At 72.2% G+C, this 111,896-nt stretch carries 108 protein-coding genes, 2 pseudogenes and 2 riboswitches (1 of these 112 only partly in view); of the genes and pseudogenes, 74 read left to right on the forward strand and 36 right to left on the reverse strand.

The window, feature by feature from the left end:
* Nucleotides 1–124: 124 nt before the first annotated feature.
* From ACIA8R_RS15910 to ACIA8R_RS15925, 4 genes are all read left to right on the forward strand, one after another.
* Nucleotides 125–607, forward strand: coding sequence for a C40 family peptidase (locus tag ACIA8R_RS15910; protein ID WP_364091353.1), 483 nt, complete (start codon nt 125–127; stop codon nt 605–607).
* Nucleotides 608–760: 153 nt separating this feature from the next.
* Nucleotides 761–1,591, forward strand: coding sequence for a hypothetical protein (locus ACIA8R_RS15915; protein WP_364091351.1), 831 nt, complete (start codon nt 761–763; stop codon nt 1,589–1,591).
* A gap of 11 nt (nt 1,592–1,602) precedes the next feature.
* Complete coding sequence (locus tag ACIA8R_RS15920; protein WP_397038918.1) at nt 1,603–3,453, forward strand: M48 family metalloprotease; 1,851 nt, start codon at nt 1,603–1,605, stop codon at nt 3,451–3,453.
* Entirely contained in the window at nt 3,450–4,535 is a 1,086-nt protein-coding gene (locus ACIA8R_RS15925) for a glycosyltransferase family 4 protein (protein WP_364091347.1), read from the forward strand. Before ACIA8R_RS15920 ends, ACIA8R_RS15925 begins: the two co-directional genes overlap by 4 nt.
* A 20-nt stretch (nt 4,536–4,555) precedes the next feature.
* On the opposite strand, the gene ACIA8R_RS15930 is transcribed toward ACIA8R_RS15925, so the two are convergent.
* Genes ACIA8R_RS15930 through ACIA8R_RS15940 form a run of 3 tightly spaced genes read right to left on the reverse strand, consistent with a single transcriptional unit; the run spans nt 4,556 to nt 7,628 of the window.
* The gene (locus tag ACIA8R_RS15930; RefSeq protein WP_364091345.1) at nt 4,556–5,473 is read right to left on the reverse strand and encodes a carbohydrate ABC transporter permease; all 918 of its coding nucleotides are present in this window, start codon (nt 5,471–5,473) and stop codon (nt 4,556–4,558) included.
* Entirely contained in the window at nt 5,470–6,342 is an 873-nt protein-coding gene (locus ACIA8R_RS15935; RefSeq protein ID WP_364091343.1) for a sugar ABC transporter permease, read from the reverse strand. Before ACIA8R_RS15935 ends, ACIA8R_RS15930 begins: the two co-directional genes overlap by 4 nt.
* Nucleotides 6,342–7,628, reverse strand: a complete 1,287-nt coding sequence (locus ACIA8R_RS15940; RefSeq protein ID WP_364091341.1) for an ABC transporter substrate-binding protein — start codon at nt 7,626–7,628, stop codon at nt 6,342–6,344. Before ACIA8R_RS15940 ends, ACIA8R_RS15935 begins: the two co-directional genes overlap by 1 nt.
* A gap of 183 nt (nt 7,629–7,811) precedes the next feature.
* Here ACIA8R_RS15940 and ACIA8R_RS15945 point away from each other — a divergent pair, with 183 nt between their 5' ends.
* Complete coding sequence (locus ACIA8R_RS15945) at nt 7,812–8,594, forward strand: DeoR/GlpR family DNA-binding transcription regulator (protein WP_397038921.1); 783 nt, start codon at nt 7,812–7,814, stop codon at nt 8,592–8,594.
* Between the two features lie 43 nt (nt 8,595–8,637).
* Here ACIA8R_RS15945 and ACIA8R_RS15950 read toward each other — a convergent pair whose 3' ends face one another.
* The gene (locus ACIA8R_RS15950) at nt 8,638–9,531 is read right to left on the reverse strand and encodes an aldo/keto reductase (protein ID WP_397038923.1); all 894 of its coding nucleotides are present in this window, start codon (nt 9,529–9,531) and stop codon (nt 8,638–8,640) included.
* A 59-nt stretch (nt 9,532–9,590) separates the two neighbouring features.
* Here ACIA8R_RS15950 and ACIA8R_RS15955 point away from each other — a divergent pair, with 59 nt between their 5' ends.
* Complete coding sequence (locus tag ACIA8R_RS15955) at nt 9,591–9,959, forward strand: MerR family transcriptional regulator (protein WP_364091335.1); 369 nt, start codon at nt 9,591–9,593, stop codon at nt 9,957–9,959.
* Between the two features lie 4 nt (nt 9,960–9,963).
* Here ACIA8R_RS15955 and ACIA8R_RS15960 read toward each other — a convergent pair whose 3' ends face one another.
* A complete protein-coding gene (locus ACIA8R_RS15960; RefSeq protein ID WP_397038925.1) occupies nt 9,964–11,709 on the reverse strand; it encodes an AMP-dependent synthetase/ligase in 1,746 nt (581 codons plus the stop codon).
* A gap of 128 nt (nt 11,710–11,837) precedes the next feature.
* Here ACIA8R_RS15960 and ACIA8R_RS15965 point away from each other — a divergent pair, with 128 nt between their 5' ends.
* The 7 genes from ACIA8R_RS15965 to ACIA8R_RS15995 all read left to right on the forward strand — a co-directional run bounded on the left by ACIA8R_RS15965 (nt 11,838) and on the right by ACIA8R_RS15995 (nt 17,494).
* The gene (locus tag ACIA8R_RS15965) at nt 11,838–12,605 is read left to right on the forward strand and encodes a metallophosphoesterase (RefSeq protein WP_357700594.1); all 768 of its coding nucleotides are present in this window, start codon (nt 11,838–11,840) and stop codon (nt 12,603–12,605) included.
* Between the two features lie 61 nt (nt 12,606–12,666).
* A complete protein-coding gene (locus tag ACIA8R_RS15970; RefSeq protein WP_357700592.1) occupies nt 12,667–13,110 on the forward strand; it encodes an SRPBCC family protein in 444 nt (147 codons plus the stop codon).
* Nucleotides 13,107–14,270, forward strand: coding sequence for an ArsA family ATPase (locus tag ACIA8R_RS15975; RefSeq protein WP_357700590.1), 1,164 nt, complete (start codon nt 13,107–13,109; stop codon nt 14,268–14,270). Before ACIA8R_RS15970 ends, ACIA8R_RS15975 begins: the two co-directional genes overlap by 4 nt.
* Nucleotides 14,271–14,309: 39 nt before the next feature.
* Nucleotides 14,310–14,705: a DUF5304 family protein gene (locus ACIA8R_RS15980; RefSeq protein WP_364091330.1), complete on the forward strand. Its 396-nt coding sequence runs from the start codon at nt 14,310–14,312 to the stop codon at nt 14,703–14,705.
* 13 nt (nt 14,706–14,718) lie between these two features.
* Nucleotides 14,719–15,651, forward strand: coding sequence for an ROK family glucokinase (locus ACIA8R_RS15985; protein ID WP_357700588.1), 933 nt, complete (start codon nt 14,719–14,721; stop codon nt 15,649–15,651).
* A 39-nt stretch (nt 15,652–15,690) separates the two neighbouring features.
* On the forward strand, nt 15,691–16,350 hold the full coding sequence (locus tag ACIA8R_RS15990) for an endonuclease/exonuclease/phosphatase family protein (RefSeq protein ID WP_364091328.1): 660 nt from the start codon (nt 15,691–15,693) through the stop codon (nt 16,348–16,350).
* 37 nt (nt 16,351–16,387) lie between these two features.
* The gene (locus ACIA8R_RS15995; protein WP_364091326.1) at nt 16,388–17,494 is read left to right on the forward strand and encodes a hypothetical protein; all 1,107 of its coding nucleotides are present in this window, start codon (nt 16,388–16,390) and stop codon (nt 17,492–17,494) included.
* A gap of 36 nt (nt 17,495–17,530) precedes the next feature.
* Here ACIA8R_RS15995 and ACIA8R_RS16000 read toward each other — a convergent pair whose 3' ends face one another.
* Both ACIA8R_RS16000 and ACIA8R_RS16005 read right to left on the reverse strand, forming a co-directional pair.
* On the reverse strand, nt 17,531–18,007 hold the full coding sequence (locus ACIA8R_RS16000; RefSeq protein ID WP_397038929.1) for a hypothetical protein: 477 nt from the start codon (nt 18,005–18,007) through the stop codon (nt 17,531–17,533).
* Between the two features lie 46 nt (nt 18,008–18,053).
* On the reverse strand, nt 18,054–18,812 hold the full coding sequence (locus ACIA8R_RS16005) for an alpha/beta fold hydrolase (protein ID WP_357700581.1): 759 nt from the start codon (nt 18,810–18,812) through the stop codon (nt 18,054–18,056).
* Between the two features lie 147 nt (nt 18,813–18,959).
* On the opposite strand from ACIA8R_RS16005, the gene ACIA8R_RS16010 reads away from it, so the two are divergent.
* Entirely contained in the window at nt 18,960–19,667 is a 708-nt protein-coding gene (locus ACIA8R_RS16010; protein WP_357700579.1) for a lysophospholipid acyltransferase family protein, read from the forward strand.
* Between the two features lie 20 nt (nt 19,668–19,687).
* Here ACIA8R_RS16010 and ACIA8R_RS16015 read toward each other — a convergent pair whose 3' ends face one another.
* Nucleotides 19,688–20,143 (reverse strand): MarR family transcriptional regulator, encoded by a 456-nt coding sequence (locus tag ACIA8R_RS16015; protein WP_364091320.1) that lies wholly within the window; start codon nt 20,141–20,143, stop codon nt 19,688–19,690.
* Nucleotides 20,144–20,224: 81 nt separating this feature from the next.
* On the opposite strand from ACIA8R_RS16015, the gene ACIA8R_RS16020 reads away from it, so the two are divergent.
* A complete protein-coding gene (locus tag ACIA8R_RS16020; protein WP_357700575.1) occupies nt 20,225–20,653 on the forward strand; it encodes a DoxX family protein in 429 nt (142 codons plus the stop codon).
* A gap of 77 nt (nt 20,654–20,730) precedes the next feature.
* Here ACIA8R_RS16020 and mmuM read toward each other — a convergent pair whose 3' ends face one another.
* The 3 genes from mmuM to ACIA8R_RS16035 form a co-directional block, all read right to left on the reverse strand.
* Complete coding sequence (gene mmuM / locus ACIA8R_RS16025) at nt 20,731–21,597, reverse strand: homocysteine S-methyltransferase (protein WP_364091318.1); 867 nt, start codon at nt 21,595–21,597, stop codon at nt 20,731–20,733.
* Nucleotides 21,598–22,002: 405 nt separating this feature from the next.
* A complete protein-coding gene (locus ACIA8R_RS16030) occupies nt 22,003–24,399 on the reverse strand; it encodes a VIT domain-containing protein (protein WP_397038933.1) in 2,397 nt (798 codons plus the stop codon).
* Nucleotides 24,396–25,040 carry a helix-turn-helix domain-containing protein gene (locus tag ACIA8R_RS16035; RefSeq protein WP_397038935.1) on the reverse strand — a complete coding sequence of 215 codons (645 nt, stop codon included), beginning with the start codon at nt 25,038–25,040 and terminating at the stop codon, nt 24,396–24,398. Before ACIA8R_RS16035 ends, ACIA8R_RS16030 begins: the two co-directional genes overlap by 4 nt.
* Before the next feature lie 116 nt (nt 25,041–25,156).
* On the opposite strand from ACIA8R_RS16035, the gene ACIA8R_RS16040 reads away from it, so the two are divergent.
* Both ACIA8R_RS16040 and ACIA8R_RS16045 read left to right on the forward strand, forming a co-directional pair.
* Entirely contained in the window at nt 25,157–25,624 is a 468-nt protein-coding gene (locus tag ACIA8R_RS16040; protein ID WP_357700567.1) for a DNA starvation/stationary phase protection protein, read from the forward strand.
* A 252-nt stretch (nt 25,625–25,876) separates the two neighbouring features.
* On the forward strand, nt 25,877–26,899 hold the full coding sequence (locus ACIA8R_RS16045) for an alkaline phosphatase PhoX (RefSeq protein WP_357700565.1): 1,023 nt from the start codon (nt 25,877–25,879) through the stop codon (nt 26,897–26,899).
* Nucleotides 26,900–26,914: 15 nt separating this feature from the next.
* Here the strand turns inward: ACIA8R_RS16045 and ACIA8R_RS16050 are convergent, their stop codons facing one another.
* The gene (locus ACIA8R_RS16050; protein ID WP_397038937.1) at nt 26,915–27,508 is read right to left on the reverse strand and encodes a TetR/AcrR family transcriptional regulator; all 594 of its coding nucleotides are present in this window, start codon (nt 27,506–27,508) and stop codon (nt 26,915–26,917) included.
* Nucleotides 27,509–27,643: 135 nt separating this feature from the next.
* Between ACIA8R_RS16050 and ACIA8R_RS16055 the strand changes: the two genes are divergently transcribed.
* The gene (locus ACIA8R_RS16055; protein ID WP_397038939.1) at nt 27,644–29,878 is read left to right on the forward strand and encodes an MMPL family transporter; all 2,235 of its coding nucleotides are present in this window, start codon (nt 27,644–27,646) and stop codon (nt 29,876–29,878) included.
* On the opposite strand, the gene ACIA8R_RS16060 is transcribed toward ACIA8R_RS16055, so the two are convergent.
* Nucleotides 29,838–30,719: a GNAT family N-acetyltransferase gene (locus tag ACIA8R_RS16060; RefSeq protein WP_397038941.1), complete on the reverse strand. Its 882-nt coding sequence runs from the start codon at nt 30,717–30,719 to the stop codon at nt 29,838–29,840. The genes ACIA8R_RS16055 and ACIA8R_RS16060 overlap by 41 nt on opposite strands.
* 94 nt (nt 30,720–30,813) lie before the next feature.
* Here ACIA8R_RS16060 and ACIA8R_RS16065 point away from each other — a divergent pair, with 94 nt between their 5' ends.
* Together ACIA8R_RS16065 and ACIA8R_RS16070 are read left to right on the forward strand one after the other, a co-directional pair.
* The gene (locus tag ACIA8R_RS16065) at nt 30,814–31,713 is read left to right on the forward strand and encodes a beta-propeller fold lactonase family protein (protein WP_364091304.1); all 900 of its coding nucleotides are present in this window, start codon (nt 30,814–30,816) and stop codon (nt 31,711–31,713) included.
* 89 nt (nt 31,714–31,802) lie between these two features.
* A complete protein-coding gene (locus ACIA8R_RS16070) occupies nt 31,803–33,350 on the forward strand; it encodes a N,N-dimethylformamidase beta subunit family domain-containing protein (protein WP_397038943.1) in 1,548 nt (515 codons plus the stop codon).
* Here ACIA8R_RS16070 and ACIA8R_RS16075 read toward each other — a convergent pair.
* Nucleotides 33,347–34,072 carry a Clp protease N-terminal domain-containing protein gene (locus tag ACIA8R_RS16075; RefSeq protein ID WP_397038945.1) on the reverse strand — a complete coding sequence of 242 codons (726 nt, stop codon included), beginning with the start codon at nt 34,070–34,072 and terminating at the stop codon, nt 33,347–33,349. The genes ACIA8R_RS16070 and ACIA8R_RS16075 overlap by 4 nt on opposite strands.
* A gap of 173 nt (nt 34,073–34,245) precedes the next feature.
* Here ACIA8R_RS16075 and ACIA8R_RS16080 point away from each other — a divergent pair, with 173 nt between their 5' ends.
* Nucleotides 34,246–35,271 carry a 6-phosphofructokinase gene (locus ACIA8R_RS16080; protein WP_357705286.1) on the forward strand — a complete coding sequence of 342 codons (1,026 nt, stop codon included), beginning with the start codon at nt 34,246–34,248 and terminating at the stop codon, nt 35,269–35,271.
* Nucleotides 35,272–35,494: 223 nt separating this feature from the next.
* Here ACIA8R_RS16080 and ACIA8R_RS16085 read toward each other — a convergent pair whose 3' ends face one another.
* Complete coding sequence (locus ACIA8R_RS16085; protein WP_397038948.1) at nt 35,495–36,358, reverse strand: MHYT domain-containing protein; 864 nt, start codon at nt 36,356–36,358, stop codon at nt 35,495–35,497.
* Between the two features lie 114 nt (nt 36,359–36,472).
* Between ACIA8R_RS16085 and macS the strand changes: the two genes are divergently transcribed.
* The 3 genes from macS (at nt 36,473) to thiI (ending at nt 39,529) form a co-directional block, all read left to right on the forward strand.
* Nucleotides 36,473–37,600: a MacS family sensor histidine kinase gene (gene macS / locus ACIA8R_RS16090; protein WP_397038950.1), complete on the forward strand. Its 1,128-nt coding sequence runs from the start codon at nt 36,473–36,475 to the stop codon at nt 37,598–37,600.
* Between the two features lie 9 nt (nt 37,601–37,609).
* On the forward strand, nt 37,610–38,266 hold the full coding sequence (locus tag ACIA8R_RS16095; protein ID WP_364091294.1) for a response regulator transcription factor: 657 nt from the start codon (nt 37,610–37,612) through the stop codon (nt 38,264–38,266).
* A 66-nt stretch (nt 38,267–38,332) separates the two neighbouring features.
* Nucleotides 38,333–39,529, forward strand: coding sequence for a tRNA uracil 4-sulfurtransferase ThiI (thiI, locus tag ACIA8R_RS16100; protein WP_357705293.1), 1,197 nt, complete (start codon nt 38,333–38,335; stop codon nt 39,527–39,529).
* Nucleotide 39,530: 1 nt separating this feature from the next.
* On the opposite strand, the gene ACIA8R_RS16105 is transcribed toward thiI, so the two are convergent.
* Nucleotides 39,531–39,821, reverse strand: coding sequence for a YiaA/YiaB family inner membrane protein (locus ACIA8R_RS16105; RefSeq protein ID WP_357705294.1), 291 nt, complete (start codon nt 39,819–39,821; stop codon nt 39,531–39,533).
* Nucleotides 39,822–39,977: 156 nt separating this feature from the next.
* Between ACIA8R_RS16105 and ACIA8R_RS16110 the strand changes: the two genes are divergently transcribed.
* The 3 genes from ACIA8R_RS16110 to ACIA8R_RS16120 all read left to right on the forward strand — a co-directional run bounded on the left by ACIA8R_RS16110 (nt 39,978) and on the right by ACIA8R_RS16120 (nt 42,576).
* Nucleotides 39,978–40,574 (forward strand): molybdopterin-dependent oxidoreductase, encoded by a 597-nt coding sequence (locus ACIA8R_RS16110; RefSeq protein WP_357705295.1) that lies wholly within the window; start codon nt 39,978–39,980, stop codon nt 40,572–40,574.
* A gap of 55 nt (nt 40,575–40,629) precedes the next feature.
* A complete protein-coding gene (locus ACIA8R_RS16115) occupies nt 40,630–41,769 on the forward strand; it encodes a histidine kinase (protein ID WP_357705296.1) in 1,140 nt (379 codons plus the stop codon).
* Between the two features lie 66 nt (nt 41,770–41,835).
* Entirely contained in the window at nt 41,836–42,576 is a 741-nt protein-coding gene (locus tag ACIA8R_RS16120; protein WP_357705297.1) for a LytTR family DNA-binding domain-containing protein, read from the forward strand.
* A gap of 579 nt (nt 42,577–43,155) precedes the next feature.
* Here ACIA8R_RS16120 and ACIA8R_RS16125 read toward each other — a convergent pair.
* The gene (locus ACIA8R_RS16125; RefSeq protein WP_397038954.1) at nt 43,156–43,998 is read right to left on the reverse strand and encodes a deoxyribonuclease IV; all 843 of its coding nucleotides are present in this window, start codon (nt 43,996–43,998) and stop codon (nt 43,156–43,158) included.
* Nucleotides 43,999–44,143: 145 nt separating this feature from the next.
* Here ACIA8R_RS16125 and uraD point away from each other — a divergent pair, with 145 nt between their 5' ends.
* Genes uraD through ACIA8R_RS16160 form a run of 7 tightly spaced genes read left to right on the forward strand, consistent with a single transcriptional unit; the run spans nt 44,144 to nt 48,802 of the window.
* Complete coding sequence (uraD, locus tag ACIA8R_RS16130; protein WP_364091284.1) at nt 44,144–44,668, forward strand: 2-oxo-4-hydroxy-4-carboxy-5-ureidoimidazoline decarboxylase; 525 nt, start codon at nt 44,144–44,146, stop codon at nt 44,666–44,668.
* Nucleotides 44,665–44,964, forward strand: coding sequence for a hydroxyisourate hydrolase (gene uraH / locus ACIA8R_RS16135; protein WP_357705300.1), 300 nt, complete (start codon nt 44,665–44,667; stop codon nt 44,962–44,964). Before uraD ends, uraH begins: the two co-directional genes overlap by 4 nt.
* A complete protein-coding gene (pucL, locus tag ACIA8R_RS16140; protein WP_397038957.1) occupies nt 44,965–45,828 on the forward strand; it encodes a factor-independent urate hydroxylase in 864 nt (287 codons plus the stop codon).
* A gap of 5 nt (nt 45,829–45,833) precedes the next feature.
* Nucleotides 45,834–46,694 (forward strand): FAD binding domain-containing protein, encoded by an 861-nt coding sequence (locus ACIA8R_RS16145; protein WP_357705302.1) that lies wholly within the window; start codon nt 45,834–45,836, stop codon nt 46,692–46,694.
* Nucleotides 46,694–47,164: a (2Fe-2S)-binding protein gene (locus tag ACIA8R_RS16150; RefSeq protein ID WP_364091278.1), complete on the forward strand. Its 471-nt coding sequence runs from the start codon at nt 46,694–46,696 to the stop codon at nt 47,162–47,164. Before ACIA8R_RS16145 ends, ACIA8R_RS16150 begins: the two co-directional genes overlap by 1 nt.
* Nucleotides 47,161–48,543, forward strand: coding sequence for an 8-oxoguanine deaminase (locus tag ACIA8R_RS16155; RefSeq protein WP_397038959.1), 1,383 nt, complete (start codon nt 47,161–47,163; stop codon nt 48,541–48,543). Before ACIA8R_RS16150 ends, ACIA8R_RS16155 begins: the two co-directional genes overlap by 4 nt.
* Before the next feature lie 46 nt (nt 48,544–48,589).
* Entirely contained in the window at nt 48,590–48,802 is a 213-nt protein-coding gene (locus ACIA8R_RS16160; protein WP_357705305.1) for an EF-hand domain-containing protein, read from the forward strand.
* Nucleotides 48,803–48,880: 78 nt separating this feature from the next.
* Here the strand turns inward: ACIA8R_RS16160 and ACIA8R_RS16165 are convergent, their stop codons facing one another.
* Nucleotides 48,881–50,032: a winged helix DNA-binding domain-containing protein gene (locus ACIA8R_RS16165; protein WP_397038962.1), complete on the reverse strand. Its 1,152-nt coding sequence runs from the start codon at nt 50,030–50,032 to the stop codon at nt 48,881–48,883.
* 247 nt (nt 50,033–50,279) lie between these two features.
* Between ACIA8R_RS16165 and ACIA8R_RS16170 the strand changes: the two genes are divergently transcribed.
* The 3 genes from ACIA8R_RS16170 to alc are packed head-to-tail and all read left to right on the forward strand — an operon-like array spanning nt 50,280 to nt 53,677.
* The gene (locus ACIA8R_RS16170) at nt 50,280–51,422 is read left to right on the forward strand and encodes a glycerate kinase (protein ID WP_397038964.1); all 1,143 of its coding nucleotides are present in this window, start codon (nt 50,280–50,282) and stop codon (nt 51,420–51,422) included.
* Nucleotides 51,419–52,729: an allantoinase AllB gene (allB, locus tag ACIA8R_RS16175; protein WP_397038966.1), complete on the forward strand. Its 1,311-nt coding sequence runs from the start codon at nt 51,419–51,421 to the stop codon at nt 52,727–52,729. Before ACIA8R_RS16170 ends, allB begins: the two co-directional genes overlap by 4 nt.
* Nucleotides 52,730–53,677 (forward strand): allantoicase, encoded by a 948-nt coding sequence (gene alc / locus ACIA8R_RS16180; protein WP_397038968.1) that lies wholly within the window; start codon nt 52,730–52,732, stop codon nt 53,675–53,677.
* Between the two features lie 6 nt (nt 53,678–53,683).
* Here the strand turns inward: alc and pknB are convergent, their stop codons facing one another.
* The 5 genes and pseudogenes from pknB to ACIA8R_RS16205 form a co-directional block, all read right to left on the reverse strand.
* Nucleotides 53,684–55,618 (reverse strand): Stk1 family PASTA domain-containing Ser/Thr kinase, encoded by a 1,935-nt coding sequence (gene pknB / locus ACIA8R_RS16185; protein WP_364091266.1) that lies wholly within the window; start codon nt 55,616–55,618, stop codon nt 53,684–53,686.
* A gap of 168 nt (nt 55,619–55,786) precedes the next feature.
* Entirely contained in the window at nt 55,787–56,542 is a 756-nt protein-coding gene (locus ACIA8R_RS16190; RefSeq protein ID WP_397038970.1) for a thiazole synthase, read from the reverse strand.
* Nucleotides 56,535–56,735, reverse strand: coding sequence for a sulfur carrier protein ThiS (gene thiS, locus ACIA8R_RS16195; RefSeq protein ID WP_352331034.1), 201 nt, complete (start codon nt 56,733–56,735; stop codon nt 56,535–56,537). The genes ACIA8R_RS16190 and thiS overlap by 8 nt, the downstream gene beginning before the upstream one ends.
* A gap of 257 nt (nt 56,736–56,992) precedes the next feature.
* A pseudogene (locus ACIA8R_RS16200) lies at nt 56,993–57,952 on the reverse strand (FAD-dependent oxidoreductase); the annotation flags it as partial.
* 165 nt (nt 57,953–58,117) lie between these two features.
* Nucleotides 58,118–58,372: pseudogene (locus ACIA8R_RS16205) on the reverse strand (FAD-dependent oxidoreductase); the annotation flags it as partial.
* Nucleotides 58,341–58,457: riboswitch (TPP riboswitch) on the reverse strand. Its footprint overlaps the pseudogene before it by 32 nt.
* Before the next feature lie 52 nt (nt 58,458–58,509).
* On the opposite strand from ACIA8R_RS16205, the gene ACIA8R_RS16210 reads away from it, so the two are divergent.
* From ACIA8R_RS16210 to thiE, 3 genes are read left to right on the forward strand one after another with little or no spacing between them, the layout of a single operon-like run.
* Nucleotides 58,510–59,679: an FAD-dependent oxidoreductase gene (locus tag ACIA8R_RS16210; RefSeq protein WP_364091260.1), complete on the forward strand. Its 1,170-nt coding sequence runs from the start codon at nt 58,510–58,512 to the stop codon at nt 59,677–59,679.
* 30 nt (nt 59,680–59,709) lie between these two features.
* Nucleotides 59,710–60,084, forward strand: coding sequence for an Rv2175c family DNA-binding protein (locus ACIA8R_RS16215; RefSeq protein WP_357705314.1), 375 nt, complete (start codon nt 59,710–59,712; stop codon nt 60,082–60,084).
* A complete protein-coding gene (gene thiE, locus ACIA8R_RS16220) occupies nt 60,062–60,715 on the forward strand; it encodes a thiamine phosphate synthase (protein ID WP_397038973.1) in 654 nt (217 codons plus the stop codon). The genes ACIA8R_RS16215 and thiE overlap by 23 nt, the downstream gene beginning before the upstream one ends.
* Nucleotides 60,716–60,777: 62 nt before the next feature.
* On the opposite strand, the gene ACIA8R_RS16225 is transcribed toward thiE, so the two are convergent.
* The gene (locus ACIA8R_RS16225; RefSeq protein WP_357705316.1) at nt 60,778–61,845 is read right to left on the reverse strand and encodes a polyprenyl synthetase family protein; all 1,068 of its coding nucleotides are present in this window, start codon (nt 61,843–61,845) and stop codon (nt 60,778–60,780) included.
* Between the two features lie 85 nt (nt 61,846–61,930).
* Here ACIA8R_RS16225 and metF point away from each other — a divergent pair, with 85 nt between their 5' ends.
* Nucleotides 61,931–62,851, forward strand: a complete 921-nt coding sequence (metF, locus tag ACIA8R_RS16230; RefSeq protein ID WP_357705317.1) for a methylenetetrahydrofolate reductase [NAD(P)H] — start codon at nt 61,931–61,933, stop codon at nt 62,849–62,851.
* Between the two features lie 226 nt (nt 62,852–63,077).
* Here the strand turns inward: metF and ACIA8R_RS16235 are convergent, their stop codons facing one another.
* Together ACIA8R_RS16235 and ACIA8R_RS16240 are read right to left on the reverse strand one after the other, a co-directional pair.
* The gene (locus ACIA8R_RS16235; RefSeq protein ID WP_357705318.1) at nt 63,078–63,641 is read right to left on the reverse strand and encodes a GNAT family N-acetyltransferase; all 564 of its coding nucleotides are present in this window, start codon (nt 63,639–63,641) and stop codon (nt 63,078–63,080) included.
* A gap of 10 nt (nt 63,642–63,651) precedes the next feature.
* The gene (locus tag ACIA8R_RS16240) at nt 63,652–64,128 is read right to left on the reverse strand and encodes a YbaK/EbsC family protein (protein ID WP_357705319.1); all 477 of its coding nucleotides are present in this window, start codon (nt 64,126–64,128) and stop codon (nt 63,652–63,654) included.
* A 123-nt stretch (nt 64,129–64,251) separates the two neighbouring features.
* On the opposite strand from ACIA8R_RS16240, the gene ACIA8R_RS16245 reads away from it, so the two are divergent.
* Together ACIA8R_RS16245 and ACIA8R_RS16250 are read left to right on the forward strand one after the other, a co-directional pair.
* Entirely contained in the window at nt 64,252–65,067 is an 816-nt protein-coding gene (locus tag ACIA8R_RS16245; protein ID WP_397038977.1) for a L,D-transpeptidase family protein, read from the forward strand.
* A 158-nt stretch (nt 65,068–65,225) separates the two neighbouring features.
* Nucleotides 65,226–66,854 carry a hypothetical protein gene (locus ACIA8R_RS16250; protein WP_397038979.1) on the forward strand — a complete coding sequence of 543 codons (1,629 nt, stop codon included), beginning with the start codon at nt 65,226–65,228 and terminating at the stop codon, nt 66,852–66,854.
* Here the strand turns inward: ACIA8R_RS16250 and ACIA8R_RS16255 are convergent.
* Complete coding sequence (locus ACIA8R_RS16255) at nt 66,837–67,340, reverse strand: hypothetical protein (RefSeq protein ID WP_397038983.1); 504 nt, start codon at nt 67,338–67,340, stop codon at nt 66,837–66,839. The genes ACIA8R_RS16250 and ACIA8R_RS16255 overlap by 18 nt on opposite strands.
* A gap of 123 nt (nt 67,341–67,463) precedes the next feature.
* The gene (locus tag ACIA8R_RS16260; protein ID WP_364091245.1) at nt 67,464–68,063 is read right to left on the reverse strand and encodes a helix-turn-helix domain-containing protein; all 600 of its coding nucleotides are present in this window, start codon (nt 68,061–68,063) and stop codon (nt 67,464–67,466) included.
* Between the two features lie 90 nt (nt 68,064–68,153).
* Here ACIA8R_RS16260 and ACIA8R_RS16265 point away from each other — a divergent pair, with 90 nt between their 5' ends.
* From ACIA8R_RS16265 to ACIA8R_RS16275, 3 genes are all read left to right on the forward strand, one after another.
* Complete coding sequence (locus ACIA8R_RS16265) at nt 68,154–69,326, forward strand: cytochrome P450 (RefSeq protein WP_397038985.1); 1,173 nt, start codon at nt 68,154–68,156, stop codon at nt 69,324–69,326.
* Between the two features lie 6 nt (nt 69,327–69,332).
* The gene (locus ACIA8R_RS16270; protein WP_357705325.1) at nt 69,333–69,524 is read left to right on the forward strand and encodes a (4Fe-4S)-binding protein; all 192 of its coding nucleotides are present in this window, start codon (nt 69,333–69,335) and stop codon (nt 69,522–69,524) included.
* 554 nt (nt 69,525–70,078) lie between these two features.
* A complete protein-coding gene (locus ACIA8R_RS16275; RefSeq protein WP_357705326.1) occupies nt 70,079–70,465 on the forward strand; it encodes an SAV_6107 family HEPN domain-containing protein in 387 nt (128 codons plus the stop codon).
* Nucleotides 70,466–70,756: 291 nt separating this feature from the next.
* On the opposite strand, the gene ACIA8R_RS16280 is transcribed toward ACIA8R_RS16275, so the two are convergent.
* The 8 genes from ACIA8R_RS16280 to ACIA8R_RS16315 all read right to left on the reverse strand — a co-directional run bounded on the left by ACIA8R_RS16280 (nt 70,757) and on the right by ACIA8R_RS16315 (nt 78,790).
* Nucleotides 70,757–71,251, reverse strand: a complete 495-nt coding sequence (locus ACIA8R_RS16280; RefSeq protein WP_026214021.1) for a transcriptional regulator — start codon at nt 71,249–71,251, stop codon at nt 70,757–70,759.
* A gap of 300 nt (nt 71,252–71,551) precedes the next feature.
* Nucleotides 71,552–72,418 (reverse strand): universal stress protein, encoded by an 867-nt coding sequence (locus tag ACIA8R_RS16285; protein ID WP_364091238.1) that lies wholly within the window; start codon nt 72,416–72,418, stop codon nt 71,552–71,554.
* 1 nt (nt 72,419) lies between these two features.
* Nucleotides 72,420–73,841 (reverse strand): amino acid permease, encoded by a 1,422-nt coding sequence (locus tag ACIA8R_RS16290; RefSeq protein ID WP_397038988.1) that lies wholly within the window; start codon nt 73,839–73,841, stop codon nt 72,420–72,422.
* A gap of 9 nt (nt 73,842–73,850) precedes the next feature.
* Complete coding sequence (gene arcC, locus ACIA8R_RS16295) at nt 73,851–74,786, reverse strand: carbamate kinase (RefSeq protein ID WP_357705329.1); 936 nt, start codon at nt 74,784–74,786, stop codon at nt 73,851–73,853.
* Nucleotides 74,787–75,791: an ornithine carbamoyltransferase gene (gene argF, locus ACIA8R_RS16300; protein ID WP_397038990.1), complete on the reverse strand. Its 1,005-nt coding sequence runs from the start codon at nt 75,789–75,791 to the stop codon at nt 74,787–74,789.
* A 22-nt stretch (nt 75,792–75,813) separates the two neighbouring features.
* Complete coding sequence (locus ACIA8R_RS16305) at nt 75,814–77,058, reverse strand: arginine deiminase (protein ID WP_364091227.1); 1,245 nt, start codon at nt 77,056–77,058, stop codon at nt 75,814–75,816.
* A complete protein-coding gene (locus ACIA8R_RS16310) occupies nt 77,055–78,470 on the reverse strand; it encodes an amino acid permease (protein WP_357705332.1) in 1,416 nt (471 codons plus the stop codon). The genes ACIA8R_RS16305 and ACIA8R_RS16310 overlap by 4 nt, the downstream gene beginning before the upstream one ends.
* A 104-nt stretch (nt 78,471–78,574) precedes the next feature.
* The gene (locus tag ACIA8R_RS16315; protein ID WP_364091220.1) at nt 78,575–78,790 is read right to left on the reverse strand and encodes a DUF3040 domain-containing protein; all 216 of its coding nucleotides are present in this window, start codon (nt 78,788–78,790) and stop codon (nt 78,575–78,577) included.
* Between the two features lie 225 nt (nt 78,791–79,015).
* Here ACIA8R_RS16315 and pyrR point away from each other — a divergent pair, with 225 nt between their 5' ends.
* The 28 genes from pyrR to ACIA8R_RS16455 all read left to right on the forward strand — a co-directional run.
* Nucleotides 79,016–79,561, forward strand: a complete 546-nt coding sequence (pyrR, locus tag ACIA8R_RS16320) for a bifunctional pyr operon transcriptional regulator/uracil phosphoribosyltransferase PyrR (RefSeq protein ID WP_357705334.1) — start codon at nt 79,016–79,018, stop codon at nt 79,559–79,561.
* A complete protein-coding gene (locus tag ACIA8R_RS16325; RefSeq protein WP_352353188.1) occupies nt 79,558–80,475 on the forward strand; it encodes an aspartate carbamoyltransferase catalytic subunit in 918 nt (305 codons plus the stop codon). The genes pyrR and ACIA8R_RS16325 overlap by 4 nt, the downstream gene beginning before the upstream one ends.
* A 67-nt stretch (nt 80,476–80,542) precedes the next feature.
* Nucleotides 80,543–81,838, forward strand: coding sequence for a dihydroorotase (locus tag ACIA8R_RS16330; RefSeq protein ID WP_364091216.1), 1,296 nt, complete (start codon nt 80,543–80,545; stop codon nt 81,836–81,838).
* Nucleotides 81,835–82,941, forward strand: coding sequence for a glutamine-hydrolyzing carbamoyl-phosphate synthase small subunit (gene carA / locus ACIA8R_RS16335; protein ID WP_364091214.1), 1,107 nt, complete (start codon nt 81,835–81,837; stop codon nt 82,939–82,941). The genes ACIA8R_RS16330 and carA overlap by 4 nt, the downstream gene beginning before the upstream one ends.
* On the forward strand, nt 82,928–86,215 hold the full coding sequence (gene carB / locus ACIA8R_RS16340) for a carbamoyl-phosphate synthase large subunit (protein ID WP_357705338.1): 3,288 nt from the start codon (nt 82,928–82,930) through the stop codon (nt 86,213–86,215). The genes carA and carB overlap by 14 nt, the downstream gene beginning before the upstream one ends.
* A gap of 37 nt (nt 86,216–86,252) precedes the next feature.
* Nucleotides 86,253–87,104, forward strand: coding sequence for a dihydroorotate dehydrogenase electron transfer subunit (locus tag ACIA8R_RS16345; RefSeq protein ID WP_357705339.1), 852 nt, complete (start codon nt 86,253–86,255; stop codon nt 87,102–87,104).
* Nucleotides 87,094–88,071, forward strand: coding sequence for a dihydroorotate dehydrogenase (locus ACIA8R_RS16350; RefSeq protein WP_357705340.1), 978 nt, complete (start codon nt 87,094–87,096; stop codon nt 88,069–88,071). Before ACIA8R_RS16345 ends, ACIA8R_RS16350 begins: the two co-directional genes overlap by 11 nt.
* The gene (gene pyrF, locus ACIA8R_RS16355; protein ID WP_357705341.1) at nt 88,068–88,766 is read left to right on the forward strand and encodes an orotidine-5'-phosphate decarboxylase; all 699 of its coding nucleotides are present in this window, start codon (nt 88,068–88,070) and stop codon (nt 88,764–88,766) included. The genes ACIA8R_RS16350 and pyrF overlap by 4 nt, the downstream gene beginning before the upstream one ends.
* A 424-nt stretch (nt 88,767–89,190) precedes the next feature.
* A complete protein-coding gene (gene mihF / locus ACIA8R_RS16360) occupies nt 89,191–89,514 on the forward strand; it encodes an integration host factor, actinobacterial type (protein WP_020541698.1) in 324 nt (107 codons plus the stop codon).
* 121 nt (nt 89,515–89,635) lie between these two features.
* Complete coding sequence (gene gmk, locus ACIA8R_RS16365; protein WP_364091495.1) at nt 89,636–90,223, forward strand: guanylate kinase; 588 nt, start codon at nt 89,636–89,638, stop codon at nt 90,221–90,223.
* 5 nt (nt 90,224–90,228) lie between these two features.
* Nucleotides 90,229–90,498 carry a DNA-directed RNA polymerase subunit omega gene (rpoZ, locus tag ACIA8R_RS16370; RefSeq protein ID WP_043638590.1) on the forward strand — a complete coding sequence of 90 codons (270 nt, stop codon included), beginning with the start codon at nt 90,229–90,231 and terminating at the stop codon, nt 90,496–90,498.
* Between the two features lie 8 nt (nt 90,499–90,506).
* Entirely contained in the window at nt 90,507–91,730 is a 1,224-nt protein-coding gene (coaBC, locus tag ACIA8R_RS16375) for a bifunctional phosphopantothenoylcysteine decarboxylase/phosphopantothenate--cysteine ligase CoaBC (RefSeq protein WP_397038994.1), read from the forward strand.
* A 95-nt stretch (nt 91,731–91,825) separates the two neighbouring features.
* On the forward strand, nt 91,826–92,149 hold the full coding sequence (locus tag ACIA8R_RS16380) for a hypothetical protein (RefSeq protein ID WP_352322592.1): 324 nt from the start codon (nt 91,826–91,828) through the stop codon (nt 92,147–92,149).
* Nucleotides 92,150–92,277: 128 nt separating this feature from the next.
* Nucleotides 92,278–93,468: a methionine adenosyltransferase gene (gene metK / locus ACIA8R_RS16385; protein WP_357705344.1), complete on the forward strand. Its 1,191-nt coding sequence runs from the start codon at nt 92,278–92,280 to the stop codon at nt 93,466–93,468.
* Between the two features lie 295 nt (nt 93,469–93,763).
* Nucleotides 93,764–96,235, forward strand: coding sequence for a primosomal protein N' (locus ACIA8R_RS16390; RefSeq protein WP_397038996.1), 2,472 nt, complete (start codon nt 93,764–93,766; stop codon nt 96,233–96,235).
* A 49-nt stretch (nt 96,236–96,284) separates the two neighbouring features.
* On the forward strand, nt 96,285–97,772 hold the full coding sequence (locus tag ACIA8R_RS16395; protein WP_364091200.1) for a hypothetical protein: 1,488 nt from the start codon (nt 96,285–96,287) through the stop codon (nt 97,770–97,772).
* Nucleotides 97,773–97,809: 37 nt separating this feature from the next.
* Nucleotides 97,810–99,165, forward strand: a complete 1,356-nt coding sequence (locus tag ACIA8R_RS16400) for a hypothetical protein (RefSeq protein WP_357705346.1) — start codon at nt 97,810–97,812, stop codon at nt 99,163–99,165.
* 28 nt (nt 99,166–99,193) lie between these two features.
* Nucleotides 99,194–99,742, forward strand: a complete 549-nt coding sequence (def, locus tag ACIA8R_RS16405) for a peptide deformylase (protein ID WP_357705347.1) — start codon at nt 99,194–99,196, stop codon at nt 99,740–99,742.
* A 2-nt stretch (nt 99,743–99,744) separates the two neighbouring features.
* A complete protein-coding gene (gene fmt / locus ACIA8R_RS16410; RefSeq protein WP_357705348.1) occupies nt 99,745–100,674 on the forward strand; it encodes a methionyl-tRNA formyltransferase in 930 nt (309 codons plus the stop codon).
* Complete coding sequence (locus ACIA8R_RS16415) at nt 100,661–102,118, forward strand: RsmB/NOP family class I SAM-dependent RNA methyltransferase (protein WP_397039240.1); 1,458 nt, start codon at nt 100,661–100,663, stop codon at nt 102,116–102,118. The genes fmt and ACIA8R_RS16415 overlap by 14 nt, the downstream gene beginning before the upstream one ends.
* A 120-nt stretch (nt 102,119–102,238) precedes the next feature.
* A complete protein-coding gene (rpe, locus tag ACIA8R_RS16420; protein WP_357705349.1) occupies nt 102,239–102,892 on the forward strand; it encodes a ribulose-phosphate 3-epimerase in 654 nt (217 codons plus the stop codon).
* Between the two features lie 920 nt (nt 102,893–103,812).
* A complete protein-coding gene (locus ACIA8R_RS16425) occupies nt 103,813–104,790 on the forward strand; it encodes an ABC transporter permease (RefSeq protein WP_357705350.1) in 978 nt (325 codons plus the stop codon).
* Complete coding sequence (locus ACIA8R_RS16430; protein WP_357705351.1) at nt 104,791–105,630, forward strand: ABC transporter permease; 840 nt, start codon at nt 104,791–104,793, stop codon at nt 105,628–105,630.
* Nucleotides 105,627–107,696 (forward strand): ABC transporter ATP-binding protein, encoded by a 2,070-nt coding sequence (locus ACIA8R_RS16435; protein ID WP_357705352.1) that lies wholly within the window; start codon nt 105,627–105,629, stop codon nt 107,694–107,696. Before ACIA8R_RS16430 ends, ACIA8R_RS16435 begins: the two co-directional genes overlap by 4 nt.
* A complete protein-coding gene (locus ACIA8R_RS16440) occupies nt 107,693–109,402 on the forward strand; it encodes an ABC transporter family substrate-binding protein (RefSeq protein ID WP_357705353.1) in 1,710 nt (569 codons plus the stop codon). The genes ACIA8R_RS16435 and ACIA8R_RS16440 overlap by 4 nt, the downstream gene beginning before the upstream one ends.
* A 95-nt stretch (nt 109,403–109,497) precedes the next feature.
* A complete protein-coding gene (locus ACIA8R_RS16445) occupies nt 109,498–110,307 on the forward strand; it encodes an oxygenase MpaB family protein (RefSeq protein WP_357705354.1) in 810 nt (269 codons plus the stop codon).
* A gap of 77 nt (nt 110,308–110,384) precedes the next feature.
* A riboswitch (FMN riboswitch) is annotated at nt 110,385–110,515 on the forward strand.
* Nucleotides 110,516–110,620: 105 nt separating this feature from the next.
* Complete coding sequence (gene ribD / locus ACIA8R_RS16450) at nt 110,621–111,790, forward strand: bifunctional diaminohydroxyphosphoribosylaminopyrimidine deaminase/5-amino-6-(5-phosphoribosylamino)uracil reductase RibD (protein ID WP_397038999.1); 1,170 nt, start codon at nt 110,621–110,623, stop codon at nt 111,788–111,790.
* A protein-coding gene (locus ACIA8R_RS16455; RefSeq protein ID WP_357705356.1) for a riboflavin synthase crosses the window boundary here: on the forward strand, nt 111,790–111,896 show its 5' end (the start). It continues 484 nt past the right edge of the window; 107 of the gene's 591 nt are visible here — the first part of the coding sequence; its start codon is at nt 111,790–111,792; its stop codon lies off the right edge, out of view. Before ribD ends, ACIA8R_RS16455 begins: the two co-directional genes overlap by 1 nt.

The raw sequence follows: 111,896 nt of genomic DNA on the forward strand, positions 1-111,896 counted from the left end.
AATCCTGTCTACCTCCCTGCATAACCCCCGTCTGTCCCGTCTCGCCCTGAAGGGCGCCGCACTCACGATGACCGTGACGGCCGGAGGTGCGGTTCTCCATGCCGTGCCGGCCGGGGCGCAGACGGTGAGCGAATCGGCCGTCAGGCTCACCGCGGTGTCCAGCACCGCCGAGACGGCCACCACCAGGTCGGCCAAGGCGGCGAAGAGCGCCAGGTCGGCCAAGGCGGCGAAGGCCGCCAGGCAGAAGGTGAGGGCCCACAAGGCCGTCGCCGTCGCCAAGCACCAGATCGGCGACCCGTACCGGTACGGGGCCACGGGTCCTGGTGCGTTCGACTGCTCCGGACTCGTCCAGTACGCCTGGAAGAAGGCCGGGGTGCGACTCCCGCGCGTGACGAGCAGCCAGTTCGCCCGCATTCGGCACAAGGTCTCCTGGCGGAAGCTCAAGCCGGGCGACCTGATGTTCTTCAACGGGCTGGGCCACGTCGGCATGTACGTCGGCCACGGCAAGATGATCCATTCGCCGAGGACCGGCGAACGGGTGCGCATCGACAAACTGGGCGGATGGCGGAAGTCGTCGTTCGTCGGCGCGGTGCGTCCCGGCGCGTGACAACAGGCCCCGCCCGGACCCTCCCCGGTCCGGGCCGGGGCCTGTCGCATGTCCGGCTTCCTGTTGCGAACCGCAGGTCCCGCCTTGCGGAGAGGGCGTGGGCCCGGTCTCGTGAAGGGGGCGTGAGGGCCGCGGGCCGACTAGCATCGGGCCGTGTCCTCGCAGGTGCGTCCGTCCCTCCGCGGTCCGCGTCTGCTCCTGCCCGTCCTGCTGCTGGCGGCGGTTCTCGTGGTCGCCGACGCGCCGCCCGGCGCCGTCCTGCCCGCCGGGGCGCGCGATCTGTGGGCCGGCGGCGGTCAGGTGGTCCGCGGCGGACGGTCCGTGGTCGTGGGGCATCGCGCCGAGCCCGGCGTGCTCGCCGATCTCGCCCGGCGCGCCGACCTCGCCGGTCGGCGGGTGTCCGCGCTGCTCGGCCGGCCGGTACGCGCGCTGGTCGTCGTACCGGACTCCGACGCCGAGGCGGCGGGGCTGGCGGGCACGGGCCCGCTGGACGGGCTGGCCGCGGTGGCCGACGGCCCGAGGGTGATCATCGTCCCCGGCTCCTTCGCGCGGCTCACCCCCACCGGACGCGACGTCGTCCTCACCCACGAGCTCACGCACGTCGCCGCGGGCACCGACCGGCTGCCCGTCTGGCTCTACGAGGGGTTCGCCGACTACGTGGCCTACCGCGACGCCGGACTCCCCGTCAGGACGGCCGCCGCCGAACTCGCCGCCGAAGTACGGGCCGGCCGGCTGCCGAGCGAGTTGCCCGGAGCCGCGGCTTTCGCCCCCACGGCAGCCGACCCCGGACGGCTCGCGCGGGCGTACCAGGAGGCCTGGATGGCGTGTCGCTTCCTCGCAGACCGGTTCGGTGACGGGACCCTGGTACGGCTCTACCGTGATGCCCGCGTGGCCGGCGTCGATCAGGCGCTCGCCTCCGTGGGGCTGACCGCCGAGACACTGGCGGCACGGTGGCGCGAGTACGTACGAGAGCAGCTCGCGTGAAGGGGAGGCAGATGAGCGAGCGGAACGACCCGCCCCGGGAGGGGGACGAGCCCGCGGGAGCGGTCGCCAGAGGGGCCGACGAGCCCGGTACGGCGGTCGCGGCGGGCCACGGCGGCGGTGTGGCCATCAGGGACGACGAGGACGGGCGCCCCGGCGACGGCGGCCCGCCGGAACCCTCCGGCACCACCGAACCCCCTGAGTCCCCAGGTCACCCCGACGACCCGGACGACCCGGACACCTCCGGCCCCACCCCCGGCGAACGCCCCGACGCGGACGCCGACCCCGACACCGAGGACCCCCGCCACCTCCATCCCCCCACCCCCGACGAGCGCCCCCACGCGAAGGACGCCGAGAACCCCGCCGAGAACTCCGCCGAGAGCGCGGACGCCCCGGGCAAGCCCGGCAAGGGCCGGGGCGACGGCAAGGGCGGCAAGGGCGGCAAGCGTGGCAAGGGTGGTAAAGGCGGAAAGGACGGCGCGGGCCGCCCCGGCGACCCGTCGGACAGCACCACCACCCCCGAGGACGCCCCCGACGACGCCGACCCCCGTCCCGGCCCCGGCGACCTGGTAGGAACGGCGGAACACCTGATCGCCCGAGAACGGCAACGCGCCGAATCCCGCTCCAGGCGCGCCGCCGGCATCGCCCTGGCCCTGGTCGGCGGCGTGATCCTGGCCGTGGCCGCGTTCACCACCCCGTGGCGGGTCCTGGCCGCCGGCGCGCCCGCCGTCACCCCCGACCCCGCCCGCGACTTCAGCGCCGCCCAGATCGCCAGGGCGCAGGCGTTCGACGCCGCCACCTCCCTGCCCGGCTACATCTCGCTCGGCATCACGGTCCTGTTCGCCGGGCTGCTGGTCCTGACGCCGTTCGCGGCGAAGGTGCTGGGGGTGCTCAGGGGCCCGTGGTGGGTGCGGGTGGTCCTCGGCGTGGTGGTGCTCACCGCGATCACCGAGGTGCTGCGGTGGCCGCTCGGCATGTGGTTCGAGACGATCCTGCGCGACTACGGCCTGTCCACCCAGGACTGGGCGGGCTGGACCGTCGACCGGCTCAAGAACACCGGCGTCGGCGTGGTGCTGCTGTCCGTCATGCTGCTCGCCCTGGTGGCGCTGGCGCGCAAGGTGCGCCGCTGGTGGATCCCGGCCGCCGTGGGCGCGTTCGCGCTCACGCTGGGCGTGTCGTACGTCTACCCGGTGGTGTTCGAGCCGCTGTTCAACGACTTCACCTCCATGCCGCCGGGCTCGCTGCGGTCGGACCTGCTGGCCATGGCCGAGCGGGACGGCGTCCCGGTCAAGGACGTGCTGGTCGCCGACGCCTCGCGGCGCACCACGGCGCTCAACGCGTACGTGTCGGGCTTCGGGGCCACGCGCCGGATCGTCGTCTACGACACGCTGCTGAAGGCGCCGGAGTCGGAGGTCGAGCTGGTGGTCGCGCACGAGCTGGGCCACGCCAAGCACGCCGACGTGCTCGACGGCACCCTGCTCGGCGGCCTGCTGGCCGGGTGGGGCACGATCGTCCTGTTCCTGCTGGTCGGCCCGCTGCGGCGGCGTACGGGGATCGCCTCGGTCGCCGACCCGCGGGCGATCGGCGTGCTCATGGGCCTGATGACCCTGGGCTCGATGGTCACCGACCCGGCCCAGAACCTGATCACGCGGCACGTGGAGGCGCGGGCCGACGTGCACGCCCTCGACCTCACCAGGGACCCGGCCACGTTCGTCGCGATGCAAAAACGCCTGGCCATAACCAACATTTCCGACTTGTCGCCGGATGCGGTGGAATATGTGCTCTATGCCTCCCATCCCTCCACCCCCGAGCGCATCGCCCTGGCCCGGTCGTGGGCGAAGCTGAACGGCGTCCCCGAACCGTGACCAACGTGGTCTTCGTGACGAACGACTTCCCGCCCAGACCGGGCGGCATCCAGTCGTTCGTGCACGGACTCGCGCTCCGCACACCGGGTGTGGCGGTCTACGCCCCCACCTGGCCGGGGTGCGAGGAGTTCGACCGGCGTCAGCCGTACCGGGTCGTACGGCACCCGACGCGGCTGATGCTGCCCACTCCGGCCGTCGCGCGCACGGCGGCCGGGCTGGTGGCCGAGCACCGCGCCGAGACCGTGGTCTTCGGCGCGGCCGCGCCGCTCGGCCTGCTCGCGCCGCGCCTGCGCGCGGCGGGCGCGCGGCGGGTGGTGATGCTCACCCACGGCCACGAGGCGTCGTGGGCGGGCGCGCCGGGCTTCCGTTCGGTGCTGCGCAGGATCGGCGCGCACGCCGACGTGGTCACCTACCTGGGCGACTACACGCGCGAGCGCCTGGCGGCGGCGATCCCCGCGCACAAGCTCGTACGCCTGGCGCCCGGCGTCGACGCCGGCCAGTTCCACCCGAGGGCCGCCAAGGCGGCGCTGGGCCTCGACGGCCGGCCGGTGGTCGCCTGCGTGTCCAGGCTGGTCCCGCGCAAGGGCCAGGACCAGCTCATCCGGGCCTGGCCCCGCGTGCTGCGCGCGGTGCCGGGCGCGGTGCTGCTGCTGGTGGGCGGCGGCCCGTACCGGTCGCGGCTGGAGCGCATGGCGGGCGGCCGCGAGTCGATCAGGTTCACCGGTACGGTCCCCGCCGCGAGCCTGCCCGGCTACTACGCGGCGGCGGACGTCTTCGCCATGCCCTGCCGCACCCGCTGGAACGGCGTGGACGTCGAGGGCCTCGGGATCGTCTTCCTGGAGGCGTCGGCGACCGGCCTGCCGGTGGTCGCGGGCAACTCCGGCGGCGCGCCGGACGCCGTACGCCCGGGGGAGACCGGCCTGGTCGTGGACGGCGAGGACGTCGCGGACGTCGCCCAGGCCGTCGTCGACCTGCTCGCCGACCCGGCGCGGGCGCGCAAGATGGGCGCGTGCGGCCGGGACTGGATCACCCGCGAGTGGACGTGGGACCAGGTCGCCACCCGCTTCCATGCCCTTCTCTGAGCCCTTCTCTGGGCCCTCCTCTAGCCCTTGGTGGAACCCAGCGTGAGCCCGGCGACGAACTGCTTGTGCAGGAGCTGGAAGACGATCAGCGTGGGCAGCGCCACCAGCACGGACCCGGCCGCCAGCAGGTTGTAGTCGGTGAAGAACTGGCCGCGCAGGTTGTTCAGCGCCGAGGTCACCGGCAGCTTGTCGCCCGAGGACATCAGCACCAGCGCCCACAGGAAGTCGTTGTACATCCAGGTGAACTCCAGGGTGGCCAGCGCCGCCAGCACCGGCCGGCACAGCGGCAGCGTGAGCCGCCAGTAGCGCTTCCACACGCTCGCGCCGTCCACGAGGGCCGCCTCGGTGATCTCCTCGGGGATCGTCCGCATGAAGTTGGCGATGACGAAGACGCAGAAGCCGAACTGGAACGCCACGTGGATGAGGATCAGCCCGAGGTAGGAGTCGTAGAGCGACTGGGAGTCCGACAGCCAGGCGGGCAGCGGCACCAGCGTGTAGAGGGTGTAGAGCGGGGTGATGAGCACCTGCGGCGGCATCAGGTTCCCGGCGGTGAACACGATCAGCAGCACCTTGCGCCCGGGGACGCGCACCCGCGCGACGGCGAACGCCGTGAACGAGGCGAGGAACAGCGTCACCAGCAGCCCGGGGACGACGATGATCAGCGTGTTCAGGTAGTAGTGGGGCAGCTCGGCCTGGCTCCACGCCTTGGCGTAGTAGTCCAGCGTGAGATGCTCGGGCAGCGAGAAGTAGCCCAGCCTGGCCGTCTCCTCGTACGGCCGCAGCGAGGCGTAGAGCGACAGGGCCAGCGGCAGGAACCAGCCCAGCGCCACCAGCGCCAGGAAGGCGTGCAGCAGGATCCGCAGCGGCCGCACGGGCCGGCGCGCGGGCGCGCGCCGGCCCTGGGCCGGGGGAGCGGGGGCGGGCGCGGTGAGCGTCATCGCTCCTCCTTGAACAGCTGCGACAGGTACGTGACGATGAACCCCAGCGAGGTCGCCAGCAGGATCACGGCGATGGCCGAGCCGAAGCCGATGCGGCTGGCCTCGCCCACGATGTTCTCGGTGACCAGCACCGACAGCAGCTCCAGGCCGTTCCTGCCCTTGTTGACGGCGTAGACGATGTCGAACGCGCGCAGCGCCTCGATCACGGTGATGACCAGCACGATCACGTTGACCGGCCGCAGCGTCGGGAACACCACGCGGAAGAAGGCCTGCGCCTCGCTGGCCCCGTCGATGGCGGCGGCCTCCTTCAGCGCCGGGTCCACGGCCTTGAGCCCGGCCAGATAGATGATCATGACGTACCCGACGTGCCGCCAGCCGGCCGCGAGCATCACGACCCAGATGTTGATCGAACGGTCGCCCAGCCAGTCCACGGTCAGGCCGGTCACCGCGTTCAGCACGCCGTAGTCGGAGGAGTAGACGAGCTGTGCGATGAAGCCCACCACGGCCAGCGACAGCACGACCGGCATGTACAGCGCGCTCTGGTAGACCCGCGACAGCCGCAGCCGCCGGTCCAGCAGCACCGCGCAGAACAGCCCGAACGGCGTCGCGACCAGCCCCAGGAAGCCCAGCCACAGCACGTTGTTGCGCACGGCCGACCAGAACGGCGGGTAGGCGGTGGCCAGGTCGTGGTAGTTGCGCCCGCCCACCCACTCGATCGGCCCGATGCCGTTCCAGTCGGTGCCGGACAGCGCGGCGGAGGCCAGCGTGGGCCCCCAGATGAGGCCCACGTTGACGATGACGGCCATCCCCAGCCCGATGACCAGGACGGTCACGTCGCGGGCGGAGTAGCGACGGGTCTTGACGGTCATCAGCGGAAGAGGTTGGCCTTCTGCTTCTCGATGCTCACCAGCAGGGAGTCGATCTCGTCCGGCTTGCCGACGAACGCCTGGAGGGAGGGGATCATCACGGTCGAGGCGAAGTCCGGCCGGGTGTCGCGGTCGAGGAACTGCGCCAGGTGGGTGGCCTGGGAGACCAGCTCCGCGCCGCGCTTCTGCAGGGCGCTGTAGCCGCCGGTGTCGGCCTTGGAGCTGGCGGCGAGCGTGCCGGGGTCGAGCTTGGTCGCCTCGTTCTGGGAGGAGCCCTTGGCCAGGTGCCTGAGCAGGGCCTTGGCGCCGTCCACGTTCCTGGCCTTGGCCGAGATCATGTAGCCGTCGATGGGGGCGTCGATCGAGTCGGTGCCGTACGCGGGGTTGATCTCGGGGAAGGTGAAGAAGTCGAGGTCGTCGCGGTCGGCCTCGGGGAACTGCTGGGCGACGAACATGCCGAGCAGGATCATGCCGGTCTTCTTCTGCGCGAGCGACTGCCCGGCCTCCTGCCAGGTACGCCCGAGGGCGGCCGGCTGGTGGAACTCCATCAGCCCCCGCCAGGTGTCGAAGACCTGCTTGACCCGGGGGTCGGTCCACGACTCCTTGCCGGCCATGAGCGAGATGTGGAAGTCGTAGCCGTTCGTGCGCATGTTCAGGATGTCGAACGTGCCCATCGCCGGCCAGCCGTCCTTGTCGGCGAACGCGATCGGCACCAGTCCGTCGGCCTTCATCCTCCTGGCCAGGGCGGTGAACTCGTCCAGGGTTTTCGGCGGCTCGTACCCCTTGGCCCGCCACAGGCTCTTGCGGTAGAAGACGGCCCACGGATAGTAGGTGAACGGCACGAAGTACTGCTTGCCGTCGATGCCGGTCGACTGGTCCTTGAACGCCTGCGTGTAGTCGCCCCCGATCTCCTGCCACACGTCGGAGATGTCGGTCGCCAGGCCCTGCTGGGCGAAGAACTGCATCCGGTAGCCGGCGAACCAGGTGAACACGTCGTCGGGCGTGCCCTTGAGATAGCGGTTGATGTTCTCCTGGAACGTGTTGTGGTCGACCGTGTTGACCTTCGGGACGGCCTGGGTGAAGCCCTTGAGCACGGTCTCCAGGGCCTTCTTGGGGACCTCGTCGGAGGCGTTCGAGCCGATGGTGACCGTGCCGAGCCCGCCGCCGGACGACCTGCCGGGCGCGGTGGAGGGGCTGCCGGACCCGCAGCCGGCGAGCACGGCGGGCACGCCGAAGGCGGCGGCTCCGAGGAGTAGACGGCGGCGGGAGATCGGCATACGTCGGTCCATGGTGGTTCCTCCTTGCCGGACCCTTCAGATTCCCCCGAGTTCGCTCACACCCATTCATCGAAAGACGAACTGTCACGGCTGTCAACGCACTGTTTCATGACGTTTTCGACGCATTCAGCAGGTCGATGTCATGTCATGATGCGAACGGGATGGTGTCGGAACCTGTTGGGATCTGGTGATGCGATGCTCGCCCCGCAGCGTCAGCAGGCGATCCTGGACCTCGTCCGGCAGAACGGCGGCGTCAGGGTCGTGGACCTGGTGCGCACGTTCGGCGTCTCCGACATCACGATCCGGCGCGACCTGGAACTGCTGGCCGAGCGCGGCCTGCTGGCCAAGGTGCACGGCGGCGCGACCACCATCGGCTCCACCAACGAGCCCGGCTTCGCGGCCAAGTCCGTCCAGCAGGAGGAGGAGAAGCAGGCCATCGCCGGGCACGCAGCCGCGCTCGTACGTCCGGGCACGGCCGTGGCCCTGTCGGCCGGCACCACCACCTGGACGCTCGCCCACCACCTGGGCCAGGTCCCGGGGCTGACCGTCGTGACGAACTCCGTCCGGATCGCCGACGTCTTCCAGCACGCCGGCCGCCCCGACCAGACGGTCGTGCTCACCGGCGGCGTGCGCACCCCCTCGGACGCGCTCGTCGGCCCGGTCGCGGTCGCCGCGATCCGCCAGCTCAACGTGGACCTGCTGTTCCTGGGCGTGCACGGCATGACCGCCAGGGCGGGCTTCACCACGCCCAACATGATGGAGTCCGAGACCGACCGGGCGCTGGTCGAGGCGGCCTCCAGGCTCGTGGTGCTGGCCGACCACACCAAGTGGGGCACCGTCGGCATCAGCACGATCGCCCGGCTCGACGAGGCGGACGTGGTCGTCTCCGACACCGGCCTGCCGGAGGCGGCCAGACAGGCGCTGTCGGAGCGGGCGGGTCGGCTCGTCCTGGCACAGGCGCCGCCCGTCACCGGGTAGCGGGCCCGTCATCCGGCGACGGGCCCGCCTCCGGACGGCGGCCTCAAGCGACCGCCGCCGACAGCCGGTCGTACTGCTCGTCGGAGAGCTTGACCGACAGCGCCGCCACGTTCTCCTCCAGGTGGCCGATCGAGGAGGTGCCCGGGATCGGGATCACGGTGGGGGAGCGGCGCAGCAGCCAGGCCAGCGACGCCTGGGCCGGGGTGACGCCGATCTCGGCCGCCACCGCCGCCAGCGGCGTGCCGGGCCCGGCGTGGGAGCCCGCCGCGATCGGGAAGAAGGGCAGGAACGCGATGCCGTGCGCGGCGGCGTGGTCCACGACGTCCTCGTGCTGCCGGGTGGCCAGGTTGTACAGGTTCTGCACGGCCGCGATCGGTGTGATCTCCGCCGCCTGGCGCAGCTCCTCGGCGCTCACCTCCGACAGGCCGATGTGCCGGACCTTGCCCTCGTCCCTGAGCTGCTTGAGCGCGCCGATCTGGTCGGCGAGCGGGTAGGCGGGGTCGAGGCGGTGGAGCTGGAGCAGGTCGATGCGCTCCACCCGCAGCCGGCGCAGGCTCAGCTCGGCCTGCTGGCGCAGGTAGGCCGGGTGGCCGAGCGGCACCCACTCGGCGGGCGAGGGCCGCAGCACGCCGATCTTGGTGGCCACCGCCACGCCGTCCCCGTACGGGTGCAGCGCCTCGGCGATCAGCTCCTCGTTGGCGCCGAGCGCGTAGGAGTCGGCGGTGTCGAAGAGGTTCACCCCCAGCTCGGCCGCCCGGCGCAACACGGCCACGGCGCCCGCCCGGTCCGCCGGCGCCTCCCAGACGGGCGCCTCCAGGGCCGAGCGCGAAGGGTCGGGGGCGTCGGCCAGCCGCATCGACCCGTAACCGATCCGGCGCACCTCAAGGTCTCCGCCAATGGTGAACGTCTGTACAGTTTCGCGAGGAATTTCTCTCATGGACGTCACGCTAGAAGCTCACATGGATGTGAGATGCAAGCGGGTGTGAGGAGCATCACGTGAAGATCGGCGCTCTCTCGGCGGAGACCGGGGTCAGCCCCCGGTTGCTGCGTTACTACGAGGAGCAGGGCCTGCTGACCTCGTTCCGGGCCGACGGCGGTCACCGGCGCTACGGCACGGACGCGCCCGTCGTGGTCCGCCGCATCCGCACCCTCCTGGCCGCCGGCCTGCCGACCAAGGTCATCAAGGACGTGCTCCCGTGCGCCTCCGGCTCCGGCGACGTGCTGGACGCGTGCACCCTGGGCCAGCTGCGCGGCCGGCTCACCGGCCTGGACGAGCAGCTGGCCGAGCTCCAGGCCACCCGCCAGGCCCTGGCCGCGATCCTGACCGCGACCGAGCGGGCCGGCGAGCTGGTGGGGGCCGCCTGACGGCTCAGTGGCCGTAGAGCTCGTCGATCTCCTTGGCGTAGTCGCGCGTCACCAGGTTGCGCTTGACCTTCAGCGTCGGCGTCAGGTGGCCGCTCTCCTCGGTGAGGTCGGCGTCGAGGATCGTGAACTTCTTGATCTGCTCGGCCTTCGACACCGTGCTGTTGGCCCGGTCGACGGCCTCCTGGACCTGCGCCAGGATCGCCGGGTCGGCGCGCAGCTCGGCCACGCTCCGGCCGGCGGGCGTCGCCTCGGGGTCGAGCGTGACCAGCGCGGCGACGAAGGGACGACCCTCGCCGACGATCATGGCCTGGGAGACCAGCGGGTGGGCGCGCAGCGCGTCCTCCAGCGGGCCGGGGGCGACGTTCTTGCCCGCGGCCGTCACCAGGATCTCCTTCTTGCGGCCGGTGATGCGCAGGTAGCCGTCGGCGTCGAGCTCGCCCACGTCGCCTGTGTGGTACCAGCCCTCGGCGTCGACCGCCTCGGCGGTGGCCGCGTCGTTCTTCCAGTAGCCGTGGAAGACGTTGCGGCCGCGGGCCAGGATCTCGCCGTCGTCGCCGATGCGGATCGAGACACCGGGCAGCGGCTTGCCGACCGTGCCGATCTTGTTGGCGCCCGGCATGTTGACCGAGACGGGGGCGGAGGTCTCGGTCAGGCCGTAGCCCTCGAAGACCTCGATGCCGACGCCCCTGAAGAAGTGGCCGAGACGGTCGCCGAGCGCCGAGCCGCCGGAGACCGCGGCCGACAGCCGGCCGCCGGTGGCCGCGCGCAGCTTGGCGTAGACCAGCCGGTCGAACAGCAGGTGGCGCAGGCGCAGGCCGAGCGGCGCGCCGCCGGACGCCTCGGCCTTGCTCCAGGCCACCGCCACGTCGACGGCGCGGGCGAAGATCTTGCCCTTGCCGCCCGCGGCGGCCTTCTGCTCGGCGCCGTTGTAGACCTTCTCGAACACGCGCGGCACGCCCAGCAGGAACGTCGGCTTGAAGTCCTGGAGGTCGGGGGCGACGTTCTTCATGTTCGGGGTGTGCGCCATGATCGCGCCGGCCTCGACCAGCACCACCTGGATCATCCGCGCGAAGATGTGCGCGAGCGGCAGGAACAGCAGCGCCGCCGGGTCCTTGGAGCTGAACAGCGGCTCCAGCGGGCCGCGCAGCACGTTGAGCGCGGTGAACAGCAGGTTGTCGTGGGTGATCCGGCAGCCCTTGGGACGGCCGGTGGTGCCCGAGGTGTAGACGACGGTGGCCAGGTCGGCGGCGACGACCCGCTTCCTGCGCTCCTCAACGGCCGAGTCGGGCACGCCCTCGGCGTCGAGCCGCCCCTCGACCCGCCAGACGGCCTTCAGCTCGGGCGCGGCCTCCCGGACGGTCTCCTCGTGCGCGTCGAGCTCGACGAAGGCGGCCTTGGCCTCGCTGTCGGCCAGGATCCACCGGACCTGCTCCACCGACGAGGTCTCGTAGATCGGCACGGTGACCGCGCCCACGGACCAGAGGGCGTAGTCGACCAGCGTCCACTCGTAACGCGTGCGCGACATCAGCGCGACCCGGTCGCCGTGCTCGATCCCCGCCGCGATGAGACCCCTGGCCACCTCGACCACCTGGTCGCGGAACTCGCCCGCGGTCACCACGGGCCAGCCGTCGTCGGTCTTGCGGCGCATGATCACGGTGCCGGGCTCCCGCTCGGCCCGGTCGAAGACCGTGTCCGGCAGGCTCGCTGAGGCAGGCACATCGACCAGGACGGGGACGCTGTACTCGCGCACGAACTTTCAACTCCTCTACAGGGACCGCCTGGACGTTACCGCCTTAAGTTACGCGTCGGTAGCATCGTCATGGGAGCGTTATGAAGGGCGTTCATCACGCTAGCAGCCGTCCCACCTAGGATTTCCCCATGAGGGTCCACGTGGTGAGTGACGTGCACGGCAGGGCCGACGCGCTGGCCCGGGCGGGCGACGGCGCCGACGCGCTGGTGTGCCTGGGCGACCTGATCCTCTTCATCGACTACGACGACCACTCCAACGGCATCTTCGCCGACCTGTTCGGCGCGGAGCGGGCCGCCGAGTTCATCGCCCTGCGCACGGCCAAGCGCTTCGACGAGGCCAGGGCCATGTCGGCGCGCCTGTGGGCCTCCCTCGACGGCGACCCCCGCGAGCACATCGAGCGCAACGTCCGCGCCCAGTACGCCACCCTCTTCGCCGCCATGCCCACCCCCGCCTACCTGACCTACGGCAACGTCGACATTCCCCGTCTGTGGCCCGACTACCTCAAACCGGGTCATCAGGTGCTCGACGGCCAGGTGGTGGAGATCGGCGGCCTGCGCTTCGGCTTCGTCGGCGGCGGCCTCAAGACCCCCTACCGCACCCCGTACGAGCTCGGCGACGACGAGTACGCCGCCAAGGTCGAGGCGATCGGCGAGGTCGACGTGCTGTGCTGCCACATCCCGCCCGCCCTGCCCGAGCTGCTCTACGACGTCGTGGCCAGGCGGTTCGAGCGCGGCAGCGAGGCCACGCTGGAGGCGATCCGGCGCACCCAGCCGCGCTACGCCCTGTTCGGCCACGTCCACCAGCCCCTCCACCGCCGCGCCCGCGTCGGCCGCACCGAGTGCGTGAACGTCGGCCACTTCCGTGGAAAGGGTGAGCCGTTCGTCCTGGAATGGTGAGCCAGGCGCCCGGTGACCGGCGCTCCGCCGCAACGGGCGGATTCTGCATTACGGTGGTCGCATGGCTGATCGCACCACTTCGAGCACCACCGTCGGCGCCGCCCGCGCCGAGGTCATGGCGGTCATCGCCGACTTCCCCGCCTACCCGGAATGGGCAGGTTCGATCAAGAGCGCCGAGGTCGTGGGCATGGGCCCCGACGGGCGCGCCGAGCGGGTGCGGTTCGTCCTCGACGCGGGCGTGATCAACGACACCTACACCCTCGCCTACACCTGGGAAGGCGACGAGGGCGTGCGCTGGCAGGTGGTCGAGCCGGGCAAGATGGTCGGCGACCTGCGCGGAAGTTACCAGCTCGCCGAGACGGGCAGAGGCACCGACGTGACGTACGAGCTCACCGTCGACCTCACGGTGCCCATGATCGGGATGATCAAGCGCAAGGCCGAGAAGGTGATCGTGGACACCGCGCTCAAGGGCCTGAAGAAGCGCGTAGAGGGCCGTCCCCGGTGAGCCCCCGGGTCCTGCTCTTCACCGGCAAGGGCGGCGTGGGCAAGACCACCGCCGCCGCCGCGACCGCCACACTGGCCGCCGAGCGCGGGCTCAAGACGCTGATCGTCTCCACCGACACCGCCCACTCGCTGGCCGACGCGCTCGCCGTCGAGCCCGGCGAGATCGCGCCGGGCCTCCACCTGCACCAGGTCGACACGCAGAAGACGCTGGAGCGCCACTGGGGAGAGCTGCAGCACTACGCCAGGGGCGTGCTCACCGAGCTGGGCCTCGACGAGATCACCTCCGAGGAGATCACCGTGCTGCCCGGCGCCGAGGAGGTCATCGCCCTCCTCGAACTGCGCGAGCACGCCCGCCACGGCGCCTGGGACGTCATCGTGATCGACTGCGCCCCCACCGCCGAGACGCTGCGGCTGCTGGCCCTGCCCGAGGCGCTCGACTGGCACGTCACCAGGCTCATGCCGGTCGGCCGCAAGCTCGTCAAGGTCGTCTCGCCGTTCATGCGCAGCGTGGCCCGGGTCAGCGCGCCCGGCGAGGACGTCATGAGCGCCGCCGAGCGTTTCCACCGCGGCCTGATGGAGGTGCGCGAGCTGCTCACCGGCGACAGCGCGTCCGTGCGGCTCGTGCTCACCCCCGAGGCCGTGGTGCTCGCCGAGGCCAGGCGCACCCTCACCTCGCTCAACCTCTACGGCTACCGCGTCGACGCGGTCATCGCCAACCGCGTCTTCCCGGCCGGCGGCGCCGACGAGTGGCGGAGCAAGTGGGTGGACGCCCAGTCGCGGCTGCTGGCCGAGGCCGAGGAGTCGTTCGCGCCGCTGCCCATCCACACCATTCCGTACCTGCCCGCCGAGCCGGTCGGCCGGCGCGCGCTGGCCGAGGTGGGCGCCTCTGTCTACGGCGAGGCCGACCCGTTCGCGGCGCCCGCCGTCGAGCCGCCGCTGCGGCTGAGCGCCGACGAGCTGACGCTCGCCCTGCCCGGCGCCGACCGCGACGACGTCGACCTGGCCCGCAAGGGCGACGAGCTCATCATCACCGCCGGTCCGTACCGCAGGATCCTGGCGTTGCCGGCGGCGCTGGCCCGCAGGAGGATCGGCTCCGCCGTGCTCCGCGACGGCGTCCTGAGAATACGGTTCAGTGTGGGGAGCGAATCCGCCTCCGAATGAGTTGAGCAGGATGAGCGAACCGTACTCAGGGAGGGCCAGATGACCGAGAACAACGACAGGGATCCCATCGGCACCGTCGCCGACGAGGCCCGCAAGCTGTTCGACACGATCCAGGGGCGCGCCACGCGCCAGGTCGGCAAGACCGTCTACAACTCCTTCACGGGCGGCGGCGCGCGCAAGGAGAAGGACGTGTGGAGCGAGGCGGTGTCCGAGCCCCACGACGAGTACATCTGCCGCGCCTGCCCGGTGTGCCGGGCGATCGCGGCCCAGCGGGAGTCGGGCTCCGACGTGACCGGCCACCTGGTGGCCGCGGGCGGCGAGCTGTTCGCCGCGGTGCGCGGGGCGTTCGACGCGCTGAGCAGGCCCGCCCCCCGCGGGCCGCGCGACACCCGTGACCGCGATCGCGGCGACGTGGAACACATAGATCTGGGATAGGGAGACACGCGGCATGCTCACGATCGGTGTCGACATCGGCGGTACCAAGGTCGCCGCGGGCGTGGTCGACGACAACGGCGAGATCGTCGAACACACCCTCAGGCCGACCGCGGCCGACCGGCCCGACGTGGTCGCCGAGACGGTCGCGGACGTCGTCCGCGAGCTGTCACGCGACAGGGACGTCGAGGCGGTCGGCGTCGGCGCGGCCGGGTTCGTCGACGAGACCCGCTCGATCGTGCGTTTCGCCCCCAATCTCGCCTGGCGCGAGGAGCCGCTGCAGAAGAAGATCAGCGACCTGGTCGGCCTGCCCGTCGTGATCGAGAACGACGCCAACGCCATGGCCTGGGGCGAGACCACGTTCGGCGCCGGGCGCGGCCAGTCCCACGTGGTGTGCCTGACCCTCGGCACCGGCATCGGCGGCGGCATCGTCATCGACGGCGCCCTCTACCGCGGCCGCTGGGGCATGGGCGCCGAGCTCGGCCATATGCAGGTCGTGCCCGAGGGCCGGGTGTGCGGCTGCGGCAACCTCGGCTGCTGGGAGCAGTACGCCAGCGGCCAGGCCCTGGTCAAGGAGGCCAGGGAGATCGCGGCCCGGCAGCCCGAACGCGCCGAGATCCTGCTCGGCCTGTCCGGCGGCCGGATCGAGGGCGAGGAGGTCACCGAGGCCGCCCGGCTGGGCGACAAGGTCGCGCTGGCCGCCTTCCGCAGCCTGGCCGACTGGCTCGGGCAGGGCATGGCCGACCTGGCCGCCGTGCTCGATCCCGGCTGCTTCATCGTCGGCGGCGGCGTCTCGCGGGCCGCCGACCTGTTCCTGGACGAGGCCCGCGAGGTGTTCGCCAGGCAGCTCACCGGCCACGGCCACCGGCCGCTCGCCGAGATCCGGCTGGCCGAGCTGGGCGCGTCCGCGGGTGTGGTCGGGGCCGCCGACCTGGCCCGGCGGCGCTAGCGCGTGCTGGTCAGGGTCGCCTCGTACAACGTGCGGAGCATGCGTGACAGCGTGCCCGCGTTGCGCCGGGTGCTCGCCGCGATGCGGGCCGACCTGGTCTGCGTCCAGGAGGCGCCCAGGTTCGCCCGGTGGCGGGCCAGGCGCCGGGCCCTGGCCGAGGCCGGCGGGCTGCGCGTGGCCACGCCGGGGCGCGCCGGCGGCGTGTGCGTGCTGGCCGGGCCGCGGGTCCGGGTGCTGGAGGCGCGGCTCCACCGGCTCAAGGCGTTCCCCGGCCTGGAGCGGCGGGTGCTCGCCGTCGCCGTCGTCGAGATCGGCGGCGCGCGGCTGGCCGTCGGCTCGCTCCACCTCGACCTCCACCTCGCCGCCCGGCTGCGGCACGCGGGCGAGGCCATGTCCCTCATGGAACGGGCGGCCGCCGCGCACGACGCCGCGATCGTGGTCGGCGCCGACGTCAACGAGCGGCGTCACCAGCCGGCCTGGCGTTTCCTGGCCGCCCGGCTCACCGACTGCCACGCCGTCGCGCCCTCGGGCGACGGGCTGACCTTCCCCGCCGCGCGGCCCGCCGAGCGCATCGACGCGGTGTTCGCCGCGCGCGGGACGAGCGTCCTGTCCTGCGGCGGAGTGGCGGCCGGGAACGCCGATCTGGCCGGGGCCAGCGACCATCTGCCGGTGCTCGCGGAGTTGCAGGTTGGACTCTGACGGGCGAGCCGCCCGGGGCAGCCCGTAGCATTTGCTCATGACCCGTCGCTCTCAGCGGCGTGCGCTCTCCGTCCTTCTGGCGACGTCCGTGGCCTTGCCGCAGGTCACGCCCGCCGCGCATGCCGAGCCCCGTCCCGCCGCCGAGGCGTGGCAGAAATCGACGAGCGCGCGCCTCGACGCGGACGGCTCGCTCTCCGACGTGCTCGCCGTCTCGCCGGGCGACGTGTGGGCGGTCGGCCAGCAGGAGATCTGGGACGTCTGGAAGAACCGCGGCACGATCCGCCACTGGAACGGCACCGCCTGGAGCGAGGTGGCCGTGCGCGACGCCACCGCCGCCGGCAACCTGCGCGGCCTGGCCGCCGCCGGCGCCTCCGACGTGTGGGCGGTCGGCGACGGGCACGACGGCCTGCCCTACCTGGCCCACGGCGACGTCACCGGCTTCGACCGGGTCCGGCCGCAGGGGCTGCACGCCGGCGACTGGCTGGGCGGCATCGACGCCAAGCAGGGCCGGGTGGTCGCGGTCGGCAGCCGGGAGAAGTACGGGCTCATCCTCACCGGCCAGGGCAACAGCTGGACCGTCCAGCAGACCAAGGAGAAGGGCGCGCTCTACGCGGTCGCCTCGGGCTTCGCCGTCGGCGACACCGGCGGCGCGCCGCTGATCATGCACTACACGTCCGGGGCCTGGAAGTCGATGTCCGTGCCCGCAGTCCCCGGCGGCTACCTGCGCGACATCCAGGTCGACAGCTCCAAGCGCGCGGTGGCCGTGGGCGGCGTCTACCACGGCCCGGGCGAGATCTCGCCGCTCGTGCTCACCTGGAACGGCAAGCGCTGGCAGCGCCTGGCGATCCCGGCCACCGGCGCCCGCCTCTACGGCGTCACCGGCGACGGCAAGGGCCGCTACTGGATGACCGGCTACGACCCCGAGCAGGCGGCCCAGCCGTTCGTGATGCGCTGCGAGAAGGACGCCTGCCAGATCATCCGTGGCGCCGCCGAGAAGGGCCGCGACAGCGTGCGCCTCCAGGCGGTGGCCTACCTGGCCGGCAAGGGCGCGCTGTGGGCGGTCGGCCACGCGGTCGACACGGCCGACCGCTACTCCGACGTGGTGGAGTCCTTCGCCCCCCGCACCACCACGGCCAAGTCGTAACGGACCGGGTCGCTAGGGCCGCCCCACAGGGCGGCCCTACAGGACGGCGCCGTCGTCCCAGCCGGAGTCGTTGGGCGGGCCGTCGCCCATGCGCACCACCAGCGCCACGAACCCGCCGATGAACGCCGCCACCGCGGTGAACAGCGCCCAGCCCTCCATCTGCCAGCTCGCCATCGCGGCCACCAGCAGGTAGGCGGGCCCGCCGAAGAGGGCCACCCACGCCAGCTTGGTGGGCAGGTCGAGCTTGGGCAGCGGCGGCGGGGGCGGGGGCTCGAAGTGCCCTTCGTCCTCGTCGTCGTCCCGGTTGTGGTCGGGTTCGTGGTCGGACTCGCGGTCGGGCTCGTCCTGGTCGAGTTCGAGCTCCTCGGAGGGTTTGACCACCCTGCGGGCGGGCTCGGCGGGCACGTTCTCGCTGTCCGGCCATGGCTGGTCGGCCGAGTCGCGCTCGGCTGTGTCGTTGAAGGACGCGACGATCTGCCGCCAGACCTCGTCCTCGTCACTCTGGGGCGTCACCTAGATGGGCCTCTCCGCAGCGATCGCGACTTCCCCCTGGGTGCGATCAGTCCCTCTGCAAGGGTACCGAGGCATGTGTCCGGATGAAGTCGAGGCTACCGGCAAAGATCCTGTCGGCATCGTTGTCAAGCGTCGCAACATGGTAGCTATCGGTAAGCTCCTCGATCGTGGCCTGCGGGACCTTCTGGCGAATGATCGCCACACTCGTCGGTTTCACCACGTGGTCGTCGCGGCTGTGGAAAACCAGCAGCGGCTGGGTGACCTTCGCCAGGTCGGCCCGCACCAGCGACCACAGCCCCGGCAGCGACGCGGCCGCCTTGACGGGCGTGCGGGCGTAGGCCAGCTCGGTCACGCCGGGCTTCTTGACGTCGTTGGCGACACCGGGCACCGACGGCAGGAACCACTTCAGCAGCGGCGCCAGCCTCAGCAGCGGCACGTCCACGGCGATGGACGGGTTGACCACCACCACGCCCCCGACCGCGTCCCCGTGCACCTCGGCCAGCCGCAGCGCCAGGCAGCCGCCCAGCGACAGGCCCGCCACGAACACCTCCGCGCAACGCCCCTGGAGGTCGGCGAACGCCTTCTCCACCTCGGCGTACCAGTCTTCCCAGCGGGTGCGGTTCATCTCCTGCCACGTGGTGCCGTGGCCCGGCTGGCGGGGGAGCGACACGCTGACCCCGTGACCGGCCAGGTACTCGGCCCACGGCCGCAACGACTGCGGCGTGCCGGTGAACCCGTGGCAGAGCAGCACACCGACCTGACCCGCTTGGTGGTGGTAGGGCTCCGCGCCTGGCATGAGCGGCATAACAGCTCCTCCACGCAATTTCATCCCGGATCTGCCCGATCGTCGCACGTTCCGGGGTGATTGTGCGAGAGCTGATGTAGTTGCATCTCGCCAGGGATGGGAAGATGACTCTGCTCCATCATGATGTCCTGCGGAAGAGGTGGCCGGGTGTTCTACTGGGTGGTCAAGGCCATCTTGAAGCCGATCCTCATGCTCTTCCGTCCGTGGACGGAGGGTGGCGACAACGTACCCAAGCAGGGGCCCGCGATCCTGGCCGGAAACCATCTCTCCTTCGCCGACCACTTCTTCGGCCCGCTGCAGATCCGCCGCAAGGTGATCTCGCTCGGCAAGGCCGACTACTTCACCGGCACCGGCCTCAAGGGCTTCTTCACCCGGCTGTTCTTCAGCGGCGTCGGCACCGTGCCGATCGACCGCTCCGGCGGCAAGGCCAGCGAGGCCGCGCTCCGCACCGGCCTGCGCATCCTGCGCGAGGGCAACATCCTGGGCATCTACCCCGAGGGCACGCGTTCGCCCGACGGCCGCCTGTACAAGGGCAAGACCGGCGTGGCCCGGCTCGCGCTGGAGTCGCGCGTGCCGGTCATCCCGTGGGCCATGGTCAACACCTACGAGATGATGCCGCCCGGGCGGCTGTTCCCCAAGCTCGGCATCCGTCCGGGCGTCAGGTTCGGCAAGCCGCTCGACTTCTCCCGCTACTACGGCATGGAGGACGACCGGCTGGTCCTGCGCGCGGTCACCGACGAGATCATGTACGCGCTGATGGAGCTGTCCGGCCAGGAGTACGTCGACAAGTACGCCGCCAGTGCCAGGGTCGAGATGGAACGCGCCGCCCGCGCCGCCGCCAAGGCCGCCTCCTAAGAGGCGGGCCCGCTTTCCCGTCAGGTCCTGAGGGCCTGTTCGCTCTTCGTCATCGCGCTGGTCAGTGAGGTCAGTTCCGCGCTGCTGAGCCGGTCGATCAGGTAGTCCCGCACGACCGCCACGTGGCCGGGCGCGACGCGTTCCAGGCAGCGCTCGCCCGCCTCGGTGAGCACGGCCAGCACCCCGCGGTCGTCGGAGGGGCAGGTGGTGCGCTCCACCAGCCCCGCCTTCTCCAACTGGGTGATCTGGTACGTCAGCGCGCTCTTCGACACCACCACGCCCCGGGCCAGCTCGGTCATGCGCATCTGACGGCCGGGCGCGTCCGACAGCCGCGCCAGGATCTCGTACTGCGGGTGTGTCAGCCCGGCCGCGGCCTTGAGCTGCTCCTCGATGCGCCGTTCGAGCAGGTGGGAGGCCGACAGGAAGGCGCGCCAGGCGGCCATCTCCGTCTCGTCGAGCCAGCGGGTGTCCGTCACGTCCCAAGTGTACTTGTTGTTCAGTTTTGAACTATCGGTAGAGTGGTTGTTCAAATCTGAACGACTCCATCTGGAGGTTCCATGATCGACCGGGCGCGTCCCATCGCTCTGCTGCTGGCCAGGATCGCCGTCGGGGTGATCTTCCTGGTGCACGGCTACCAGAAGTTCGCCGACATGGGCATCGCGGGCACCACGAAGTTCTTCGAGTCCGCGGGCATCCCGCTGGCCGGGCTGGCCGCGCCCGCCGTGGCCGTGCTGGAGGTGGTCGGCGGCATCGCGCTGATCCTCGGCGTCGCCCTGCCGGTCGCGGGCACGCTGCTGGCCCTGAACATGATCGGCGCGGTGGTGTTCGTCCACGGCGCCAACGGCTTCGGCGCGGGCGACGGGGGTTACGAGTTCGTCCTCGCCCTGGCGGCGGCGAGCCTGGCGGTGGGCTTCACCGGGGGCGGCGCCCTGTCCCTCGACACCGTCCTCGACCGCCGCCGCACCACCGCCCCGGTGACCGTCTAGAGACCGTCCCGTCCGGCCGCCTCACGGCCTTCGCGTGCGCCCTCTTCGGTGTGGCGTGCGCGAGGGCCCCGCGGCGCTCAGGTCAGGTGGGCGCGGATCTGCCTGATGTGGTCGGGGGTCGTACGGCAGCAGCCGCCGATCAGCGACGCCCCGGCGCGCTCCCACTCCTTGGCGGCCAGGCCGTACTCCACCGGGTCGGACAGGCCCAGCCAGCGGCGCCGCCCGGCGTCCCACGTCTCGCCGGAGTTGGGGTAGACCACGACGGGCAGGCCGCCGGACAGGCGGGCGACCAGGCCGGGGATGTGCCGCGGCGCCGTGCAGTTGACGCCCACCGCCACCACCTGCGGGTTGCCCGAGAACAGCGCGGCGGCCCGGTCGATCGGGGTGCCGTCGTTGATGTGCTCGGCGTCGCGGCAGGAGAAGCTCACCCACGCCTTGACCTCCGGCGTGGCGGCCAGCAGCCTGGCCAGCGCGCGCGCCTCGGCGTAGGACGGGATGGTCTCGCAGGCCAGCAGGTCGGCGCCGGCGGCGGCCAGGATCTCCCAGCGCGGACGGTGCCAGGCCAGCAGGCCGTCCTCGTCGAGGTCGTAGTCGCCGGTGTACTCGGCGCCGTTGGCCAGGTAGGCGCCGTAGGGGCCGACCGAGGCCGCCACCAGGCCGTGACCGGCCTCGTCGCGGGCCTGCCCGGCCAGCTCGACCGACAGCCTGATCAGCCGCTCGGCCTCGGACCGGTCGAGCCCCCGCCGCTGGAAGCCGGGGATGGTGGCCTGGTAGCTCGCCGTGGTCGCCACGTCGGCGCCCGCCGCGTAGTAGTCGGCGTGCACCCGCCTGATCAGCTCGGGCTGCTCCAGCAGCAGGCGCGCCGACCAGAGCTCGTCGCGCAGATCCGCGCCGAGCGACTCCAGATGCGTGGACAGGCCGCCGTCCAGGACGAGTGTGCTCACCCGTCCAGAATAGGAGGCCGCGGGCGATGATGGCGCACGAGAATGGCACGCCTTTTCCTGGGGGCGTCCGAATATCGCGGCGAAGATATCGCGCAGCGTGAAATTCATAATGCTCGCGCGAGGATTCGGGTGGCGTCCGCGTCACGGGAGGCCGGTCGGCGGGCGGGAGTGCGCTGCGGCGCATTGCGCGGAGATCGCGCGTTATCGGGCTGATTGTTCGTCGAAATCGGCAAAGACTGTTGGATTCCCGGGTTCGGGGCGAACGGCGGCTTTGAAAGGGATGCCGTGCGGCATGGCCGGTCGCCTTCTCGTGATTCTCCAGGAGTGTTCCCGGGGTGCTGTTCCACCGCCCGCCCGGCGTCACGCGTGGCAGCGCCGCGTGATTCCGCAGCGCTGCCACAGGTGTCAGCGGCGTTTCCAGAAGGGGCCGCGGCGCGTTCCTGAGCCGGGGTCCCCCGGAAGGGCGGGACCGGCGGCGTCGTCGGCGGACCCTGGGGCACCGCCGGTGAGGCCGGTGAGGAGGTCGACGGCGTGGTCGTGCAGGGCCCGGAGGTCCGTGCCCGGACGCTCGGCCGCCTCCAGGTCGCGGGCCAGCGCCGTCAGAGCCTCGTTCCCGCCCAGGTACGCCGCCAGCGCCGCCAGTCGGGAGCCCAGGTCGGCCAGGTACAGCGCGTCCGGTACGCGCATCGCCGTGAGCCGGTCCAGTTCGGCCTTCAGCTGCGGCCTGACCGACTCCAGCCGGTGCGCCGGACGCGGTGACACCGGAGGCGCGAACTTCGGCGAGCCCCCGAACCCCGACCCACCGGAACCCGGCGCGGGCGGCGGCGGACCGGCGGGGCCGCCGGCCGAGGGCGGCGCCGGGAAGGGGGCCTCAGCCGAGGAGGCGGCGGGCCCGCCGCCGGCCGGCGGGGCGAAGCCCTGAGGCATCATGCGGGGAGCGCTGGCCGGACGGGCCATCGTCATGGCCTGCGCCACGAACCCTCCGCCCATGGACGGGTTCGGCGGCAGCTCCCACCCGCTCGGCGGCTCGACCGGCTGGATGACCCGATGCTCGGGCCCGCCCTCCGCGACCTGCCGGGTGTCGATCGCCACGTACGCCGTGAACCTGCACAGCACGCCGTTCTCCAGCGAGACCCCCACGATCCGCGACTCCAGACCGTGCTCGCCCATGGCGTACCGGTCCTCCAGCTCGCGCAGGTGGGCGCGGGCCCAGACGGCACGGAGGGCGGGACCGTCCGTGGTCACCCCCGTGACCCGCTCCTCCCACGGCCCCGCGGCCGACGTCCCGCGTACGGTGACGGCCTCGGCGCCCTCGCGGCACCGCCCGTACACCCGGAGCGGCACGCCCGGGAAGATCGAGCCGAGATGGGTGACGGTGTCCGGGTCGGTCTCCAGCCCCTTCAGGGACAGGTCCGTCACCAGCGGCGCGCCGATCCTGCGGTGGATCTGCTCCATCGCCGCGTCGAGCCGGTCCTCGGACTCCACCAGCTCGCACCGGCCCGCGCCCAGCCCGGCGAGCCTGCCGAGGAACCCGGCGTTCACCGCCCGGTCGATCCCGACCGTGTGCACCCGCATCGCCGACAGCGCGCCGCCGGTCTGCTCCAGGATCTGGTCCTCGTTGCCCACCTGGCCGTCGGTGACCAGCACCAGCACCCGCTCCCTGTCGCCGGGCGCGCCGAGCAGCGCGATGGCGCGGCGCAGCGGTTCGAGCAGTTCGGTGCCGCCGCGCGCGTCGACCCGCGCGAGGTGCTCGACCGCCCGGTACCGGTTGCGGTCGGACGCCTCCACCAGCCCCTCGAACGCCGCCTCGACCACCGAGTCGAACGTCAGCACGTCGAAGCGGTCGTGCGCGGTCAGCGTGTCGACGATGCGCGCCGCCGCCCGCCGCGCCGCGACCATCTTCCAGCCGCCCATGCTGCCCGAACGGTCGAGCAGCAGCACCACGTCCCGCGGCGCGCGGGCGGCCTGGAGCGCGGGCGGGACGACGGTGAGCGCGAACGTCCCCCGGCCGTCGAACTGCAGCGACGTGGACGCCTCGAACGACAGGCGCAGCACGAAGTCGCGGTCGAGCCGCTCGCCCGGACGCAGCCGTACGGTGTGGTTCTCCTCCTCGACCACGTGCAGGCTGGAGGCCAGCTCCCGCAGGTCGAGGCCGGAGGCGTCGACGCGGGCGGTGAGCGAGAGGCGCACCGGGCTGGGGAAGCCGGGCAGCAGCACCGGCGGCGTGATCCTGGACGCGTCGGGCACGGCGTCGGTGTCCGGCGCGACCCCGGCCCCCGCCGGGTCGCCGTCGAGCGGGGTGCCCGGGACGTACCGCGGGGCCACGACGAGCGGGAAGCGGAACGTCGCCGCGCCGTCCTCGTAGGGGAGGGGCTGGCTCATGCTCAGCCTGACCGAGACGCGTTCGCCGGGCAGGATGTTGCCCACCCTGATCGTGAACACGTCGGGCCGGTCCTCCTCGGCGATGGCCGCCCGCCTGCCCTCGCGCAACGCCTGGTCGTAGTCGGCCCTGGCCTGGCCGCGCTCCTTCAGCACGCCCTCCACGACCCGGTCGTCGGCCTCCATCCTGAACCCCGTCACCGCCGCCCGGTCGGGCAGCGGGAAGACGTAGGTCGCCTCCAGCGTGACGTCGAACGGGTTGTGGAACCCCTGCTCGACCTCGACCCCGGCGATGAGCCCGGCGATGTCGGCGTGGACGTCCACGCTCTCCAGCGGCAGGTTGCCGCGCTCGGTCAGCAGCGCGCCGAACCCGGCGTCCGGCACCGGCAGGCACCGTGCGGGCTCCAGCGAAGTGATCTTCACAGCAGTCTCCTCTCTACGAGCACCGCGAGCAGCGGTCCCGCCGCCGCCAGCACCGCCTGGACGTCCTCCTCGGACGGAGGCCGCCCACCGTCCCACACGACCCGCACGCCGTCGCCGAGCGCGATCCCCGAGACCGCGCCTCCGGCGGCGTGCCCGCCCGTGTCCCCGGCCGCCGGTCGCGGCGCGGCTTCGGGGCCCCCCGGTTCTTGGACGGCGGCCGGGGCGGGACGGCTCGGCCGGTCGGCCCAGAACCGCCCCCGTCCCGCGTCGCCGCCGCCGTCCGGGCCGCCCGGTGGGGGACGCCGGACCGCCGGGCCCGGGGGCGGCGCGTCGGTCAGGCCGGCGGCCGTCGCCAGCGTCGTGTTCGTCGCCCCGGCCAGGGCCGTCTGGATCTCCGCGATCGAGTGCCCCGCGGCCTGCATGCGCTTGACGGCCACCAGTTGCAGCAGGTGCCGCCGGCCGTAGCGGGCGATCCTGCCGCGCCGGGTCAGGGGCGGGTCCACGAGGCCGATGGTGGTGTACCACCTGATCAGGCGCTCCCCGGGCACATCGCGGACCCGGCCGTTGACCGGCTGCGCGCCGGCGCGCAGCGCGTGCGCCGCGTGCTCGGCCAGCTCGCCGATGGTCCAGGTGTCGCTCATACCTCCACAATGACACTGTCACTATTGCACTGTCAATGACGGAAAGATCGGAAGAATCGAGCCCCGAATGACGTTGTAAAAGGGGAAAAGCACTACTGAAGGGGAGGAAATACGACATGGCTACGATCACCGGTCCGCTCTCGGGTGACGCCAAGAACACTGTCGCCGAGGCCCTGCAGGGCGCCCTCGTCGATCTGATCGATCTGTCGCTGATCGCCAAGCAGGCGCACTGGAACCTCGTCGGCCCCCATTTCCGCCCGATTCACCTCCAGCTTGACGAGCTGACCGACCTGGCCCGTACCCATATGGACACCATCGCCGAACGCGCCGTCGCCCTTGGCGTGAACCCTGACGGACGATCGGCGACCGTCGCCAAGTCCACCCAGCTCCAGCAGCCCGAGCGCGGCTGGCTGGAGGACGGCAAGGTCGTGGCGACCGTCACCGACATCCTCGACGGCATCAGCAAGCGCATGTACGAGCGCATCCGCGCCACCGACGAGGCCGACCCCGTCAGCCAGGACCTGCTCATCGCCGTGACGCAGGACATCGACAAGCAGCACTGGATGTTCCAGGCCCAGCGCTGACCGCAGGCCGACCGCGCGACCGAAGGCCCGGGCACGAGCCCGGGCCTTCGCGCGTCCGGGCTTTTGTGCGTTCGGGTGGGGAAGTGGGCGATCTTCCGCGCAGTGGGTACGGACTGTCACGCATCGTCCAGGGACCGCCGACGATCTCCCGCCGCGACGGAGCGCGGGGTTTGCGCAGAGTTTGATGTCGCGAGTCCTTGCCATTCATGTCGATGCGGTCGACTAGCGTGGCACCTAGAGGGAGGCCCCACGATGTCCCACAAGACTCTCCTCCGCACGGGCCCGCTCTTGCAGGGCGGCATCAGCCCGTACGGGCCGCTCACGCCGGCGTCCGCCGACGGGCTCGCGCTGCCGCCGGGCTTCACCGGCCGGGTCGTGGCCCGCTCCGGTGACAAGGTGGCCGGGCTCACCTGGCACGCGGCGCCCGACGGCGGCGCCTGTTTCCCCGACGGCGCCGGCTGGATCTACGTGTCCAATTCCGAGCTGCCCCTGCTCGGCGGCGCCTCCGCGGTGCGCTTCCAGGCCGACGGCACGGTCGCCGACGCCTACCGCATCCTGTCCGGCACCGACCTCAACTGCGCGGGCGGCGCCACGCCGTGGCACACCTGGCTGTCGTGCGAGCTCGGCGACCGCGGCCGCGTCTTCGAGTGCGACCCTTACGGCGCCCGCGCCGCCCGTCCCCGCCTGGCCATGGGCCGCTTCAGGCACGAGGCCGCCGCCTGCGACCCCGAGCGGCGCGTCGTCTACATGACCGAGGACGAGCAGGACGGCTGCTTCTACCGGTTCCGGCCCGGCGACTGGGGCGACCTGACCGAGGGCACGCTGGAGGTGCTGTGCGCGTCGGGCGGATGGCGGCCGGTGCCGTCCCCGGCCGCGCTGCTCACCGCGGCCCGCCACCAGGTCGAGGACGCCCGCCACTTCGACGGCGGCGACGGCTGCCACTACGCGGGCGGCGTCTGCTACTTCACCACCAAGGGCGACACCGGCCTGTGGGCCTACGACGCGCAGACCTCCACGCTCGACCGGCTGTGCGAGGGCGTGCGCGCGATCACGGCCGCGCCCTCGGGCGACCTCTACGTGGCCAGGGAGACGACGGAGATCGACGTCATCGCCCCCGACCGGGCCGTCACGCCGTTCCTGCGGCTCACCGGGCACGACGGGGCCGAGCTCACCGGGCTGGCGTTCTCGCCGAGGGGCGACCGGCTCTACTTCTCGGCCAGGCGCGGCCGCACCGAGGGCCACACCTTCGAGGTCGGCGGCCCCTTCCGCCCCTGACCGGACGTCCGCGGCTCAGGCCAGGTAGCGGACCAGCATCAGCTTCAGCTCGGCCACGAGCTCCGCGCCGTGCTCCGGCGTCGCCGGCCCCAGCATGGGCAGCACCGCCTTCACCATGGCCAGCGCCATCGTGGCGTTGAGCCGCGCCCGCTCCTGCGGCAGCTCGGGCGAACGCCGCCGCAGCAGCGCGGCGATCCGCTCGGCCAGCGCCGCGTGCATGCGCTGCGAGGCCGCCGCGAGCCGGTCGCCGGTGGCCGTCCCGTACAGCAGCGACCAGTACGCCGGCGACTCGGCCTTGAACGCCACGCTCTCGTCCACGAGCTGCCCCACCAGGGCCTCCAGCGGGACGTCCGGGGTGACCCCCGCCAGCCGGGCCGCCCAGAACTCCTCCCGGTCGTCGGTGTACCGGGACACCAGGCCGTCCAGGATCTCCTCCTTGTTCCGGAAGAACTGGTACAGCGACCCGGGGGAGAGCCCGGCCCGCGCGGCGACCTGGTTCGTCGTCAGGTCCGGATAGCCGATCTCGGCGATCACCGACTCCGCGGCGTCGAGGATCTCGGCCATCCGCTTCAGGCCGCGCGCCTGCCTGCGGACCGTGCGTTCAGGCATGGGCCACTCCGTTGACAAATGCGAGCATTTACTTGTATTTCTGGGTTCGACAGCGAAACACGAGCAGTTTACCGAGTTTCCAGTGGGAGACCCCATGCGAACCTGCCCATCCGGCCCGGCGCGGGCGGTGCCCCCGTGGCCGTGAACGTCACCACGCGGGGCCCGCGCGCCACCGCCGCAGAGCCGCCGCTGCGCAGGCTGGGCCACCTCCTCGTCCGTCGCCGCCGGGTCGTGCTGGCCCTGGCCGCACTCGTCCTGGTCGTCGCGGGCGTCCTGGCCGCCGGCACGGTCTCCCGCCTCTCCCTGGCCCGCTTCGAGGCGCCCGGCTCGGCGTCCGACCGGGCCCAGGCCGAGCTCGCACGGCGGTTCGGCACCGGCAGCCCCGACCTGGTCTTCCTGGTCACCACCAGGTCGGGCACCGTCGACGACGCCGCGGCCGAGTCGGCGGGCCGCGCGCTCACCGAGCGGATCGGCCGGGCGCCGGGCGTCGCGGAGTCGTCCTCGTACTGGACCAGGGGCAGGCCCGCCACCCTGCGCAGCCAGGACGGCAGGCACGCGCTGATCGTGGTACGCGTCCCCGGCGACGCCGACCACGTGCGCACGCGGGTGCTGCCCGCGCTCGTGCCGCGCATCGTCGGCGACCAGGGCCCCTTCCGGGTACGGGCCGGGGGAGGGGAGGAGGTGTTCCGCGAGACCGTGCCGCTGGCCAGGCAGGACTTCGTCCGGGCCGAGCTGGTCGTCTTCCCGCTGGCGTTCGTGCTGCTGTGGCTCTACCAGCGGCACGTGACGGCCGCCCTGGTGCCGATCCTGGCCGGGGTGGCGGCCATGGTGGTCGGCCTGGCCCTGCTGCGCGGCGTGCTGATGTTCGCGGACGTCTCCACCTTCGCCCTGAACCTCACCCTCGCCATGGGCCTCGGGCTCGGCATCGACTACTGCCTGTTCGTCGTCCAGCGTTTCCGCGAGGAGGTCGCCGCGGGGCGCGACCGCCCGGCGGCCGTCGCCGGAGCCGTCGAGCACGCCGGGCGGACCGTGCTGTTCAGCGGCCTCACCGTGGCCGCCTCGCTGGCCGTGCTGTTCGCGCTGCCCTTCGACTTCCTGCGTTCCTTCGCCTACGCGGGCATCGCGGTCGTCGCCGGCGGCCTGTTCGCGGCGGTGGTCGTGCTGCCCGCCGTGCTGGCCTCGATCGGCGGCACGATGGTGCCCCGGACGCGGCGGCGCGGCGCGGGACTCTGGCGTGGGAGGCGGCGCGCTTCCGGCGCCGGGTCCTGGCCAGGCCGTGCCGGGCCGTCCGGGTTCTGGGACGGCCTGGCCGCCCGGGTCATGCGCCGGCCGGTGTTGTCCGGCGGTCTGGCGGCCGCGCTGCTGCTGGTGCTCGCCTCGCCGTTCCTCGGCCTGCGCTTCGGTACGGCCGACGACCGCATCCTGCCGCCGGAGGCGTCCTCGCGGCAGACCCAGGAGGTCATCCGGCGGGCCTTCCCGGCGGAGGAGACCGACGCCATCCAGATCATCTCGACGGGAGCGGCGCGGGCCGCCGACGTCTCGGCGTACGCGGTGCGGCTCTCGCGGGTTCCCGGGGTCGCCCAGGTCGACTCCGCCGCCGGCGCTCACGTGGCGGGGCGGCGCGTCGGCGACGGCGACCCGGCCCGCTTCCGCGGGGAGGGCGCCTGGCTGTCGGTGGTGCCGTCCGCGAAGGCGCTGGCCGGTGACCCCGTCCGGCTGGTGGAGTCCGTACGGGCCGTGCCGCCGCCGTTCGAGGTGCTGGTCGGCGGCTATCCCGCCGAGCTGGCCGACTACCGCGCCTCGGTCGTGGACCGCCTGCCGCTGGTGCTCACGCTCATGCTGGGCGTCACGTTCGCCGTGCTGTTCCTGATGACCGGCAGCCTGGTCCTGCCGCTCAAGGCGACCCTGCTGAACGTGCTCAGCCTCGGCGTCATGTTCGGCGCCGTCGTCTGGGTCTTCCAGGAGGGCCACCTGTCGGGCCTGCTCGGCTTCACCCCGACCGGCACGCTCGACCCGAGCATCCCGATCCTCATGCTCTGCGTCGCCTACGGCCTGTCGATGGACTACGAGGTCTTCCTGCTGTCCAGGATCAAGGAGGAGCACGACAGGACGGGCGACACCGTGGAGGCCGTGGCCGCCGGCATGCGGCGCGGCGCGCCCCTGATCACCGCGGCGGGCGGCATCCTGGCGCTCACCTTCGCCGCCTACGCCACCGCGCGCGTGGCGTTCGTGCAGATGCTCGGGGTCGGCATGGCGGTGGCGGTGCTGGCGGACGCCACCGTGATCAGGGCGGTGCTGGTGCCGAGCCTGATGCGCCTGGCCGGGCCGCTCAACTGGTGGCCACGGGGCCGGGCCGGGCGGGCACGGTGAGATCGAGCGACCACATCTCCTCGGTGACCTCGGCGCCGTTCTCCACGCCCCGTTCGGCCGACTCCAGCTCGAACCCGGCCGCCTGGTAGATGCGCCGCGCGCTCACCAGGCAGTCGCGGGTCCACAACGTGATCCGCCGGTAGCCGCGCGCCCTGGCGTGGCGCAGGCACTCGGCCACCAGACGCCGGCCGATCCCGAGCCCCCGCGCCGACGGCTCGACCAGCAACATGCGCAGCTTGGCCGTCGTGTCGTCCTGGTGCACGCAGAACACGCATCCGGCGCGCTCGCCGTCGACCTCGGCGATCCAGCCGGCGTCGCGGGCGGGGTCGTAGGCGCCCACGATCCTGGCCACGAGCTGCTCGAACTCGGTGCCCCAGCCGTACTCCTCGCTGTAGAGGGCGCCGTGCCGGTAGGCGACCCAGCCCAGGTCGCCCGTCCGCGGGGGCCTGATCACGTACGAGCGCTCGGAGGGCTCGCCGAGCAGCCGCCTGATCGTCGCCATGCCGCCGACCAGCAGCGCCTGGTCCTCCTCGGGCAGGCCGCCGAGCAGGCGCTCGATCTCCTCGGCCGATCGGCGGTCGAGCCCGGCGAAGGTCGCGGCGCCGGCCTCGGTCAGCCGTACGAGCTGCTTGCGGGCGTCGGCGGCCGACCGCTCGCGCGACACCAGGCCGTCGCCCTCGAACCGGGCCAGGATCCGGCTCAGGTAGCCCGCGTCGAGGTCGAGCAGGCCGCGCAGCTCGCCGGTCTCCATGCTCTCGGCGTGCGCCAGCTCGAACAGCACCCGGACTTCCGTCAGCGAGTAGGGCGAGTCGAGCATGCCTGCCTGGAGGACGCCGATCACTTTCGTATAGAACCGGTTGAAGGCTCTGATCTCAGAAACCCTTGCCTCCGTCAACGAATTCATTGCTCTAGTCAACCATAAGAAGGATCCCGTTGTGAACCTGTACATAGGCGGCTACGGCCCCGGCATCGTGACCGCGGACGGCGAGCTGACCCGCGTGGCCTCGCCGTCGTTCCTGGCCGCGCACCCCACCCTGCCGGTGTTGTACGCGGTGGGCGAGTTGCGGCGCGGCTGGCTCACCGCCTTCACCATGGACGGCGGCCTGTCCCCGCTGGACGAACGCTCCAGCGACGGCGACAGCCCCTGCCACCTGGCGGTCCACCCCTCGGGGACCCTGCTGGCCGTGGCCAACTACGGCGACGGCACCGCGGGCCTGCACCACCTGGACGAGAGGGGGGCCTTCGCCGGCGACCCGATCGTCCTGAGGCACGAGGGCTCGGGCCCCGACCCCGACCGCCAGGCCGGCCCGCACGCCCACATGTGCGTCTTCCACGAGGACGTCCTGCACGTCTCCGACCTGGGCACCGACGAGATTCGCCGCTACCGCCTGGACGGCTCCCCGCTCGACCCGATCACCTTGGCCCCCGGCACCGGCCCCCGCCACTTCGCCTTCGCCGGCGACCGCCTGTACGTGGCCGGCGAGCTGGACGGCACCGTGACCCTCGTCGAGGGCGAGCGCCGCACCGTCGTCCCCGCCTCGCGCGCCGGGGGCGACAACGCGCCCTCCCACCTGCAGCTCGACGGCGACCTGGTCTACGTCGCCAACCGCGGGCCCGACACGGTCTCGGTGCTGCGCGCCGCCGACCTGACCCCGGTGGCCGAGGTGCCCTCGGGCGGCGACTGGCCCCGGCACTTCGCCATCGCGGGCGACCGCCTGTACGTCGCCAACCAGAACTCCGGCCAGGTGACCGTGTTCACGCTGGACGACGGGGTGCCCGAGCCGGCCGGGCGGTCGTACGAGGTGCCCAGCCCGTCCTGCGTGCTGCCCGCCTAGGAGGGCACGGCCTGTGCGGGGAGGCGGGCCCGTGTAAGAAGTTGACCAAGTGGTGGCCCGGCGCCCCGCCGGGCCACCACGATGGCCGGGTGCGCAAGATCCTGTCGCTCCTCGCCCTGCTGATCGCCGTCCTGCCCGCCGCCGGGTGCGGCGGCGCCCCCGTGCGGCCGGTGCCGTCCGCGGCGCCCGCGCCGCCCGCGCCGACGCCCTCGGAACCGGGCCGCCCGTCGCCGCCGCCGGTGAACGCGGGGGAGTCGTGGCGGATCACCACCCGCGGGGCCGAGCACGAGATCGAGGGCTACGCCGACCATGTGAGCGTGCTGCCCGGCGAGCGCTTCGCCCTGCATGTCTCCACCACCGCCCCGCGCTTCACCGCCGCCGCCTTCAGGATGGGTGCGCACCCGGCGAAGGTGTGGGAGTCCTCCCAGGTCAAGGGCGTACGCCAGCCCCCGGCCAGGACCGTGGACCGCATGGTGACCGCCGCGCACTGGAAGCCCTCGCTCACCGTGGACACCCGAGGCTGGACGGAGGGCGCGTACCTGATCAGGCTGGACGCCTCGACCGGCGCCCAGCGGTACGTGCCGATCACCGTGCGCTCGGCCTCGACCCGGGGCCGCGTGGTGGTGGTGAACGCGGTCACCACCTGGCAGGCGTACAACCTGTGGGGCGGGCGCAGCCTGTACCTCGGCCCCGGCGGCTTCGCCGACCGCTCGCGCGAGGTCACCTTCGATCGCCCGTACGACGGCGCCGGCGCCCGCCTGTTCCTCGACTTCGAGCAGTCGGCGCTGGACGTGGCCGAGCGCAGCGGCGTGCCCCTGGCCTACCTCACGAGCCTCGACCTCGGCCCCGGCGTGCTGGACGGCGCCAAGGCCGTGCTCTCGCTGGGCCACGACGAGTACTGGTCGCCCGCGATGCGCACGGCCGTCACCCGGGCCAGGGACAGCGGGACGAACCTTGCCTTCCTCGGCGCGAACGCCGTCTACTGGCGGATCGCGATCAAGGGCAGGACGGTCGCCTGCGACAAGGAACGGCTGTGCCCGCTGTGGCGGGACTCCCGCCCGGAGAGCGCCCTGGTGGGGCAGATGTACGACTGCTTCCCCGCCCAGGGCGCCTACACGGTCACCAGGCCCGGTCACTGGATCTTCGCCGGCACCCGGGGGCGGCGCTTCCCCGGCATGGTCGGCCCGGAGAGCGACAAGGTCTCGCGCGGCTCGCCGAAGGGCGTCGAGGTGCTGGCCGACTCGTCGTTCTCGTGCGGGGGACGGGCGACGACGTCGCAGAGCACGTACTACACCGCGCCGAGCGGGGCCGGGGTGTTCGCGTCCGGCACGATGCGCTGGGTGTGCGCGATGCGCGGCAAGCGGTGCGGTCACGGCGTCCCCGAGTCCGCGGCCGCCTTCACCCGCCGCGCGACGGCGAACGTGCTGACCCGCTTCGCGGCGGGCCCCGCCGGCGAACGCGCCGCCGTGCTTCCGCACCACCCCGCCCGGGCCCCTCAGGAGCACGGGGTGCCGACGGGGAACGCCGCCGCCTCCAAGACCCGCCGGCACGCCCCGGGAGGCACCCCTGAAGGCCCCCAGGAAGGCCCCCAGGAAGGCCCCCGGGAAGGCCCCCGGGAAGGCCCCCAGGAAGGCTAGGAGCGGCGCTCGCGCAGGATCGCCTCCAGCCGCTTCCTGATCTCCTGCTCGGCCGCATCCTTGCGCACGCCGAGGTCGGCGAGGGCCTGCACCACCGGGCCCTCCTCCAGGGAGAGCACGCCGAGCAGCAGGTGCTCGGTGCCGACGTAGTTGTGCCCGAGCCGCAGCGCCTCCCGCAGGGTCAGCTCCAGCGCCTTGGCGCTCTGCGCGGCGAACGGCAGGGTGACGGGTGACTGCCCGCCGCCCGGCCCCATGGCCGCCGTGACGGCCTCCCTGACCGCCTCGGCGGACGCGCCGAGGGTGGCCATGGTCGAGGCGGCCAGCGCCTCCGGCACGTGCAGCAGCCCGAGCACCAGGTGCCCGACCTCGATGTGGTCGTGCCCCGACAGCCGCGCCTCCTCCTGCGACTTGACCACCGCGACCCGGGCCTTGTCGGTGTAACGGGCGTAGTTGCGCAGGTCGTCGGCGAGCGAGCTGCCCTCCTTGACCACGAACCGCTTCTGCGCGGCCTGTTTGGTGACGCCCATGCTGCGGCCGATGTCGGTCCAGGAGGCGCCGGAGTGGCGGGCGTTGTCCACGAAGTGGCCGATCAGGTGGTCGGCCACCTCGCCGAGGTGCTCGCCGAGCGTGACGGCGTCGGTGAGCTGGCCGAGCGTGTCGCCGTCCGGGTGGCGGCTCTTGATGGCGGCGATGAGGTCGTCGAGACGTACGGTTCCATCCATGCGTCAACCATAGGTTGACGTTCTCTATTCGTCAACCCTTGGTTGACGAACGGGGTTCCTCTTCGGAAATGATCTGCGCCTGGCGTTTGGTCTAGACCACTGTGCGCCCCGGCAGGCACAATGCGAGCTGTCACCGAGCAATGGTTCGTGAACCCCATCGGGAGGAACCCGCCATGCGTATAGGAGTGCTCACCGGAGGCGGAGACTGTCCGGGTCTCAACGCCGTCATCAGGGCCGTGGTGCGTAAGGGGGTGAGCGCGTACGGCCATGAGTTCGTGGGGTTCCGCGACGGCTGGCGCGGCCCCCTCGAAGGCGACACGATGCCGCTCGACATCCAGGCCGTACGAGGCATCCTGCCGCGGGGCGGCACCATTCTCGGATCCTCCCGGACCAACCCGATCAAGATCCAGGGCGGCGTCGACCGCATCAAGGAGAACCTCCTCGCCACCGGCGTCGACGCCCTGATCGCCATCGGCGGCGAGGACACGCTCGGCGTGGCCAAGCAGCTCTACGACCGCGACGTGAACGTCGTGGGCGTGCCCAAGACCATCGACAACGACCTGTCCGGCACCGACTACACCTTCGGCTTCGACACCGCGGTCAACATCGCGATGGAGGCCATCGACCGGCTGCACACCACCGCCGAGTCCCACCACCGCGCGCTGATCTGCGAGGTCATGGGCCGTCACGCGGGCTGGATCGCGCTGCACGCGGGCATGGCCGGCGGCGCCAACGTGATCCTCATCCCCGAGAAGCCCTTCGACATCGACCGGGTCTGCGAGTACGTCGAGTCCCGCTTCCGCACCCGCTATTCGCCGATCATCGTCGTGGCCGAGGGTGCCCACCCGATCGAGGGCCAGATGGAGCTGCAGACCGGCACCCTCGACGCGTTCGGGCACGTCCGGCTCGGCGGCGTCGGCGAGGTGCTGGCCAAGGAGATCGAGAAGCGCACCGGCAAGGAGGCCCGGACGACGGTGCTCGGGCACATCCAGCGCGGCGGCACCCCGACGGCCTACGACCGGGTGCTGGCCACCAGGTTCGGCCTCCAGGCGATCGACGCCGCGCACGAGGGCGACTACGGCAAGATGGTCGCCCTGCGCGGCACCGACATCGTCCGGGTCGGGCTCGACGAGGCGACGGCCGAGCTGAAGACCGTGCCGGTGTCCCGGTACTCCGAGGCCGAGGTCTTCTTCGGCTGAGGTGTTCTTCGGCTGGGTGAAAGCGGCTTGCAAGCGCCCGGCCGTACCTTCTGGACAGCGGGGTTACCGCTTACAACCCCCCTCGGGGTACGGCTTGGGGCGCAGCGAGTCGGCGGCCCACTTCGCGCCGCAAGCCGTACCCAGGAGATAGCTCAACCGCGGGGCGCGCCGGGGAGATCCACCTCCGGCGCGCCCTCGCCGCGTTCACGGGGAGCGTCCGGGCTCAGCGGCGGGGCGTCCGCATCATCATCTGCTGCTGCGGGCGGGGGGCGGCCGGGGGCGCGGGGTAGGCCAGGCGCTGCTGCTGGGCGGTACGCCGGCGCAGCTCCAGGCGGGCGACCATCTCGGCGTCCTCGTGCAGTTCCTCCTCCGAGGGCGCGAGGATCACCATGAGCAGCATGGTCAGCGTGATCAGGCTGATCACGGTCATGAGGGGGACGAGGAAGTCCAGGGCGTCGGCGCCGGTGACCATGCCGGGCTCGGCGTCGACGGAGACCCGCATGGCGTACATGCCGGTGTAGTGCATGCCCGAGACGGCCACGCCCATGACCATCGCCGCGCCGGTGATCCAGACCGTCCTCTTGACCCGCAGGGTGAACCAGAGCGCGGCGGTCGCGGCCACGACGGCGATGACCACGGACGCGGCCACGGTCGTGCGGTCGTAGGAGACGTGGGCGCTCATGTTCATGGCGTACATGCCGAGGTAGTGCATGCTGGCCACGCCGAGCCCGGTGAGCAGGCCGCCGCCGAGCAGCGCCAGGGCCCGGCCACGGCCGTAGGACACCAGGAACAGCCCGGTGCCGACCACCACGATGGCCACGGCGGCCGAGGCGACGGTGAGCGGCACGTCGTACTTGATCTGCGTGCCCTCCACCGCGAAGCCCATCATGCCGACGAAGTGCATGACCCAGATCCCGGTGCCGCCTATGGAGATCGCCGCGCCGATCAGCCAGCGCATCCGCGACGCGCCGCGGCTCGCGTGGGCCTGGGCGGTCAGCCGCAGTCCGAGCATCGAACCCAGGCACGACATCAGGTACGCGAGCAGCGGAGTGAGCGGTCCGTGGGTGAAATGATTAACAGCGGTCATATATCGACATTCCTTGTGATTAGGGGTTCACGGATTGTGTCATCCGCCCTGTCCCTATCGCATGGATAACGCAACTATCTGTCAACCGCCGTGTCGGAAACATGAAAAGGTCTCATGAGCATCGAGGGGCCCTTCTGGCGGGCGATCGCGGTCTTCCGCGTCGCGTCGCTGCTGTACGCCGTCGTGCTGATGGCCCAGTACCGCGGGTATGAGGAGCCGGTCATCGGCTGGCTGGTGATCGCCCTGATGACCCTGTGGACGGCCGGGGCCACGTACGCGTACTCGGTCGAGGGGCTGCGCGGATGGCCGCTGCCGGCCATCGACCTGCTGGTGGCCCTGGCCTGCCTGCTGGCCTCGCCGTACGTCGAGGGCGCCCGGCAGGGCGCGGCGGGCACCATGCCCGTGCCCGCCACCTGGATCGCGGCGCCCGTCCTGGCCTGGGCCGTGTACGGCGGCAGGCGCGCGGGCGCGGTGGCGGCGGCCGTCGTCGCCGCCGCGGACCTGTGGCTGCGCGTGCGCGCCCCGGACGCGCCCGTGATGATCAACGGCGCCGTCCTGCTGTTCCTGTCAGGAGTGGTGGTCGGACACGTGGCCCGGCTGGCCAAGGAGGCCGAGGAGCGCATGCAGCGCGCGGCCGAGATGGAGGCGGCCCAGCGCGAACGCGACCGGCTGGCCCGCGACCTGCACGACTCCGTCCTCCAGGTGCTGGCCCTGGTCCAGCGGCGCGGCCGGCAGATCGGCGGCGAGGCGGCCGAGCTGGGCCGCCTCGCCGGCGAGCAGGAGGCCGCGCTGCGCGAGCTCATCGCCGCCCGCCCGGCCCCGACCGGCTCCACCGACCTGCGCTCCCTGCTCATTCGGCACGGCTCGCCGCTGGTGACGGTCTCCACCCCGGCCACGCCGCTCGTCCTGCCCACCCCGGCGGCCGAGGGCGTGGCGGCCGCGGTCGGGGCCGCCCTGGACAACGTGCGCAGGCACTGCGGCCTGGACGCGCGGGCCTGGGTGTTCGCCGAGTCCTGCGACGACGTGGTCATGGTGACCGTCCGGGACGAGGGGCCCGGCATCCCCGAGGGCCGCCTGGAGCGGGCCGCCGCCGAGGGCCGCCTGGGCGTCGCCCAGTCCATCCGCGGACGCGTCGCCGACCTGGGCGGGACGGTCGCCGTCACCTCCGCGCGGTCGGGGACCGAGATCGAGATCAGCCTGCCCGCCGAGCGGACGCGGAAAGGCGCGGGCGGCCCCGGTTAGAGTGGCGTCATGGTGCGGGTCATGGTCGTGGACGACCATCCCATGTGGCGCGACGGCGTGGCCAGGGATCTGTCCGAGGCGGGCTACGACGTCGTGGCGGTGGTGGGGGAGGGGCGGCAGGCGATCCGGGCGGCCGGGGCCGTACGTCCCGAGGTCGTGGTGCTGGATCTGCACCTGCCCGACATGTCCGGGGCCGAGGTGGCCGCCGGCCTGGCCGGGGCCGACCCGGCGCCGAAGGTCCTGGTGTTGTCGGCCAGCGCCGAGCAGGACGACGTGCTGGCCGCGGTCAAGGCCGGCGCGTCCGGATATCTGGTGAAGTCGGCGAGCCGGGAGGAGTTCCTCGACGCCGTCCGCCGCACCGCCGACGGCGACGCCGTCTTCACGCCGGGCCTGGCCGGGCTGGTCCTCGGGGAGTACCGGCGGCTGGCCGCGAGTCCGGCCGCAGCCGGCCGCGCGGGCGACGACGGGCCGAGGCTGACCGAGCGCGAGACGGAGGTGCTCAGGCTGGTCGCCAAGGGCCTGACCTACCGGCAGGTGGCCGACCGCCTGGTGCTCTCGCACCGCACGGTCCAGAACCACGTGCAGAACACGCTGAGCAAGCTCCAGTTGCACAACCGGGTGGAACTGGTCCGATATGCGATCGAGCAGGGCCTCGACGCGGACTAAACTCGATGGGTCGCGGCGTTGCCTTCCTACGGCCGCGCTTTCCCCGTCTTCCCCGGAGGTTCCACCATGACGATGTCCGCCCTGGGCGAGCCATGCGTTCTGCTCAAGCTGGGCGAGATCGTCCTCAAGGGCAAGAACCGTGAGCTGTTCGAGCGTCGCCTGATCGACAACATCCGCTTCGCGCTCCAGGATCTCGGCCTCAAGACGGACGTGCGCAGACGCCACGGCGTCGTCGCGATCTTCCTGCCCGAGGGTTCGGGCGTCGAGCAGGCCGAGGCGGTGGCCCGGCGGGTCGCCGACGTGCCCGGCCTGGTGTGGATCCACCAGACCTGGCGGGTGGCCAAAGACCCCGACAGCGTGCTCAAGGCCGCCCTGGAGCTGATCCGCGACCGCGAGGAGGTCGCCCGCGGGGCCCGCTTCGCCGTGCGCTCCCGCCGCCGCGACAAGCGCTTCCCGCTGCGCTCCAACGAGCTCGACCGGCTCGTCGGCGGCGCGATCAACGACGAGTACCACCTGCCCGTCGACCTGAAGAACCCCGAGCTGACCGTGCACATCGAGGTCGACAGGGACGAGGTGTTCGTCTTCACCGACGGCATCCCGGGCCAGGGCGGCCTGCCGGTCGGCAGCAGCGGCCGGGCGCTGGTGCTCATGTCCGGCGGCATCGACTCGCCGGTGGCGGCCTACCGGATGATGAAGCGCGGCCTCCACGTCGACTTCCTGCACTTCTCCGGCATCCCGTTCACCACCTCCGAGTCGATCTACAAGGCGTACGCGCTGGTCAGGAAGCTCGACAGGTTCCAGGGCAGGTCGCGGCTGTGGGTGGTGCCGTTCGGCAAGGCGCAGCAGTCGATCCGCAACTCGGGCCAGGACCGCCTGGCGGTGATCGCCCAGCGGCGGCTCATGCTGAAGACGGCCGAGGAGGTCGCCCACCGCATCCGCGCCGGCGCCCTGATCACCGGCGACGCGCTCGGCCAGGTCTCCTCCCAGACGCTGGCCAACATCACCGCCCAGGACAACGCGGTCGACCTGCCGATCCTGCGCCCGCTCGTGGGCTGGGACAAGACCGAGATCATGGCCGAGGCCCGGCGCATCGGCACGCTGGAGATCTCGGAGCTGCCCGACGAGGACTGCTGCTCCCTGCTGGCTCCCAAGCGCGCCGAGACCCGGGCCAAGATCGAGGACCTCAAGCAGATCGAGAAGCGGCTCGACGCCGAGGAGCTGTGCGTGCAGCTCGCCGACTCGATCCAGGAGTACACGCTGTAGGTCAGGCCGCGTCGACCTTGAACGGGTCGTGCTCGGCCAGCAGCTTGTCCAGCCTGGCCTGGTCCACGCGGTTGGTGACCTCCGCCAGCTCCTGCCGGTCGCGGACGACCTTGCACAGGTTGACCGTGGAGGTGACCACGTACAGCAGGCCGAGCGCGAGGAAGGCCCGGATCCAGCCGGAGGCCGGCAGGTAGATCAGGGCGATCACCACGGACGACACGGCGACGGCGAACGACAGGATCGCCTGGACGTAGAACGCGGTGGTCTGCGTGGTACGGATGGGCTTGGTCATGAGCTCATGGTGATCCCGCAGGCCAGGCCGCCGCATGAGGTGTCGTACTCAGGTTACTCCTGAGTACGACAAGGCCGGGCCCCAGCCCCGGGCGCGGGGCTCGGCCGGGCCGATGGCAGGATGGCCCAAGACGCGAGATCGGTGAGGGGAGTGATCGTGGAGGAGTCGCGCCTGCCTCCAGGCCAGTACGTCCCGCGCGGCCGCCCCGTGATCCACTACGGCAGGGTGCCCTCGTTCAAGCCGGACAGCTGGGACTTCCGCGTCTTCGGGGCCACGGCCTCCGGCGAGGAGCACTGTCTGACCTGGGCGGACTTCGAGAAGCTGCCCCGGGACACGCGCATCGCCGACTTCCACTGCGTGACCAAGTTCTCCCTCATGGCCAACGAGTGGCGGGGCGTCACCCCGGCCACGATCATGGAGCTGGCGCCGCCCGACCCCGGCGTGCGTCACGTCATGATCTGGGCCGAGTACGGCTACAGCGCCAACCTCCGCATGTCCGACTTCGCCGCCCCCGACACCCTGCTCGCCACGGAGCTGGACGAGAAGCCGCTCAGCCCCGACCGCGGTTACCCCGTACGCATCGTGGTCCCCCACCTGTACGCCTGGAAGAGCGTCAAATGGGTGCGGGCCATCGAATATCTCCTGGAGGACCGGCGAGGTTTCTGGGAGGAGCGCGGGTACCACAACCTGGCCGATCCCTGGCGCGAACAGCGTTACTCCTACCAGGAGGAACCCGGCGAGGGTCCACCCTAGACTTCACTCCGGGTTTCCACCCGAACACGACCGGTTATTGGCTACGGTTTTGCGCATGCAGACCACCGCATGCGTGGCGCTCTCCCTTCTGACCTTCGTCCTCGGCTACGCCTGTGCCAGGGCGCGCCGCCGGCCGCTTCCCGGAGGCGGCGGCAAGGACGAGGCGACCTTCACCGCGTTGCACGTCGCGGGGCTGGCCGCGCCCGCCCTGCGTACCGGGCTCGACCGCGACTCGGCGCGCAAGGCCGTACGCCACCTGCACACGCTGCTCGGCACCCGGGCGGTCGCGATCACCTCCATCGACGCCGCGCTGGCCTGGGACGGCCCGTGCACCGACGACGTGCTCACCTACGCCCGCACCACCCTGGCCGCCGGGCGGGCGCAGGTGTTCGCCGGGCGGCCGTACGGGGCCGTGGTCGTGCCGCTGACCGTCGACGGCACGGTCGTGGGCACGCTGGCCGCCTTCGACGAGGAGGTCAGCGCGACGCTCGTGCGTACCGTGACCGAGCTGGGCCGCTGGGTGTCGGGGCAGCTCGAACTGGCCGACCTCGACGCCTCGCGGCGGCGGGCGCTGGAGGCCGAGATGCGCGCGCTGCGCGCCCAGATCTCGCCCCACTTCGTCTACAACGCGCTGACCACGATCGCCTCGTTCGTCCGCACGAACCCCAAGCGCGCCCGCGAGCTGCTGCTCGACTTCGCCGACTTCTCCCGCTACGCCCTGCGCAGGGCCCACGACTTCACCACCCTGGCCGACGAGCTGACCTGCGTCGACCGGTACCTGCTGCTGGAACGCGCCCGCTTCGGCGACAAACTGCGCTTCAGCATGCAGGTCGCGCCCGAGGTGCTGCCGGTGCCGGTGCCCTTCCTGTGCCTCCAGCCGCTGGTGGAGAACGCCATCAAGCACGGCATGCGCGGCCGGCGCGGCGGCGGCGAGGTGCGGGTCGTCGTCCGCGACGCCGGCCCCGAGGCCCACATCACCGTCGAGGACGACGGCACCGGCATGGACCCCGAGTGCGCCAGGCGCATGCTCGACGGCGAACCGGCCCGCGAGGGCGGCGGCATCGGCCTGGCCAACGTCGACCTGCGCATGCGCCAGATCTACGGCGACGGCTACGGCCTCGTCGTGGAGACCGCGCTCGGCGCCGGCACGAGGGTGCGACTGCGGGTCCCGAAGACGCAATTTAGCTCATTGTAGTCTTTTCCTTACGCTGGGCTGGCGTGTCGCGGCTGACCTTTGCTTTCATACGGGAGCGTGGAGGCCATGCTGAGGGTCCTGGCAGTCGACGACGAGGTGCCCGCTCTTGAAGAACTCGCCTATCTGCTGCGCCAGGACACCAGAATCGAACACGTCGCGACCGCGGCCGACGGCGTCACCGCGCTGCAGGACATGGTGCAGATGATCGGCGGCGGCGAGCGGCTCGACGGGATCTTCCTCGACATCCGGATGCCGGGCCTCGGCGGGCTCGACCTCGCCCGGCTGGTCGGCGGCTTTCCCAGCCCGCCCAAGCTGGTGTTCGTCACGGCGCACGAGGAGTGCGCGGTGCAGGCGTTCGAGCTGGAGGCCGTCGACTACCTGCTCAAGCCGGTCCGGGCCGAGCGGCTGTCGGAGGCCGTCAGGCGGCTGGAGGCGGCCTCCGCGCCGCCCGCCGAGCCGAGCCAGGACGACGTCATCCCGGTCGAGCTGGGCGGCCGCACCAGGTTCGTGCCGCAGCAGGCCGTCTGGTTCGCCGAGGCCAAGGGCGACTACGTGCGGCTGCACACCGGCGACGGCAGCTACCTCGTCCGCATGTCGCTGGCCGCGCTCGAACGCCGCTGGTCGGAGGCGGGGTTCATCCGCGTCCACCGCAGCACGCTGGTCTCGGCGCGGCACGTCAGCGAGCTGCGTTTCGAGGGCGGCCGGGTCACGCTCACCGTCGGCACCGAGACGCTTCAGGTCAGCCGGCGTCACAGCCGCCAGGTGCGCGAGCAGCTCGTCCGCCAGCATCGCGGCGTCTTCTCCTGACCCTCGCCCGGCACGAACGGGCGGGCGTGAAGCAGGGCGTGCCGGCGGCCGGTCCACGGCCGGTCGCCGAGCCCGTCGCGGCTGCCCGATGGTAAAAGTTTTCCCAGGTCACATGGGTCGGACGCGGTGCGGGCAGGGCCCGGCCGCGTCGCGCGGCCTCCGTGGAGAACCCAGGAAGCAACCGTTCGTCGCCGGTGGGTGACCGTTCACCGGGCGGACACCCTCCGTATGTCGATGACTACAGACCGTTCAACGAGCTGACCGTGAACGGGGTGTCTCCTACAAGATCGCGACCGTAGTGTTTCGGCATCGGAAGCCACCCGGCGCATCGGGGGGGGACGGGCCGAGAGGCCCAAGCAAGGGCCTGATGCGTCGGCTTCACCGGTGACCAACCAGGTCACCACGGCTGTCGGGCCCTTGACCGGGGGGTAGGGCCCGCCTGCCGATCACGTGAAGGGGCGCCTGCGGAGGCCACGGACCCCGGCCCCGCGATCCGGCCTTCGGGGGCGGCCGGATCGCGAAAGCAGGCGCCCCTCTCACGATCAGGAACCAGGCACCCGTCACCGGGGGAACGCCGGATCAGCCCTCGTCGCGAAGCTTCTTCAGCAGCTCGATGTCCTCGCGGTGCCTGTCGGCCTTGCCGGGCGTCTCGATGCAGAGGGGCACCCCCGCCACCGCCGGATGCCGCATGATCTCGGCGAACGGCTCCGCGCCGATGTGGCCCGCGCCGATGTTCTCGTGACGGTCCTTCTTGGCCCCGCACACGTCCTTCGAGTCGTTGGCGTGGATGAGCTTGAGCCGGCCGGGCGCGAGGGCGTGCAGCGCGTCGAACGTCTCCCGCACCCCGCCCTCGGCGGCCAGGTCGTGGCCGGCGGCGAAGGCGTGGCAGGTGTCGAGGCAGACGCAGGCCCGCGGGTGCCAGTCGAGCGCCGCGAGATAGGGCTCCAGGTCCTGGACGGTCGCGCAGAGCATCGCGCCCTGGCCCGCCATGGGCTCCAGCAGCAGGTCGGGGCCGCCCTCGGGGACCTCGTCGAGCAGCGGCAGCAGCGTCTCGCGCACCTGGCGCAGCGCGTCGTCGCGCGACTGGGTGACGGCCGAGCCGGTGTGGACGACGACGCCCTTGGCGCCGGTCTCGACCCCGCGCCGCAGCCCGTGGCGGACGACCGCGATGGAGTTGGCCAGCGTCTCGGGGTTGGGCGAGCCGAAGTTCACCAGGTACGGCACGTGGATGAAGGCGGTGACGCCGGACTCGGCCAGCTTGGCGTCCTCGGCGGGTTTGCCGTCGTTGAGCGCCCAGCCGCGCGGGTTGGTGACGAACACCTGGATCATCTCGGCGCCGATCTCGGCCATGTACTTCAGGCCGCCGGTCGCCAGGCCGCCGGTGACGGACACGTGCCCGCCGATCAGGGATGTCAAGGTCATGATGGCTCCCAGTGTAGGCGCAGCTCAGCGGCGTCCCGGCCGGGGCCGGGTTGGAGCATGACACGAAAAGTCCTGGCCATCCCGTTGCGTACTTGGGAGTTCTCACGGATGGACCGGGGAGCAGGCCCCTGTGTGTACTGCTGACATGCCCAACTCCTTGGCCCGGTTCAACCGGCGGCCGCGTGAGGAGGCGGAGGCCGAGCTGCTGGCCTGCTGCGCCTCCCGCGCCTTCGCCGCGGCGGTCGCCGCCCGCAGGCCCTACGCCGGCCGCGAACGGCTCGCCGAGGCCGCCGAGACCGCGGTGCGCGAGCTGAAGTGGCCCGACGTGCTGGAGGCGCTGGCGGCCCACCCGCGGATCGGGGAACGCCCGTCCGGGGACGGCCGGGAGTCGCGCTGGTCGCGCGAGGAGCAGGCGGGCGCGCACGAGGACACCTCCGAGGAGGCGTCGGAGCTGCGGGCCGCGCTGGCCGCGGGCAACCGTGCGTACGAGGAGCGTTTCGGGCACGTCTACCTGGTGTGCGCGACCGGCCTGAGCGGGGCCGAGCTGCTGGCCCGGCTGCGCGCCCGGCTGGGCAACGACGAGGAGGGCGAGCGCGGCGTCGTCCGCGACGAGCTGGCGAAGATCACCCGGCTCCGGCTGGGGAAGCTCATGGAAGAGGAGGGGAGATGAGCTTCTCGACACACGTCCTGGACGCGGTCGCGGGCCGGCCGGCCGCCGGGGTCCGCGTCCGGCTGGAGCGCGAGGGCCGCGTGCTCGCCCGGGGCAGCACCGACGCCGACGGCCGGATCACGGGCTGGGTCACCGAGGAGGGCGTGCACCGGGTCGTCTTCGACACCGGCGGCTACCTGGCCGACACCTTCTACCCCGAGGTCGTCATCGCCTTCACCGTCACCGACCCCGGCGCGCACCACCACGTGCCGCTGCTGCTCAGCCCGTACGCCTACTCCACCTACCGAGGGAGCTAGATGACCGTCAAGCTCGGCCCCAACCGCTACGGCAAGGCGGAGACCAGGCTCGTCCACGTGGTCAGGGACGGAGACGTCCACCACATCAAGGACGTCAACGTCAGCTCCTCGCTGTCGGGCGACATGGAACAGGTGCACAGGAACGGCGACAACGCCGCCGTCCTGCCCACCGACACGCAGAAGAACACCGTCTACGCCTTCGCCAGGAAGCACGGCGTCGGCGAGATCGAGGACTTCGCCCTCTTACTGGCCCGCCACTACGTCTCGGCGCACGCCTCCATCCACCACGCGCGGGTGGAGATCGAGGAGTACGCCTGGAACCGCATCCCCGGCCGGTCGCGGCACTCCTTCGTGCGCGACGGCGGCGAGGTGCGCACGTGCGTCGTCCACCACGACCGGGACGGCCGCACCACCGTCGTGTCCGGCCTGAAGGACCTGGTCGTGCTGAACTCGACCGGCTCGGAGTTCCACGGCTACCTCGTGGACGAGTACACCACCCTCCAGCCGACGACCGACCGCGTCCTGGCCACCGCGGTCACCGCGCAGTGGCGGCACACCGGGACGGGGGAGCGCCCGCCGTACGCGCGGGTGCGCGAGGGCCTGCTGGACGCGTTCGCGCAGACGTACAGCCTGTCGTTGCAGCAGACCCTCTACGCGATGGGCGAGCGGGTGCTGACGACCTGCCCGCAGGTCTGCGAGGTCAGGTTCGCGCTGCCGAACAAGCACCACTTCCTGGTCGACCTGTCGCCGTTCGGCCTGGACAACGAGAACGAGGTCTTCTACGCCGCCGACCGCCCCTACGGGCTGATCGAGGGCAGCGTGCTGCGCGAGGACGCGCCGGACGCGGGATTCGCCTGGGAGTGAGGACGATGGACTTCTTGCGGCCCACCACGTGGGCTGAGGCGCTGGCCGCCAAGGCGGACCGGCCCGGCGCGCTGCCCGTCCAGGGCGGCACGGACGTGATGGTGGAGATCAACTTCGACGTGCGCAGGCCGGAGGCGCTGCTCGACCTCAACCAGGTGGCCGAGCTGCGCGAATGGGGCATGACCGACGGGGTCTGCCGGATCGGGGCGGGGGTGACGTACGCGACGGTCGTCGACGAGCTGGACGGGGTGCTGCCGGGCCTCGCGCAGGCCGCGCGCACGGTCGGCTCGCCGCAGATCCGCAACCGCGGCACGGTCGCCGGGAACCTCGGCGCGGCCTCGCCCGCGGGCGACAGCCACCCGCCGCTGCTGGCGGCGGGCGCGGTCGTCGAGGCCGAGTCGCGCGACCGGGGCATCCGCCTGATCCCCGCGCACGAGTTCTACCTCGGGGTCAAGCGCAACGCCCTGGAACCGGACGAGCTGATCAGGGCCGTGCGCGTCGGGCCCGCCCCGGGACCCCAGTACTTCTCCAAGGTCGGCACGCGCAACGCCATGGTGATCGCGGTGTGCTCGTTCGCGGTCGCGTTGCACCCCGGCGAGCGGCGGGTGGGCACCGGGATCGGCTCGGCCGCGCCCACGCCGCGCCGCGCCCTGGAGGCCGAGGCCCTGCTGGCCGCGGAGCTGGACTGGGACGCGCCGCTCGCCCCCGCGCTGCTGGCCCGCTTCGGCGAGCTGTGCGCGGCCGCCGCCGCGCCGATCGACGACGTGCGCGGCACGGCCGCCTACCGGGTGCACGCCGTCGGCGTGATGGCCCGGCGCACGCTCACCTGGGCCTGGAACGACCACCTCGCGAGGAGGGCCGCCTGATGCGCCTCAACGTCACCGTCAACGGCCGCGACCAGTGCGTGGACGACATCTGGGAGGGGGAGAGCCTGCTGTACGTCCTGCGCGAGCGGATCGGGCTCCCCGGCTCCAAGAACGCCTGCGAGCAGGGCGAATGCGGCTCGTGCACGGTCTATCTCGACGGGCTGCCGGTCTGCTCGTGCCTGGTCGCCGCCGGGCAGGCCGAGGGGCGGCGGGTGCGCACGGTCGAGGGGCTGGCCGAGGGCGACCGGCTCGACCCGGTGCAGGAGGCGTTCGTCGAGTGCGGGGCCGTGCAGTGCGGCTTCTGCACCCCCGGGCTCGTCGTACAGGCCCACGACCTGGTCGAACGCGTGCCCCGGCCCTCCGACGCCGAGATCCGCGAGGCCCTGGCGGGGAACCTGTGCCGCTGCACCGGCTACGAGAAGATCCTCGACGCGGTACGGCTGGCCGCCGCGCGGAAGGCGGCCCGATGACCCTGCTGATCGAGAACGCGCACATCGCGCCCGTCGTCGGCCCCGAGATCCCCTCCGGCCACATCGTGGTCGAGGGCGACCGGATCGCCGCGCTCGGCCCCGGCCCCGCGCCCGCGACCCCCGGCGCCCGGCGCGTGGACGGCTCCGGCTGCCTGGCCACGCCCGGCCTGGTCAACACCCACCACCACCTCTACCAGTGGGCCTCGCAGGGGCTGGCCCAGGACGCCACCCTGTTCGAGTGGCTGGTGGCTCTCTACGACGTGTGGGCCGCCATGGACGCCGAGGTCGTCAGAGGCGCGGCCACGGCCGGGCTCGGCTGGCTGGCGACGGGCGGGTGCACCACCTCCAGCGACCACCACTACGTCTTCCCCAAGGGCAGGGGCGACCTGTTCGCGGCCGGGGTCGAGGCCGCGCGGGAGATCGGCGTCCGCTTCCACCCGGCGCGCGGCTCGATGGACCGCGGCCGGTCGCACGGCGGGCTGCCGCCGGACGAGGTGGTCGAGGAGCTCGACGACGCCCTGGCCGCGACCGCCGAGGCGGTGGACGCCCACCACGACCCATCGCCGTCCTCGATGGTGCGGGTCGCGGTCGCGCCGTGCTCGCCGTTCTCGGCCAGCGCGGAGCTGATGACCCAGTCGGCCGCCCTGGCCAGGGACAAGGGCGTGCGCCTGCACACCCACCTGGCCGAGACCCTCGACGAGGACGAGCACTGCATGGAGCAGTTCGGTCTGCGTCCGGTCGACTACATGGACAAGCTCGGCTGGCTCGGGCCCGACGTGTGGCTCGCGCACGCCGTGCACCTCAGCGACGCCGACATCGCCAAGCTGGCCCGCACCGGCACGGGCGCGGCCCACTGTCCCTCCTCCAACGGCCGCCTGGGCGCGGGCATCGCCCGGGTGTCGGAGATGTTGCGCCGGGGCGCGAACGTCGGCCTCGGCGTGGACGGCAGCGCCTCCTCCGAGCTGACCTCACCGGCCGGGGAGATGCGGCAGGCCCTGCTGTTCCAGCGGGCCAGGTACGGCCCCCGCGCGCTGTCGGCCCGTCAGGCGCTGGAGCTGGCCACCCTCGGCGGGGCGCGCAACCTGGGCCGCGAGGCCGAGCTCGGCTCGCTGGAGCCCGGCAAGCTGGCCGACGTCGTCCTGTGGCGGACCGGCGGGCCCTTCACCGCCGCCGTGGCCGACCCGGTGTGCGCGCTGGTGTTCGGGCCGCCGCCGCCGGTGGCCCGCGTCCTGGTCGGCGGCCGGACCGTGGTCGAGGACGGCGAGCTGCGGACGACGTCCCACGACGCGGCCGGGCGGGCGGGCGCCGACGCCCACCGCAGGCTCATGCGGCTGGCGGCCGAACGCGGGCTCTCGGCGGAGAGGGAGATCCATCACTAAGGTGTGAATGTCCGGAACGTGGCATCCAGCACTGAAAGGCGGTCCCGTGTCGGCAGAACTCCCCGGCGAGCGGCTGGCGCAGCTCAGAAGCACCTTCGCCGAGATCGACACCGACGGCGACGGCTTCGTCAGCGAGGCCGAGCTGAAGCGGCACTTCCCCGACCTGCCCGCCGAGGCCCTCGGCGCGCTGAGCCAGGAGGCCGACACCGACCAGGACGGGCGTTACTCGCTGGAGGAGTTCATCCGCCTGGTCGCCTGACGCCCTCGGGCGCGCCGCCTACGCCGACGGCGCGCTCCAGAGGGCGCTCCGACAGCGCCGCGCCTCGGCGGCGGCGGCCTACTCCGACAGGGCGCGCTCCAGGGGCGTGCGGAAGCGAGGGGTGATCCGTGCGCCGCCGAGCCAGGAGGCCAGACCGGCGATCTCGGCCTCCACGGCGGTCACGGCGTCGGAGCCCACGTCGGTGAGCGCCCGCCACACGATCTCGCCGCCGGGACGCTGCCCCCAGCCGCCGACGACCCGGCCGTCCCACCACACGGTCGGGCCGACGTTGCCGCTGCGGTCGAACAGCTCGGCCCGGTGCTCCTTCGGCAGGTACCAGTCGCGGCCCTGCCAGCCCATCGGCGTCGGGTCGAGGGCGGGCAGCAGCGCCGCCCACGGCTCGGGCTCGGGCGTCTCGTCCAGGTCGCCGGGCAGGACGTACCCGGGGCCCTCGTCCAGCTCGACCTCGACCGCGCCGACGGCGGCCAGCGCGGCGCGCACCTCGCGCAGCGTCCAGCCGGTCCACCACTTGACGTCGGCCTCCGTGCCGGGGCCGAACGCGGCCAGCCAGCGGCGTACCAGCTCCGCCTGGGCCTGCGGGACGGCCAGGTCGTCCATGGGCGGGGCGACGGCCCACAGGTGCTGCGTGCTCGTCCAGGAGCCGGACGGGCGGCCCTGCCGGACGAGCCGGCCCTCCATGCCCATCAGCGTGATCAGCCGCTGCCCGACGCTGTGCACGGCCTCGTACGGCTTGCCCACGGCCACCCGGAACTGCTCGCGCAGCCGCGGCTCCAGCACCCCCAGCCGGGCCGCCGTCGCCGTGCCCTCCTCGGCCAGGACGCGCAGCACCGACGACTCCACCTCCGCCAGCCACGGCTCGTCCCAGCCGCCGGCCGCGGTGAGCTCCTTGACCAGCGCCCTGCGCACCCTCGTGGCGACCGCGAGCGTGGAGGAGTGGTGCACGACGGGCACCAGCGCGGCCGGGACCACGAACACCGTGCGCCGCATCCCGTGCATGCGCACCAGCGTGCGGTCCTCGTACAGGGCCCGCTCGACCGGCGCCGGGCCGGGGGCGGTGAGCCGCGCGCCCGCCGACAGGAACACGGTCGCCGGGTCGGTCGCGTGCAGCACCACTACGGAGGCCGTCGCCTCCTCCGGGCTCGCCGCCTTGGCCGCCAGGCTGTGGCGCACGCCCAGACGACGCCGCCGCTCCCGCTCAGAAATGCGCATGAAACGCCTCCTTACGGGATGTGAGCCTAGTTGGAGGATCAACCTCCTCAGAACCCGTCAAGACCGCTCAGATTCGCGGCTGCTTCAGGGAGGCTGTTCGCTGAGGGCACCCACCCTGGGCCGCCCTCGGTCAGGGGCCTGATGTGATGATGAGTCACGCCTTCCTGCCCGCTCGCACCGGGCAGGAAGGCGTGTCCGGCCATTGTTCAGCATCTTGTGGGAGTTCGTAGTGGTTAAGCAGGTTCTGGTGGCACCCGACAAGTTCAAGGGCTCCCTCACCGCCGCCGAGGTCGCGGCGCGGGTGTCGGCCGGGCTCGGGGTGCCCACGGTCGAGCTGCCGGTCGCCGACGGCGGCGACGGCACCGTCGAGGCGGCCGTGGCCTGCGGGTTCGACCGCGTCACAGCGGAGGTCACCGGGCCCACCGGCGAACGCGTGACCGCGGCCTACGCCTGGCGGGCCGCGGATGGCACGCCGACGGCGGTGGTCGAGCTGGCCGAGGCGTCCGGGCTGCGGCGGCTGCCCGTCGGGCTCGCCCCGCTGACCGCCACCTCCTACGGCACCGGAGAGCTGATCGCCGACGCCCTGCGCAGGGGGGCGCGGCGAATCGTCCTCGGGCTGGGCGGCAGCGCCTGCACCGACGGGGGAGCGGGCATGGTCCGGGCGCTCGGCGCGCGCCTGCTCGACGACGACGGCGCCGAGCTGCCCGACGGCGGCGCCGCGCTGCGCGGGCTGGCCCGCATCGACCTGTCCGGGTTCGCCGACGTCGCCGGGGTGGAGTTCGTCGTGGCCGGCGACGTGGACAACCCGCTGCTCGGCCCGCACGGAGCCGCCGCCGTCTACGGGCCGCAGAAGGGCGCCACCCCCGACGACGTCAAGGTGCTGGAGGCCGGGCTGTCCCGGCTGGCCGCGGTCGCCACGCAGACCCACGGCCTGGTCGGCGCGGTCGAGCACGACGACACCCCGCGCGCCATGGGCGTGGCCGGAGCCCCCGGGGCGGGCGCGGCGGGCGGCGTCGGGTTCGCGGCGCTGGCCTTTCTCCACGCCGAGCTGCGTCCCGGCATCGAATACCTGCTCGACCTGCTCGGCTTCGGCGCGCTCGTCCAGGGCGCGCGGCTGGTGATCACCGGTGAGGGGTCGCTCGACGAGCAGTCCCTGCGCGGCAAGGCGCCGATCGGCGTGGCCCAGGCCGCGGCCAGGGCGGGCGTGCCGGTCGTCGCGGTCTGCGGCCGGCGCACCCTCGGCGACACCGAGCTCAAGGACGCCGGCATCGAGGCCGCCTACGCCCTGACCGACCTGGAGCCCGACCCGGCCCGCTGCATGGCCGAGGCGGGCCCGCTGCTCGAACGCCTGGCCGCTCGCGTGGCGGCCGACCATCTGGAGGGCAGATGACCGCTTACGACGTCGTCGTCCGCTCCCGCCGGGCCGTCACGCCCGAGGGGGAGCGGGCGGTGGCCGTGGCCGTGCGGGGCGAGCGCATCGAGGCCCTGTACGACTACGACGCGCCCCTCGATGCCGTCGAGGACGTCGACCTGCGTGACCTGGCCTTGCTGCCCGGCCTGGTGGACACGCATGTGCACGTCAACGAGCCGGGCCGTACGCATTGGGAGGGGTTCGCCTCGGCGACCAGGGCGGCCGCCGCCGGTGGGGTGACCACGATCGTGGACATGCCGCTCAACTCCGTGCCGCCCACCGTCAGCGTGGAGGCGCTGGAGGTCAAGTTGCGGGCCGCGCGCGGGCAGTGCCACGTGGACGTCGGGTTCTGGGGCGGCGCGGTCCCGGGCAATCTCAAGGAGCTGCGGCCGCTGCACGAGCGTGGCGTGCGGGGTTTCAAGTGCTTCATGTCGCCGTCGGGTGTGGAGGAGTTCCCGCCGCTGGGCACGGCGGAGCTGCGGGCGGTGCTGGCGGAGGTGGCCGGGTTCGGCGGGCTCGTCGTCGTGCATGCCGAGGACCCGGAGCTGCTGGCCGAGCCGGGCGGGCCGACGTACCGGGAGTTCCTGGAGTCGCGGCCGGGGGCGGCCGAGGCCAGTGCGGTGGCGCGGGTCGTCGCGCTGGCCGCGCAGACCGGGGCGCGGGTGCACGTCCTGCACGTCTCCAGCGCCGAGTGCCTGGAGGTGCTGGCGCGGGCCCAGGCCGAGGGGGTGGCGGTCACGGCCGAGACCTGCCCGCACTATCTGACGCTGGAGGCCGAGCAGGTGCCCGAGGGGCGCACGGCCTACAAGTGCTGCCCGCCCATCCGGTCGCGGGCCAACCGCGAGCTGCTGTGGGAGGGCCTGGCCGGCGGTGTGCTGAGCTGTGTGGTCTCCGACCACTCGCCCTCGCCCGCCGATCTGAAGGTGCCCGACTTCGCCGCCGCCTGGGGTGGGGTCGCCTCTCTCCAGGTGGGTCTGTCGGCGGTGTGGACGGAGGCCGCCCGGCGCGGTCACACCCTGGCCGACGTCGTCGGCTGGATGTCGTCGGCGCCGGCCGCGCTGGCCGCGATCCCCGGCAAGGGCGCGATCGGTCCCGGTAACGACGCCGACCTGGTCGCCTTCGACCCCGGCGCCGACAACCCGGTGGACGCCGCCCGTCTGCACCACCGTAATCCCGTCACCCCGTACCACGGCCGGGTGCTCAAGGGCGTCGTCCTGACCACCTGGCTGCGCGGCCGTCCCGTGGACACGCAGCCGCACGGCCGCCTCATCTTGGGAGAACAGTAGATGTCCGGCTTCACCACCCTGCCCGACCTGGCCCTGCGCACCCTCGGCGGTTCGGTCGTCGCGGCCAGCGACGAGTCGTTCGCCGAGAAGGAGAGCCTGATCAGGCCGGGCCGTCCCGGGTTCCGCGCCGAGACGTTCGGCAACAAGGGGCAGGTGTACGACGGGTGGGAGACCCGCCGCCGCCGCACGCCCGGCCACGACTGGGCGCTGGTGCGGCTGGGCCTGCCGGGGGTGATCCGCGGCGTGGTGATCGACACGGCCTGGTTCAAGGGCAACTACCCGCCGCACGCGTCGGTCGAGGCCGCCGCCGTGCCCGGCCATCCCTCAGCGGCCGAGCTGGCCGCCGCCGACTGGACGGAGATCGTCCCCAGGACGGGGCTCAAGGGCGACGCCGAGCATCACGTCGAGGTCACCGGCGACGACACCCGGTACACCCACGTACGGCTGAACATGTATCCCGACGGCGGCATCGCCCGCCTGCGCGTGCACGGCGAGGTACGCCCCGACCTGTCGGTCTACGACGGCCTGAGCCTCGACCTGGCCGCGCTGCAGAACGGCGGCCTGGTCACCGCCTGTTCTGATGAGTTCTACTCCGCGCCCAACAATGTCATCGCTCCCGGGCTGGCCCGGCATCAGGCCGAGGGCTGGGAGACCGCGCGCCGCCGGGAGCCGGGCAACGACTGGCTGCTGATCCGCCTGGCCGGGCCGGGCCTGGTGCGCCTGGCCGAGATCGACACCACGAACCTGATCTTCAATGCCCCCGGCCACGTGGCGCTCACCGGGCTGTCCGGCGGACGTGAGATCGGGCTGCTGCCCAAGACCCGGTTGCAGCCCGACCTGCCCCACCGCTTCCGCCTCGACCACTCCGAACCGGTCACCCACGTCCGGGTCGACATCTACCCGGACGGCGGGCTGGCCAGGGTCCGCCTGCACGGCCACCTGGCCTGAGGAGGGCTACTGCCAGAGGTAGACGGTGGCGCCGGGCGGTCGCTCGCTGTTCGGTAACGGCCGCTGGTACTGGACGACGCCGCCGTTGGCCAGCCGGCTGACCCGGACGTGGAAGCCCAGCGACTCCAGCTCCGACTTGGCGTCCTTGACGTTCTTGCCGATGACCGCGGGCACCAGGCGGAAGTCCTGGTCGTCGCGGGCCTCGTTGTCGCCCTTGAACCAGTCCCAGAAGTCGGTCTGGCAGCGCGCCACCGTGATCATGGCGGGCGTGCCCTTGTCGACCTCGGACTTGGCCTTGGGCGCCTGGGCGATGACCGTGCAGGGCTCGGCGTCGTCGTCGACCTCGTTGACCTGCACCTGGAAGCCCTGGCCGCCCAGGTAGGCGGCGGCCTCGTCCTTCGGCATGCCGGTCACGTCGGGCATCACCATGCCGGCGCTCACGAAGATGCCGACCTTCGCGCCCTCCTTGACCTTCTCGCCCGCCTCGGGGGAGCTGCGGATCACCTTGTTCCGCTCGACCTCGGCGCTGGGCAGGCGCTTGACGCTGCCCACGGTGAGCCCGGCCTCGGCGATCTTGACGCGGGCCTCGTCGCTGGTCAGCCCCTTGACGCTGGGGACGATCACCCGCTTGGGGCCGAGCGAGGGCACCAGCGTGATCGTGCCGCCGCTCTCCAGCTCGGTCTTGCCCTCGGGGTCGGTACGCAGCACCAGCCCCTCGGCGGTGTCCTCGTCGTACTCGCCCGCGACCTTGTGGATCTTGAAGCCCTTGCTCGTGGCGGTCCGCTCGGCGACCACCATGTTCTGGCCGACCAGGTCGGGCACCGGCACCATCTTGGTCTGGGAGAAGTACCAGCCGGTCACCGCCACCGCGACCACCATGACCGCGGCGAGGGTGACCAGGAACCAGTTGGGCTTGAACGAGCGCGTGGACGGCGGCGGCGACACCGGCGGCACTGGCGGCGCCATCTCGGCGCGCGGCTGGATCAGCGTGTGGGCGGGCGCGGCCATCGGCATCGACGGGGCGCCCGCGCCGCTCGGACGCGGCGGGATCGACTGGTTGAACACCGCCGTCATGGCCGGCGGGGTGCTCAGCCGGGGCAACATGCGATGGGCCTCGACCGCCTGGACGAGCATCGCCGTGGCGTCGTTGGGGCGGTCGTGCGGCTCGCGGGCCGTGGCGTGCGCGACGAGCGTGTCGATCAGCGGCGGCACCTCGGGCACCAGCGCCGACGGCGGCGGCACCGTGTCGTGAACGTGCCGGTAGGCCACCGACATCGGCGTCTCGCCGTCGTAGGGCTGCTGCCCGGTCACCAGCTCGAACAGCATGATGCCCGCGGCGTAGACGTCGCTGCGCACGTCGGCGCCGCCGGTGGTGACCTGCTCGGGCGACATGTAGCCGATCGTGCCGATCATCACGCCGGTACGGGTCTGGTTGGTCGCCTCGATGGCCCTGGCCAGCCCGAAGTCGACGACCTTGACCCGGCCGTCGTCGGTCATCAGCACGTTCTCGGGCTTCACGTCACGGTGGACCATCCCGGCCTGGTGGGCCGCGCCCAGGGCGGCGAGCACCGGGATCATGATCTCCAGCGCCTCGCGGGCGGGCAGCCTGCCGCGCTCGCGCAGGATGTCGCGGAGCGTGCGGCCCGGCACGTACTCCATCGACAGGTAGACGACGTCGGTGTCGGTGCCCTGGTCGAAGACGTGCACCACGTTGGGGTGGGACAGACTCGCGACCGACTTGGCCTCACCGATGAACCTGCGGACGAAGGCCGGGTCCTCGGCGAGCGAGGAGTGCATGACCTTCAGCGCGACAGTGCGGTCCAGCCGGACGTCGAGCGCCAGGTAGACGGTCGCCATACCGCCCCGGGCGATCCGGCTCTCGATGCGGTAGCGCCCATCGAGGAGCCGCCCGACCAGGGGGTCCGCAGTCGTCTTATCCACCACCCCCCTGAGTTTACGGGCGTTTTGGCACCGGCAGGGCCCGCGCGCCCGAAACCGATGCGGAGACGTTCCCAGGAGAGCGGCCCCGACCGGCGGGAGGACCCGGCGCGAGCCGAGCCCTCCGAGGGATCTGAGGAGGATCCTACGCGGCGAACTTCCGGCGGGCCCCTACGGGGTCGTCGGCGAGGACGCCTCCGCGTAGCGGCGGCGCGGGATCCTGCCCGCCTGCCGCGCCTGGCGCCCCGCCGCCACGGCCGCCCTCATCGCCGAGGCCATGAGCTCGGGCCGCTGCGCGCGGGTCACCGCCGTGGCCAGCAGCACCGCGTCGCAGCCCAGCTCCATGGCCAGGGCGGCGTCGCTGGCCGTGCCGATGCCCGCGTCGAGGATCACCGGCACCGCGGCGGCCTCCACGATGAGCTCGATGTTGTGCGGGTTCCTGATGCCGAGGCCCGACCCGATCGGCGCGCCCAGGGGCATCACGGCCGCGCAGCCGGCCTGCTCCAGCCGTCGCGCCAGCGCCGGGTCGTCGCCGATGTACGGCAGCACCACGAACCCGTCGGCCACCAGCCGCTCGGCCGCGTCGAACGTCTCGATCGGGTCGGGCAGCAGCGTGCGCTCGTCGGAGATGACCTCTAGCTTGACCCAGTTCGTCCCCAGGGCCTCGCGGGCCAGCCGGGCCGTCAGGACGGCCTCGCCCGCGGTGAAGCAGCCCGCGGTGTTGGGCAGCACCTTGATGTCGCGGCGGCGCAGCACGTCGAGGACCGAGCCGCGGGCGCCGGGGTCGAGCCGCCGCATGGCCACCGTGGTCAGCTCGGTGCCCGAGGCGGCCAGCGCCTGGTCGAGCACCTCCAGGGAGGGCGCGCCGCCGGTGCCCATGATGAGCCGGGAGGAGAACTTCTCCCCGGCGATGATCAGCTCATCCACCCTGCACCGCCGTCAGCACCTCGACGCGGTCGCGGTCGCCGAGCGCCGTCGTCTCCCACGAGCTGCGCGTCACCACCTCGTCGTTCACGGCCACCGCGACCCCGGTGGTGGCGGTGGTCAGCGTCCGTACGGCCTGGGCCACGGTGGTGCCGTCGGCCACCTCGTGCGCGGCGCCGTTGATCGTCACAATCATGAAATATCCCGAAATCTCGCGGGCGAGCACAGCGCGGCCAGCTCGCCCTCCTCACCCGTCAGAATCCCCACACCCGGCAACGACCCCGCCCCGCGTGACGCCACCCCTGAGGACGCGGCCGCCCCTGAAGACGCCGCCCCTGAAGACGCCGCCCCTGAGGACGCGGGCCCCCCTGGAGACGCTGTCCCTCGGGACGCTGCCGCCCCTGAAGACGTTGGCCCCTTGGGGGCTGCCCCTGATGGCGGCGTCACCGTGGTGGGGGTCGCAGGGGACGGTGTCGCCCCGGCAGGTGTCGTGAGGGTTGCTGTGACCAGGGCCGCCGTGAGGGGGGCCAGCAGGACCCCGCCCCGGTGGTGGCCGGTCGCCAGCACCAGCCCGGGAGCCTCGCCCGGCCCGATGATCGGCAGGTTGTCGGGGGTGCCCGGCCGCAGCCCGGCGACCACGTCGGCGACCTCCAGCTCGGTGACGCCCGGCACCAGCTCCCTGGCGTCCCGCAGCAGCTCGTAGAGCCCGCCGGCGGTCACCCGGGTGTCGAACCCCAGCTCCTCCTGCGTGGCCCCGAGCACCAGCTCGCCGTCGCCCCTGGGGACGAGGTAGACGGGGGCGCCGTGCACCATCCCGCGTACGCACCGCCCGAGCAGCGGCTGCGGCGAGCGCAACCGCATGATCTGTCCCTTGATCGGCCGTACCGGCACGCCGGCCAGCTCTCCGCTCCACGCCCCGGCGGCCAGCACCACGCAATCGGCCGCGATCTCCCGCACGGCGGCGCCAGGCTGACCCGGGTCGGGTTCGAGGCGCACACCGATCACGGCACCCGCCGCGGCCCCGGTCATCGCCCCGATCCCAGCGCCGGTCCCAGCACCGATCCCAGCGTCGGTCCCAGCGTCGGTCCCAGTGCCGGTCCCAGTGCCGGTCGTGGTGTCGCCGTCGCGCAGCAGCCCGGTCACCCGCGCCCGCACCAGGGGCACGCCCAGCCGGTCGAGCGCGGCCAGCAGCGCCGCCGTGACGCGGCGCGGGTCGACCCAGGCGTCACCGGGGGCCAGCAGCCCGCCGCGCACCGACGGGGCCAGCATGGGCTCCAGGCGGCGGCACTCGCGCCCGGTCAGCCGCTCCACCCGGAGCCCCAGCTTGTCCATGAACGCCGCCAGGTCGTCGAGCGCCGCGAGGTCGTCGGCCCCGAAGGCGACGTCGAGCGTGCCGTCGGCGCGCAGGTCGAGCCCCCGGCGCGCGGCCTCCATCGACCCCGCCTCCCCGGCCACCCGCCCGAACCCGCCGCCGAACCCCGAGCCGGTCTCACTGCCGAACCCCGCGCCGAAGCCCGAGCCGGTCCCACCGGCGAGCCCTGTGGCGAAGCCCGCGGCGGACCCGTCGTCCAGCCCCGCGTCGGCGGCCAGCTCGGCCGCGAAGGACGGCCACCGGCTCAGCGACGCGGCCCCCAGCCGCAGCAGCGGCTCCTCGGTGTAGGCGACCTCGCTGACGGGGGCGAGCATCCCGGCCGCCGCGTAGGAGGCCCCGCGGCCCGGGGCCGGGTCGACCACCGTGACGGGCGACCCCGCACGGGCCAGCCGCCAGGCGATCGACAACCCGACGACCCCGCCGCCCACGATCACATTCATCCGCGCTCCCTTCGCCGGCATGATCCGGATCAGGTGTCTTGCGGTCGAAGGCCCGTTCAAGCCTTCCTCTCAGCCCGGTGACGGCCGGACTCCCGCGCGTCTTGCCCTCCCAGCCTACGGCCTCGGTGCGACGCGCCGGCACCGCCCCCGTTATGGTCATGAACGTGAACCATGTCGTAGTGGTGGGAGCGGGCCTGGCCGGGCTGCGGAGCGCCGAGGCGCTGCGCGGGCGCGGCTTCACCGGACGGATCACGCTGATCGGCCAGGAGCGCCATCGGCCCTACGACCGCCCGCCTCTGTCCAAGGCCGTCCTGTCGGGCGCCGCCGACTCCAGCTTCCTAGAGGCCGACCTCGACGCGCTGGAGATCGACTTCTGGCCCGGCGTCACCGCCAAGGCCCTTCGCCGGGGCGTCCTGGAGACGACCGAGGGCGAGCTCGGCCATGACGGCCTGGTGATCGCCACCGGCGCCGAGCCGATCACCGTGCCCGGCGACGGCCCCCAGCACGTCCTGCGCACCCTCGACGACGCCCACGAGCTGCGCGCCGGGCTGGTGGCCGGGGCGCACGTCGCGATCATCGGCGCGGGCTGGATCGGCGCCGAGGTCGCCACCGCCGCCCGCAAGGCCGGTTGCACGGTGACCGTGATCGAGGCCGGCCCCACCCCGCTGGCCAACGCCGTGGGCCCGGAGATCGGCGCCCGCACCCTGCACTGGTACGACGGCATCGACCTGCGCCTGAACACCATGGTCGACGAGGTGGACGAGGGCGGCGTACGGCTGGTGGGCGGCGAGTTCGTCCAGGCCCACGTGGTCGTCACCGGCATCGGCGTGCGGCCCGCCATCGAATGGCTGGCCGGTTCCGACATCGACCTGCACAACGGCGTCGTCACCGACGAGCACCTGCGCACGTCCATGCCGGGTGTGGTCGCGGCCGGCGACTGCGCCGCCTGGTGGTCGCGCCGCTACGGCACCCGGCTCCGCGTCGAGCACTGGGACACCGCGCTCGGCTCGCCCGAGGTCGCCGCCGCGACCCTGCTGGGCGAGGAGGCCGTCTACGATCCGGCGCCCTACTTCTGGTCCGAGCAGTTCGGTCACATGGTCCAGTACATCGGCCACCATCCCTCCGGCGACCGCCTGGTCTACCGGGGCGAGCCCGAGGGCAAGTGGTCGGCCGTCTGGCTGACCTCGGGCGACACCCTCGCCGCGGTGCTCGCCGTCGACCGGCCCCGGGACTACGTGCAGGGCCGTAGGATCATCGAAGGCGGTCACCGCCTCGACACAGAACGCCTGGTAGATCCAGAGGTCCCCCTACGGGATTGTGTTGTTTGAGCAAGGACGGCATGTGGTAGTTGTGGTTTCGTGACGCTTTCTGTTGCACAGATCGACCGGGAGACCGACCAGCTCGTCGACGAGTGGCTCACTCTCCCCGAAGTGGCCTCACGCCTCGACCTTTCGATCGGGCGGGCCAAGCAACTCCTCAAGGACCACAAGCTGCTCGGCGTACGCCGCGGCGGCGGCGGGCCGCAGGTGCCCGCGGTGTTCCTCGACGGGAAGGACGTGATGAAGGGCCTGCCCGGCACACTGACCGTGTTGCTCGACGCCGGCTACGACGACGTGGAGTCGCTGCGCTGGCTCTTCACCCCAGACGAGTCCCTGCCGGGGTCGCCCATCGAGGCGATCAAGGCCGGCCGTCACACGGAGGTCAAGCGGCGTGCCCAGGCCCTCGGTTTCTGAGGCCCGCCTCTATCTCTGCACCGACGGCCGCCGCGACCGCGGCGACCTGGCAGAGTTCCTCGATTCGGTGCTGGCCGGCGGCGTGGACATCATCCAGCTGCGGGAGAAGGGCCTGGAGGCACGCGAAGAACTCGCGCTCCTGGAAGTCTTCCGCGACGCCTGCGACCGGCACGGCAAGCTGCTGGCCGTCAACGACCGGGCGGACATCGCCTACGCCGCCCGGCCCGACGTGCTCCACCTGGGGCAGGACGACCTTCCCGTGACGGTCGCGCGAGAGATACTCGGCGACGACATCGTCATCGGCCGGTCCACCCACTCCATCGCCGAGGCGTCCGCCGCGGCCGTGGAGGAGGGCGTCGACTACTTCTGCTGCGGCCCGATCTGGCCCACGCCGACCAAGCCGGGCCGCCACGCGCCCGGCCCGGCGCTGCTGCGGCACGCCGCGTCGCTGGGGTCGGCCTCGGACCCGGAATCGCCGCGGCCGTGGTTCGGGATCGGCGGCATCGACCTCGCCAACCTCGACGAGGTCATGTCGTACGGCGTGAGCCGCGTGGTGGTCGTACGCGCGATCACCGACGCGGAGGACCCGGGGGCGGCGGCGGCCGAGTTCGCCAAGCGCCTGAGCCCCTGAACCGACCGGGCGCCCGTCCTCGACGGGCGCCCCAGGCCAGGTGCCCGGCCAGAGTGCCGGGGTCAGGTCTTGCGGGACGTCGCGGCGATGGCCAGCTCGGTCAGCGCCGTGCGCGCCTCGGCGGTGACGGGCGCCTCGTCGAGCGCGGTCAGGGCGTCGGCGAGATAGCCGGCGATCAGGTCTTCGCACTCCCGCAGCGCGCCGGTGTCCGTGATGATCTCGCGCAGGGCGGTCACCCCGTCCTCGTCGAGCGCGGGGTCGCCGAGCAGCCTGCGCACCGTCGCGGCCGACTCCGGCGTGGCCGCGGCCAGGGTACGGGCCACCAGCATCGTGCGCTTGCCCTCCCGCAGGTCGTCGCCGGCCGGCTTGCCGGTCTGGGCCGGGTCGCCGAACACGCCGAGGATGTCGTCCCTGAGCTGGAAGGCGATGCCGACGCGGCGGCCGTAGCCGGTGCACAGCTCGTCCATCCACGGCTCCAGGGCGGCGGCGGCGAGCACCAGGCCGAGCCGGAGCGGCTGCTCCACCGAGTACTTGCCGCTCTTGAACAGCGCCACCCGCAGCGCCGACTCGAAGGTGTTCTCGCCGTGGGCCTGCTCCAGCAGGTCGAGGTACTGGCCGCACATCAGCTCGGTGCGCATGTGGTCGTGGACGGGCTGGGCGGCGGCCAGCGACGCCGGCGGCAGGCCGCTGGTGCGCCACATCTCGCCCGACCACACCAGCAGCAGATTGCCCAGCAGGATCGCGGCGCCCTCGCCGAACTGGTCGGCCGAGCCGTGCCAGCCCTCCTTCTCGTGCAGGGTCTGGAAGCGGCGGTGGGCGGCCGGCATGCCCCTGCGCAGGTCGCTCTTGTCCATCACGTCGTCGTGCACGAGCGCGCTGGCCTGCAACAGCTCCAGCGACGCGGCGGCGGTGAAGATCTCCGGCACGTCGGTGCCGCCCGCGCCGCGCCAGCCCCAGTAGCAGAACGCGGGACGCAGGCGCTTGCCGCCGGCCAGCAGGTCGCCCGCGGCGGTGCGCAGCGGTTCGAGTTCGGCGTCGCCCGAGGCGGGCAGTTGCCGTTCGACGAACTCCCCCAAGGCGCGCTCCACCTGGGTGCGCAGGGCGTCCATGCTCGCGGCGTCAGTGGTCATGCCTTGAGACTAGTGGGCGCGGACTCGGGTTCGGGTCCCCGGTCTAGGGGCGGTCGACCCGGACACCGGCCTGTACGCTTGGTGCATGGCGCTTGGTCGACCCTCCGTCCTGCCCGATCGTGTCCCCACCGTCCGCGAGCTGCTCGCCACCGGTGGCCGGTCGTTCTCCTTCGAGTTCTTCCCCCCGAAGACCGACGAGGGCGAGCGGCAGCTCTGGAAGGCGATCAGGGAACTGGAGTCGCTGCGGCCCACGTTCGTCTCGGTGACCTACGGCGCCGGCGGCTCGACCCGCGACCGCACGGTCGACATCGTCGAGCGCCTGGCCCACGACACCACGCTCACCCCTGTGGCGCACTTCACGGCGGTCAACCACTCGCTGCGTGAGCTGCGTCACCTGGTCGGCCGCTTCGCCGACGCGGGCGTGCGCAACATCCTGGCCGTGCGCGGCGACCCGCCCGGCGACCCGACCGCCGAGTGGGTGCGCCACCCCGAGGGCGTGCTCTACGCCGAGGAGCTGGTGCGGCTCATCCGGCAGGCGGGTGAGTTCTGCGTGGGCGTGGCGGCGTTCCCGTACAAGCATCCGCGGTCGCCGTCCGTCGAGTCCGACACCGACTACTTCGTGCGCAAGTGCCGCGCGGGCGCCGACTACGCGATCACCCAGATGTTCTTCCAGGCCGACGACTACCTGCGGCTGCGCGACCGGGTGGCGGCCCAGGGCTGTGACACGCCGATCATCCCGTGCATCATGCCGGTCACCCAGATGAGCACGATCGCGCGTTCGGAGCAGCTGTCGGGGGCGCCGTTCCCGTCCGACGTGGCGGCCCGCTTCGAGGCGGTCGCCGACGACCCGGCCGCGGTGCGGGCGCTGGGCATCGAGCACGGCGCGGAGCTGTGCCAGCGGCTGCTCGACGAGGGCGCGCCCGGGATCCACTTCATCACGTTCAACCGGTCCAGCGCGTCGCGCGAGGTGTTCCAGCGCCTGACGCCGGTCGCCGCCACCGCCTGACCCCGTACAAAGACCCCGTACAAAGACCCCGTACAAAGACCCCGTACAAAGACCCCGTACAAAGCGGTGCCCGTCACCCGCCCGCAGGGGGACCGGGCGGGTGACGAGCAAGGGGTGGTATTCGGTAGGTAACGTGTCCGTCACTTTCTGTCACCAAGATGCCCGGCGGCATGCCCAGGCAAACCCGTCAAGCCCAGGGCTTTACCCGCGGTGACGTGCGACGCGTTCAGTCGAGGGGGAGTGGGCGGCCCACGATGGCGTACTCCTCGTGGCCGCCGGGGAAGACGAAGCGGGTCAGCAGGTCGGTGAAGCCCAGGCCGGCGTAGAGGTGGCGGGCGGCCGTGGGGCGGTCGTGGGTGGACAGCACGGCCGAGCGTTCGGGGCGGCCGGCGCACAGGGTCCTGATCATGGCCCGGCCGATGCCCTTGCCCTGGTGATCGGGGTGCACGTGGATCTCGGCCAGCTCGAACGCGTGGCCCATCCAGGCGTGCGCGGCCTCCTCGCCGGCCTCGTCGGCCAGCGCCCTGCTCACCACGTCGTGCCACCACTGGCCGGTCGCGCCGCGGAATCCGTAGGCGAAGCCGACGATCCGGGGGCGTTCCGTGCCGGTCGGGTCCCGCAGCTCTGCGAAATAGCACTGGAAATGGGGATATGTCCCGTGATTTCGCATGATGGTCTTGCGGCCGGAGATCTGCTCGGGGGGCGGGTTCATCGCCGCCGTATAGATGTCGATCACCGTGTCCAGGCGCTCGGTGAACTCGGCCGGGCCCGCCCCGCGAAACTCGATCACCCGTCGCACATTACTCGACGTCGACCGCGGTGCCCCCGGTGATCGTCACCAGCTCCTCGAACGTCGTCGGGAAGACCGTCAGCGGGTGGCCGCCGGCCGCCCACACCACGTCGTGCTTGCTCAGCCAGTTGTCCACGAGGGTGCGGACCGGGGCCGGATGGCCGACCGGGGCCACGCCGCCGATCGGCTGACCGGTCGCGGCCCGGACGAACTCCGGCGTGGCCCGGCGCACCCGGGCGACGCCCGCCGTACGGGCGATGAGCTCGACGTCCACCCGGTGGGCGCCGCTGGTCAGGACCAGCAGCGGCGCGCCGTCGGCGTCGAAGATCAGGCTGTTGGCGATCGCCCCCACCTCGCAGCCGAGCTGGGCGGCCGCGGTCGCCGCGGTCGGCGCCTTCTCGGGCAGGACGACGATCTCCCCGGCGGCCCCCACCGCGCGCAGGGCGGCCTCCACGACGACGGCGTTCGCCGGCAACTTCTCAGACATGAGGACACTCTAAACAGGTTGACCGCCTTATTACCTGTTCGTGGTAGGTGGTGTAGGGTCCATCGATCCGGAGTGTTCGTGACAAAAGAGGTGGTACCGGTGGGGGCTCGACGGCTGCCCGGAGTGGCTGCTCTTCTGACGGCTGGGGCCGTCGTACTCACGGGCTGCGCGCAGACGGTCACACCCGCCGCGCCGACCGGCCTGACCGGTACGGCGAGCACCCCCGGCACCGCGGGGGCCAAGGCGGGCCCGGCGGCGGCATCCGTCACCGCACCCGTCACGGCGCCCGTATCGGCGCCGCGCAAGACGCTGAAACTGGGCGCCAAGGGCGAGTCCGTCACCTGGCTGCAGCGGCGGCTGACCGCCCTGGGCTACCTGCCCGGCAAGGCCGACGGCAGTTACGGCGGCACCACCCTCGCCGCCGTCTGGGCCTTCCAGAAGGTCAACGGCATCACCCCGACCAGCACGATCGCCCGCAGGACGTGGGAGGCGCTGGAACGGCCGAAGAGCCCGAAGGTCCTGGTGGCCAACGGCAAGCCGACCCGCGCAGAGGTCAACCTGACCAAGCAGATCATGGTCCTGTACGTCGGCGGCCAGGTACGGCTCATCACCCACGTCTCCTCCGGCAGCGGCGTCCCGTACTGCGAGACGACCGCCTGGCAGGGCAAGGAGCAGCGCTTCTGCGGCTCGGCCCGGACGCCGACCGGCGACTACCGCACGACCTGGCGCGCCGGCGGCTGGCACAAGTCCTACCTGGGGCAGCTCTACAACCCGATCTTCTTCAACGGCGGCATCGCCTTCCACGGCGCGCTGTCGGTGCCGCTCTCCCCGGCCTCGCACGGCTGCGTGCGCATGCCGATGAACGTGGCCGAGGTGCTGCCCGGACTGCTCGGCAAGGGCGTTCCGGTGCACGTGAGAGGTGCGTTCAGGCGCGCATAACGTCCGCATAACCGGATCCGGTGACGGCCGGGTTATCCGCCTCTTGCTGGACTTCCCCCGACTTCTAGGGGGATTCCATGGCGACGACGTCCATAGTTCGTGTTCCGGCCCCTGCTCCGCACGTGCGGCGCGGGGGCCGGTCGCTTCTGCGGTGGACATTGGCGATCGGGTGGGTGGCGCAGGTCGTGCTGCGGCTGTGGTTGTTCCGGCAGCACACCGGGCCCGTGGCCAACCCGGACGAGACCGGGTACCTGCTCGCCGCCCGGTGGCTGACCGGCGGGCCCGGGGCGGATCTGACCGGGTTCACCTTCTACCAGGGGGGTTATCCGCTGCTGCTGGCGCCGGTGTTCTGGGTCACGCGTGACCCGGTGGTGGCGTACCGGCTGGTGGTCGTGGTGGGGTCGATGGTGGCGGCGGGGGCGTTCCCGCTGGCGTACCTGCTGCTGCGGCGCCTGGGGGCGGGCCGTCGGGCGGCGATGGCCGCGGCGTTCGCGGGCGGGCTGTCGCCGTCGCTGCTGCTGTTCTCGGGGCTGGCGCTGGCCGACGCGATCCTGCCCACGCTCGTCCTGGCCTGGCTGGTCGCGCTGCACGACCTCGCGGCCAGAGGGTCGGCCGGGGCGGGGGTGCTGGCGGGCGGGCTCGCGGGGTTCGCCATGACGGTGCACCTGCGCGGCACCGTCGTCCTGGCGGTGACCGTACTGGCCATGCTGGCCATGACGGCGCTGCTCCCGGCGCGCCGCCGGGCGGCCGTGGCCGGGCTGGTGACCGCCGTGGTGGTCGCGGTCGCCGGGACGGTGCTGAACCGGGCGCTGTCCGCGGCGCTGTACCCCGGCGGGCCGCGTGACCTGTCGGGCATCCTGGCCGGACGGCTGGCCGGGCTCGACGGGCAGGCGTGGGCGCTGGCGGGGGCGGCCGGGCAGCTCTGGTACCTGGTCGTCGCGACCTGGGGGCTGGCCGGGGTGGGGATCGCGGGCGCGGTCGCCGTCGTGGCCAGGCGGTCCGCGCCGGGGCCGCGGCGTTTCCTCGCGGCCGTCCTGCTCGTCACGACCCTGGGCATCGCGTACGCCTCCTCGGCCGCGCTCCCCGACGAGCACCGGGTCGGCAACTACGCCTACGGCCGCTACTTGGCCTGCGTGGCGATCGCCTGGACGCTGGCCGGGCTGCTCGTGCTGGCCCGAGCCGGCCGCCGGGCCGTCGTGCGGCACGCCCTCGCGGCGGCCGGGCTGCTCGCGGTGACCGGCGGCGTGGTCGTCCGGTACGCGGGGGACCGGCTCCAGCGGTACGCGTTCATCGCCTTCGACTTCCCGGAGGTGATCTTCCTCACCCGGGTGCGGGACTCCTTCGACCTGGTCGCCGCCTCCGCCGTGACGCTCGCCCTGCTGGCGTGCCTGACGGGAGCGGCCCTCCTGACCGCCCGCAGGGCCTGGCCGGCGGTCGTGGCCGCGCTGGCGTTGACCAACGTCGTCTTCGCCGCCGATCTGGCGCCGAAGTCAGCGCCCGCCGCCGGGCCCGACTGGCTGCCCGTCCTCACCGGGCCAGGACGGGTGGCCGTGGACCGGCAGGTGAAGTGGAACGTCCGGGCCCTGCTGGCCTACCGCGTGTCCTGGACCGAGATCGAGCACTTCGACCGTACGCCGCCGGACGGCGTCTGCACCGCCGTCGTCCCGCCCGACGCGGGGCCGCCGCCCGAGGGGTGGACCGCGACCGGCGCGGGCGGCGCCCGGCAGGGCTGGACGACCTGGGTCGACGCCCGCTGCCCCGGCGGCACGTCACCGCGGGGGAGCTGAGGCCGCCCGTGCCTCGCTGTGCGCACGGACCATGCCCACCGCCTGGGCCAGGGCGGCCACCACCACCAGCAGGGAGGAGGCGTACTGCCACGGCGGGAGCGCGTCCTCGAAGGCGACATCGTCGTAGAACCCGGCCAGCCTCGGCGCGGGGTTGTAGACGGCCGCCATGACCCCGAGCGTGTACGGCAGGATGAGGACGCCCGACAACACCAGCAGCGCGCCGCGCCGCCGGGTCGCGCGGCGGAGCAGCAGGCCCACCACGGCGAGCCCCACGGCTGCCACGGCCGCCACCAGCGCGACGCCCCGCGTGATCCACCAGAGGTCCGAGCCCAGCGACGACAGCCCGCCGGACGTGATCCGGCCACCGGGGTCGCCGACGCGCGCCTGCGAGGCCGTGCGGAGGGCCGCGTAGTTGACGGCCGCGTACGCCGCCACGAGGACCGGCCCCGACAGCAGCAGCACGAGAGTGCCCGTCCGTCCCCGCATCGATCCCCCTCGCGTCGCCGCCCCGTACGGCCGGTCCGTCCGCAGCCCGGCACCGCGCGGTCAGCCTGCCAGACGCGAGCCGTCGCGCGCCACCCCGGGACGCCGGGACGCCGGGGCCCCGGGTCAGCGGGGAAGGCCGTGGACGGCGACGTCGGCCGCGCGGCGGGCGGCGTCGCGGGCCTGCTCCACCGGGAGGCCGTCGATGAGCGTGGTCATCACGGCCAGCTTCACCGCGCCGATCAGCGACCCCACGGCCGCCGCCGCCTCGACCCGGTCGAGCCGGCCGGGGAAGGCCGCCGACAGCGCCGCCGCCAGCCGGAGCTGGCTGTCGAACAGCAGGTGCAGCGCCCGCGCCTGCAGCGGCGGCTCGCGCATGATGAGCTCCAGCCGCAGCGTCGACTGTTCCGACCAGCTCTCCCGGCCGTCGTCCGACGTCGACAGCGTGTCCTCGATGAAGTCGCGCAGCAGGTCGGCCGGCGTCTGGCCGGGAGCCGGCGCGGCCAGGTACGCCAGCGCGCGCTCGATCTGCTGCTCGGAGTCGTAGAAGAGCACGTCCTCCTTGCCGGCGAAGTAGCTGAAGAAAGTGCGGGTGGAGACCTCGGCGGCGGCGGCGATCTCCGCCAGCGTGGTCTCCTCGTAGCCCTTCTCACTGAACAGCCGGAGCGCGGCCTCGATCAGCGCCCGGCGCGTGCGCTGCTTCTTGCGCTCCCGCAGTCCTACCATGACGGAACTCTACACCGGTAAACGAATTTCATGCATTGAAATTTTGCATCGATTGAGGTTTTCTGGAGGGGAGCTCGGAAAGGAGCCAGCATGTCAGACCTGACCTTTCCCATCGCCCGCCAGCAGCCGTTCGATCCGCCTGAGGAAGTCACGGCCCTGCGACAACAGGGCGCCATGCACCGCCTGACCTTCGCCGACGGCCACCTCGGCTGGCTGGTCACCGGCTACTCGGCCGCCCGCTCGATCCTGGCCGACCCCCGCTTCAGCAACCGTCCGGAGCGGCTGCACCCCGTGGTGCCCGCCCGGATGCAGCTCCAGCGGGACGTGCCGCCCGGGTTCTTCCTGCGCATGGACGCGCCCGAGCACACGCGTTACCGCAAACTGCTCATGGGGCAGTTCACCGTCCGGCGGATGAAGGCGCTCGAACCCAGGATCGAGGAGATCACCCACTCCTGCCTGGACGCCCTGCAGGCCGCCGGGCCGCCCGCCGACCTGGTGGAGTCCTTCGCGCTGCCGATCCCGTCGCTGGTGATCTGCGAGCTGCTCGGGGTGCCGTACGAGGACCGCGTGGAGTTCCAGGAGGCCACCAAGATCCTGGTCAACCTGGAGACCAAGGCCGACGACGCCCTGGCCGCGTTCTCCAGGATCGGGGCGTACCTGTCGGAGCTGATCGGGCGCAAGCGGTCGGAGCCGGCCGACGACCTGCTCAGTGGGCTCGTCGAGGACCTGAACCACGAGGAGCTGACCGGGGTCGCGTTCCTGCTCCTGCTGGCCGGGCACGAGACGACCGCCAACATGCTGGGGCTGGGGACGTACGCGCTGCTCACCAACCCCGGCCAGCTCGCCGCCATGCGCGACGACCCGTCGGTGGTGGAGAACGGCGTGGAGGAGCTGCTGCGCTACCTCACGATCATCCATCTCGGCCCGGTGCGCAGCGCCCTGGAGGACGTCGAGGTCGAAGGTCACCTCGTCAGGGCGGGGGAGTCGATCGCCCTGCACCTGCCCACCGTGAACCGGGACCCCTCCCGCTTCCAGGACGCCGACCGCCTCGACCTCCACCGGCCGGCCGGCGGGCACCTGACGTTCGGCCACGGCATCCACCAGTGCCTCGGGCAGCAGCTCGCCCGGGCCGAGATGCGCATCGCGTACCCGGCGCTGCTGCGGCGCCTGCCTGGCCTACGCTTGGCCGTATCACCCGAGGAGGTGCCGATGCGCTCGGACATGAGCATCTATGGAGTGCACCGCCTCCCTGTCACTTGGTAGGTCACGATGAAGATCACAGCGGATACGACGGTGTGCATCGGGGCGGGCATGTGCGCCCTGACGGTGCCGGAGGTGTTCGACCAGAGTGAGGACGAGGGCACGGTAGTGCTGCTGCGCGAGGTGCCCGAGGAAGGGCAGGAGGAGGCCGTGCGGCGGGCGGTGTCCTTGTGCCCGTCGGGGGCCATCTCCGTCTCCTGAACCGTCCCCCGCCCGCCCCGCCGCCGCCACCGCCTCCGGTGGCGGCGGTTTCGTGTGCGGCGGCCCGGGCCTCGTGGGGGCCTTCTGAGGGCCGGACGCCACCCGCAAGGGATCACGCGCGAACAGGGTGACGTCACGCGCCGGATCGATCACTTCGATCCTTGGTCATCGAACCTGTGTTCGTGGAACAGGTTGACACCGAGCGTGATCGAAATTATGTTCGACCTAGTGGCGGTGAGGCTCGCGGCTCAACGTCACCCCAGGACCTGGTCGCGGGCCGTTCGCTTCCCCAAAGCGATCCCCGCGGCCGGGTTCCACGGGCGAAGGGCGCGTCCTCGTCGTCGGCGGAGACGAGTGGGCGTGTCCTGGCCGGACGGGGAGAGGGGAAGCTCCTCGTCCGGCCGGCTCGGCGGAAATGTCGGTGGCGTCTGCAAGTGTTGACCTCACCGGCGGAGACGCCGGCCGCCGCCCACGACTCCAAGGAGGCGCGCAAGATGGCACCACGGCCTAGAGAAACACCCGGGCCCCGGCTGTCGCCTGCGGTTCGGGCACACTTGACCGATTCACGTTCCTGCCTGGCGGAGGCGACCGCCGCCCGCACCCCGGCGTCCCGATACGTGGCCGCTCACCTGGCGGCTCTTCGGGCGGCTGCGGCGATCCTGGCCGCCCGTCCCCGTCCCATGGAGGGCCGCAGGCGCCGTCTGCGCAGCGCGTGGGAGTTGCTGCCCGAGGCCGAGCCCCACCTTGCCGAGTGGGCCGCCTACTTCTCCGTGAGCGCCGCCAAGCGCGCGGCCGCGGAGGCGGGCGTGGTCCGCGGCATCAGCGCGGCCGACGCCGCGGAGATCCTGGCCGAGGCCGAGACCTTCGTCTCCACGGTGGAAGAGCTGCTCGGCGTCCCCGTCCAGGCCCAGCTTCCCGTGGACGTCCCGCTGGCAGGCTGACCCCGCCGTCCGGCTCTCCGGGCGACGCCGCCGAGCGGAGAAGCGCGGGTGGCGGGGTCTAGCGGCGCGAAGAGGCAGGCAGGGCGGCTGTGGCCTTGACGCATGCCCAAAAGCGGGCGCGGCTTCGGCGGGCTCCCGGCGCTGTCGTTTCCCCGGGCCGTTGTTCGTAATAGCGGGTTATCGGGGTAAAAGGGCGTAATGTCCGTGTATCGGGCCGAAGAATTCCCAGCCGGTACGGCGGAGGGCCCGCCAGGGGAATTGGCGAGCCCTCCAGTGGTGAAGCGGTAGGTCCTAGAACGACTCGACGGCCCGGCGCGCCTCGGCGTCGAGCACGCCCCAGCTGATGAGTTCCTCGGTCAACTCGCTGGGCGACTTGTCATAGATCACAGCCAACGAACGCAGGTCCTCCTGGCGGATCGACAGGACCTTGCCGTTGTAGTCGCCACGCTGGCTCTGAATGGTGGCGGCGTAACGGGCGAGCGCTCCGGCCTTCTCCTTCGGCAGTGTCGCCAGGCGCTCCAGGTCGATCACAAGCTTGGGAGTGGGCCCGAGCGGACTCGGAGCGGCGCCCCCGGGCAGCAGCTCGGAGACAGGCACTCCGTAGAAATCGGCAAGCTCGGCAAGCTTCTGCACGGTCACGGCTCGGTCGCCACGCTCGTAGGAGCCCACGACCACGGCTTTCCACCGGCCGCGCGACTTCTCTTCGACTCCATGCAGGGACAGCCCCTGCTGGGTGCGGATGGCGCGGAGTCTTGCACCCAGCGACTTTGCGTACTCAGACGGCATCGTGTGGCCCCCCGGCTCTCGTATGTAGCGCTCTCAGTAGATTGTGCTCCCTTGCGGCATATGCCCCAGCCACCGGGGGGTACAGTGCCAGGCTCGGCACCATCGGTAGCCGTGGCCCTGGGTTTACCCCAGAACGCCGCGCGGTGTGGTTACGCACAGTGACGGTAAAGGGGTGGGAGCCTAAGGTCAAGCTGATTGGAAAAAAGATGCCGAATCCGGTCCGGGAGGGAACGCAACAAACGCCCCTCTTGTACCGATGGCAACACTACTTCGTCATAGTTTGACGAGTGAAATCGAGCGTCAGGTCTCGCGGGTCAAAATCATGACCGGGCAGGTCGCGGCCTGGACGATCTTGATGGACGTGTCGCCCAGGAAGACCCGCCGCAGCGGCCCGGCGTCGCTGGAGGCGCACACGAGCAGTTCCCCGGGCAGCCAGGTGGTCGTGCCGAGCGCCTGTGCCACGTTCCGGCCCTCAAGGAGCTCCACCTCGACCTGGAGCCTGCGCCGCTGCCCCCGGGCCGCGGCACGCAGGTCCGCGGCGGCCTGGTCGCGCAGCCGGACGAGCATGTCCTCCTCGATCTGCACGCGACGGCCGGTCCTGACCACCAGCGTGACCAGCCGCAGCGGGATGTCCAGGGTGACCGCGGCCTTGGCCGCGCCCTTGACGGCGGCGTCGGCGCCGGGCCCGCGGCGGTAGGCGACCGTGATGCGCTCGAACGCGGCCGGCGGGTCGTCGCCGTAGCCGCGCGGGGCCAGCAGCACGGGCACCGGCGAGGAGTGCAGGAGCTGGTCGGCGGTGCTGCCGACGGTGATGCGGGACCGTCCGCCGCCGGGCGCCGAGCCGATCACCACGACGTCGGCGCCGCGCCTGCGGGCCACCTCCACCAGCCCGCGCCCGCTGCCCCTGTTGGTCTGGCGGACGTACTCGACCTGGTCGCCGGCCAGCTCGCGGGCCTGCGCGAGCGCGGTCTCGGCCTGCTCGCGCAGGTAGGAGCGCCAGGCGCCCTCGTCGGCGCGGGCGGGGCCCGGCGTGGTGGTCACGGGCGGCTGGACGGTCGCCACCGTCAGGCTCCCCCCGGTCTGCCGGGTCAGCAGGACGGCCAGCGCCAGCCCGTCCCTGCCGCGTGGCTCGGCGATGTACCCGGCCAGCACCTTCTCGAACTTCATGTCACCGCACCTCGGCATTCAGCCGCGAATGCCCGTAGCCGTACAGGAAATAGCAGATCAGGCCGACCAGCATCCACAGGCCGAAGGCGGCCCACGTGACGCCCGCCAGCCCGGCCATGACGATGACGCAGAAGACCGCGCCGAGCACCGGGGTGAGGGGGAAGAGCGGCGTACGGAAGCTGCGCGGCAGCTCGGGGCTGCGGTGGCGCAGGACCAGCACGCCGACGTTGACGATGAAGAAGGCGAACAGCGTGCCGATGCTGGTGGCCTCGGCGAGCTGGCCGAGCGGCACCAGCCCGGCCAGGACCGAGATGAACAGGGCCACGATCAGCGTGTTGGCGACCGGCACCTGGTGACGCGGGTTCACCCGCTGGAAGATCCGGGGGATGAGCCCGTCGCGGGACATCGCGAACAGGATGCGGGTCTGGCCGTAGATGACGGTGAGCACGACGCTGGCGATGGCGATCACCGCGCCGAAGGAGACGATCACGCCGGGCCAGGTGGCGCCGGTGGTCTGGTCGACGATCTGCGACAGGCTCGCCTCGGTGCTCTCCGGGGCGAACTCGGTCCACGGCTTGGCCCCGATGGCGGCCACGGCGACCAGGACGTACACGGCGGTGACGATGAGCAGGGACAGCAGGATGGCCAGGGGCAGGTCGCGCTTGGGGTTCCTGGCCTCCTCACCGGCGGTGGAGGCGGCGTCGAAGCCGATGTAGGAGAAGAACACCTGCGAGGCGGCGGCCGTGATCCCGGCCACCCCCAGGGGGGCGAACGGGGTGAAGTTCCCGGTCTGGAACGCCGTGAACGCCACCACGCAGAAGAACACCAGCACCGCGATCTTGATCAGCACGAACACCGCGTTGGCCCTGGCCGACTCCGAGGCCCCGTAGAGCAGCAGCCAGGTGGCCAGGAGCACGATGAGGATCGCGGTGACGTTGACGACGCCGCCGTCCTGGCCGGGGGAGCGGGTGATCGCCTCGGGCAGCGTCCAGCCGAACAGGCTGCGCAGGAACGCGTTGAGGTACTCGCCCCAGCCCACGGCCACGGCCGCGACGGACACGGCGTACTCCAGCATCAGGCACCAGCCGCACACCCAGGCCACCAGCTCGCCCAGCGTCGCGTACGCGTAGGAGTAGGACGACCCGGACACCGGGATCGTCCCGGCCAGCTCGGCGTACGACAGGGCCGAGAACAGCGCCGTGATCGCCGCCAGCACGAACGACAGCACCACCGCCGGCCCCGCCTTGGGCACCGCCTGGCCGAGGATGACGAAGATGCCGGTGCCGAGCGTGGCGCCGACGCTGAACAGCGTGAGCTGCCACAGCGTCATCGTGCGCCGCAGCTCGCCGCCCTCGCCCTGCCCGCCCTCGGCCACGATGCGCTCGGTCGGCTTGGTGCGCAGCAGCCGTGCGGCCAGTGTCACGTCGGTCTCCTAGAGGGTGCTCGTCAGCGGCCACATCCCGTTGGGCGTGACGATCGTGCCCGCGGAGCCGGCGAGTATGTCCGCCGCCTCGTCGAGCCTGCCGATGGCGGCCATGTCGCCGGTCGTCTCGACGAACCGGCACACCGCCTCGACCTTCGGCCCCATCGACCCGGCCGGGAAACGCAGCCCGCGCAGCTCGTGCGGGGTGGTGCAGGCGATCTCGGTCTGGCCCGGCGCGCCGAAGTCGCGGTACACCCGCGGGACGTCGGTCAGGATGAGGAAGGCGTCGCACTCCAGCGCCTCGGCCAGCATCGAGGCGGTCAGGTCCTTGTCGATGACGGCCTCGACGCCCGCCAGCCGGCCGCGGGCGTCGCGCACGACGGGGATGCCGCCGCCGCCCGCGCAGACCACCACGACGCCCTCGCGGATCATCTTGCGGATCAGCCGGGTCTCCACGATGCGCTGCGGCGTGGGCGAGGGCACGACGCGCCGCCAGCGGTCGCCGTCGGGCTTGACCGTCCAGCCGTACTCGGCGGCCAGCTTGCGGGCCTCGTCCTCCTCGTAGACCTGGCCGACGAACTTGGTGGGGTCGTCGAAGGCCGGGTCGACGGCGCTGACCAGGGTCTGGGTGACCATGGCGAGCACCTGCCGGCCGGGCAGGGCGTTCTGCAGCGCCTGCTGCATCCAGTAGCCGATCATGCCCTGCGTCTGCGCGCCGAGCGTGTCGAAGGGGTAGGGGCGGCTCAGGTTCGGGTCCGCGGCGCTCTCCAGCGCCAGCATGCCGACCTGGGGGCCGTTCCCGTGGGTGATGACCAGCTCGTGCTCGCCGGCGAGCCGGGCCAGCGTCCTGACGGCGGTGGCGATGTTGTCCCTCTGCGCCTCGGCGTCCGGCTTCTGGCCGCGTTTGAGCACCGCGTTGCCGCCGAGTGCGACGATGACCCGCATTCAGTCCCCCAGGGTTGCGACCATGACCGCTTTGATGGTGTGCAGCCGGTTCTCGGCCTCGTCGAAGACGATGGAACGCGGCGACTCGAAGACCTCGTCGGTCACCTCCAGGGCCTCCAGGCCGGTCCTGGCGTAGATGTCGGCGCCCACGCCGGTCTCCCGGTTGTGGAAGGCGGGCAGGCAGTGCATGAACTTCACGTCCGGATTGCCGGTGGCCCGGACGACGTCGTCGTTCACCTGGTACGGCAGCAGCAGCTCGATCCGCTCGTCCCACACCTCCTTCGGCTCGCCCATCGAGACCCACACGTCGGTGTAGAGGAAGTCGGCGCCCCTGACGCCCTCGGCCACGTCCTCGGTGATGGTGATCCGGGCGCCGGTGGACCGGGCCAGCTCCTCGGCGGGCCGCACCGCGAGGTCGCGGTCGGGCCGCAGCGCCGGCGGGGTGACCAGCCGGATGTCCAGGCCGAGCAGCGCGCCGGTGACCAGCAGCGAGCGGCCGGTGTTGTTGCGCGCGTCCCCGAGGTAGGCGAGGGACACCTCGCGCAGCGGCTTGTCGCTGTGCTCCCGGATGGTGAGCATGTCGGCCAGCATCTGCGTGGGGTGCCACTCGTCGGTCAGGCCGTTCCACACCGGCACGCCGGACAGCGCCGCCAGGTCCTCGACGTAGGACTGCTTGCTGCCCCGGTACTCGATGCCGTCGAACATCCGGCCCAGCACCCGCGCGGTGTCCTTGACCGACTCCTTGTGCCCGATGTGCGAGCCAGCCGGGTCGAGGTAGGTGACGTGCGCCCCCTGGTCGTGGGCGGCCACCTCGAACGCGCAGCGGGTGCGGGTCGAGGTCTTCTCGAAGATGAGCGCGATGTTCTTGCCGTGGAGCCGCTGCCGTTCGACCCCGGCGTACTTGGCGGCCTTCAGCTCTGCCGACAGGTGCAGCAGGAAGCCGAACTCCTCCGGCGTGAAGTCCAGTTCCTTGAGGAAACTGCGGTTGCGCAGGTTGAACGCCATGTCATCCCTTCTGGATGCCGTCCTAGATGCCGTCGCGCTCCAGCGGGCAGCTCATGCACCGCGGCCCGCCGCGTCCTCTGCCCAGCTCGCTGCCCCGGATCGTGATGACCTCGATGCCGTTGTCGCGCAGGTGGTTGTTCGTGGTGGTGTTGCGCTCGTAGGCGACGACGACGCCGGGCTCGACGGCCAGGCCGTTGCAGCCGTCGTCCCATTGCTCGCGTTCGGCGGCGTACACGTCCTGGTGGGGGGTCAGGACGGTGATGTCGTCCATGTCCAGGGCGTGGGCGATGGCCCTGTGCATGTCCTGGGGCGGGTGGTCGGTGACCCTGAGCTCCTTGGAGGTGTCGCCCGGCTCGATGGTGTACGCCGGCAACATCCCGAGCCCGGCGTACTTGGTGAACACCCCGACGTCGAGCATGGTCATGACCGTGTCCAGATGCATGAACGCGCGCGCCTTCGGCATGTCCAGCGCCACGATCCGGGTCGCGGACCCGGCGCTGAACAGCCGCTGGGCCAGCATCTCGACCGCCTGCGGCTGGGTGCGCTCGCTCATCCCGACCAGCACCGCGCCGCGCCCGATGACCAGCACGTCGCCGCCCTCCAGGGTGGCCGGCGCCATCGCGTGGCCGGGCAGCCAGCAGTGGAAGCCGCCCTCGTAGGGCCGGTCGAAGCCGGCGGCGAACATCGGGTGGAACCGGTAGACGGCCTCCAGGTTGACCGTCTCGCGCATGCGGGCCTTCTTGCGCATCGCGTTGATCGACACGCCGTCGTAGATCCAGCAGGAGGTGTCGCGGGTGAACAGGTGGTTGGGCAGCGGCGGCAGGATGAAGTCGTCGTCGGCGGTGGAGTGGAAGGCCACCGACTTGGGGTCGCAGCCCATCGCGACCAGCTCGCGCTTGGTGATGCCGCCGGTCAGGTGCACCTGGAGAGTGGTGGCGTCCATGCCGTCGAGGGTGTTGCGGATGTCGTCGATGGCGATCGGGCCGAGCCAGCGCTCGTCGATGACGGCGTCGAGGATGTGCTTGCGGGCCTCGGGGATGTCGACCACGTCGCGCAGCAGGTCGGCCAGCATGTGGACGACGATGCCGCGGTCGCGCAGCACCCGCTCGAACTCCTCGTGCTCCTCCACCGCGCGCTGCACCCACAGCACGTCGTCGAACAGGAAGGCGTCCTTGTTGCTCGGGGTCAGCCGTTTGAGGGCCAGTTCCGGCTTGTGCAGCAGGACCTGGCGCAGCCGGCCGACCTCTGAATCGACATGAAAGGTCATTTTTCAGATATCCCCTCAGCGCGGCGGACATCACGCGGTCCGTACTCGCCGTGCCTGGCCTTCAGCCAGATGTAGACGGGCACGCCGACCAACAGCATGAGCGTGCCGCCGAGCACGGCCGGGGGCCCGGAGCCGTACGCCATCCAGAACGAGAACAGCAGCGCGAGCACCGCGACGGCCAGGTCGCGGGCCAGCCGCCCCCGGTCGATCCGCCGCTCCCGGGTCACCAGCCAGAACAGCTGCGCGGCGGCCGAGAAGAAGTACGGGATGACCGTGGTGAAGGAGGCCAGCAGCACGATCGTGTCGAAGGCGTTGGCGGAGGCGTAGCCCACCAGCAGCATGAGCGAGGTGAGGACGGTCCCGGCCAGGATGCCCGTCAGGGGCGCGCCGCGGCGGGTGACCACGGCGAAGGCGGGCGGGAACAAGCCGTCCTTGGAGGCGGCCAGCGGCATCTCGGCGACCAGCAGGGTCCAGCCGTTCAGCGCGCCGATGCCGGAGATCATGGCGCAGACCGCCATGAGCAGCCCGCCGCCGGTGCCGCCGAACATGTGGTCGAGCGCGGCGGCGAACGGCGCGGTGGACCCGACGAGCTCCTCCTGCGGCACGGTGCCCATGACGGCGACCGTGCTGAGGATGTACATGACGGCGCAGGCCAGCACGCCGATGACGCTGGCCCGGCCGATGGTGCGGGCGGGGTCCCTGACCCGGTCGGCCGCGATGGCGGCGCTCTCCACGCCCGAGTAGATGAACAGCGTGACCGCCCCCGCCAGGGAGACGGCCGAGACCCAGCCGTCCCCGGTGGCGTTGAACGGGGGGTAGTTGTCCTGGTGCACGAAGAACAGGCCCACGACCGCCACGAACAGCAGCGGCGCGAACTTCAGGATCGTGGTGACCACCTGGAAGGCGGCCGCGTTGCGCACGCCCGCCAGGTTCACCACGGCCGGGATCCACACCCCGGCCAGGCCGATCAGGATCGCGCTGAGCGTGCCGCCCCAGTTGAGCCCGAACAACCCCTGGGCCAGGTACTGGACGTAGCCCACCCACGCCACGGCGATGGCCGCGTTGCCGATCCACGCGGTCAGCCAGAACGACCAGGCGATCCAGAACCCGGCGAACTCCCCGAACGCCTCGCGGGCGTAGGCGTAGGGGCCGCCCGCCGCCGGGACGCGCCCGCCCAGGCGGCCGAAGACGATCGCCATCGCGATGGCGCCCGCGGTGACCAGGACCATGGAGACCAGGCTCACCGTCCCGAACGCCGCCAGCGAGGCGGGCAGCAGGAAGATGCCGGTGCCCACGACGTTCCCCATGACCAGCGCGACGGCCGCGCCGAGGCCCAGGCCGCCCGCGGCCGACGAGCGCGTCCCGCGCGCCGCCGTCCGCACGCCGTTCGAGGGCGGACGTGGTTCCCCCATGCGTGCCCCCCGCGCGAGTCCCCAGGAAGAGCCGCCGCCGAACGCGTACGGCCCTCGGGGACGTGCCCTACGCGAAGGACGCCGACACGGGGGTGGCGGGGGTTTTACCTGATCGCGGGGTGCGGCAGGGTGTCGGGCGAGCCCGACAGCAGCAGCACGACGGCGAAGACCGCCAGGCACAGCGCCATCAGCGCCAGCGGCCAGGCCAGCGACGCGGGGGCGCCGTGCCGGGACATGGCCGCGAACAGCTCGGGGTCCTCCTGCCGGACCTGCCGGGCGATGGCCTTGAGCACCGACTGCTCGCGTGCCGACAACGCCATGTGAAACCTCCCCCGAGAAGACTTAGAGGAGGTTTTATACCTGTATGTCGGCAATTGCCAAATTCGCTGGTGTGGCGGGACGAACGGCCGGTCAGGAGGGCCCGCCGCACCCGGAGGGCAGGGCGGGGTGCTCGCGTTGTACCAGGTAGTGCCTGGTACTGTGTGTCCCGACCAACACCCTTTTAAGACCCGTCCCGTGAGGCGGGAAAGGTGGTGAGATCCTCCATGTCCGATTCCAGGGCCGTGCTTGAAGGCCCGGACATCCACCGGGCGCTGACCCGTATCGCGCACGAGATCCTCGAACGCACCAAAGGCGCCGGTGACGTCGTCCTCCTCGGCATCCCGACCCGCGGCGCCACGCTCGCCCGCAGGCTCGGCGACCGAGTGGAGCAGTTCGAAGGGCTCAAGATCCCCGTCGGCTCGATCGACATCACGATGTACCGCGACGACCTGCGCAGCGGTCCCGTCCGCCCGCTCGGGCGCACCGAGCTGCCGCCCGACGGCATCGACGGCAAGGTGGTCGTCCTCGTCGACGACGTGCTCTACTCCGGCCGCACCGTCCGCGCCGCGCTCGACGCGCTCAACGACCTCGGCCGTCCCACCGCCGTGCAGCTCGCCACGCTGGTCGACCGCGGCCACCGCGAGCTGCCGATCCGCGCCGACTACGTGGGCAAGAACCTGCCCACCGCCAAGAGCGAGAAGGTCAAGGTCTACCTCTCCGAGATCGACGGCCGCGACGCCGTCCTGCTCATGAAGGAGGACGACAGATGAACCGGCATCTCATCTCGGCGGGCGACCTCACCAAGGACGACGCGCTGCTCATCCTCGACACCGCCGAGGAGCTGGCCAGGGTCTCGGAACGGTCCATCAAGAAGCTGCCCACGCTGCGCGGCCGCACGGTGGTCAACCTGTTCTTCGAGGACTCCACGCGCACCCGCATCTCCTTCGAGGCGGCGGCCAAGCGGCTCTCGGCCGACGTCATCAACTTCTCGGCCAAGGGGTCGAGCGTGTCCAAGGGCGAGTCGCTCAAGGACACCGCGCTCACCCTGGAGGCCATGGGCGCCGACGCCGTCGTCATCCGCCACGGCTCCTCCGGCGCGCCGCACCGGCTGGCCGGCTGGGTGCGCGGCAGCGTCGTCAACGCTGGCGACGGCACCCACGAGCACCCCACGCAGGCGCTGCTCGACGCCTTCTCCATGCGCCGCCGCCTCGGCGGGCTCGACGGGCGCCGGGTCACCATCGTCGGCGACGTCCTGCACAGCCGGGTCGCCCGCTCCAACGTGCTGCTGCTCAACACGCTCGGCGCCGAGGTCACCCTCGTCGCGCCGCCCACGCTGCTGCCCGTCTCGGTCGGCACCTGGCCGTGCGAGGTGTCCTACGACTTCGACGCCGTGCTGCCCAAGTCCGACGCGGTCATGATGCTGCGGGTGCAGAAGGAGCGGATGAACGCCGCCTACTTCCCCAGCGAGCGCGAGTACTCCCGCCGCTACGGCCTCGACCGCGACCGCTTCGCCAAGATGCCGGACGAGGCCATCGTCATGCACCCCGGGCCGATGAACCGGGGCATGGAGATCGCCGCCGAGGTGGCCGACTCGCCGCGCTCCACCATCGTGGAGCAGGTCGCCAACGGCGTGACCATCCGCATGGCCGTCCTGTACCTGCTGCTCGGGGGAGAGATCCAGTGAGTGAGCGGAGCGAACGAACCAGGAGGCACAGCATCATGATGATCGTCGTGCCGACGAAGGAGGCACGATGATCATCAAAAATGTCCGGATCCTCGGCGGGGAGCCGGTGGACATCCGGATCGCCGACGGGCGCATCGCCGAGATCGGCGCCGGCCTCGACGCCGGTCCCGGCGGCGAGACCGTCGAGGGCCGCGGCGCGATCGCGCTGCCCGGCCTGGTCGACCTGCACACCCACCTGCGCGAGCCCGGCCGCGAGGACGCCGAGACCGTCCAGACCGGCACCCAGTCCGCGGCCCGCGGCGGCTACACCGCCGTGCACGCCATGGCCAACACCTCGCCCGTCGCCGACACCGCCGGCGTGGTCGAGCAGGTCTGGCGGCTCGGCCGCGAGTTCGGCCACTGCGACGTGCAGCCGGTCGGCGCCGTCACCGTCGGCCTGGAGGGCAGGCAGCTCGCCGAGCTCGGCGCGATGGCCGACTCCGCCGCCCGCGTCCGGGTCTTCTCCGACGACGGCAAGTGCGTCAGCGACGCCGTGCTGATGCGCCGCGCCCTGGAGTACGTCAAGGCGTTCGACGGCGTCGTCGCCCAGCACGCCCAGGAGCCCAGGCTCACCGAGGGCGCCCAGATGAACGAGGGCGTCGTCTCCGGCAGGCTCGGCCTGACCGGCTGGCCGGCCGTGGCCGAGGAGGCGGTCATCGCCCGCGACTGCCTGCTGGCCGCACACGTCGGCTCCCGCCTGCACGTCTGCCACGTCTCCACCGCCGGCTCGGTCGAGATCATCCGCTGGGCCAAGTCCAAGGGCTGGAACATCACCGCCGAGGTCACCCCTCACCACCTGCTCCTCACCGACGACCTCGTCGAGGAGTCCCCGGTCGGCGCCTACAACCCGATCTACAAGGTCAACCCGCCGCTGCGCACGCACGCCGACGTCCAGGCGCTGCGCGCCGCGCTGGCCGACGGCACCATCGACGTCGTCGCCACCGACCATGCCCCCCACCCGGTCGAGGACAAGGAGACCGAGTGGCCGGCCGCGGCCATGGGCATGATCGGCCTGGAGACGGCGCTGAGCGTCGTCCAGGAGGCCATGGTCGAGACCGGGCTGCTCGACTGGGCCGGGGTCGCCGAGCGCATGTCGCTCACCCCCGCCCGCATCGGCCGCCTGTCCGGCCACGGCAGGCCGCTGGAGCCGGGCGCGCCGGCCAACATCACGCTGTACGACCCGTCGGCCCGCACCGAGGTGGACCCCTCCGCCTACGCCTCCAAGAGCAGGAACACCCCGTACGAGGGGATGACGTTGCCCGGCCGGGTGGTCGCCACGTTCCTGCGCGGCACGCCGACCGTTCTCGAAGGGAAGCTGGTTTGAACACCGCGGTGCTCGTCCTGGAAGACGGCCGCGTCTTCCACGGAACCTCTTACGGCGCCGAAGGCGAGACGTTCGGCGAGATGGTCTTCAACACCGGCATGACCGGCTACCAGGAGACCCTCACCGACCCCTCCTACCACCGGCAGATCGTCGCCATGACGGCCCCGCACATCGGCAACACCGGCGTCAACGACGAGGACCCCGAGTCGGGCCGCGTCTGGGTCGCCGGGTACGTCGTGCGCGAGCCGTCCAGGATCGTCTCCAACTGGCGGGCCGACCGCTCGCTCGACGACTACCTCAAGCAGCAGGGCGTCGTCGGCATCGCCATCACCGGCACCCGCGCCCTGACCCGCCACCTGCGCGAGCGCGGCGCGATGCGGGCCGGCATCTTCTCGGACCCCTCCGCGACCGTCGACGAGCTCGTCGAGCGGGTGCGGAACTCGCCCGCCATGGAGGGCGCCGACCTGGCCGCCGAAGTGGCCACGGCCGAGCCCTACGTCGTGCCCGCCGTCGGCGCCAGGCGCTTCACCGTCGCCGCCGTCGACCTGGGCATCAAGGGCATGACCCCGCACCGCATGGCCGAGCGCGGCTGCGAGGTGCACGTGCTGCCCGCCACGGCCACGTACGAGCAGATCATGGCGGTCGAGCCCGACGGCGTGTTCTTCTCCAACGGCCCCGGCGACCCCGCCACCGCCGACGTGTCGGCCCTCCAGAGTGTCCTCGCGGCCAGGGTGCCGTTCTTCGGCATCTGCTTCGGCAACCAGCTCTTCGGCCGCGCGCTCGGCCTGTCCACGTACAAGCTGCGCTACGGCCACCGCGGCGTCAACCAGCCGGTCCAGGACGTGCGCACGGGCAAGGTCGAGATCTCGGCCCACAACCACGGGTTCGCGGTCGAGGCGCCGATCGGCGAGGCGTTCGAGACCCCGTACGGTCCGGCCGAGGTCAGCCACGTCAACCTCAACGACCGCTGTGTGGAGGGCCTGCGCCTGCTCGACGGGCGGGCCTTCAGCGTCCAGTACCACCCCGAGGCCGCCGCGGGTCCGCACGACGCCGCTTATCTCTTCGACGAGTTCTGTGAGGTCATGAGCCGTGCCCAAGCGTGAGGACATCCGGTCGGTCCTGGTGATCGGCTCCGGGCCGATCGTGATCGGCCAGGCGTGCGAGTTCGACTACTCGGGCACCCAGGCCTGCCGGGTGCTGCGGGCCGAGGGCTTCCGCGTCATCCTGGTCAACAGCAACCCGGCCACGATCATGACGGACCCGGAGTTCGCCGACGCCACGTACGTCGAGCCGATCACCCCCGAGTACGTCGAGAAGATCATCGCCAAGGAGCGCCCCGACGCGCTGCTGCCCACCCTGGGCGGCCAGACCGCGCTGAACACCGCGGTCGCCCTGCACGAGTCGGGCGTGCTGGAGAAGTACGAGGTCGAGCTGATCGGCGCCGACTTCGACGCGATCCAGGCGGGCGAGAACCGCGAGAAGTTCAAGGAGATCGTCGCCAAGGTCGCGCGCGAGCACGGGCTCAACGCCGAGTCGGCCAAATCGGTCATCTGCCACACGATGCAGGACTGCCTGGCCGCCGCCGGCGAGCTGGGCTACCCGCTGGTCGTACGGCCCAGCTTCACCATGGGCGGCGTCGGCTCCGGCTTCGCCTACGGCGAGGACGACCTGCGCCGCATCGCCGGCGCCGGCCTCGACGCCTCGCCGACCACCGAGGTGCTCCTGGAGGAGTCGATCCTCGGCTGGAAGGAGTACGAGCTGGAGGTCATGCGCGACAAGGCGGACAACGTCGTCATCGTCTGCTCCATCGAGAACATCGACCCGATGGGCGTGCACACCGGCGACAGCGTCACCGTCGCGCCCGCGCTGACCCTGACCGACCGCGAGTACCAGAACATGCGTGACGTCGCCATCGCGGTCATCCGCGAGGTCGGCGTCGACACCGGCGGCTGCAACATCCAGTTCGCCGTCGACCCGCGCACCGGGCGCATGATCGTCATCGAGATGAACCCGCGCGTCTCCCGCTCCAGCGCCCTGGCCTCCAAGGCCACCGGCTTCCCGATCGCCAAGATCGCCGCCAAGCTGGCCATCGGCTACACCCTCGACGAGATCCCCAACGACATCACCAAGGAGACCCCGGCCTCCTTCGAGCCGACGCTCGACTACATCGTGGTCAAGGTGCCGCGCTTCGCCTTCGAGAAGTTCCGCGGGGCCGACCGCACGCTGACCACGCACATGAAGTCCGTGGGCGAGGCCATGGCCATCGGCCGCTCCTTCACCGAGGCGCTGCAGAAGGCGCTGCGCTCGCTGGAGAAGAAGGACTCCGCCTTCACCTGGGCGGGGCCCGTCCAGGACAAGGACGAGCTGCTGGCGGCCTGCCGCACCCCGCACGACGGACGGCTGCGCACGATGCAGCAGGCCGTGCGGGCGGGCGCGACCGCGGCCGAGCTGTTCGAGGCCACCAGCGTCGACCCCTGGTTCCTCGACCAGCTCCTGCTGCTGGAGGAGGAGGCCCAGGAGATCGCCGCCGCGCCCGAGCTCACCGCCGGCGCGCTGACCCGCGCCAAGCACCACGGCTTCTCCGACGCGCAGATCGCCGAGATCCGCGGCGTCGAGGAGGCCCACGTGCGCGGGCTGCGCCACGCGCTCGGCGTGCGGCCGGTCTACAACACCGTCGACACCTGCGCCGCCGAGTTCGCCGCCAGGACGCCGTACCTGTACTCCACCTACGACGAGGAGACCGAGGTCCCCTACGGCGAGCGGGAGAAGGTCATCATCCTCGGCTCCGGGCCCAACCGCATCGGGCAGGGCATCGAGTTCGACTACGCGTGCGTGCACGCCTCGTTCGAGCTGTCGCGGGCCGGGTTCGAGACCGTCATGGTCAACTGCAACCCCGAGACCGTCTCCACCGACTACGACACCTCCGACCGGCTCTACTTCGAGCCGCTGACGCTGGAGGACGTCCTGGAGGTGGTGCACGCCGAGCAGCAGACCGGCCCGGTCGTGGGCGTGATCGTGCAGCTCGGCGGGCAGACGCCGCTCGGCCTGGCGCAGGCGCTCAAGGACGCCGGCGTGCCCGTGGTCGGCACCTCGCCCGAGTCGATCCACCTGGCCGAGGAGCGCGGCGCGTTCGGGCGGGTGCTGGCCGAGGCCGGCCTGCCCGCGCCCAAGCACGGCACCGCGCTGACGGTGCCGGAGGCGCTGGAGATCGCCGGCGAGATCGGCTACCCGGTGCTGGTGCGGCCCTCGTACGTGCTCGGCGGGGCCGGCATGGCCATCGTCTACGACGACAGCACGCTGACGACGTACATGGCGGCCCAGGAGGGCGGCCACCCGGTCCTGGTGGACAAGTTCCTCGACGAGGCCATCGAGATCGACGTGGACGCGCTCTACGACGGCGAGGAGCTGTTCCTCGGCGGCGTCATGGAGCACATCGAGGAGGCCGGCATCCACTCCGGCGACTCGGCCTGCGCGCTGCCGCCGCTGACGCTCGGCAGCCACGACGTCAAGCGCATCCGCGCCGCCACCGAGGCCATCGCCGCCGGGGTGGGCGTGCGCGGGCTCCTGAACGTCCAGTACGCCATGTCCGCCGGCGTCCTGTACGTCCTGGAGGCCAACCCGCGGGCGAGCCGTACCGTGCCGTTCGTGTCCAAGGCCACGGCCACGCCGCTGGCCAAGGCGGCGGCCCGGGTGATGCTCGGCTCCTCGATCGCCTCGCTGCGCGCGGAGGGCATGCTGCCGGCCACCGGCGACGGCGGCACGCTGCCGATGGAGGCGTCCATCGCGGTCAAGGAGGCCGTGCTGCCCTTCAACCGCTTCCGGGGCGTCGACATCGTGCTCGGGCCCGAGATGCGCTCCACGGGCGAGGTCATGGGCATCGACGCGTTCTTCGGCGTGGCGTACGCCAAGTCCCAGGCGGGCGCTTATGGGGAACTCCCGACCAAGGGACGCGCGTTCGTGTCCGTGGCCAACAGGGACAAGCGTGCGATGATCTTCCCTGTGAAGGCACTGGCCGACCTCGGCTTCGAGATCCTCGCCACCGAGGGCACGGCCGAGGTGCTGCGCCGCAACGGTGTCCATGCCAAGATCGTGCGAAAGCACAGCGAGGGGACCGGGCCCGGAGGTGAGCCTACGAGCGTGCAGGCGATTCTCGACGGCGAGGTGGACCTGATCGTCAACACGCCGTTCGGCAGCCCGGGCCAGTCCGGGCCGCGCCTGGACGGCTACGAGATCCGCACCGCGGCGGTGCTGCGCGGCATCCCGTGCATCACCACCGTCGCCGGGCTGGCCGCCGCGGCGGCCGGGATCCAGGCGATCGTCCGCGGCGACGTCGGGGTGCGTTCACTCCAGGAGCACGCACAGGCACTACGCGGCTGACCCGCGCGGGAGGTGAAGACGACTGGCCGGCACACCTGTGCAGGTGACGGGCACGGTGCTGACGACGCGCCGGGTCGACGCCTACCATGCGCTGACGGTGGTGGCGCCCGGCATCGCCGAGCGTTACCGCCCCGGCCACTTCGTCTCCGTGGCGGTCGGCGGGCCCCACACGTCGATGGTGACGCGCCGCGCGCTGTCCATCCATGACGTCAAGTCCGACTACGGCGGCACGGTCGAGCTCGTCTTCACCGCCGCCGGGCCGGGCACGTCCTGGCTGGCCGAGCGGCGCGCCCGCGACACGCTGGACCTGGTCGGGCCGCTCGGGAGGCCGTTCCCGCTGCCGCGCGACCCGGTCAACTGCGTGCTGGTCGGCGCCGAGTACGGCTCGGCCGTGCTGTTCCCGCTGGCCGACGCGCTGCTGGCGCGCGGCTGCCGGGTCGACTTCGTGCTCGGCGGCGCCGGGGCCGACCGCGTCTTCGGCGCCATGCGGGCCCGCCGCATCGCCGAGACGACGACCCTGACCACCGAGGACGGCTCGCTCGGCCTGCGCGGCAAGGTCACCGACGCGCTGCCCTCGGTGATCGCCGACACCAGGGCCGACGCCGTCTACGCCTGCGCGCCCATGCCGGCGCTGCGGGCGGTGACGGCGGTGGCGATGGAGTTCGACATCCCGGTGCAGGTGGCCGTCGAGGAGTCGATGGCCTGCGGCATCGGCGTGTGCATGACGTGCGTCATCCCGGTCATCGGCGACGACGGCGCGACCAGGATGGTCCGCGCCTGCGCGGAGGGGCCGGTGTTCCGGGGGGAGCGGGTGCGGTTCGAGGACGTGGGAACGATCCCGTTCGACGCGCTCGGCGCCCCCGGAGGCGGTGCACGACATGTCAGTTGATATGCGTACATTTCTGGCGCACGTGGAGCTGGGGAACCCGATCACCACGGCCGCCGGCTGCGCGGGCTCGGGCCAGGAGCTCGCCCAGTTCTTCGACCTCCACCGGCTCGGCGCGCTGACCACCCGGTCCGTCACCATGGCCCCGCGCGCGGGCCGTCCGACGCCGCGCATGGCCGAGACGCCCTCAGGCATGCTCAACGCCGTCGGGCTCCAGGGGCCGGGCATCGAGGCGTACCTGGAGCGCGAGCTGCCCTGGCTGGCCCAGCGTGGCATCAAGACCATCGTCTCGATCGGCGGCGGCACCGTCGCCGAGTACTCCGAGCTGGCCCGCAGGCTCGCCGACGCGCCCGGGGTGACCGCTCTGGAGGTCAACCTTTCTTGCCCGAACATGGAGGACCGAGGGCGTGTCTTCGCGCGTGAGGGCAGCGCCGCGGCCGAGGTGATCGCCTCGGTGCGCTCCATCATGCGCTACGACGTCCCCGTGGTGGCCAAGCTCGCGCCCGACGTGGCCGACATCGTCTCCGTCGCCCGCGCCTGTGTGGACGCCGGCGCGGACGCGCTGTCCATGATCAACAACCCGCTCGGCATGGCCATCGACACCGAGGCGCTGCGCCCCTCGCTGGCCGCCGTCACCGGAGGGCTGTCGGGGCCCGCCATCCTGCCCCTGGCCGTCCGCTGCGTGTGGCAGGTGCACGCGGCCCTGCCCGGGGTGCCGCTGATCGGCATGGGCGGCGTGATGACCGGCAGGGACGCCTTCCAGCTCATCCTGGCGGGCGCCTGCCTCGTCGGGGTGGGCACCGCCCTGTTCCACGACCCCTACGCGTGCCTGCGCATCGAGCGCGAGCTTGAGGACCTGCTGCGGGCCCGCGGCTTCCAACGCCTCGCCGACGCCGTCGGCCTGGCCCACCGACCGCCGGGGAGCGCTCCCCGGCACCTTCTGGCCGACTCCGAGGAGATCTCCCCTTGACGCCCGCACCCATCGCCGTCGCCCTCGACGCCCCCGACCTGGAGACCGCCGCCCGGTGGGCGAGCCTGGTGACGCCGCACGTCAGCACCATCAAGGTGGGCCTGGAGCTCTACCTGCGCTACGGCCCCGACGTGATCGCCTCCGTACGCGGCGCCAGCGGCGTGCAGATCTTCCTCGACCTCAAGCTGCACGACATCCCCAACACCGTCGCGGGCGCCGCCAAGGCCGTCTCCCGCCTGCGCCCGGCCATCCTGACCGTGCACGCGGCCGGCGGCGCGGCCATGATCCGGGCCGCGGTCGAGTCCGCGCCGCAGACCAAGATCGCCGCTGTGACGATCCTCACCTCGCTGAACGAGTCCGACCTCGACCGCATCGGCCTGGCCGGGCCCGCGGACGAGGCCGTACGCCGCCTGGCGGCCCTGTCGGTCGAGGCCGGCGCCACGGCGCTGGTGTGCTCGCCCCACGAGGTCGCGGCGGTGCGGGCCGAGGTGGGGCCCGGCATCACCCTCATCACGCCCGGCGTGCGCCCTCAGGGGGCCGACGTGCAGGACCAGGTACGCGTGGCGACCCCCGAGCAGGCGCTGGCCGACGGCGCCGACCTGCTCGTGATCGGCCGCCCGATCACCGGCTCGGCGGACCCGGGAGCGGCCGCCGCCGCCATCGCCGCCTCGCTGCGCCGCACGACCGCCTCCTGACCCGGTTTCCCGGCCTGGTTCGCCCGGGCCGTTTCCGGGCCGGTCTTCCGGCGCGCGGGCGGGGCATGGCGGCAGGCGTCGCCGGACCGTCCGCACAGCCCTCGCTCACAAGATCGTAATGCATCCGGCGGGCGTTCGCGCACCCTTCCCGAATCGGGTTTCGGTCCTGGTCCGGCCCTGGTTTCGGACATGATCGGCCGACGTGCGGACGATCTTCGCCGTGTTCCGGGACGCCGTCCGGGCCGCTCGCGTGAAGCGGGAAGTGAGGGCGATTTGATCAGCAGTGGGTAATTTTACGCTCACGGACAGTGATGAAGTGGATTTTGTGAGGAGAGAAACCGCTCTTGACGTTGCTTAGGGGGCGATGACCAGCTAGTTTCCCTTCCCGTCCGAGTACATCGACAGAAATTCGAGGTGACCCGGCGTGGCTCTTCCTCCCCTGACCCCTGAGCAGCGCGCCGCAGCCCTTGAGAAGGCTGCCAAGGCCCGTAAAGAGCGTGCCGAGGTCAAGAACCGGCTCAAGCATGGCGCGGTTTCTCTGGCTGAGGTGCTCAAGGATGGGCAGACCGACGACGTCATCGGCAAGATGAAGGTGTCGGCACTGTTGGAATCGCTCCCCGGCGTGGGCAAGGTCCGCGCCAAGCAGCTCATGGAGCGGCTTGCCATCGCCGAGTCCCGCCGCGTGCGGGGTCTCGGTGCGAACCAGAGGGCCTCCCTCGAGCGCGAGTTCGGTGGCAACGAGAGCTAATCTCTGTTCCACAAGAAAGCGCAGGTTCAACGGGGGGTAGGAAGTGACTGAGAGGTCCTGGTCCGGCGAAGCAAGGGCCCACGAGGCAGTCGGATCGGGAGCGAAGGTCGGCTTCCTCCCCCTGAGCAAGAGGCGGCTGACGGTCCTGTCAGGGCCGTCGGGCGTCGGCAAGTCCACGGTCGTCGCCGAGCTCCGGCGGGCACACCCCGAGGTGTGGCTGTCGGTCTCGGTGACCACCAGGAGGCCCCGTCCCGGCGAGGTCAACGGGGTCCACTACTTCTTCGTCGACGGCGAGGAGTTCGACCGGCTCGTCGAGGCCGGCGAGCTGCTGGAGTGGGCGGAGTTCGCGGGCAACCGCTACGGCACCCCGCGCGAGGCGGTGCTGGACAAGCTCGCCCAGGGCGTCCCGACCGTCCTGGAGATCGACCTGGAAGGCGCCAGGCAGGTGCGCGGCACCATGCCGGACGCCCTGCTGGTCTTCCTGGCCCCCCCGACGTGGGAGGAGCTGGAGAAGCGGCTGCGCGGCCGCGGCACCGAGCCGGAGGACGTCATCGAGCGCCGGCTCCAGGCCGGACGGGTCGAGATGGCGGCCGAGTCGGAGTTCGACCTCACGCTGGTGAACACGAGTGTCCATGAAGTGTGCCACCGGCTGATAGCCTTGATGACTGACCCTCAGGGGGTCACCACCACCATCAACCGAGAGGTCTGACAATCGTGGCAGGCACCACCCCGGCCGCGGAGGGCATCACCAACCCGCCGATCGACGCGCTGCTCGACATCGTCGACAGCAAGTACTCCCTGGTGATCATGGGCGCCAAGCGCGCCCGCCAGATCAACGCCTACTACTCCCAGCTCGGCGAGGGCCTGCTGGAATACGTCGGGCCGCTGGTCGAGACGCACGCTCAGGAGAAGCCGCTGTCCATCGCGCTGCGCGAGGTCTCCGAGGGCCTGCTCAACGCCGAGCCCATCGAAGGCGCGGTCTGACCCCTTCGATGAAGGTCGTCCTCGGCGTCAGCGGCGGCATCGCCGCGTACAAGGCGTGTGAGCTGCTGCGGCTGTTCACCGAGTCAGGTCACGAGGTGCGGGTCGTGCCGACCCGCGAAGTCCTGCGGTTCGTGGGCGAGCCCACCTGGGCCGCCCTGTCGGGCAACCCCGTGACCGCCGACGTCTGGGACGACGTTCACGAGGTGCCCCACGTCCGCATCGGCCAGCGCGCCGATCTCGTCGTGGTGGCGCCGGCGACCGCCAACACCCTGGCCAAGGCGGCCCACGGGCTCGCCGACGACCTGCTGACCAACACGCTGCTGACGGCGCGCTGCCCGGTCGTGTTCGCCCCGGCCATGCACACCGAGATGTGGCAACATCCGGCCACCCGCGCCAACGTCGCGACCCTGCGCGAGCGCGGGGCCGTCGTGATCGACCCGGCCGTGGGGCGCCTCACCGGCGCCGACACCGGCCCCGGCCGCCTGCCCGACCCCGCCGAGATCTTCCAGGTCTGCCTGCGCGTGCTGCGCGGCAGGCCGCGCGACCTGGCCGGGCACAAGGTGGTGATCTCCGCCGGAGGTACCCGCGAGGCGATCGACCCGGTCCGCTTCATCGGCAACCGCTCGTCCGGGTTGCAGGGGTACGCCCTGGCCCGTACGGCGGTCGCGCGCGGCGCCGAGGTGACCGTCGTGGCCGCCAACGTCGCGCTTCCCGACCCCGCGGGGGCCACCGTGGTGCGGGTGGGGTCCACGGCCGAGCTGCGCGAGGCGGTGCTGGCCGCCTCGGAGAAGGCCGACGCCGTCGTCATGGCGGCCGCGGTGGCCGACTTCCGCCCGGCGTCCCGGCACGACACGAAGATCAAGAAGACCGACGGCGAGCCCGACCCCATCCACCTGACGAAGAACCCCGACATCCTGGCCGAGCTGGGCCTGCTGCGCCGCGAGTCCGGCACCGGCCCCCGGGTGATCGTCGGGTTCGCGGCCGAGACCGACGACGTGCTCGCCAACGGGCAGGCCAAGCTCGCCAGGAAGGGCTGCGACCTGCTGGTGGTCAACCAGGTGGGGGAGGGGCTGGCGTTTGGCACGCCCGACAACGCCGCCACCGTCCTCGTCGCCGGAGGCGAGCCCGTCGAGGTGCCGCGCGGCCCCAAGGAGGACGTCGCCGACGCCGTCTGGGACCTGGTCGCGCCCCGCCTGTCCCAGCGCCCGATTTCGGCGGGAACGATTACCTGATCGCCAGTTGCGACACCCCGGACGCCTACCGATACTTGGGGGCAAAGGGGGACGGAATGCCGGTGGGTTCCGCTGTCAGGGATCGTTGCAGGAGATTGCTAGAGGACCAGGGAGGAATCCGTTACGTCTTCCCCGCGTTGTCCGTGGGGCCGACGGGAACGGGCCACTTCCTCATCGTCGTCACTGATTCGTCCGTCTCGGTGCTCACCACCAGGACCCTCCGGAGTGACCGGCCGGTCGCGGTGTTCGCCACGTATCCGAGGCACACCAGGCTCGGGCCGATCCTGCCCGGACCGTTCATCGAGCTCGGCAACACCGTGTTCGAGTTCGACGAGGAGTACGCGGCGGTGGTGTCCGCGGCCGACGCCGAGGTCTTCGCGCCGGAGACGCTGCCCCCCGATCCCCTCCCCGACCTGTGACCGGACACGGACACGGGACGGTTTCGCGACCGGGCGCCGGGTAGGGCTAGACTTCGGCGAGGCCCTGGCGTGTACTTCCGTCCCGGGCCCAACATCCGTCAGCAGCCGCTGCATGAGGAGCCACTGAGTTGTCACGTCGCCTGTTCACCTCCGAGTCGGTCACCGAAGGCCACCCGGACAAGATCGCCGACCAGATCAGTGACGCGATTCTCGACGCCATGCTCAAGGACGACCCCAAGAGCCGGGTCGCCGTCGAGACGCTGATCACTACCGGCCAGGTCCACGTCGCAGGCGAGGTCACGACCGAGACCTACGTCGACATCCCCGGCGTCATCCGGGAGAAGATCCTGGAGATCGGCTACGACGCCTCCCACAAGGGCTTCGACGGCGCCTCCTGCGGCGTGTCGGTGTCCATCGGCGCGCAGTCGCCCGACATCGCCCAGGGCGTCGACGACGCCTACGAGCACCGCGTGGGCGGCGGCGACGCCGACGAGCTCGACCGCCAGGGCGCCGGCGACCAGGGCCTGATGTTCGGCTACGCCTGCCGCGAGACGCCCGAGCTGATGCCGCTGCCGATCACGCTCGCGCACCGGCTCGCCCAGCGCCTGTCCGAGGTCCGCAAGACCGGCAAGGTTCCCTACCTGCGCCCCGACGGCAAGACCCAGGTCACCATCGAGTACGACGGCGACAAGCCCGTCCGCCTCGACACCGTGGTCGTCTCCACCCAGCACGCGGCCGAGATCGACCTCAAGGAGATGCTCGCCCCCGACATCAAGGAGCACGTGGTCGACCCCGTGCTCGACGGGCTGGAGATCGAGACCGAGGGCTACCGGCTGCTGGTCAACCCGACCGGCCGCTTCGAGATCGGCGGCCCGATGGGCGACGCCGGCCTGACCGGTCGCAAGATCATCATCGACACCTACGGCGGCATGGCCCGCCACGGCGGTGGCGCGTTCTCGGGCAAGGACCCGTCCAAGGTCGACCGTTCGGCGGCGTACGCGATGCGCTGGGTGGCCAAGAACGTCGTCGCGGCGGGGCTGGCCGACCGGTGCGAGGTGCAGGTCGCGTACGCGATCGGCAAGGCTCAGCCGGTGGGCCTGTTCGTGGAGTGCTTCGGCACCGAGAAGCTGCCGGTGGAGCAGATCCAGGCGGCCGTGCTGCGCGTCTTCGACCTGCGTCCGGCGGCCATCATCCGCGACCTCGACCTGCTGCGCCCGATCTACTCCGAGACCGCCGCTTACGGGCACTTCGGCCGTGAGGGCTTCTCCTGGGAGTCCACCGACCGCGCCGAGGCCCTTCGGACGGCTGCCGGTCTCTGACCTCTCCCGGTTCTTGTTCGACGCAGGTGCCGTATCCGGCCCATCGGGGCGTGGATGCGGCACTTGTCGTCGGCTGAGGTCGGTGTGAGGCGGGCCTGAGGCGGGTTCTGCTCGGCTGTCCGTCTCTTCGCTGAGGGCGGGTTCGCCTTCGGGGGCTCGGTCGCAGGTCCTGGTGGATCTCGGGTGTCCGGCGTCCTGCGGTGTGGTCTGCCTGCATGCCTGTTGTCGTGTGCTCCTCTTCACGGTCGAGCCGGCGTGGGGATGGCGGCGCGCGGGGTCTGGTAGACGTTAGTGCGTGACCCACTCCGACGACGCCCTTCTGCCGCTCGACGCCGTGCGGCCCACGGCGTCGTCCAAGGACACCAAGGACACCAAGGGGGCCGTGGTCGCGGCGCCCGAGCGGCCGGTGGCGCGAGTGGTCGTGGACAGCCCGCTGCCGCACCTCGACCGTCTCTTCGACTACCTGGTGCCCGCCGCCATGCACGAGGCGGCCCGGCCTGGGGTGCGGGTGCGCGTCCGGTTCGCGGGCAAGCTGATCGACGCGTTCCTGCTGGAGCGGGTGGACGAGAGCGATCACGAGGGCAAGCTGACCCCGCTGGAACGGGTGGTCTCTCCCGAGCAGGTGCTCACGCCGGAGATCGCGGGTCTGGCCCGCGCCGTGGCCGACCGTTACGCGGGCACTCTGACCGACGTGCTCCGCCTGGCCGTCCCGCCGCGCCATGCCAAGGCCGAGGCCGAGGTCCCGCCCCCCGCCGGCCCGGCTCCTGGCTCCTCCCACGAGGCCGGCTCGCCGGACACCGTCGAGGAGACGCCCGGCGGTGCGGGTGACATCGGGGAGCAGCAGGCAGCCGACGGCGACACCGGCGTCGTGGGCGGCGGTTCCGCGGGCGAGGGCCGCGGGGACGCCTCGGAGCGTGCGGGGGAGGGGCGTGAGAGCGCCTGGGACGCCTATCCGACCGGGCCGTCCTTCCTTGACGCGCTGCGCCACGGTCGCGCCCCACGCGCCGTGTGGTCGGCGCTGCCCGGCGCCACGGGCTGGGCCGGGGCCATGGCGGAGGCGGTGCTCGCGACGCTGGAGGGCGGGCGGGGAGCGGTCCTCGTCGTCCCCGACGGCAAGGACGTCGCGCTGGCGGACGCCGAGTTCGAGCGGCTGCTCGGCCCGGGCAGGCACGTGGCGCTCACGGCCGACCTGGGTCCCGCCGAGCGCTACAGGCGGTGGCTGAAGGTCCTCAGAGGCCAGGTACGCGCGGTCGTGGGCACGCGGGCCGCCATGTTCGCCCCCGTGGCCGATCTCGGCCTGGTGGCCATCTGGGACGACGGCGACGATCTGCACGCCGAACGCCTGGCCCCCTACCCCCACGCCCGGGAGGTCCTCGGCCTGCGTGCCCACCGGACCGGCGCGGCCATGCTGATCGGCGGCTACGCGCGTACGGCCGAGGCCACCCAGCTCGTCGCGACGCGCTGGGCCAGGCCGATCGTGGCCGCCCGCACCATGATCAGGACCGTGGCCCCGCGGGTGCGTCCCGCCGGTGAGGACGCCGAGCTGGCCAAGGACCAGGCGGCCCGGCAGGCGAGGCTGCCCAGCCTGGCCTGGCGGGCGCTGCGGCAGGGGCTGGAGAGCGGGCCGGTGCTGGTGCAGGTGCCCAGGCGCGGTTACCTGCCGGCGCTGGCCTGCCGCCACTGCCGTGCCCCGGCGCGGTGCGTCCTGCCGCCCACCAGGATCGCTCCGCACCTCGCCGCACCACCGGCCCCCGCCGCCGCGCCGACACCCGTCCGGGGTGGCGCGGGAGCGCCTGCCGGGGCCGAGGGGCGGGGCGGGCCGTTGCCGGTCGCCGGGGAGGCGCTCATCCTGTCGGCGGCGGCGTCCGGGGCGGTCCCGCTCGGCCTGCCCCTGCACGTGCCGGGGACAGGCGCCGGGGCTCTGCCGCCCGCCGTCGACGGGATGGCCGGGATGGCCGGGATGCCGGAAGGGGCCGCGGCGCACGGCGGCGGGGAGTCGCTGTGCCATGGGCCGCTGGCGCTCAGGGCCGGGCACGCCGCCCCCTACTGCCGCTGGTGCGGCCGGGTCGACGCCGACTGGCGATGCCCGTCCTGCGGCAGCCCCCGCCTGCGGGCGGTCGTCACGGGGGCCAGGCGCACCGCGGAGGAGCTGGGCCGGGCCTTCCCGTCGGTGCCGGTGCGGACCTCGGGCCGGGACGGCGTGCTGGCCCGCGTGCCCGCCGCCCGCGCCCTGGTGGTCGCCACGCCCGGCGCCGAGCCTGTGGCCGAGGGCGGTTACGCGGCGGCCGTCCTGCTCGACGGGTGGGCGCTGCTGGGCCGGGCCGACCTGCGGGCGGGGGAGGAGACGCTGCGCCGGTGGATGAACGCCGCCGCGCTGCTGCGGCCGTCCGCCGAGCTGGTGGTGCTCGGGGACGCCGGGCTGCCCTCCGTCCAGGCGCTGCTGCGGTGGGACCCGATCACGCACGCCGAACGCGAACTGGGCGACCGGGCCGAGCTGGGCTTCCCGCCCGCGGTGCGGATGGCGACGCTGACGGGTTCGGCCAGTGCCGTGCGGCAGATGCTCGACGAGGTACGCCTCCCGCCCGACGCCCAGGTGCTCGGCCCCGTCCCCGTGGACGAGTCCGGCCTGGAACGGGCCATGATCCGGGTACGGCGCGGCGGCGGGGCGGCGTTGTCGGCCGCGCTCAAGGGGGCCAGTGGGGTGCGTGCGGCGCGTAAGACACCAGATGTCGTGAGGGTGAGTGTCGACCCACTCGACCTGATTTAGACCGTTTCCCCGATTCGCTCATCTGTTGGTCAGCCGTTAGCGTGCCCCTGTGTCGATCGAATGGGTGAACCAGGCCATCGACGACCTGCGCGCATGGGGGCGCGCGCGGGAAGTCGAGGTGGACGCGGACGAGGTCCGCCTGCTCTGCGACTACGCCAGCGACTACCTCGACGTCGACGAACTGAGCGACTTCACGCCGGAGACCTTCGACGAGCTGCTGCTGTCCATCTATCCGCGCAAGGTGATCGCGCCGCCCGAGAGCGCGCCCGAGACCGTGGCGGCCGCCCGCACTCTGGTCGACTACCTCGGCGACGCCGGCCATGTCGGCCCGGACACCGTGGCGGGCATGCGCGCGCGGCTCGACGAGATCGCTCCGCGCATGCCCGAGGCCCTGGCCGACACGGCCAACTTCGGCATGGCCAAGAGCCTGTTCAGCTCGATCGGGCCCGAGTCGCTCGAACAGGCGGTGCCGGTGCCGTCCGGGGAGCTGCCCGACCTGGGCGAGGCGCCCTGCGACTGTCCGGGCTGCACCCCGCTGCCCGCCGTGCGGCTGGCCTCGGAGGAGGAGCTGGCCGAGGCGCTGCGGGCCGTTCCGGGGCTGGCCGGCGGCCCGCCCCCGGGCGACCCGGGCGACCCGGGCGACGGCGGGCCGCTGCGCGCCTGGGCCGAGACCGTGGCCCGCCTGCTGGAGGACGACACCGGCGGCGAGATCACCGGCCACGCCGAGCTCGACGAGGGGCTCTACGACCTGTTCGACATGCTCTACCGCCTCCAGGCGCCGGTGCCGCTCCAGGTCGTCGCCGACTACCTGGAGGAGGTCTCCGGCGAGGGCGGCGTCGACGTGGGCGGAGCGCTCGACCGGCTGGCCGGGTGGGGCATGGTCCGCCTCACCGGCGAGGCCGCCGAGCTGACGCCCCTGGCGGTGTGGGGGCTGCGCGAGCACTACCTCTCGCTCGGCCTCGACGCCCCGATCGCCCCCGACCTGGGCGAGGCCGACGCGCGCGGCCTGATCGAAGGGCTGCTCGAAGGGCTGCCCGCCGAGCTGGCCGAGCAGGACATCTCCCGCTGGCTGTCCGGCCGCGCGGCGGGCGAGGCGGCGGCCGAGCTGCTGACCGCCGCCTCCGGCGCGCCCGCCGTGGCCCGCGGCATCGCGATCACCATCGTCGACCGGCTGGGCGCGGAGGCCGAGCCACAGGTCCGCGAGCACCTCGACGACCAGGAGCTGCGCCCGCACGTCATACACTGGCTGGCCGCACGTGGTCTCGGCGCGCCGCCGCTCACCCAGGAGGAGTTGCTCTGGGTCAGCGTCGACATGCTCGCCCTGGCGATGCCGGCCGCTCGGGAGGATCCGGAGATCTTCGCCGAGAACATGGCGGCGTCCGGTCCGCCGGCCCACCTCATCGAGGAGATGTGGCGGGTCGACCACCCCGACGTGGTCGAGGTTCTGGAGCTGCTCGGACGCTCCATCCCCGACGACACGGTGGCCAAGGCGGCGCGCAAGGCGGCGTTCAAGGCACGCTCCCGGGCCATCCGTTGAGTACGCCCTTGTGACTGCTGTGCAGTAAGTTTCGTGGGTGGCAAACAACGTCTTCGACCTCGCCGAGCTGCGCAAGCTGATCGATGAGCAGGCCGCCGTGCCTCCACGGCCACCTGAGGAGACCTCTGTGGAGCACGAGGCGCTGACCTTCCCGCCCGTCCTGCTGGCGAGCGACGCCGAGCTGGCCCGGGCGGTGCCCGCGGTGCCGCTCGTCGCCGACGCCATCCGCCTGACCGCCTGGACGGGCAGCCGCGAGGTGGGCGCCGACGGCATGCTGGGAGAGTCCGACGCCAGGGCCGCCGCGGAAGAGCTGGGGCTCCAGGAGTCCCGGATGCGGCTGATCTGGATCGTCGCGGTCAACACCGGCCTGCTGCGCATCCTCGGCGGCCGGGCCTCGCGCGGCCCGCTGTCGATGCAGCTCACGGTCGAGGCCACGCTGGAGTTCTGGGACGGCGTGGTGATGGACGTCCTCGACCGCGCCGACGAGGGCCTGACCGGCTCGGCCGTGGTCGACGACCACCTGGCCGAGATGCTGGCCACGATCTACTCGGTGCGCTCGGGCGTGGCCGTGGGCAACCTGGCCAGGGGCATCCTGCAGTCGCACGAGGTGGCCTGCGCGCCGGGCCAGGTCGAGATGCGCAGGCTGGCCGCCGCGCTGCCGGCCGAGCTGCTGGAGGCGGTGTCGCTGCTGACGTACTGCGGGCTGGTCGAGCAGACCGAGGCCGGGCGCACGGCGCTCACCCCGCTCGGGGTGTGGGCCGTCCGGCGCGACCTGCTGCGCGAGGGCCACGACGCGCCCACCGCCGCCGAGGTGCAGGTCTTCGCCGACCTGTCGGCCGCCGAGCTGGTCGAGGCGCTGGTGAGGGGCACGGCCACGCAGAGCGCCGTGGCGGGCTGGCTGGAGCGCCGGCCGCCCGAGGCGGCCGCGCGCGACCTGATCGAGATCGCCGCCTCCGGCACCGCCGGGCAGCGCGGCGCGGTCGGCGCCATCCTGGAGGAGCTCGGCCCGGAGGCCGAGCAGCCCGTGCGGCAGGCGCTCGACCACCCGCTCACGCGCCGCTACGCCGCCTCCTGGCTGCACATCCGCGACCTGGAGGCCCCGCCGCTCAGCGCCGAGGACCACACCTGGATCGCGGTCGACAACCTCGCCGCGCTCATGCACCTGTCGGGCCCGGCCGCCGGCCGCCTCGACATGCCCGAGCCGGGCGAAGACCTGATCAAGCTCGTCGGCGAGATGCCCGCGGTCGGCCATCCCGACACGCTGGCCGTGCTCGACATGCTCGCCGGCACCCACGACGACCGGGCGGTGGCCAAGGCGGCGCGCAAGGCCGCGATGAAGGCTCGTTCCCTGGGCACGACCGGCCGCCGGCCCACCGCCGGTAAACTGGGCTGATCAACGTTCGAGAACAGGAGTGAGCCCCTTGGCGATCCAGTCGATCCGGCTGTTCGGAGATCCGGTGCTGCGCACCGCGGCGGCCCCGGTCGTCGACTTCGACAAGGAGCTGCGCAAGCTGGTCAAGGACCTCACCGACACGATGATGGACGCCCCGGGCGCGGGCCTGGCGGCTCCGCAGATCGGCGTCGGCCTGCGGGTGTTCACCTACTACGTCGACGACCAGCTCGGCCACCTCATCAACCCCGACCTCGACCTGTCCTCCGACCTCGACGAGGACGGCGAGGAGGGCTGCCTGTCCTTCCCCGGCCTGAGCTACCCGACGCCGCGCGCCGTCCGCGCCGTGGCCAAGGGCTTCGACATGCACGGCGAGCCGGTCACGCTGGAGGGCACCGACCTGATGGCCCGCTGCTTCCAGCACGAGACCGACCACCTCGACGGCATCCTGTTCATCGACCGCATGGACCCCAAGCAGCGCAAGCTGGCCATGAAGGCCATCCGCGAGGCCGAGTGGAGCGGCCTGTCCGCCCCCGTGATCAAGATGTCGCCGCACGCCACCGGCGGAAGGGCGCTCTGACGATGCGGCTGGTCTTCGCGGGCACACCCGAGACGGCGCTGCCGTCGTTGCGCATGCTGATCGACTCGCCGCGGCACGAGGTCGTGGCCGTCGTCACCCGTCCCGACGCCCAGTCCGGGAGGGGGCGCAAGGTCCACCCCTCGCCGGTGGCCGAGCTCGCGGAGGAGGCCGGCATCGAGGTGCTGCGCCCGGCCAAGGTCGGCGATCCCGCCTTCCTCGACACGCTGCGCGCGCTGGAGCCCGACTGCTGCCCGGTGGTGGCCTACGGCGCGCTGCTGCCGCAGTCGGCGCTCGACGTGCCCCGCCACGGCTGGATCAACCTGCACTTCTCGGTGCTGCCCGCCTGGCGCGGCGCGGCGCCCGTCCAGCACGCGGTGCTGCACGGCGACGAGATCACCGGCGCGACCACGTTCCAGATCGTCAAGGAGCTCGACGCGGGCCCGGTCTACGGGGTCGTCACCGAGGAGATCCTGACCCACGACACCAGCGGCTCCCTCCTCGAACGCCTGTCGGTCTCCGGCGCCGGCCTGCTGGCCGCCACGCTCGACGGCGTCGAGGACGGCGCGCTGGAGGCCCGTCCCCAGCCGCTCGACGGCGTCACCACCGCGCCCAAGATCAACGTCACCGACGCGCGGGTCGACTGGTCCAAGCCCGCCATGCGGGTCGACCGCCTGATCCGCGCCTGCACCCCCGCTCCGGGGGCGTGGAGCGAGTTCAGGGGCCAGCGGGTCAAGCTCGGCCCGGCCAAGGTCGCCGTCCAGGCCGACCGGCTCGCGCCTGGCCGGATCGTCGCCACGAAGAGCGCCGTGCTCGTCGGCACCGCCACCGACCCCGTCGAGCTGGGCGAGGTGCAGCCGCAGGGCAAGCGGGCGATGGGCGCGGTCGAGTGGGCGCGCGGCGTCCGGATCGCGGGTGACGATGCCTTCGCGTGACCGGGGCGGCCCCACGGGCACCAAGCCCCGCGGCGCCGGCCGTCCCCGCCGCCCCGCCCGCGACCACGCCCGCAACGCCGCCTTCGACCTGCTGCGGGCCGTCGACGAGCGCGACGCCTACGCCAACCTGCTGCTGCCGCGCCTGCTGCGCGAGCGCGACATCCGGGGGCGCGACGCGGCGCTGGCCACCGAGCTGGCCTACGGCACGCTGCGCGGCCTCGGCACCTACGACGCCATCATCGAGATGTGCAGCGACCGGGCGCCCGACCCGGCCGTGCGCGACGCCCTGCGGCTGGGGGCCCACCAGCTCCTGCGCATGCGCGTCCCGCCGCACGCCGCCGTCGGCACCACCGTCGATCTCGTCCGCCTGCGCATCGGCCAGGGCGCGGCCAAGTTCGTCAACGCCGTGCTGCGCAAGATCGGCTCACGGGAGCTGGAGGACTGGATCCCCATCGTCGCGCCCGACGCCGAGAAGGACCCCGTCGGCCACCTGGCCGTCGCCTACGGACATCCCCGGTGGATCGTCTCGGCCTTCCGCGACGCGCTGGGCGGCGGCGGGGAGCTGGCCGACCTGCTCGACGCCGACAACGTCCGTCCGCTGGTGACCTTGGTCGCGCGGCCGGGGCGCAGCTCGGTGGCGGAGCTGGCCGAGTCGGGGGCCGATCCCGGCCGCTACTCGCCGTACGCGGCCTACCTGCGCGAGGGCGATCCCGGGCAGATCGAGGCCGTGGCCGAGACGCGCGCGGCCGTCCAGGACGAAGCCAGCCAGCTCGTGGCGCTGGCCCTGACCCGGGTGCCGCTGGAGGGCGAGGACGAGCTCTGGCTCGACATGTGCGCCGGGCCGGGCGGCAAGGCGGGCCTGCTCGACGCCGTCGCCACCTACGGCGACCTGGCGGGCCTCGACGGCGAGCGCCGCGACGGTCTCGACGGCGCCGGGGTGGCGTTCCCGGGCGGGGCCCGGGTGCTGGCCGCCGACGTGCAGTACCACCGGGCGCGGCTGGTCTGGCAGACCACCAGGACCGCCTCGGTGGTCACCGCCGACGGCACCGAGCCCGCCTGGCGGCCCGGGGTGTTCGACCGGGTGATGCTCGACGCCCCCTGCACGGGGCTGGGCGCGCTGCGGCGGCGTCCGGAGGCCCGGTGGCGGCGCGACCCGGCCAGCATCGCCGAGCTGGGCGCGTTGCAGCGGCGGCTGCTCGGCACGGCCCTCGACGCCGTGCGTCCGGGTGGCGTGGTGGCGTACGTGACGTGCTCGCCGCACCTGGCCGAGACGCGCGTCGTGGTCGGTGACGTCATGGGCCGCAGGGGCGACGTGGAGCAGCTCGACGCGCGCGACTACCTGCCGGAGGCCGAGGGGCTCGGCGACGGCCCGCACGCGCAGTTCTGGCCGCACCGCCACGGCACCGACGCCATGTTCCTCGCCCTCCTCCGCAAACGCCCCTGACCTCGGGGCCGCCCGCGCGATGGCGCAGGGGGGAGGGCCGTCCGGGGTCCTGAACCTCCGGGGCGGCGTCGTGGGAGGGGCGTTCGGGGTGGATCGGGCGGTTCAATAGACTGGCGCATCATGGCCGTACAGATCTCGCCCAGCATCCTCGCCGCCGACTTCGCGCGGCTGGCCGACGAGGCCGCCGCCGTGCCGAACGCCGACTGGCTGCACGTGGATGTCATGGACTACCACTTCGTGCCCAATCTCACCCTCGGGCTGCCCGTGGTCGAGTCCCTCCGCAAGGCAACGCAGACCCCTCTCGACTGCCATCTCATGATCGCCGACCCCGACCGCTGGGCCCCCCAGTACGCCGAGGCCGGGGCGGGCAGCGTGACCATCCACGCGGAGGCGTCCAAGGCGCCGGTGCGGACGTTGCGCGAGATCCGGTCGCTCGGCGCCCGGGCGGGGCTCGCGCTCAACCCGGCCACGGCCGTGGAGCCGTTCGAGGGGCTGTTCGGCGAGGTCGACATGCTGCTGCTGATGACGGTGGAGCCGGGGTTCGGGGGGCAGAAGTTCCTCGACATGGTGCTGCCGAAGGTGCGGGCGGCGCGGGCGATGATCGAGCGGCACGGCGGGTCGGTCTGGCTCCAGGTCGACGGCGGCGTGACGGCCGAGACGATCGAGCGCTGCGCTGAGGCGGGCGCCGACGTGTTCGTGGCCGGCAGCGCCGTCTACGGGGCCGACGACCCGGTCGCCGCCATCGACGCCCTGCGCGCCGCCGCCACCCGCTGACCTTCCCCCGCCACGGCGCGTCCCCCCGCCACGGGTGCGTCCCTTCCGCGCCACGGGCGTGCTCGCGCACTCCCGTGGTGCCCCCGTCCCTCCAAGAGCGCCCCACGGTGCCGCACGTCGGCACCAGACCCGCGCCGGGTCCGGCGGCACCACAGCCGCGCCCGGCCCGGTGCAGCACCAGGGCCGTGCCCGGCCTGGGGGTGTGGCATCAAGGGCGCGCTCGGCGAGGTGCGGTAACGCGTCTACGGGACGCGGTGCGAGGCCCAGCTTCAGGGGCGCGGGTCGGGTGGCCGTCGGGAGAACCGGGCCTGCCGCTTCGTGCGGGCGTGTGGCGCTTCCCTACGGGTGTGGGGCGCTGTGGGAGGACCTCGGTGTCGCGGACGGGCGTTCGGCCGCGGTGGATGGACGCCCCCGCGCGGCCCGCGGTTCGTCGGGCGCGGGGTGGTGAGCGGAGCGTGAGCGCGTGGCGATCGTCCTGGGGACGGCTCCGGGGCGGGCGGCAGCGTGCCCTCAGACCGATCCACTTCGGCCGCCCACCTGAGATCAAAAGCCGCGACATCACGAAATTTCAATCCCTACCCTATTGATCAGTATGACGTGCGTCACTTTGGGATTGGGTTATTTTTTGTCAGGATTCTGTGACATAGCCTGATCCGATAGCGCGCGTTACCGATCTTGATAGCTCGCGTTTCCCCAGGTCAACCCCCTTATCAACCCATGATCACCGGCGGGGCGCCACCGTGCGAAGTGACCTTTCTGTTATGTCGAACTATTGCTGACTGTGATGTTTGGCTAGATATCCTGCGTTTTGATCGCCGTTCCGCGTCATCACTTTTCGCGGCGTAAGACGGTCTTTTACCATTGCGGGGGTCTTCTCCTACCGGGGTTTCCGGGCCCTCGTTCAGTGCGAACGGAGGGTAATGGGCAAGTACCTGCTGCGCAGGTTGGCGATCAATCTGATCCTGGTCGCGATCGCGGCCAGCCTGGCCTACATGCTCGCCGCGACGACCATGAACCCTCGCGGTGCGTACGAGGGCCGCCAGCCTCCTGTCGCCGAGGAAGTCATCGACGCCACGCTCGACGCCTACAACCTCAACGACAAGACGCCCGTCCTGGAGCGCTACGGAACCTGGGTCAAGGGCGTCGTCACCGGGGACTTCGGCAAGACCTGGAACGGCGGTTCGGTCAACGACGAGATGGGCCGGCGGATCTCCGTCAGCCTCCGGCTGCTGCTGGTCGGCACGATCGTGGGATTCGTCCTGGGAGTGGCGCTCGGCGCGTTGTCGGCGATCAAGCAATATCGGATCACCGACCGGGTGATCGGTGTCGGCTCGTTCGTGATCATGGCGGTGCCGGTGTTCGTGCTGGCCACGCTGCTGGCGATCAGCGCCTACAACCTCAACCGAGGGCTCGGCTTCACGCTGATCGAGTTCACCGGCGAGTACAACCCCAAGCTGTCCGGCTGGGACCAGTTCACCAACCGGCTGAACCACCTGATCCTGCCGACCATCTCGCTCAGCCTGGGCTCGATCGCCTTCTACAGCCGCATCCAGCGCAACATGATGCTCGACGTGCTCGGCCAGGACTTCGTCCGCACGGCGATGGCCAAGGGCCTGCGGCGCAGGACAGCCCTGATCAAGCACGCGCTTCGTACCGCGCTGATCCCCGCGGCGACGTACTTCGCCTTCGCCTTCGGGACCATGCTCACCGGCGCCACCTTCACCGAGAAGATCTTCGCCTGGAACGGCATGGGCGCCTGGCTGGTCGACTCGATCAACCAGAACGACGTGAACTCGGTCGCCGCGGTCAGCATGTTCGCCTCCGTCTGCGTCCTGTTCGCCGGCTTCCTGTCGGACCTGCTGGTGGCGGCCCTCGACCCACGAGTGAGGGTGAGCTAAGTGCGTTCCAAGGTTGTTCTCGGGCGGATGCTGCGCAACCGGCAGGCCCGCTACGGCTTCATCGCCCTCGTGCTGCTGGTGGCGCTGGCCTACATCGGTCCCCTCTTCGGCGCCTACGACTGGACGGACAAGGACTTCCTGTCCTTCCTGTCTGCGCCGTCGTCCGACCACTGGTGGGGCACCACCACGATCGGCCAGGACATGTACGCCGTCACCCTGCGCGGCATGCAGAAGTCGATCATCATCGGCCTGCTCGTGGCGCTCATCTCGACCGGCCTGGCCGCCGTGGTCGGCGCCTTCGCCGGGTACTTCGGCGGCTGGGTGGACCGCGTCCTCATGTGGGGCGTGGACCTGCTCCTCGTCCTGCCCAGCTTCCTGATCATCGCGATCGCCTCGCCGCGCCTGCGCGGCGCCTCCTGGCTCTGGTTCGTGGTCCTGCTGGCGGCGTTCGCCTGGATGATCACCTCCAGGGTGGTCCGCAGCATGACGCTCTCGCTCCGTGAGCGCGAGTACGTGCAGGCGGCCGTCTACATGGGCATCCCCCGCTGGAAGATCATTTTCCGGCACATCGTGCCGAACCTGTCCTCCTTGCTGATCATCGACGCCACGCTGAACGTCAGCGGCGCGGTCATCGGCGAGGCCGCGCTGTCCTTCTTCGGCTTCGGCATCCAGCCGCCCGACGTCTCGCTCGGCACGCTGATCGCCGAAGGCTCCCGCAACGCCACCGGCTACCCCTGGCTGTTCGCCTTCCCCGCCGGGCTCCTGGTGCTGCTGGTGCTGAGCATCAACCTCATCGGAGACGGCCTGCGCGACGCACTCGACCCGGGGAGCAACTCATGAGCATCCTGGAGGTCCAAGACCTCACCGTGACCTTCCCCGGCGGCATCGAAGCCGTCCGCGGCGTCAGCTACGAGGTCGGCCGCGGCGAGGTCCTGGGCATCGTGGGCGAGTCCGGTTCGGGCAAGTCCGTGACGTCCCTGGCGATCATGGGTCTGCTGCCGCGCAACGCCCAGATCAGCGGCTCGGTCAAGCTCCACGGCCAGGAGCTGATCGGGATGAAGGAAGAGGACCTGGTCAAGGTCCGCGGCAAGTCGATGAGCATGATCTTCCAGGATCCGCTGTCGGCCTTCACGCCCGTCTACACGATCGGCGACCAGATCTCCGAGGCGCTGCGCGTCCACCAGAAGCTGGGCAAGGACAAGGCCGCCAAGCGCGCCGTCGAACTGCTCGACCTGGTCGGCATCCCGCACCCGGACGTGCGCGCCAAGGCGTTCCCGCACGAGTTCTCCGGCGGCATGCGGCAGCGCGCGATGATCGCCATGGCCATCGCCAACGACCCCGACCTGCTGATCTGCGACGAGCCCACCACCGCGCTCGACGTGACCATCCAGGCCCAGGTGCTGGAGGTGCTCAAGACCGCCCAGCGCGAGACGGGCGCCGGCATCGTCATGATCACGCACGACCTGGGTGTCGTCGCGGGCATGGCCGACCGGGTGCTGGTCATGTACGCCGGCAAGCCGGTCGAGCAGGGCAACGTCGACGACATCTACTACCGGCCGCGGATGCCGTACACGATGGGGCTGCTCGCCTCGATCCCCAGGATCGACGGCGAGGAGGGGCCGCTGGTGCCGATCGAGGGCAACCCGCCCTCCCCGGCGGCGCTGCCGCCGGGCTGCCCGTTCGCGCCGCGCTGCCCGATGAAGATCGACTCGTGCGACGACGAGGAGCCGCCGCTCACCGACGTCGGCGGCGGCAGGCACGTGGCCTGCATCCGCTCCCGCGAGATCGAGTACAAGGGCCTGACCGGCGCGGACGTGTTCCCGGTCCCGGTCATCCCGGTCAGCGAGGTGGTCCGCGTGCCGCGCGAGCAGCGCGCGACCGTGCTGGAGCTCGACAACCTCATCCGGCACTACCCGCTGATGAAGGGCGCGGTGTTCAAGCGCCGCGTCGGCACCGTGCACGCCGTGGACGGCATCAGCTTCGACATCGCCGAGGGCGAGACGCTGGCCCTGGTCGGCGAGTCGGGCTGCGGCAAGACCACGACGCTGCAGCAGATCATGCAGCTCGCCCCGCCGCAGAGCGGCCGGATCGTCGTGCTCGGCCAGGACAGCGCCAAGCTCGGCCCGTCCGGGCGCAAGGCGCTCAGGGGCGACCTGCAGATCGTCTTCCAGGACCCGATGGCGGCGCTCGACCCGCGCATGCCGGTCGGCGACATCGTCGCCGAGCCGCTGCGCGCCCACGGGCGCAAGAACGTCAAGGAGCGGGTCGCCGAGCTGCTCGAACTGGTGGGCCTGGCGCCGGAGTACGCCGAGCGTTACCCGCAGAGCTTCTCCGGCGGCCAGCGCCAGCGCATCGGCATCGCCCGCGCGCTGGCCCTGGAGCCCAAGCTGCTGGTCCTGGACGAGCCGGTCTCGGCTCTCGACGTGTCCATCCAGGCCGGTGTCATCAACCTGCTGGACCAGCTGAAGAACACCCTGGGGTTGTCGTACCTGTTCGTGGCGCACGACCTGGCCGTGGTCCGGCATCTGGCCGACCGCGTCGCGGTCATGTACCTCGGCAGGATCGCCGAGATCGGCACGGTCGAGGAGGTCTACGACCGCCCCGCCCACCCCTACACGCAGGCGCTGCTGTCAGCGATCCCGCTGCCCGACCCCGAGATGGAACGCACACGCAAGCGGATCCTGCTCGAAGGTGACCTGCCCAGCCCGGCCGACCCGCCATCGGGTTGCCGGTTCCGCACCCGCTGCCCCAAGTTCGCCCTGCTCACCGAGGCCGAACGCGGGCGCTGTGTGGACGAAGAGCCCTCGGTTGCCCGGCTCGCGAACGCCGTCGACCACGGCGCCGCCTGCCACTACGCGGAGGAAGTCGAGGTCATCACGGCCTCGGACGATCAGGAGGAAAAGTGAAGGTTCGTTACCGGGCGGCGGCGGGAATCGCCGTCCTCGCCATGGCCGCGGCGGCTTGTGGCGGTGGTGGCGGCGAGGCCAAGAAGCCGAGCGCCGAGCAGTCGCAGCAGGCTCAGCAGCAGATGTCGGAGACTCCGGGCATCTCGATCAACCCCGTCGCGTACGAGCAGGTCAAGGACGGCGGCACGCTCACCCTCTCGGTCGGCCAGTGGCCGAGCCAGTGGAACGGCAACCACGTCGACGGCAACCAGCGCGACACGGCGGACATGCTCGACTCGCTGATGCCGCAGCTGATGGTCGCCGACTCCGAGGCCAACTTCAAGGCCAACCCCGACTACCTCACCGACGTCAAGATGGACCTGTCGTCGGGCAAGCAGGTCGTCACCTACACGCTGAACGACAAGGCCCAGTGGTCGGACGGCACGCCGATCACCTGGAAGGACCTTGAGGCGGCGTGGAAGGCCAACAGCGGCAAGGACAAGAAGTTCAAGCCGGCCTCCACCGACGGCTGGGACCGCATCGAGTCGGTCACCAAGGGTGACTCCGACAAGGTCGCCATCGTGACGTACGCCAAGAACTACCCCGACTGGCAGGGGCAGTTCTCCCGTTCGCCGCACCTCTACCCGGCCTCCCACATGGAGACCCCGGAGAAGTACGAGAAGGACTACCTGCAGAAGATCCCGGTCACCGCCGGGCCCTTCAAGGTCGAGAGCATCAACGAGGGCACCAAGACCCTCACCGTGGTGCGCGACGACAAGTGGTGGGGCCGCAAGGCCAAGCTCGACAAGGTCATCTTCCGTACCATCGAGACGCCCGCCGCGCAGGTGAACGCCTTCGCCAACGGCGAGCTCGACGCCGTGGAGATCCCGCCGGGCAGCCCCGCCGACCTCAAGCGGGCCAAGGAAGTCCCGAACGTCGACGTCCGCAAGGCGCTCAGCCCGAACTGGCGGCACATCACCGTCAACAACCAGAGCGAGTTCCTGAAGGACAAGTCGGTCCGCCAGGCCGTCGCGTACGCGATCAACCGCGACGTGATCACGCAGTCCGACCTCAAGGACATGGACTGGCCGCTGCAGACGCTGGGCAACCACGTCTTCATGAACAACCACAAGGCGTACGTCGACAACTCCGGCGACCTGGGCAAGTACAACCTGCCCAAGGCCAAGGAGCTGCTCGACGCGGCCGGCTGGAAGCAGGAGGGCGACGTCCGCAAGAAGGACGGCAAGGAGTTCTCGCTGAACTTCGTCGTCCCGGCGGGCCTGCCGTACGCCAAGACCGAGGGTGAGCTCACCCAGGCGATGCTCAAGGAGGCCGGGATCAAGCTGACGATCCGCCCGGTCCCCGATGACAAGTTCTTCACCGACTTCATCATCAAGGGCGACTTCGACCTGGTGCCGTTCTCCTGGATCGGCACGCCGCTGCCGATGGGCTCCCTGCCGCAGATCTACAAGTCGGGCTCCGAGTCCAACTTCCCCAAGGGCAGCGACCCGGCGCTGGACGCCGCGATCGACGCCGCGGTCGGCGAGATGGACCCGACCAAGTCCGCCGAGCTGGCCAACGCCGCCGACAAGCTGATCTGGGACCAGGTGCACACCATCCCGCTGTACCAGCGTCCTGACATCCAGGCCACCAAGAAGACGCTGGCCAACTACGGCGCCTTCGGCTACCAGGCCGCCGACTACACGGCGATCGGCTTCACCGGCTGATCTCCGTACCGCACGACAGCCTCACGAAACCCTCGGCCGTTCTCGGCCGGGGGTTTTCGGCATGCTTCACCGCCTATATGGGTAACTGTTCACTTATGGACGACTATGGGATCTTCGGCCCCGAGTCGGTGACCTGGCGGGTGATGGGGGAGCCGATCCAGCTCGTCGGCGGTTTCCGCGCGCTGCTCATGCAGGGGCTGCACCCCAGGGCGATGCGGGGCGTGCTGCAGAACTCGGCGCTGCTCGACCCGGCGGAGGCGTGGGCGCGCTTCCTGCGGACCAGCGAGTTCGTCCGGGTGCGCACGTACGGCACGCACGCGGAGGTCGAGCGGGCCGGCCGCCGGGTGCGCGCGATCCACGCCAGGCTGACCGCCCATGATCCCGAGACCGGCGAGACCTACCGTCTGGACGACCCCGAGGCGCTGCGCTGGGTGCACGTCGGCGAGGTCGACTCCTACCTGACGGTCGCCCGTCGCGCCGGCGTGCGGCTGTCCGACGCCGACGCCGACCGCTTCGTCGCCGAGTGGCGGCGCGCCGCCGAGGTCGTGGGCCTGAGCGGGGACGACGTGCCGGGCTCGGTGGCCGAGCTGCGCGACTACATCGCCGCCCGGCGTCCCGAGCTGCGGCTGGTGCCCGAGGCCGCCCATCCGCTGCGGTTGTCGCTGCACACCCCGCTGCCCGGCGCGCTGTCCGCGCTGCGGCCCGCGGTGCCCGCGCTGACCGTGCTGGCCCTGGCCACGCTGCCGCGCTGGGCCCGCCGCCTGTACGGCCTGCCCGCCACGCCCGTCGGCGACCTGTGGGCCTCGGCCACGTTGCGGGCCCTGCACACCGGCATCGGCCTGGTCCCCGCGCAGGTCCGCTATGCGCCCTCGGCCCGCCGGGCGCGCAAGCTGATGGCTGCCTGAGCGAGCGCTTGTTCAAATAGCACGGGGGCGGTCGCGCTTTCCGTAAGCGGCATGGCAAACTGGTACAAGAAGAGAGCTAGCGTGCTCCGGGGTCGGTGAAAGTCCGAACCGGCGGTTACAGTCCGCGACCCGGCCGATGCCATCGGCCGGTTGACCTGGTGAAATTCCAGGACCGACGGTTAAAGTCCGGATGGGAGGAAGCGCGCGAGGTGTCCGGCGTCCCAGCCGGGCTCCTGACGTGGTGCCGTGCAGGCGCCCGAAAACCCCCCGGGGCCCGCCGTGGCTTGAAGCTACTGGCGAGTAGGAGACCCGGGTGGACATCTCAGCCGCCGACGCCGCGCACATGGCGCGCGCCGTCGAGCTGGCCGCGCGCGGACACGGCGGCACCAGCCCCAACCCCGTCGTCGGCTGCGTCGTGCTGTCGGCAGCCGGGCAGGTCGTGGGCGAGGGCTTCCACGCGTACGCGGGCGGGCCGCACGCCGAGGTCGTGGCGCTGGCCCAGGCGGGGGAGCGGGCGCGGGGCGGCACGGCGTACGTGACGCTGGAGCCCTGCGACCACACCGGCCGCACCGGGCCGTGCAGCCGGGCGCTGCTGGCCGCGGGCGTGGCCCGCGTGGTCGTCGCCGTGGCCGACCCCAACCCGAAGGCCGCCGGCGGCGCGGCCCGGCTGCGCGAGGCCGGGGTGAGCGTGACGCGGGGCGTGCTGAGCGAGGCGGCCGAGCGGGTCAACGAGGAATGGCTCACCTACGCCCGGCTCGGCAGGCCCCACGTGACCTGGAAGTTCGCCGCCACCCTCGACGGCAGGTCGGCCGCCGCCGACGGCACCAGCCAGTGGATCACCTCGCCGCAGGCGCGGGCCGACGTCCACCGGCTGCGCGCCGCCTCAGACGCGATCGTGGCCGGCGTCGGCACCGTGCTCGCCGACGACCCCCACCTCACCGTCCGCCTCCCCGAACCCGCGCACGACGCCGAGGAGGGCGACGCGGGGGCGCTGCTGGCGGGGAGCCCGCCGCTGGCCGGCCGGCCGCTGGGCGCCCGGCCACCCCTGCGGGTCGTCGTGGACACCGAGGGCCGCACGCCGCCCACGGCCCGCGTCCTCGACGACGAGGCCCCCACGCTGGTCGCCGTGGCCGACGACGCCGGCACCGGGCTCAAGGCCGGCCTGCTGCGCCTGCCCCGGCACGCGGAGAGCGGCCTCGACCTGCACGCCCTCCTGCGCGAGCTGGCCGCCCGCGAGGTGGTCAGTGTGTTCCTGGAAGGCGGGCCCACCCTCGCCGGCGCGTTCCTGCGCCAGGGCCTGATCGACCGCGTGTACGCCTACCTCGCCCCCGCCCTCCTCGGCGAGGGCAGGGCCGCGCTCGGCCCGGCGGGCGTCGCCACGATCAGTGGCGTCCACCGCCTCACCTTCGACGAGTTTTCCCCCATCGGGCCGGATCTGCGGCTGACCGCGCGGCCCGCTCCGCATCAAGGCAGGGAGAAGTGATGTTCACCGGAATCATCGAGGAGAAGGGCGAAGTCGTCGCCATCGAGCCGGCGGGCGGCGGCGCCCGGCTGTCCGTCCACGGCCCGCTCGTCACCTCCGACGCCGC

This window comes from Nonomuraea sp. NPDC051191, from assembly GCF_044455665.1.
Lineage (GTDB): Bacteria > Actinomycetota > Actinomycetes > Streptosporangiales > Streptosporangiaceae > Nonomuraea.

What these genes read in the sequence shown, in the direction of transcription:
- ACIA8R_RS15920 (WP_397038918.1), top strand. Translation starts at nt 1,603, where the DNA reads ATGAGCGAGCGGAACGACCCGCCCCGGGAGGGGGACGAGCCCGCGGGA.
- ACIA8R_RS15930 (WP_364091345.1), bottom strand. Translation starts at nt 5,473, where the DNA reads ATGACGCTCACCGCGCCCGCCCCCGCTCCCCCGGCCCAGGGCCGGCGC.
- ACIA8R_RS15935 (WP_364091343.1), bottom strand. Translation starts at nt 6,342, where the DNA reads ATGACCGTCAAGACCCGTCGCTACTCCGCCCGCGACGTGACCGTCCTG.
- ACIA8R_RS15940 (WP_364091341.1), bottom strand. Translation starts at nt 7,628, where the DNA reads ATGGACCGACGTATGCCGATCTCCCGCCGCCGTCTACTCCTCGGAGCC.
- ACIA8R_RS15945 (WP_397038921.1), top strand. Translation starts at nt 7,812, where the DNA reads ATGCTCGCCCCGCAGCGTCAGCAGGCGATCCTGGACCTCGTCCGGCAG.
- ACIA8R_RS15950 (WP_397038923.1), bottom strand. Translation starts at nt 9,531, where the DNA reads ATGAGAGAAATTCCTCGCGAAACTGTACAGACGTTCACCATTGGCGGA.
- ACIA8R_RS15965 (WP_357700594.1), top strand. Translation starts at nt 11,838, where the DNA reads ATGAGGGTCCACGTGGTGAGTGACGTGCACGGCAGGGCCGACGCGCTG.
- ACIA8R_RS15970 (WP_357700592.1), top strand. Translation starts at nt 12,667, where the DNA reads ATGGCTGATCGCACCACTTCGAGCACCACCGTCGGCGCCGCCCGCGCC.
- ACIA8R_RS15980 (WP_364091330.1), top strand. Translation starts at nt 14,310, where the DNA reads ATGACCGAGAACAACGACAGGGATCCCATCGGCACCGTCGCCGACGAG.
- ACIA8R_RS15985 (WP_357700588.1), top strand. Translation starts at nt 14,719, where the DNA reads ATGCTCACGATCGGTGTCGACATCGGCGGTACCAAGGTCGCCGCGGGC.
- ACIA8R_RS15990 (WP_364091328.1), top strand. Translation starts at nt 15,691, where the DNA reads ATGCGTGACAGCGTGCCCGCGTTGCGCCGGGTGCTCGCCGCGATGCGG.
- ACIA8R_RS15995 (WP_364091326.1), top strand. Translation starts at nt 16,388, where the DNA reads ATGACCCGTCGCTCTCAGCGGCGTGCGCTCTCCGTCCTTCTGGCGACG.
- ACIA8R_RS16005 (WP_357700581.1), bottom strand. Translation starts at nt 18,812, where the DNA reads ATGCCGCTCATGCCAGGCGCGGAGCCCTACCACCACCAAGCGGGTCAG.
- ACIA8R_RS16020 (WP_357700575.1), top strand. Translation starts at nt 20,225, where the DNA reads ATGATCGACCGGGCGCGTCCCATCGCTCTGCTGCTGGCCAGGATCGCC.
- ACIA8R_RS16035 (WP_397038935.1), bottom strand. Translation starts at nt 25,040, where the DNA reads ATGAGCGACACCTGGACCATCGGCGAGCTGGCCGAGCACGCGGCGCAC.
- ACIA8R_RS16040 (WP_357700567.1), top strand. Translation starts at nt 25,157, where the DNA reads ATGGCTACGATCACCGGTCCGCTCTCGGGTGACGCCAAGAACACTGTC.
- ACIA8R_RS16045 (WP_357700565.1), top strand. Translation starts at nt 25,877, where the DNA reads ATGTCCCACAAGACTCTCCTCCGCACGGGCCCGCTCTTGCAGGGCGGC.
- ACIA8R_RS16050 (WP_397038937.1), bottom strand. Translation starts at nt 27,508, where the DNA reads ATGCCTGAACGCACGGTCCGCAGGCAGGCGCGCGGCCTGAAGCGGATG.
- ACIA8R_RS16075 (WP_397038945.1), bottom strand. Translation starts at nt 34,072, where the DNA reads ATGGATGGAACCGTACGTCTCGACGACCTCATCGCCGCCATCAAGAGC.
- ACIA8R_RS16080 (WP_357705286.1), top strand. Translation starts at nt 34,246, where the DNA reads ATGCGTATAGGAGTGCTCACCGGAGGCGGAGACTGTCCGGGTCTCAAC.
- ACIA8R_RS16085 (WP_397038948.1), bottom strand. Translation starts at nt 36,358, where the DNA reads ATGACCGCTGTTAATCATTTCACCCACGGACCGCTCACTCCGCTGCTC.
- macS (WP_397038950.1), top strand. Translation starts at nt 36,473, where the DNA reads ATGAGCATCGAGGGGCCCTTCTGGCGGGCGATCGCGGTCTTCCGCGTC.
- ACIA8R_RS16095 (WP_364091294.1), top strand. Translation starts at nt 37,610, where the DNA reads ATGGTGCGGGTCATGGTCGTGGACGACCATCCCATGTGGCGCGACGGC.
- thiI (WP_357705293.1), top strand. Translation starts at nt 38,333, where the DNA reads ATGACGATGTCCGCCCTGGGCGAGCCATGCGTTCTGCTCAAGCTGGGC.
- ACIA8R_RS16105 (WP_357705294.1), bottom strand. Translation starts at nt 39,821, where the DNA reads ATGACCAAGCCCATCCGTACCACGCAGACCACCGCGTTCTACGTCCAG.
- ACIA8R_RS16115 (WP_357705296.1), top strand. Translation starts at nt 40,630, where the DNA reads ATGCAGACCACCGCATGCGTGGCGCTCTCCCTTCTGACCTTCGTCCTC.
- ACIA8R_RS16120 (WP_357705297.1), top strand. Translation starts at nt 41,836, where the DNA reads ATGCTGAGGGTCCTGGCAGTCGACGACGAGGTGCCCGCTCTTGAAGAA.
- ACIA8R_RS16125 (WP_397038954.1), bottom strand. Translation starts at nt 43,998, where the DNA reads ATGACCTTGACATCCCTGATCGGCGGGCACGTGTCCGTCACCGGCGGC.
- uraD (WP_364091284.1), top strand. Translation starts at nt 44,144, where the DNA reads ATGCCCAACTCCTTGGCCCGGTTCAACCGGCGGCCGCGTGAGGAGGCG.
- uraH (WP_357705300.1), top strand. Translation starts at nt 44,665, where the DNA reads ATGAGCTTCTCGACACACGTCCTGGACGCGGTCGCGGGCCGGCCGGCC.
- pucL (WP_397038957.1), top strand. Translation starts at nt 44,965, where the DNA reads ATGACCGTCAAGCTCGGCCCCAACCGCTACGGCAAGGCGGAGACCAGG.
- ACIA8R_RS16145 (WP_357705302.1), top strand. Translation starts at nt 45,834, where the DNA reads ATGGACTTCTTGCGGCCCACCACGTGGGCTGAGGCGCTGGCCGCCAAG.
- ACIA8R_RS16150 (WP_364091278.1), top strand. Translation starts at nt 46,694, where the DNA reads ATGCGCCTCAACGTCACCGTCAACGGCCGCGACCAGTGCGTGGACGAC.
- ACIA8R_RS16155 (WP_397038959.1), top strand. Translation starts at nt 47,161, where the DNA reads ATGACCCTGCTGATCGAGAACGCGCACATCGCGCCCGTCGTCGGCCCC.
- ACIA8R_RS16165 (WP_397038962.1), bottom strand. Translation starts at nt 50,032, where the DNA reads ATGCGCATTTCTGAGCGGGAGCGGCGGCGTCGTCTGGGCGTGCGCCAC.
- allB (WP_397038966.1), top strand. Translation starts at nt 51,419, where the DNA reads ATGACCGCTTACGACGTCGTCGTCCGCTCCCGCCGGGCCGTCACGCCC.
- alc (WP_397038968.1), top strand. Translation starts at nt 52,730, where the DNA reads ATGTCCGGCTTCACCACCCTGCCCGACCTGGCCCTGCGCACCCTCGGC.
- thiS (WP_352331034.1), bottom strand. Translation starts at nt 56,735, where the DNA reads ATGATTGTGACGATCAACGGCGCCGCGCACGAGGTGGCCGACGGCACC.
- ACIA8R_RS16210 (WP_364091260.1), top strand. Translation starts at nt 58,510, where the DNA reads ATGAACGTGAACCATGTCGTAGTGGTGGGAGCGGGCCTGGCCGGGCTG.
- ACIA8R_RS16225 (WP_357705316.1), bottom strand. Translation starts at nt 61,845, where the DNA reads ATGACCACTGACGCCGCGAGCATGGACGCCCTGCGCACCCAGGTGGAG.
- metF (WP_357705317.1), top strand. Translation starts at nt 61,931, where the DNA reads ATGGCGCTTGGTCGACCCTCCGTCCTGCCCGATCGTGTCCCCACCGTC.
- ACIA8R_RS16240 (WP_357705319.1), bottom strand. Translation starts at nt 64,128, where the DNA reads ATGTCTGAGAAGTTGCCGGCGAACGCCGTCGTCGTGGAGGCCGCCCTG.
- ACIA8R_RS16255 (WP_397038983.1), bottom strand. Translation starts at nt 67,340, where the DNA reads ATGCGGGGACGGACGGGCACTCTCGTGCTGCTGCTGTCGGGGCCGGTC.
- ACIA8R_RS16260 (WP_364091245.1), bottom strand. Translation starts at nt 68,063, where the DNA reads ATGGTAGGACTGCGGGAGCGCAAGAAGCAGCGCACGCGCCGGGCGCTG.
- ACIA8R_RS16265 (WP_397038985.1), top strand. Translation starts at nt 68,154, where the DNA reads ATGTCAGACCTGACCTTTCCCATCGCCCGCCAGCAGCCGTTCGATCCG.
- ACIA8R_RS16270 (WP_357705325.1), top strand. Translation starts at nt 69,333, where the DNA reads ATGAAGATCACAGCGGATACGACGGTGTGCATCGGGGCGGGCATGTGC.
- ACIA8R_RS16280 (WP_026214021.1), bottom strand. Translation starts at nt 71,251, where the DNA reads ATGCCGTCTGAGTACGCAAAGTCGCTGGGTGCAAGACTCCGCGCCATC.
- ACIA8R_RS16285 (WP_364091238.1), bottom strand. Translation starts at nt 72,418, where the DNA reads ATGAAGTTCGAGAAGGTGCTGGCCGGGTACATCGCCGAGCCACGCGGC.
- arcC (WP_357705329.1), bottom strand. Translation starts at nt 74,786, where the DNA reads ATGCGGGTCATCGTCGCACTCGGCGGCAACGCGGTGCTCAAACGCGGC.
- argF (WP_397038990.1), bottom strand. Translation starts at nt 75,791, where the DNA reads ATGGCGTTCAACCTGCGCAACCGCAGTTTCCTCAAGGAACTGGACTTC.
- ACIA8R_RS16305 (WP_364091227.1), bottom strand. Translation starts at nt 77,058, where the DNA reads ATGACCTTTCATGTCGATTCAGAGGTCGGCCGGCTGCGCCAGGTCCTG.
- ACIA8R_RS16310 (WP_357705332.1), bottom strand. Translation starts at nt 78,470, where the DNA reads ATGGGGGAACCACGTCCGCCCTCGAACGGCGTGCGGACGGCGGCGCGC.
- ACIA8R_RS16315 (WP_364091220.1), bottom strand. Translation starts at nt 78,790, where the DNA reads ATGGCGTTGTCGGCACGCGAGCAGTCGGTGCTCAAGGCCATCGCCCGG.
- pyrR (WP_357705334.1), top strand. Translation starts at nt 79,016, where the DNA reads ATGTCCGATTCCAGGGCCGTGCTTGAAGGCCCGGACATCCACCGGGCG.
- ACIA8R_RS16325 (WP_352353188.1), top strand. Translation starts at nt 79,558, where the DNA reads ATGAACCGGCATCTCATCTCGGCGGGCGACCTCACCAAGGACGACGCG.
- ACIA8R_RS16330 (WP_364091216.1), top strand. Translation starts at nt 80,543, where the DNA reads ATGATCATCAAAAATGTCCGGATCCTCGGCGGGGAGCCGGTGGACATC.
- ACIA8R_RS16350 (WP_357705340.1), top strand. Translation starts at nt 87,094, where the DNA reads ATGTCAGTTGATATGCGTACATTTCTGGCGCACGTGGAGCTGGGGAAC.
- coaBC (WP_397038994.1), top strand. Translation starts at nt 90,507, where the DNA reads ATGAAGGTCGTCCTCGGCGTCAGCGGCGGCATCGCCGCGTACAAGGCG.
- fmt (WP_357705348.1), top strand. Translation starts at nt 99,745, where the DNA reads ATGCGGCTGGTCTTCGCGGGCACACCCGAGACGGCGCTGCCGTCGTTG.
- ACIA8R_RS16415 (WP_397039240.1), top strand. Translation starts at nt 100,661, where the DNA reads ATGCCTTCGCGTGACCGGGGCGGCCCCACGGGCACCAAGCCCCGCGGC.
- rpe (WP_357705349.1), top strand. Translation starts at nt 102,239, where the DNA reads ATGGCCGTACAGATCTCGCCCAGCATCCTCGCCGCCGACTTCGCGCGG.
- ACIA8R_RS16425 (WP_357705350.1), top strand. Translation starts at nt 103,813, where the DNA reads ATGGGCAAGTACCTGCTGCGCAGGTTGGCGATCAATCTGATCCTGGTC.
- ACIA8R_RS16435 (WP_357705352.1), top strand. Translation starts at nt 105,627, where the DNA reads ATGAGCATCCTGGAGGTCCAAGACCTCACCGTGACCTTCCCCGGCGGC.
- ACIA8R_RS16445 (WP_357705354.1), top strand. Translation starts at nt 109,498, where the DNA reads ATGGACGACTATGGGATCTTCGGCCCCGAGTCGGTGACCTGGCGGGTG.